The sequence below is a fragment of the Vibrio sp. RM-41-2B genome, from assembly GCF_024744415.1.
GTDB classification, from domain to species: Bacteria; Pseudomonadota; Gammaproteobacteria; order Enterobacterales; family Vibrionaceae; genus Vibrio; species Vibrio diabolicus.
The window spans coordinates 1-115,343 of sequence record NZ_JAMQWD010000010.1; the positions used below are offsets into that span (position 1 = coordinate 1).

The following is a 115,343-nucleotide window of genomic DNA, read 5'->3' on the forward strand; positions in this document are numbered from 1 at the left end:
ACATAACATTAGAAAATAAAAATTAAGTAATAACTTAAAAAGGTAAGACTTAATAACTACATTCTTATTTATTATAGTTGAGTAATGAATTTAAAAACTATGAGACATTAATCCCACGAATCTATACTTTTCCTTTTTTTATTAAAAAACAAGATGCAATATTTCACCGCTCAATTATTGAGCGATAATTAATAACCAGTCCATAAGTATAAAACACCCATAGAGTTATTGTTAAAACCCAATAATAACCTTTATGGGCTGACTAATAGGAAACAACAATGGAAAAACAGCATCTTTCCGCGAGTATTATCGCGCTCGCATTACTTGGTTCTCTAACTCCAGCACATGCTGAAGATACATTAAAAGCTTACACTTCGACCTTGCTACAGCTCGATGATAGCGATGCACGCTCGAAGAAAATCCGCTTAATTTACTCCTTAGAAAATGTCTGGAATCAATCTTTGCTGCCGAATGGAGCTAAGGAAGCCAAGTTGCTTCTAAACGGAGGCTCTGGTTTCGACATGACTAATGTACCGAATAAAGAGCAGATCTATGGTTTTGCCACCGGTGGAGACTACCGTTACACAATCCCAACAGCCTTTAAACTGGCACTGAGTTATTTAAATGGTGCCCCTTTACGTCATATGAGCCATGCTCCAGAAAACACTATTGCAACAGCATCCGTCAGTGAGTCTTTGGACTTTAATCTTGGCTTCAGTGCTTCTGATTCTCCAAATATTAGCGGTGGTATCTCCTGGAGTAACCGCGTAACTTACGATCAACCAGAATTTCAGACGGTGGCTGATTTTGATCAGACCAATGAGAGCATTAATTGGCTTATCGAAAACCAGACTATCCGCCACAATACTCCACCTAAAGACTGGTTATTGTACCGTTGGACCAGCTGTGACATGGGCAACCTAATTGACTATAGCGAATTACCTGTCGTGATGCGCTCTGACTTTAAACCGCAAGTCGGTGTTGTATATCGAAAAAATGATATTCAAGATGGCCTAGATACGTCAGAAGTCAAGCTGGTTGCAGGTTGGCGAAAAACCAATTACTACTTTGGTCGTGACTGGTGTAGCTGGTATACCACCCCAGAAAATACCTGGAAGAAAAATCGTGATAGCAGTCAATGGACAGAGACTAGCCGAGCCGTAACTATCTCTTGGAATGACGCGCTCTACCACTAAATTATTAGCCTGCGGCCACGGAATGAATAAGTGGCCGCCGTATTTACTAATGAAATAAACGGTAAGACATGACAAGTAATAAAAAACTCTTGACTGGATCGGCGCTAGCACTTGGTGCAGTACTCGCCATATTTCTAATTAATTCAAATAACAAGAATTCCCAGAGCGATTCTGTTGCAAGCTTTGACGAGCAAATCAAGACAGAGAAAACTGAGACAAAAAGTGTAACGCCTCCTGAGAGCGATGCTGCTCAAGAGGTAGTTACCGTTCCAACACCACAGAATGACAATGACGCTACTTCCGACGTCATTCCAGCTACACCTTGGATATCTGCCCCATTAAATGAATTGAGCAATGAACTGTACGATTTTATTGAAGCTGAACAGGTAAGTTATATCAGTACAACCGACTATCCATTCGACGAGCAAAAGCAAGAACAATTGCGAACATTAGCTAAGCAAGGGGTTCCTATCTTGTTTGACAACACGGAATCATCCTATTTGGAGAGCTACGGTGTCAGCGAAACCAAAGTGGTTTCAGAGTATTTTGGTACGGCGTCTGAAGGTGATGTCATCATTGCTACCGGAGTACAGAATGAGGATGGCAGCATTCATTATCTGGTTTTGCCTTTGAAGAGCAAAGATCTCAACGATAACAGTAAATTGATTGAGGACACTAAGCTCGCAATCACTCTACTTAAAGAACAAAAGCATGACTTGATAAAAGAGAGACAAAGCGAACATCGCGAATAAAAAGTAAAGGGAGATAGCCTCTGTATCGCTATTTCCCTTAAAACTCAGTTCTCAATTAAGAAAAGCTCATTTCTCCCGACCTACCGGCACCCTATCCGAAATCACCTTGCCATCTTTGATGGTGATGATGCGTTTGGTGCGCTCTGCTAGGGCATTATCGTGCGTCACGATGATCAAGGTTCTGCCTTCAGCGTGAAGTTGATTAAACAAGGCTTCAATCTCTGCGCCGGATTTTGAATCCAATGCACCCGTTGGCTCATCCGCTAAGATGATTTGCGGATCGTTGACCAAGGCTCTTGCAATCGCAACTCTCTGCTTTTGACCACCAGAAAGCTGGTTTGGTTTATGGTCTAAACGATCCCCTAGCCCGACTTGCTCTAGCAATTTAGCAGCGCGCTGTCGACGTTCTTTGGCTTTGATGCCAGAGTAAACCAACGGCAGTGCCACGTTATCGAGCGCCGTCGCGTATTCCAATAAGTTAAAGCTTTGGAAGACAAATCCGATCCTCTGGTTACGGATGCCAGCCAGGTCATTCGCACTTAAACTTGCGACGTTTTGACCGCCAAGTTGGTACTCGCCATCGGTGGGCTTATCTAAACAGCCGAGCATGTTCATCAACGTTGACTTACCCGAACCGGACGGGCCAAGAATCGAAAGAAACTCGCCTTGATTAATGGTTAAGTCAACGCCGTCTAGCGCGCGAACTTCCGCCTCCCCGCTTGAGTAGTATTTACAGATGTTGGTCAGCTCAACAAGCGGCTTGTTCGACATGTTCTCTCCAGAGTTATTATTGTTATTCACTTTGTAGCGCCTCCAACGGGCTGACTTTTGCGGCTCGGTTTGCAGGTAACCATGCAGATGCCACACCTATGATCACTAAGGTGAGGATGACAATCGCGACAACGACCCACGACAACTCAGGGACAGGTTTACCCAGTTGTTCATAAAAGGCATTACCCTCTAAAGGAATGGAACTGATGGCAGACACCAGCGCGTACGTCACGCCTAAGCCAAGCGCGCCCCCCATCATCATTGTCAATAAAGACTGCACTAAATAGTGCATGCGAATGGCCGTTGGAGTTGCACCGACTGCCATGCGCACGCCGATATCACGCGTAGATCGCTTTACGGTGGCATACATCACATTGGCGATGCCAACGCCAGCAACAGCTAACGTCACGAAGCCGATAATGCCAAGAAAACTCTGCAAACCTATCAGAAACTGCTGCATACTCTTTTGCTTAAGGAACATATCATCGACTTGGACGATCTGCTCATCGCTGACACTTGCCCCGTGCTTACGGGCAATCACTTGCCTTATCGTCTTTGCTAAGGCTTCTCGGTCTACATCGGCTTGTGGTTGCACATTGATGCCACCAATTTCACCGTTGACATGAAATCGCTTCCACGTCGCTAACGGCACAAAACTGGAATAGTTGATAAGGTCCCCCAGCTCTATTTGAGCGCTGTTTTTCTCCAATACGCCCACAACGGTGAACTCCTCATTGCCGATTTTTACCTTTTTCCCCACAGGGTTGACTTGCAATGTGACTGTCGCAAACCAACTAAAGTCCTCATTCGGGTTGAATAAGTCGGCTGCCAGTTCATAACCCAGTACAACGACTTTGCGCGTCTCTTTTTGATCGAGTGGATTTAACCATCGCCCCCCCGCCATAGGCACCAAATTGGTCATGGATTGAAACTCGCTCGTGACCGCTAACGGCTCTTGCCACGAGTTTCTATCACCAACGGTGATGCGCTCTTTCCACTTCGCAGTTGGCGCAACACTTTTTACATCGGGTAACGCTCGAACGATCTCTGAATCGTCCATTTTTAATGTCAGAAATTTACCTTGGTGAAAAGCACCATGGTCGACGGTGGCCATCCCTCCGGTCAAATAGATCAAGTTGCCGTTACCATTTTGTGCGGTTTTCAATACGCCCTGACGAATACCCTCACCTACCGCCAACATAGCAGCGATACAGAGGGTCGCCCACGCTACAGCCAGAATGGTCAAACCCAATCTCAGCTTTTCTGCGGCCATTTCTTGGAAAATTTGTCTCATCGGTAACAACATGACTAAGCCCTCGCACTCAAAGCAATGACTGGCGTGAGACGCGATGCTCGCCTTGCTGGGAAATACGACGCCATCAATGCCAAGATAAGCGTCACAAGCAAAGACCAAGCAATGGAATCTGGCGTGATCACAGGTAAACCAATCCATTCCGGTAATGCCATGCTGCTTAAGACAGATACCACTGCATACGAAAACATCAGACCTAATGCCGTGCCCACGGCTACCAAAATAAGCCCTTCAAGAATAAACTGACTGAGTATGGATTTTTGAGTCGCCCCGATCGCCAAACGCACACCGATTTCACGCGTGCGCTCCGTGACGGATAAAAACATGATGTTGGCAACGCCAAGCGCACCGACCGCCATGGTCATCGCGCCGCTCGCTCCGAGAAAAATCTGAATGCCACGCAAAATTCCACTGATGACCGCCGCACCTTCACTAAAATCGGGTAATTCGACCGCGTCTTTATCACTTGGGTCAAAATGAAGCTGCTTGGCGAAAAAGTTCACGATATTTTGTCGAAACGACGGTGCATCCATCCCGTCTCTCGGCTTCATCAATATCATCCAAGGTTTCGCATCCCACAAATCGCGGTACGTTGTTTGAGGAATGAAAACAGTGCGGCTATCGCCGAATGAAATGCCAGTGTCCTCACCAACGGTTATCCCAATCACCAAAAACGGAATGCCGTTGACTTTGAGCCTATCCCCGATTTGGATTCCGCCCATTTGCGCAATTTGATCGCCTAACACTGTCACGCGAGTGTGGTTGTCCATATCACTTGGTGACAGGTTTCTCGAACTGGATTGCAGCTTGCGTTGCATTAAGGGAAAGTAAGACGTATCAATACCGCTGACCGTACTCGATAAATTCTGTCCTTTGAGATTGGTGATATTCGCATCCCATTTGGCGTAAACGCTTGACGCCTGTTGCACGAAGCCCGACTGTTTGATCATGTCGACTTTTTCTTGTGGAATATCAATTTGTCGCCTTGAAGGTAACCCTTGCCACGGTTTACTGGTGCTCGATGGAAACACGACTTGCACATTGTTGATCATAAATGAAAACGACTGGGTCTGATGGCGATAAAAGCCTTCGCCAAGTGCGATTAACACCACCACAGAGATCACGCCCCAAGCAATCGCGATAATGGCTAGCACGCTCTTCATGCGGTGCGCCATCAACGTTTGCCAAGTTTGCTGCAATAGGCTGCTCATGAATGAAAAGCCCGAGAGATCAACGCCATGGTATTGTCATCGAGTTTCCCTGCGGTTTGCAGTAAGCCGATTCTCTTACGCCAGTAGCTGTACAAGTTGGTTTGCAGACTGTTTTTCGCCTCAAACAAGCTGTTGTGTGCGCTGATAACTTCCGACACTTCAAGCAGGCCAGCGTCGTAAAGTTTCTCTTTGCTTTGCAACACTCTGGCGCGCGACTCAACCAGCTCGTTCGCTATCAAAACTTGATTCCAGTTGATATCGACCTGCGTAAACTGCTGAACAACTCGTTTCTGAATATCAATTTCCACTCTACGCATATCTTGCTTGGCGCTTAAAATGTTCAACGATGCTTCGTCCACTTTCGCTCGCACTGCACCATTGAGGTCAATCGGCAAACTCAAACTAATCCCAGCGTTAAACTCGCCGTTTGAACGATTGTCACCATCGCTGTAGCCCACACTGCCTTTGACGGTCGGGTAGTATCCACCTTTAGCTGAATCTTTCGCGAACTCGCTCGCTTTCACCATCTGCGCCGCCACCAACAGCTCTGGACTGCTGTCTTTCGCCAGCTTTAGCCATTGCTCCTGGGAGTCCACCAACATCGGCGGCTGAATCAAAGAATCCGTTCGAATTTGGTCGACACTCTCCGGCATTTGATTGATTAACGCCGCAAGCTCTGCTTTTTTCACTTCGAGATCGGCTTTTGCATTGAGGATACTTGCTTGCTCAGAGACTTGATTCGCTCGCATCTCTTCAACATCAACCGACTTCACTTTGCCTGCTCGATAGCGTTTCTCGATGATGTTGAGAAGTTCCTTCCCCTCCTCCAGCTTGGACTGCGCCAATTTGAGGTCGCCCTGTGCGCTTGCCACATCTAGGTAAGCGGTGAGCAACTTCTGCGCAAGCTCGTTATGTGATTGAGATAGCTCTAACTGTGCTTTGAGATAATTGGCATTCGCTTGATCCAGTTCCGACCACAAACTGCTATCCCAAATAGTTTGAGATAAGGTAGCGCCGTAACTGTTGGAATGGCTTGAGGACTCATTCCAATCCGCTGACGCACTGGCACTTAAACCCGGTAATAACGCACTGCGGCTACTCTGTACGCCAACCTCGCCAAGCTGGACGCCGATTTTCGCTTTTTCGTAATTTGGATCGTTCTGCTTTGCTTGTTGCCAAGCTTGTTCAATAGAAATTGCGTAGGTCGGCAAACTGAGCGTGGAAGCCAACAATGCAAAGGCGATTTTTGATCGTTGCAGCTTAACCATGCGCCGCTCCCATCATGCTGTTGTCGATAACCTCTTCATCAAGCTCCACGCCGTCAAGCACTTCAACATTGATGCCATCTGACAGACCGAGTTTCACCGGTTGTTTATGAAACCCTTGTTCTGAGCTATCGGGGATCAGAACATTCGGTGCGTCACCATCAAATTGCAGAGCGCGCTCCGGTAGAGTGAGTACGTTTTCAGACTTCTTAAGAATGATTTGAGCCGTCGACGAAAACCCAGAACGAAGCAACACATCTTGTGGGATCTTGAGTTCTCCCACTTCAACCTCAAAACCGTTATCAAAACTTTTTGCCGAAGCGTTGCCTTCTGGTGAGTTAAGGTTCTCAGATTGAATCGCCACTTTGGTTAGCACACCAGAAATCGCCACATCAGGATAAGGCGCAACCGTCAACATAACGGGCATTCCCGGAGACAACTGCGCAGCATCATGCTCACTGACGCTACCTTTAAAAATCAGACTGTTCATGTCGGCCAATGACATCATTTCAGTCGCGGCTTGGCTTGATTGAGTCGAGATGATCGGCTCTCCGACCTCAACTTTCTGGTTGAGTACCGTGCCATCAATTGGCGCGTAGATCGTCGACGTTAAACGCGCATCACCGATAGACGCCTCACCACTGCGGATGAGTTCGAGATTCTGGCGCTTTTGCAATACGTCCGCTTGCGCAGATTTGACTGCCGAGCGCGCACTTACGTATTCGTCGTAGTTACTTGGAATAATGTCCTGCTTGACCAAGCTTTCTAAGTTGGACAGTTTTTGTTTGGCGGATTCCAGATCGGCTTCACTACGCATGAGTTCTGCCGATGCATCCGTTAATGCTTGGGGGGTTGGGTTTGGACGCACTTTGATCAGCGGCTGGCCTTGCTTCACCTTTTCACCAACTTTCGCGTAAATTTCACCGACGATACCGTCGATTTGTGACTTGATAGACACGGAGTGTGCAGGGACAATTTTACCAACAGCCACCGCTTGTTTTTCAATCGTGCCTTTTTCCACAATCAATGTAGGCAGCAATTCTGGTTGAGCGGCAGATTGGAGATAGAAATACGTACCACCGCCGAGCAGCGCAATGCTCACAGCGGAGACAAGCCAACGTTTCGTCATTATTTATTCCAACAATTATTGGGTAGTCTAATGACTACTCCTAAAACACAAAGTTGAAGGAATAATATCCTGCTTTAATAGCGGTTTGGTTGTCACAGTTGGTATGGTTTTGTCAGTCGTCTCTGACAATCAAAGACCAAAAAATCTCGACGAATCATTCAGCAAAGACGCTGTCTACGATGGCGACTAACATGCTCTGTAACCGCTCGTTTCAACCGCCACCCATTTCATTCTGAACAATGTGCAAAATGGCGCAGTTCTGTATCCTCCAATCGCATATCCATACAGTCTTGCGCCTCACGTCCTAAAGCAGGAAAAACCGCATGCGCTGTTAAAATGCCTTGGCTGATAAAGCCACATTTCTCCAACACACGAATACTCGCGTGGTTGCCAATATGCGGGGCAGTGCGAATGCGCGTTATACCCAAGCTTTGCAGGTAAACAACGCCAAGTTTGCAGGCTTGGGTTGCATAGCCTTTTCCCTGATAGCGAGCAGAAATACCAAAATGGATTTCAGTGCTGTCTTGCTCAGGTATCAGCACCAGACAGCCTATAGGAGTTTGAGAAGTGAGTTCTTCAATAGCGAAGACTAATAGATTGGGGGACTTTTGATCATATTGAGCGCGCCATCTTTTGATAGCTTCAAGGGTTTGGTTAGCATTTTGGTGGGCTTGGCGATTGAGGAAGTGGCATGCTTGTTCATCGCCTAAATAGTTTTCAAACAGAGGATCAGCGTCTGTTGTTTTGAGGTATCTGATTGCCACTTGTTGAGATTCAACTCTCATCATGATTTAGCTCTGATAAACATTCGGTTTCCAGATTTGCATGAAGTTTTCTACTGGAGCAATAGGAGTGAACCCAAACTGTTCGTACAACCCATGAGCATCACGAGTTGCGAGCATCATACGGCGCAAGCCTTGTAGTTCTGGATGAGCAACAATTTCTGAGATCAACCACTTACTGATGCCTTTACCACGATGTGCCTCCACAACAAACACATCGGCAAGGTACGCAAACGTGGTACGATCGGTAATTAACCGAGCAAAAGCAACGAGTTGATTTTCGTCATCCAAAACCGCGAAACAGAACGAATTTCGCAATGACTTCTCAAAGCGTTCTCTTGGAATACCCTTTCCCCAATAACTGTTTGAAATGAACTGGTAGATAACGTCTAAATCCATGTCATCTAACGACGTGGTAATTCGAAACCCTTGCATTGTATCCCTCAACATTGATTTATATTTTCTCAGCCACACAGACAAGCGATTTGGCATTCACCTCAAATGCTTGCGCTGACCAAGACTGGTACTTCTCTATGATTCTGAATCCCGCTTGTTCAAGGAAAACCTCTATGTCTTCCAGCGGACGATATTTTAAATCAATGTTGGAATACTCAATCGCTCCACCTTCAAAATGGCGCTCTTTCTTCAAATACATGATGGATGTTTGCGAGTCATACTCGGCCTTCATACCTAAATAATTCACTTCACCATAAGTTGGAGAAACATAGGTTTGCCACAGTGCCATCTCATTATCCAATTCTAGATTCTCTGGCGTTGGTAACCGCGTATCGAAGACAAATCGCCCACCTTTTTCTAGGTGCTTTGATATTGAGCTCAGTGCGCCTGCCAGCATGTCGTCACTTAAAAAGGCCTGAAATGCATTCCCTGTCATTATGGCTAGGTCAAACTTCTTACCTAACGAAAACTGCGTTGCGTCGAGATGAAGAAAACGCAAGTTACTCCTGCTTTTGGCTTTGTCCTTTGCGTGTTTGAGCATCCCTTCAGAAATATCAATGCCAATGGCTTCGTTGAGTGGCTCAGAGACTGGAATCGTGACAATGCCGGAACCACAACAGACATCCAGTACACTTCGAGCATTGGTTTCTTCGATTAACCTTCTGATGAAAGCAATGTCGTGATGGTAATGCTGCTCGTATTGGGCATCGTATTCAATGCCCGATCCGAACTCGGTTAAATCTTGTGTTTTCAAAAACAGTCCTTGTTTGTTACTTATTTCAGCGGTGTGACTTTTTCAGCTCTAGCATCACGTATCGACACACATAACCAACACCAGATACATAACCAATCACATTTTCTAGGGAAACCACTTGCAACCCCGCCTGCTTACAGAGTTGTTCAACTTCACTTTCGGTATATGCCGTATGCTCCACCGATCTACTATAAGTATTTCGGGGCAAACCTTGTCCATCCGGATCGTGGTATTGAAACATCCATCATTCCGTCCTTGATAACCAGAACGATGCTCGAATGTAACACGCAATACGCACCTAGGCACTTATTAAATAGCTAATTTTCTATGAAACGTAACCGACTGGTTATTCAGCGATAACCAGTAGAAATAGATGGAATTTTTAAGTGCATAAAGAAAAAATATGTCCTGATAATCTGCTTCGATTATTCAGCGAATCTTATTTCCATCATTCTATTCGCTGTATATAAAAACAATATTTAAATTAACATAACAAACCTATCGCTTATTATTTTCCATTTAAATAATGATTCTTATTTTTAATATCATTCTATAATTAAAGTGCTCAAATTCTCATGTTGTATTAACTTGAGGTTTAATTTATGAAACTAACTCCTTATTTAACTGCTGTTGTTTCGGTCAGCTGCGCTTTTGGCGCATTCGCAGCCGATGATTCAAAAGCACTTTTAGAAGATGCACTGAGTGCTGCACCACCGACTATTCGCGATAAAGTAACAGTGATGGACTGGAACAATAATGTTCTGCAAGAAGGTTCTAGCCAATACACTTGCTTCCCAACGCCTCCTCAATTGGAAGGCACAGCGCCAATGTGTATGGATGGTCCTTGGATGGAATGGGCAGACGCTTGGATGAACAAAAAACCTTTCCAAGCCAAAGCATTAGGTATTTCTTACATGTTAGCGGGTGATGGCGGTGCCAGTAACACCGACCCATTTGCAGAAGGGATGACGGACGATAATCAATGGATTGTGGAAGGACCACACTTGATGATTATTACCCCAGACCAAGCGTTGCTCGACTCTCTACCAACCGATCCAAGTTATGGTGGCCCATACGTGATGTGGAAAGGCACTCCATACGCACACATTATGATTCCCGTTGGAGCGAGAAAATAAAAAGAAAAATCCGATATTCAGTATTTTGAATATCGGATTTTTATTTCGTTATCGAGCCAACCAAATTCTCGCCAATATTCCTATCGGCGTTGTGATGCCTGTCGTAATAGAGGTCACTTCACCATTTCTTAAAATATAAATGGTTGGAGTCACGCTAATTTTCCATTCACGCATAATATCGCTTGAAGGATCGTTTATGTTTTCAAAACGATATTCTTTTGCCTGCATAAACTGCGCCACACGCTCATTTGGCCCTGATGAGCCAGAAACACCAACTACGGCATAGTCATCACTCAGCCAGCTCACGCTTGGGCTTACAAATTTACACGCGGGACACCAAGTCGCCCAAAAATAAACAACGACAGGTTGTTCATGACTTTGCGCGATTGCATCGAAATATTCACCATCGCTCAATACGGAGCTCAATGGTGGTGCCTCCTGTTTAGGAAAATCTTTGGTGCGATACCAATCCATCACGATGGAAATGACGGTGACAATGAGCACCATCTGTACGATTTGAACGAGCCAATATCGGAATGTTCTACGCTGCTTTGTCGAACTCATTGAATGGATCCTCCACTCGCTCGTTTCACCGCGCTTAAAACAACATCATCAGTCAGAATCACAGGTAACGGGATACCTTGTGGCGCCGCCGGGCCATAGACGATGTTAAACGGCACACCGTAACGCCCATGAGCTCGTAAAAAGTCCGTTACCAAGCCGTCCGGATGTGTCCAATCCCCTTTTAACTTCGCCACATTAGGGCTTTGTAGCAATGAGTAGACAGGATCTTGCCAGATCACTCCGATCTTGTTCGCTTTACACGTTACACACCAATCCGCAGTCACATCCACAAACACCACTCGCCCATTACTGACGTGCTCTTCAATCGCTGAATTAGAAAGCTTTTGCCAAGCTAGATCATCCGGGAGTGGCGTTGCCCATTGGTCAGCAGTGACACTGCCAAGTAGTAAGCCGCCAGCTATTAACACTAACGATGCGGTCCCTGATACAGCAAGTGCTTTCTCACCATACACACGCTTAACTCTTGCCATCATGACGACAAAAGCAACCACAGCGATGAGTGCAATCCATAACATCGGTACATGATTTGCCATTAATGAAAGTAGCCAAACGCTGGTTGCCAACATCATTATGCCAAACACGATCTTAACGACATTCATCCATGGACCGGGCTTTGGTAGTTTTAGCGCGATACTTGGAAACACAGCGACTAAGATCCAAGGCAGTGCCATACCCAATGCTAATGCTGTAAAGGTTGCAAATAACGTTAATACGTCCGCGCCCAAGGCAAAAGCAACGGCAGTGCCTAAAAACGGTGCGGAACAAGGTGTCGCAAGCAAAGTAGCGAACATACCTTGAACGTAGTGACCCACTAGAGAGTTATCACCTTTCGATGCGAGCCATGTATTGGTACCCGATGACAGACGGATTTCAAATAACCCCAACATATTGGCGCCGAACAAAGCAGTGACTAGTACCATCAATCCTAGGAACCAAGGGCTTTGGAACTGTACGCCCCAACCGATCGCGTTACCCGTAAGCTTCAACACCAAAATGAATCCAGCTATCAGCCAGAACGAAGTGAGAATCCCCAGAGAAGAAGCGATAAACTGGGTACGAATTTGACGGCGCTCTACACCATGCGCAGCCACAATACTGCTGAGCTTCATCCCCAATACAGGCAGCACACACGGCATGATGTTCAAAATCAAACCGCCTAACAGTGCAAATAAGAAAATACTCGCTAAAGAGGTAGTTGGCAGTGACGATGTAACCGCTCCTGCTTGTGCTTGTGTTACCTCTTCGACCAGCAAGTTATCATCTTTGATAGAAACATATAACGATTGTTCATTAAGCTCTACCTCACCCAGCCAGGTATCAACCGAGTAATTTGCTGTGACGATATCATCTTCTTGCTGAAGTCCATCCAACTTAAAGCTGTAGTCACGAATCGCATCACCAACACCATCCACCAACACTTGAGGATTTTGCCAACCTTGCGTGTTCTTTAGTTTGATTTGTAATTTGGATTGAGTCGCATCCCAGTTTGTTTGCGTGACCTCAACAAAAGGCGAAGGTTGAGGAACATTGCTCACCGCTTGGGCGTAACTGAACATCACCTCTTCGTCCACTTTCAGCTCAGAAGGTAAGAACGTCAATTGAATTTGGTAGTCCGTCAGCACACAAATCGTAGTACAGGAAGAAAGCGTGAGCACTGCATCAATCGTGACGGGTTTCGACATATCGTCGATATGCAGCGTCATTGGGAACAAAGTGTCACCTTTGTAACCGAGAGTCTCAATGCCCAATAACTCGAACTTTTGCGGATATGGCCATTGCCAATCAACCTTGGTTAGGTTTTGCGAGTTTTGCCAATCTATCGATGGCGCGACACCACCCTCGCCCGGCGATCGCCAGTAAGTTTTCCAGTCTCCGGTTAACTTGACATCCAAATAACCTGTAAGTGTTTTGGCTTGCGGATCTTTTTGACCCGTTAGTACAAAGCGCGTTTGCACTGGAGGATGTTGCGGGTTGGTCATCCAACCGGTATCGGTAGCTTGTGCTGAAATATTCAGAGAGAACAAACTCAAAGCCAGCGTCATAAAGAACATAGACGCGAACTGAGTCAGTTTGGTAATTTGATTCATAGTAATTCCTAATAATAAAAACAAATGTGCTAAATCGCTGACGTTATTGGTCAGAAAGCACGTTTTTATTCTTGGAATACACAGAAAGTCAGATGGACTCGATACTTACGACCTATCGGCTCCGTCCAATGTTGTGCGCGAATATAAGTGCAGCACATCCAAATAGCCGATGCTAAAAGACCGACAAACAGAACAACAATAAATGCATCGAGTTGATGTTGAGAAAATTGAATTAACTTTTCAGACAATTCGCATTTGCTGGTTTCGTTAGCATCAATCGACTTGACGCTCGAACCCTCATCAGTAAGTGAAACAGCAGGCGATACCGTCTCGTACTTCATAGAGCATGACGATGCAAAACCTGAATTTTGAATCAGACACACGACAACCACCCAGCCAATAATCGCTAGTAGCCATTTCACCCGTTTATGTGGCGTGTGATGTCGTTTAGTCAATAAACTCATAAGAATTCAGATAAAGTAGGAACGAAGAAGATAATACGCGAGTCGTCATAAAGCTCAAGTTGTACCCACAAAATAGCATTAAGAAGCTTCACTCACTAAGCTCTAATCTAGCTTGCCATAAATATAGGCCAACTCTGCGACGGTTTTCGCTGAGAACTTTTTCAATAGGTTGGCTCGGTGTACTTCAACCGTTCGCATTGCAATGCAAAGTTCGTCGGCAATTCGAATGTTGCGCTTGCCTGCAATGATCAAACGTAAAATGTCTTTTTCTCTGGGAGTGAGCGATTCATACGCCGATTTTGCCGCCGCCATATCAAGGTTTGCAGCCGACTGCACTTGCCCCTGCAAAATGGCTTGTGCCAACTCATCTCCTTTGACTGGCTTTTGGAAAAAATTGACCGCGCCAGCTTGTAATGCATCGACCGCCATCGGGACATCACCATGTCCGGTCAGGTAAATAACTGCCAAGGGACTGTTGGCTTGATTTAAAATTTTATGGACTTGCTGACCACGAAGATTTGGCATTCGACTATCAAGAATGATACACCCCGCTTGCTGAACGTCCACCTCATCGAGGAAAGACTGCCCATCAGCAAAAGTGGTGACGTTGAAGTCATGTTCTTCCAACATAAAAGCGAGCGAGTCACGCACCGATTCATCATCGTCGATTACAAAAACAGGTAGCTGCTTTTCACCGCTGCTCATTGAATGCTCCTATGCCTAGTTCAGATTAGTTTTGATATGGAAACACAAGCTCAACCAAACAGCCATGTGGCGCTGTCGAGCTGATGAGAAACTCGCCACCATGCATTTCCATTACATCACGACAAATGGCTAACCCCAGCCCGAGCCCCTCTTCTTTGCTACTCACAAACGCTTGAGTTGGATTCTCTTGCTGCAACCCTGTGCCGTTGTCCAATACTCGAATGGAAAGTTGATTGACTTGGTAGTCACTATGCAGGGCAATTTTACCTTGATAACCTGACGAGTGATATTTCTCTTGGAACAAAGTACACGCATCAATCGCGTTACTGATCACATTAACTAAAACCTGTTGAACGCCCACAGCGTCGACAAGTACCGGACGGACGTTCCCTTCTATACTGGTCACAATCGAAATATTTTGCTTCTGCATTCGAAAATGGAGCAACTCAATCGTGTCATCAATGAGTACTTGAAGATCGCACGGCGCTTTTTCGACACTGCGCTTGCGGATCAACGTTCTTAAGCGCTGAATAATTGCATCGGCTCGTTCAACTTGCCCCTGTATTTTCTCAAGCACTGGGACAATATCTTCATGAGGGCGTTTTTTGGCCAAGCGAAGTAAACCGCCTTCACTGTAATTGCGAATGGCCGCCAGTGGCTGATTGAGCTCATGGGCAAGACTGGTGCCGATTTCACCGACAATCGCGACTCTTTGTGAATGCTCTAACTGTTCACTTTTCTCTTTTAAACGTAACGATGTCTGCTCCAACGCTTGCTTGCTCTTGCTAAATCGATACTCAAGCCAAAAGTGGTACGCGTTCAATACAATCACAAACATGAACAGCGCCCACGCCCATTCCTGATGACTACGCAGCCAGCGCAGTGCCTCACTCCACCAAGGTTGTTGTAACGGATGGAGATCCAACGCCTGATAAAGTTTGTCGATGCTCAGCAAGCTGACGGGTGACGTCCAACCTGACGCGCCAGCGGCAATAATGGCGGGGTGATCTGGCGGCATAGCAAGCAAGACTTGCGCAATCTGTTTGGCGAGCTGAGCTGAGCCATGCTCTGTTTTGGCAAATGACCAGTTTGGATATAACGGCGTAGAAACAGCGCACGAAGAATGTTCATTTGGCTGTTGATTTAGGACTCGAAAATCCCCTTGCTGTAACAGACCTTCATTTTGCATCTGTTCCAATAAACAAGCAGGGACGACAGCGGATTCCACATTGCCATCACGCAATTGATACAGGTTGGCATCAATAGGAAAGCCGAGGTAACGGACATCAGCAAAGAAATCGTTCGGATTAAGACCCATTTCCACGATTTGATAGCGCAGCGTTAAGTAACCGCCAAAGGCTTTTTCTGATACAGCAGCAACGGGAAACCCTGAGACATCTTGCAATGTTTGATAGCTTGAACTGGCTCGAACCACCAGCGCCGAACCAATGCCGTAGTTCGAATTTTGCGGCGCTCGGCTGGTTAGCGTTGCCATCCACGATAGCGCGTATTGCCTACCCAATCGCACTGCCTGACCTGGGTTAGTTAAGATGAAATCCATCTTCTGAAACTTCACCGCTTCGCCCATTTCATCCAAGTTAAGGGGATGAAGAACAAAATGCACATCAGAAATTTGCTGATTGAGCCAATCAATGGTCGGTTGCCATCTCTGCTCAGCATAAAGGTGACCACGTATCGCTAACACGCCCACTTCGACTTTCTGCTTAGCCTCTGGCTGCACTGCGTTTTGCTCTTGCAGATATGCTTGTTCAGAAACAGCGCCCTGAGCCAAAGATGCAAAGACAACCAAGCAAAGAATCCAAAACTGAAGCAACCGTGGCGTTTTGTTCATGATGAGTAGAATCGTTCCTTCGAAAGCAATGGAGCAAGAATAACAGCTACCTTCCCTAAACCACATTTGTTTTAGATCAAGTTTGATCTGGGTATGTGGAAATCCACAATATAAGCCTCGCGGTGCATTTCTCACAATGGAATCAGTCAATTCAAATACAACAAAAAAGCAGGTGAGTTATGGATTCCACCAAACGTCGCTTTCTCAGCGCGGTCACAGCCGGAGCCGCGTTAATTCCAGTCGCGGGCATTGGCACGGCAACCGCGGGAAACATTATTCGAAATAACCAGTCCGCCGATCGAAAAGGACAAGTGGGGAAACGTTATGCCATGGTGGTGGATTTGCGAAAGTGCGTCGGCTGCCAGGCTTGCACCGTGGGTTGCAGCATTGAGAACCAAGCGCCTATCGGCCAGTTCCGGACCACCGTAAAGCAATACGAAGTCACACTGGATGACGGTTCGAAAGCCACGCGAGAAGCAAAGGCCTTTATGCTGCCTCGCCTTTGTAACCACTGCGAAAACCCACCTTGCGTGGCTGTGTGTCCGGTTCAAGCGACCTTTCAGCGCGAAGATGGCATCGTCATGGTGGATAACAGTCGCTGTGTCGCTTGCGCGTATTGCGTACAAGCTTGCCCTTACGATGCTCGTTTTATCAATGAGGACACCCTCACCGCAGATAAATGCACCTTCTGTGCACATCGACTCGAACAAGGCTTATTACCTGCCTGCGTGGAAACCTGTGTTGGCGGTGCGCGTGTGATTGGTGATTTGAATGATCCATCAAGTGAAGTCCGCCGCTTAATTGCGAAGCACCAAGACGACATCAAAGTGCTAAAGCCCAATGAAGAGACCAAGCCACACGTGTTTTACATCGGCATGGATGAACGCTTTACCAGCCATATCGACGGGCAGCCAGCTATTTACGACCCACAAGGAGAGCACGCATGAACATCAGCGAAGTGTTAGTCCAACCTCAAGCGATGGCTTGGCTCCCGTGGGCGGTACAGTATTTCTTCTACATCGGTTCGGCTTATGCGGCTGCTATTTTATTCCTAATCGCCCTATTATTTGAAAAACACACCAGCCACAGACTGCGCGCTGCGCTTGTGCTGACGCTGGCCATCGGCGCCATCGTGGGGCCATTAGCGTTAACTGGTGATTTACACCAACCGGGACGCGCATGGCATTTTTACTCGCACATCACGCCGTGGTCATGGATGTCTTTAGGATCGCTTTTCTTGCCTGTTTTCTCAGGTTTAGCGGTAGTGACTGCATGGCTGTATCTCCGCCAGGATCTGTTCAACTTACGTAATCAGCCAGGGAAAGTACTGCCTCTAATTTCAAAGCTGTCACTGGGTGAATGGGTGCTCTCTCGTAGAGCCATGCTTATGGTATCTGCCATCACAGTGCTATCAGGCATAACCATTGCAGTCTACACAGGCGCTGAAATTGCGGTCGTAAAATCACGCTCGTTATGGCACCAACCAGCGTCACCGATTCTTTGGTTTGTTACTGCTTTTATGGGCGCAGTCGGCTTCGCTCTGCTGATTTGGCTCTTGCTGCCTAGTCAGTCAAAGACGCTGACATCTGGCGATACTAATTTACTGAAAAAATCGGTGGTAACGAGCGGCGTTCTGACGCTGATTCTCCTACCCATTTGGGCATCCAACAATTCCGCATTTTCACTCTATTCCAGCGAGCAATGGATACAAAATATAGCTCTGCTCACTTTGGTTATTTTAGGCAGCATCATCTTCGCGCTTATGACGATGAGAAACGCCAAATCGTCAACAACGTCTCGTATGTATCGTGTCATGGGCACCTTGTGCCTGTCGTTGATCACGTTGGCAAGTGCGTGGCTGATTCGCTGGTTTACCATCATGGAAGTACAAACCATCGCCAAGTTCGATGCAGGGCTGTATCCATACCAACTCACTATGGATGGAAATGGCTGGATAGGCATTATCGGCATGCTCGGATTATGGCTTGCAATGGCATTACTCGCTTCAGAGTTAATCCAGCCAAAGCAACACTCCGAAGTGGCACCAACATCTCTCACCTTAACTGAACGCTAATCAAAGAGGATTTCATCATGGATAACAAACGCCGTCAGTTTTTGAAATCAGGCATTGCAGTGGGTGGGCTTGGCGCATTCGCTGCGGGTTACGCCACCACCACCAAACATATGGTCGAGGGTGCGCTCGAAGGCACCGCAGGAGAAAAAACGCGTGATATTCACCACGGTAATTCTCTTGAACCAGAGTACACGGTCAACAGCAAAGGCAACCTGATCCCGAACCCAAACCAGCGCGTCGCTCCATCGATGTGCTTTGGCTGTTGGTCACTGTGCGGGTTGCGTGTGCGCATTGATAACCGCAACGACGAGATTTTGCGTATCACTGGCAACCCATATCACCCACTCTCTCATCAACAACACATTCCATTCGAAACGCCAGTCAAAGATGCTTATTTAAGTTTGGCTGGAGAAGCGGGCCTTGAAGGTCGCTCCACCGCCTGCGCACGTGGCAATGGGATGTTAGAAATTCGCAACAGCCCGTACCGCATTACTCAGCCCCTGAAACGAGTAGGCAAACGCGGCGAAGGGAAATGGATTCCGATCAGCTACGAGCAATTGATAGAAGAAGTCGTAGAAGGCGGAGATTTATTTGGTGAAGGTCATGTTGATGGCCTACGCGCAATTCGCGATTTAAAAACGCCTGTTGATCCTGAAAGCCCAGAATATGGCCCGAGAGCCAACCAACTGCTAATGACCAATGCCGGTAACGAAGGCCGAGACGACATTTTCAAACGCTTCGCGTTCAATAGCTATGGTACGCGTAACTTTGGGCATCATGGCTCTTACTGCGGCTACGCATTTCGTGCTGGCAGCGGTGCATTTATGAATGATTTGGATAAATTTGCCCATTTAAAACCAGACTTCGATAATGCCGAATACATCATCTTTATTGGTATGTCGCCTGCTCAAGCTGGCAACCCTTTTAAGCGTCAGGCGCGTCAACTCGCCAATGCGCGAACAGAAGGTAGCTTGGAATACACCATCATCACACCAAGTTTGCCTGCGGGGTCATCGAGCTTGGCGGCCGGTGACAACAACCGCTGGGTACCAATCAAACCAGGCACCGACTCTGCCCTCGTGCTTGGCATGATCCAGTGGATCATCGAAAACCAACGCTACAACAAAACCTTCTTAGCCCAACCGGGGGCGAACGCAATGAAACGAGCTGGCACCGCGCACTGGTGTAATGCTACGCATCTCGTGATAAGCGATGAGCAGCACCCGAGAAACGGCACGTTTTTACGCGCGTCGGATTTGAATCTGCCATTCGAAGGCGAAGCGTTGTCTGACTCCGATCCGTACGTCATCGTGGATGATCAAAGCGGCGAATTTGGTGTTCATACCCAGACAGGGGAAGCGGCACTGTTTGTCGATAAAACGGTTTCGCTTGCATCAGGCGAAGTGCGAGTAAAATCTTCCCTGCAAAGACTCAAAGAAGAGGCGTTTAAATACAGCCTTGAGTTCTACAGCCAACAATGTGAGATTCCTGTCGAACAAATTGTTGAACTAGCAAAGCGCTTCACCAGTTACGGAACAAAAGCGGTGGTCGATACCCACGGTGGCAACATGCACACCAATGGGTTCTATAACTCGTTTACCATCATGATGCTCAATGCGTTGATTGGTAATATCAATATGAAAGGCGGCGCGATGGCCAAAGCGGGTGGCTACCCAACTTCCGCTGCGGGTCCTCGTTACGACTTCACCAAGTTTGCTGGCAAAGTCGGCCCGAGAGGTGTCTTTCTATCGCGCAGTAAATTCCCATACCACAAGACCAGCGAATACAAACGTCGCGTTGAGGCAGGTGAATCCCCTTACCCAACTCGCGCCCCTTGGTATCCGTTTGCCGCGCCACTGCTGACAGAGCACCTATCTGCGGCTATTGATGGGTATCCATACCGCGTTAAAGCGTGGATCAACCATATGGCGAACCCAATGTATGGTGTACCCGGTTTAAAAACGCTGCTAGAAGACAAGCTTAAAGATCCAAAGCAGCTCGGTTTGATTGTGTCTGTTGATGCGTTCATTAACGAAACCACCGCATTGTCGGATTATATTGTGCCGGACACGGTCACCTACGAAAGCTGGGGTATGGCAACGCCTTGGCACGACGTTCCGGTGAAAACCGTCACCGCTCGCTGGCCGATTGTGGAAGCGCGAACAGAGAAAACCGCCGATGGTCGTTCGATTTGCTTAGAAAACTTTTTGATTGATGTCGCCAAGAAAATGCAACTAGGCGGCTTTGGTGACAACGCGATTCAAGATGCGCAAGGGAATTGGCACGCTCTCCACAGCGCTGAAGATTTCTACTTACGTTCCGCGGCAAACTTGGCGTATGTGAAAGGCGGCGTGCCTGAAGTTTCGGCAGAAGACATTGCGTGGTCCGGCCTAGAGCGTTTAATGCCAGCCATGCAGAAGACGCTGACAGCGGATGAGATGAAACGTGTGGCGTTTATTTTTGCTCGCGGTGGACGCTTTGAAAATGCAACCGAAGCGTATCAAGGTGCGCAAATGAAGCACAAATGGACACGACCAGTTGCGATATGGAATGAACGTATCGGCAGCGCAAGAAACACCATGACCGGTGATTTCTACACCGGTTGCCCAACATGGCATCCACAAAAGCTGGCCGACGGCACACCAATGGAAGACCAGTTCCCAAGCTCAGAATGGCCTTTCAGCCTGACTAACTTTAAATCCAACATTCACAGTGCGGTATCCAACCTATCGCCAAGGTTGAACTCGATAAAAGGCGTAAACCCAGTGTACATCCATCCAATCGATGCCGAACGCGCAGGCATTAAAACGGGTGATGAGTTTGTTATCGAGACTCCATCTGCAAGCACCAAAGCACTTGCGATGATAGTCAGCGGGATTCGCCCTGGCACACTAGGATTTGAACATGGGTTTGGTCATACCGAGCTAGGACAACGCTCGCACTGGATCGGCGATAAACAGCAACCCGTAAAAACTCGCAGCCAAGATGGTGTCAACATTAACGACATCGGATTAATTGACCCAACCCGAGAAGGGAAAGGCGTGTTGTTAGACTGGGTGGTAGGAGCCGCGGCTCGTCAATCATTACCAGCCAAAATCCGCAAAGCTTAGTAGACAACCAAACCTGAAGAGCTGCCATTTAGCAGCTCTTCACATCCTCTAAATATGTGGAAATCCACAATACCTTTCCTTATTGACAAGGCCGACAATATCGTCCCAGTGACTACCAAGTAGCACTTGGACATATTAATAAGAATTAAAGTGAGTCAGCATGTCAAAGATTCTTCCAGTGGTGACAGCCTATTTGCTAGCCACCACTATGGGCGCAAGCGCCTCGTCTATTCCGGAAAAAGCCAGCGTATGTAGCGGTTGTCACGGCCAAGATGGCATGGGACAGCCAAATATCGCTCCGATGATCGCTGGTTTAAACGCGAATTATCTCAACACTCAAATCGAACTCTTCCTTAGTGGTGAACGCCAAAATGTGGTCATGCAAGGCATGGCGAAGGAGCTTAGCGATCCTGCCGTTCGTAAAGAAGTCATGGATTACTTTGCTAACCTTCCAAGCTACGAGTTCACTAACCCAGAGCAACGCGGCGACCAAGCCGACATTCGTAACCCGTATCGTAAACTGATCTTTCAAGGCGATTGGGATAGAAACATTCCAGCTTGCGCGACTTGTCATGGAGCCAGCGGAATGGGCGTCGACAAATTTCCTCGCCTCGCAAGCCAACATGCTGATTACTTAAAAACGCAATTAATGGCATGGAAAAACGGCACTCGCAGTGGTGACCCGCTCAATATGATGGGTACTATCGCGAAAAATCTCACTGACGAAGAGATTGAAAACCTTTCCTACTACTTTGCCTCATTACGTTATTAGGAGCAGTCATGAAACGTTTCTATTCTTTGTTCGCATTGCCTCTCATCTCTGCTGCTACTTTGGCCAACGAGCCACTGCCGGATCGTCAAACTGAACTGCCCGCGGTGAAAAAAGAGAATCACGGTGAATACTTAAAACCGCGTGATCTAGGCACCATTCCAAATACCGAATTTGGTGAGCAAGTAAAACGTGGTTATTCCCTATTTGTTAACTCGCAACAAATGCGCGGAAAATACGTTGGCAACGAACAAAACTGTGTGAATTGCCATATGGAAGCAGGACGAAAAGCCAACGCTGCACCTCTATGGGCGGCATACATGGCCTACCCGGCATATCGTAAGAAAAACGATCGCGTAAACAGCTATGCTGACCGTATCCAGGGTTGTTTCGAATATTCCATGAACGGTAAAGCTCCCGCTTACGATTCGCCAGAAATTGTTGCCCTTAGTGCTTACGCCTACTGGTTGGCGATGGGCGGCTTGCTCGACAAACATGGTATGACGGATGAACCAATTCCGGAGCTAGACGCAAAAGCGTTGCAAGTTGGTGGAAAAGCAAAAGACTTCCCGCTGCCCGAAGCCATCGCGCAAGCATTACCAATTGAAGAACGAGGTAATCTCTCTGGACGTGGCTACCCAAAAATCGCCGCACCGAAGCAAGAACCATCAACAGAGCGAGGGGCATTAGTCTACGAAAAGAACTGCGAAACTTGCCATCGCGCCGACGGTTCAGGCATAAAAGGCACCGACGGCCATTCATACATTCCACCACTTTGGGGCGAATATGCGTATAACTGGGGTGCAGGTATGCACCGGATTAACACCGCGGCCTATTTTATTTACGAAAACATGCCGCTTGGGAAAAGTGTCCAGTTAAGCAAACAAGAAGCGTGGGATGTCGCGGCATACGTGAATAGCCATGAGCGTCCACAAGATCCACGATTTAAAGGCAATGTCACCGCAAACGCGGAGAAATATCACCAGCACCAAGGCTATTACGGCAAAACGCTCAACGGTACGCAAGTCGGCTCCAATGCCTTTAAGAGCGGAACGGTCAAGTAAAGTACAACTAAGCACCTTAAATAAAATGCTCTTTTTCCCTGCTCAGATTATCTGGGCAGAGTTACTTACCCTTAAAAACAAGTAATTACCCCTCCACAGACAAGCAATATCACATTATTTTCGGCTTCCAACATACTCATCTTCGCCGTAAAATCTTGTACCAAACGCGACTTCGTTTATGTCTTAGATCTCCCATATGCTCTAATGCCAAAAGTAAGAAACTCGTAAACTCCTGAATCAAAACAAGCGTGCCTAGTGAAAAAAGAGTATTCTTAAAGCAAATGAATCTAAAACCTACCCGATGAGTATTCAACCTAATTCCCGTCAGTTAATTTCATGCGAAGAGTGCGGCCTTGTTGTTCGCATTCCCGATATCGAACAGGGGCAAAAAGCACAATGTCCTCGATGTTCGCATTCGCTGACTAAAGTGAATGCCAAGCCTTACCAAAGCGTGATCGCCATATCATCGGCATGTTTGATCATGTTGGTGTTAAGTATTTCTTTCCCTTTTATGTCGTTCAGTGCGCAAGGGCTATCGCAAGAAATCACCTTATTGCATGCGGCCAAAATGCTGGCTGAATTTCAAAATGTACTTTTAGGTGTACTGCTTCTCGCAACGGTCGTCGTATTGCCTGCTATCTATGTCGGTCTCATTCTCTTTCTTCATCTCGAAGCATTAAAAGCGCGTAAACATACGCCATCCAAAAAACAGCAACGAATGGCGAAAGTTTTATGTCGCCTTCTGTTTCGAGTCGAACCCTGGCTGATGGTCGATGTATTCTTGATTGGCGTATTAGTCAGCTTAATTAAAATAGCTTCCCTCGCAGACATAGGAATGGGCACTTCATTCTGGGCGTTTTGTGTATATACCGTTCTGGTAGTCAAATGCATATCAATGGTCGACAAAAGCTGGCTCTGGGGGCACTTCATTCCAGCCATCGTGCTGCCCGATGTAAATGAGGGCGATACGCACCATAACCACAACCATATTGGTTGCCATACATGTCACCAACTCAACCCAATTGAAGCGAAAAAGCACCAATACTGCATTCGTTGTAAAAGCCCTATTCATAAATACAACCCAGCAGATAATTTACAAAAAGCTTGGGCGCTTTTGTTTGCGTCAGTCATTTTCTATATACCCGCGAACCTTTATCCAATGATGTATACCGTAAGCCTTGGACATTCAGAAGGCTCGACTATCATGGAAGGGGTAATACTGCTTTGGCATTTAGGTTCTTACCCTATTGCGATGGTAATTTTCTTTGCTAGCGTATTCATTCCAATGGCGAAAATGCTGGCACTCGCGTGGCTGTATTACAATGCGCAAAAAGCGCGATATCTTCCTCCCAAAGAAAGTATTTCACGCTTAAAGATATACCGCTTAACTGAGTTTATTGGTCGTTGGTCTATGATCGATATCTTTGTCGTTGCCATCTTAGTTGCACTGGTTCAGTTGCAAAACTTAATGGCGATTTATCCAGGCCCTGCTGCGCTCTCTTTCGCGGCAGTGGTCATTTTCACTATGCTTTCTGCAATGATATTTGACTCACGTTTGTTGTGGCAGTTGCCACAAAACGAAGTGCAGGAGCCGATTTCTGACAACTTAAACGAGAAAGCCAAATATGAGTGATGAGAACAACGTACCCGCTCAAATAAAACCGCAAAAGCAGATTTCTGCGATCTGGATTGTCCCGATCCTTGCGCTAGCCATGGGAGCGTGGATGCTGTTCCAATACATCAACAGTACAGGCCCACAAATTACTCTCCAACTGCCAACCGCAGATGGGATTGAGGTTGGTAAAACCGAGATCCGAGCACTGAATGTTAAAGTCGGTCTGATTACCGAAGTCACTCTCAGTGAAAACTACGATCACATCATCGCTAAGGCTCAGATGAATAAAGACGCGAAGCGCATGCTGCGAGATGACACCATGTTCTGGGTGGTGAAGCCTCGTATTGGCCGTGATGGTGTTTCAGGTTTAGAGACCTTGCTCTCTGGCGCTTATATCCAACTTCAGCCGGGTAAATCTAAAGTAGAAAAGGAGCACTTTACGGTATTAGATGTGCCACCAGTCGCTTCTCCTGATGCAGAAGGCCTGCGTCTTGTATTAACGCACCGCGAAGCTGGCAAACTAGGTGTTGGTGACCCGGTTATTTATAAAGGCTTTACCGTTGGTCGTGTAGAGAAAACCAGCTTTGATGTTGATACTCGCAAGGCGCTGTATCAACTCTTTATTTTCAAACCTTATGACAGCTTAGTGCGCACTCGTACTAAGTTTTGGCTGAATTCTGGTGTTGATTTACAGCTCAATGCCGAAGGGTTTGAAGTTAAGTTTGGCTCGCTAGAGAGCATGCTAACGGGTGGCGTTACCTTCGATACCGTTCCAGGTCTTGAGTCCGGTGAACAACTCACAGAAGACATGGTTAATTTCCGCTTGTACGATGATATTAAGCAGCTGAGAGAGGGTATGTACGATGACTACATTGAGTTCGTCATGTTATTTGATGAATCTGTACGTGGCTTAAAAGCGAATGCGCCTGTTGAGTACCGCGGTCTTCGTATTGGTACCGTAACGAGAGTACCGATGCGTTTACCAACACCAGAAGAAAACTTCTCTGCGAAAAAAATTCCTGTTTTGGTGCGCGTTGAGCTCGGTCGAGTGTACGGAGATTTAGAATCCCAATCTTTATCTATGTTCAAAGAGAAGTTGAAGGAAGAGTTTGCTCGCGGTCTCCGTGGCACCTTAAAGACTGGTAACTTGTTAACTGGCGCGCTTTATATTGATGCAGACTTTTACCCTAATGATGATCAGTACGTTCCAAGTGAATTTGAAGGTTTAGATGTTTTCCCAACCATGCGTGGTGGTTTTGCCCAAGTCCAGCGCCAAGTCAATGACTTCCTAAATAAGATTAATAGCTTACCAATGGAAGAAACGCTTAACTCTCTCAATTCAACGTTAAAAACGTCGGAAAAGACGTTGGCGTCAGCAGAACGTGTCGCGGACAGTATTGATAAACTTTTAAATCAAAAAGAGACGCAAGAGATCCCAACAGATATTCGCCAAAGCTTGCAGCAGTTGCAAAAAACACTCGATGGTTATGGACCAAACTCAACCATGTACAATGAAATGGAAGCCACGCTCAAAGAACTAGAAAGCGTGATGACAGAGTTTAAACCCGTACTTAAACAGCTAAACGAAAAGCCAAACTCTCTCGTGTTTGGAGAAGATGAAATCAGTGACCCAATCCCAGTTAAAGGCCAAAACTAATGAAACGAGTATTCTTTTTGTCTATCGCGCTATTTGTCGGTCTAACGGGTTGCAGTAGCACTCCAGAAACTAAAGGGGCTTTGTACCTTCTACCTAAGGCGGAACCAGTAACTCTGAGCTCTTCTGATATCTCACAGCGCCCTACTTTAGTCGTTCGTCCAGTAAAACTGGCAAGTTATTTAAACGACAGTGGTATCGTTTACCGAACCTCTGAGACTAAAGTTATCCAGGCAAGAAACAATCAATGGGCGCATAGTATTTCCGAGCAAATCACTCAGAGAGTCGTCACAGAACTACGCCACAAACAGACTCATTACTGGCCGACTGAAATGAACAACCTGTTGGATCAAAATGGTGAAGCCAAACTACAGCTTACGTTAAATAAATTTAATGGTAGCTACAAAGGCAATATCGAAATTGAGGGGGAATGGTTACTCATTAATGCTGAAGGTAAGGTAGAAAAGAGTGCACCAATACAAATCTCTCAGCCTCTACAGGACGAAGGCTATGGAGCACTTGTCGACGCACTATCCGTCGGGTTGGAAGAACTGACTTCGGACATTGCCAAAAAAATCTAAGATCGATGTTAATTACAGGGAAGCAAGTTGCTTCCCTTTTTTGTGCTGCGAGAAGTTTTCCGATCGAAATAGATGTAGATAATCAAGCGAGACAAATTGATCTTAGTCAGACTGCAATCCGTTCTTTGGTGCTACTCTACGTCAAAATATAAAGCCCCATCCTATGACCTTATGTAGAGGTCTTGTTGATAAGGTTCTTGAGTAGCAATGTCGATTAACATTTCCGATTTAACCACCGCCCTAAATAAGGTGGAGCATATTCATAAAGTTCAGCTTGAAAATGTGCATCAGTTCTTTAAAGCAAACGAAGCTTTCTCGGTAAAAACGTTCAGCCAACTTATATCTAGTGACTCACTTGATGAGCGATTTAAAACCATCGACAAGGCCTTCTCTTTGCTTGGTGATGTGAAAACCTACCTTTTAGAAGCGTCTTACTTAGTTAAGTAAAAATAAAAAAGCCCCTGTAACTTAATTACCGGGGCTTTCATTTTATCGCCGCTAAGTTGTGGAGTTACAACTTGTAGCGATCATCAATGACCGTTGTCTCTGGGAAGGTTTTACCCTCGTCCATCGCTTCCTCAGTCTCTTCTTTTACTTTGCTATCGATCCAGAAATTACCAATATCCATTGGATGAAGCACCCATTCTGTCGCTTTTGTCATGCCATCTTTAGGAATTTTAACCCAGCGCCAATGTGCAACTCGAGAATAAGGCACCATGTATCCAGGAACGATGATATTCGCTTTGCTGACATAGTTTTGGATTTGATGCGATAAATCGTAACGCTTCTCCTGATCAAACTCAGAGTCATAAGCTTCAATCAACTTGTCCAGCTCAGGGCTGCTGTAGTTGGTGTGAGCATTCGTTTGTGGTCGATTCGCATTATCCGAGTGTAGATATTCCCAATACGCAGGAATCTCACCAGAGCCCATATTCAAGAACGCTAACTGATGCTTTTTCTCAAGAATGTATTTAAACGCAGATGAACCATCAACCAAGTTTAACGTGAACTCAAGACCAGCAAGTTTCGCTTGCTCTTTCAGGTATGCAATACGTGGAGTCCAAGAGTTGTATCCGTAGGTGATAGCAAAGCTCAAGCGTTGGCCCTTATCGTTGACACGAATACCATCTGCGCCCACTTTGTCAAAGCCCGCTTTTTCGAAGTGTTTAACCGCCGCATCAGCATCAAACTTTGGCGGTGTATTGTTAGGATCATCGTATTCGCCATGACCAAAGCCGAGTCCATGTGGTTTACGTGAATAATCTCCACGCATGATATTTTCAATCATGCCGTCATAGTCAGTGGCTGCCATAACGCCTTTGCGCACTTCTAGGTTATCCAACATCGGCATCGCGGTGTTCATCCAAAGACCACCAGCGCCTTGTGGTGCTTCGTTAAAGCCCCAGTACTTTTGGATATAGCCTTTTTTGTACACATCACTATCGGTTTTGTCATGCCAAAAGCTTGGCAGCACCATCTCAAAGTAATCCAAGTTGCCTTTCTCAAAGTGCTTCATGGCAATATCAGGATCGCGAATCACCTTAATGCGGACTTTTTCTACGTTGTAGCGGTTTTTATAGTAGCGGTTGTTATACCCCCACCAATCTTCACCGACGTGTTTGAATGTCACGCTCTTACCTTTCTTCACTTTATCAATGTAGTAAGGCGCCGCAGTTGGCTCAGATTTAAAGTTGAACTTTCTGACGAAGTTATCAGGCATGCCATCGTTATTTGCGTCCTTTTCTCCTTCAAAGAAGTGTTCCGGACGAGGCTGAAAACCATTACTCGGCATGTTAATCATAACCATGAGCGAGTCATGACTTTGAGCTACAGCAAGATTGACTTTGATCGTGTAGTCGTCAATTTTTTCAACACCAACAACGCTGTTCGTGAAGAAGTCGTTGTACCACGGGTCGATAATGTCTTTTGACGTGTAGTACTTCATCATAAAGACGTAATCATCTGCCGTAATTTTTTCACCATCTGACCACTCGGCCGTTTCATCAAGCTTAAAGAATACGGTTTTGTTGTCCTCTCCAAATGCCCATGACTTAGCAAGTTGGGGGATCCATTTACCAGTATTTGGATGACGCTGAGCAAGCTTTGGTGAACCATCCATTAAATATTGGCGCAAGCCGGAGTTCGCATCTGGACCAACACTTCGTAATGTCTGAGGAAAGCTCTGAATGTACGTACGATAAGTACCACCTCGTACCGCTTCTTCAGAGGCGAACAGAGGTTCATTGTTATTTGAAATCCATTCTATATCAGCAGGTAGCTCTGCCGCACTCAGTTGAAAACTGGCAGCGGTCAGTGTTGCAAGTACTGAAAATGGCAGTTTTTTAGTCATGTTTCTTCCTTGTTGTGTTTGCGATTAAGGTCGTAGCAAGGAAGACGGAGTGTGAAAGCTGCAAATAGAAAATACGCAGATAGGAAATAATAGGAGCGTAATATGAAGTGACTTCCTGCCAGCTTCTATATTAATTTCAAAGAGTTTCACTAGGTCATCCTAGACCTTACAACGCAGTGAATGCATCTTCGCCATAGTATTCTTTAGGCTTTTGTAACGCAAGTCATCAATAATACATGGTCGCATTTTCTATGCATCACAGTGAGTTATGTTACAAAAGTGTGATCGATACAGTACCAAGCCCTACTTTTCTCATAATAAACCGTAGAACCTTTATCCGAATAAGCTCCCCCCCCCCTACACCAATTAAAGCAAGCAAGTAAGTGAGCAGATATAACTGGTTAAAATGAGCATTTGCTTACTACGGTTGGTATTTTTATTAGATACAAAAAAGGTGAGGCATCACAGCCTCACCTTTCTTTATACAATACAAGACTGTGCTTACATACTAGACAAGCTATCATTGATCGATTTCAACACTGCAGCAGGATCCACAGCTTGAGTAATTGGACGCCCAATAACAAGATAATCAGAGCCTGAATGAATAGCCTCTACTGGTGTCATGATACGGCGCTGGTCACCTTGCTCAGAGCCGGCAGGTCGGATTCCTGGTGTAACTAACTTAAAGTCTTGACCCAGTTCGCTCTTAAGCAATGAAGACTCTTGAGCTGAACATACGACACCATCTAAACCAGCGTTTTTGGTCAATGTCGCCAGACGAATAACTTGATCCTGAGGCGCAATGTTCAAACCAATACCCGCTAAATCACTTTGTTCCATACTGGTTAGTACCGTTACTCCAATCAGAAGTGGGCGATCTTTACCGTATGGCTCAAGAATTTCACGTGATGCCGTCATCATGCGCTCACCACCGCTCGCATGCACATTCACCATCCAAACCCCTAATTCCGCGGCTGCGCGGACCGCCTTAGAACACGTATTTGGAATATCGTGAAATTTCAAATCCAGGAAGACTGAGAAACCACGTTTGTGGAGTTCACGTACGAAATCAGGACCAAATAGCGTAAACATTTCCTTGCCAACTTTTAGGCGACATGACGCAGGATCAATTCTATCTACAAACGCAAGTGCGTCTGCTTGGTTATCATAATCCAGTGCGACAATAACTTTTTGGTCGATCATTTCATCTCCTAACTATTTTGGTTCTTATTAAATAAAAAGTTAAAAAAATGCAGCGGACAGAAATTCTGCCAGCTGCATTAAAATTATTCACCATCCAATCCGCGGATTGGCTTGATCGTCCCCCACCCTTTACAGGACGGGCAGTGCCAATAAAGGGAATGAGTAGAAAACCCACACTTCCGGCATCGGTAGTGTGGTTTCACTTTTAACTGTTCACCCACCATCGCTTGTAGCGTCGATAGACTGTCCTTCGCGCGACCGTCTTCTGCTTCAGCAATGTGGTAGTCAATTAATCGATAAAAGCCCTTCATGGTTGGATTTTTCAGCAGCTGTTTGGTCAGCAGCTCTTGTGCAGCCCCTACGTTCTCGTGGTGAGCAACCAACTGAGCCAACATTAACTCGGCTGATACGCCTGCTTTCTTATCAATACAAGCTCGCAGAAACTCTACAAGTTCATCTTCCTGGCCCAAATGATGGTAGCACTCTGCAATGGTTGGTAAGACATCGCTGATAAAGTCTTTGTCTTGCTCAAGCACACCCGTTAGGTATTTTATCGTGTGTTTATAATCTTCAGACTCTAGATAAATTCGTCCCAAAGCAATACTCGCTCGAACACACTTTGGGTCTTCTGCTAGGGCTTTTTTAAAGTGCTGTATTGCCTTATTAGTATTACCATCGGCTTGGTCGAGCATGGCAATTTCACACCAAAAATGAGCAATATTCGCACGCATTCTGGAGCGTTTATTACCCAACTTAGCCAATTGATTGGCGTAATAAATTGCTTTTTCCCATTCACGTGTTTGTTGGTAAATGGTTACCAATTGCTGAAGGGCCGCTTCTTTGTAATCTGGCTCTTCGACTAACTGTTCGAAGATTTTCTCTGCACGATCGAGAAAACCAGAGACCATGTAATCTTTCGCCAACTGTTGAAGTGCAAGATTCTTTTGATCCAGTGTTAAGCCAGAGCGAGAAATGAGATTTTGGTGAATTCGGATTGCGCGGTCGACTTCGCCACGAGACCGGAACAAATTACCCAACGCAAGGTGAGTATCGATTGTCTCGTTATCAACTTGGAGCAATTCAATAAAGTGATCGACAGCCTTATCTGATTGGTCAGAGAGCAGCAGATTAAGACCCGTCATATACTGACGAGAGATTTGATGAGATTGCTTCTGCTTGTCTTGCTGAGCGCTGCGATGCCCCATATACCAGCCATACGCAGCAGCTATAGGCAACAACAAGAAGAGTAGTTCAAGCATTAAAGTTAAGCCTTATCCTTATGCCTGTTTTTCGATGGCTGGCTTATCAGCAGGTTTGTTTGCATCTGTAGGTTCGTACTTTTTCAGTTTTTTCTTTAAACGACGAACTTGTAGCTGAGTTTTCAGCTGGATACTACCAAAGATAACCCACGCTAAAGCAAAGCCAACCACAAATACCACACCTAATAGTGTAGATAAGTGGAACTCTCCTTTGGCTAGAAGATAGTTAAAAGTCACGAGCTCTTGGTTTTGGGAACCTAACGCCAATGCAATTAAAAAGAGAGCTAAAACAGCAACGATTTTTATAATTTTCATTTACATCACCCTTCTAGGAGTAAGTCGGTAAGATTATGCAGGAAAATGCTTCTTCAGACTACGTATATTAGCAATAATCTATACCCAAGTAACCTCAAGATGCTTAGTTTGTAGACACGCCTAGAAGTTAAAGTTACTTGGGTGTAGAAAGCTGCAAAGAAAACAGCCAGAATCAACAGCTCGCTTCGTAAACTGCTTGGATACATTACAAAAAAGACAAAAAAGCGGCATACACAAACGTATGCCGCTTTTTTCAAACTAATAAGAGTGCGTTAGCCAATATTTACACGCTCACGAAGCTCTTTACCAGGTTTGAAATGTGGAACGTATTTACCTTCCAATTCCACTTTATCGCCCGTTTTAGGGTTACGACCTACGCGAGGCTCGCGGTAATGAAGAGAAAAACTACCAAAGCCGCGGATCTCGATACGGTCACCGCTCTCTAGCGTAGAGGCCATGTGCTCTAAAATATCTTTTACAGCATCCTCTACCTCTTTCGCTGATAAGTGTGTTTGCTCAGCGCAGAGTCTTTCAATCAGTTCAGACTTAGTCATAGTTGCCCTCTTTGAGTATCTTTATCACTTATTATAGTAAGTAATACTAATTCCAACAAACACTTGCTGACAATTCTAGACAAATTTTATGCAAAATGCGCAATGAAGAAATGCCTTTTATTAAGATAGTTTACCGTCATTAGTATTACTACTTAAATATGCTCAAATATAAAAAAGGAGCCTTGCGGCTCCTTTTTTGCTTAAGCGAGTATATTATTCGCCTTTAGCAGCTTTGAAAGCGTCAGCCATTGCGTTACCGAATGCATTGTCATCTTGCTTGTTGATAGATGCCATTGCTTCTTGCTCGTCAGCTTCGTCTTTAGCTTTGATAGATAGGTTGATTACGCGGTTCTTACGGTCTACACCTGTGAACTTAGCTTCAACAACATCACCAGCGCTTAGGATTAGAGAAGCATCTTCTACGCGATCGCGAGATACTTCAGAAGCACGGATGTAACCTTCAACGCCTTCTGCGATTTCAACAGTAGCGCCTTTAGCGTCAACAGCAGTTACAGTAGCGTTAACTAGAACACCTTTCTTGTTGTCAGCAACGTAAGCATTGAATGGGTCGTTTTCCATTTGCTTGATGCCTAGAGAGATGCGCTCACGCTCAGCGTCTACTGCTAGAACAACTGCAGAGATCTCGTCGCCTTTCTTGTACTCACGTACAGCTTCTTCGCCAGCAACATTCCAAGAAATGTCAGATAGGTGAACTAGACCGTCGATGCCGCCTTCTAGACCGATGAAGATACCGAAGTCAGTGATAGACTTGATCTTACCAGTAACTTTGTCGCCTTTAGCTTGTGCTTCAGCGAATGACTGCCATGGGTTAGCTTTACACTGTTTCAGACCTAGAGAGATACGACGACGTTCTTCGTCGATTTCAAGAACCATAACCTCAACTTCGTCGCCAACATTAACAACTTTAGAAGGGTGGATGTTCTTGTTAGTCCAATCCATTTCTGAAACGTGAACTAGACCTTCAACGCCTTCTTCGATTTCAACGAAGCAGCCGTAGTCAGTTAGGTTAGTTACGCGACCAGTTAGTTTGTGACCTTCTGGGTAACGCTTAGCGATTGCTACCCATGGATCTTCGCCTAGTTGCTTAAGACCTAGTGATACGCGAGTACGCTCACGGTCGAACTTAAGAACTTTAACTTGGATCTCGTCACCAACGTTAACGATTTCAGATGGGTGCTTAACGCGCTTCCAAGCCATATCAGTGATATGTAGAAGACCGTCAACGCCACCTAGGTCAACGAACGCACCGTAGTCAGTAAGGTTCTTAACGATACCTTTAACTTCAGAACCTTCTTGTAGAGTTTCTAGAAGCTCGTCACGCTCAACGCTGTTTTCAGATTCGATAACAGCACGACGTGAAACAACTACGTTGTTACGTTTTTGGTCAAGTTTGATAACTTTGAACTCTAGCTCTTTGTTTTCTAGGTGAGCAGTGTCGCGGATTGGACGTACGTCTACTAGAGAGCCAGGAAGGAAAGCACGGATACCGTTTAGTTCAACAGTGAAACCGCCTTTAACTTTACCGTTGATGATACCAACAACAGTTTCAGCTTCTTCGTAAGCTTTCTCAAGTACGATCCAAGCTTCGTGACGCTTAGCTTTCTCACGAGAAAGTTGAGTTTCACCGAAACCATCTTCAACAGCGTCTAGAGCTACGTCTACTTCAGCGCCAACTTCAACTTCAAGTTCGCCAGCAGCGTTCTTGAACTGTTCAGCAGGGATAGCAGATTCAGACTTAAGACCAGCGTCAACAAGAACGAAACCGTTCTCGATAGCTACTACAGTACCTTTAACGATGCTGCCTTGTTGGAATTCTGTTTCGTTTAGAAACTCTTCAAAGAGTTGAGCAAAAGATTCAGTCATTTAGTTAATCTTCAATAAATTAAACTTCCACGGGTATCCTACCGCATGGGGTTATTAAATTCGCCAGTCATCATCCTTGCGACCAACGCTCTTAGTCTAGCCGAGTATCATTACTCAGCTAGCTTCGATTCGATATATTGTAGTGCCTTTTCTACTACTTCGTCGATAGTCATCGACGTAGAATCTAGCACAAGCGCATCCTCAGCAGGGCGTAATGGCGCCACTGGGCGGTTACGATCTCGGTCGTCACGCTCTTGGATCTCGCTTAAAAGGTCAGCAAATTTAACATCTAACCCTTTCTCTTGCAACTGTTTAAGGCGTCGATTTGCACGCTCTTCTGCGCTCGCATCAAGGAAGATTTTCGCTTGTGCACTTGGGAATACAATTGTGCCCATATCACGACCATCAGCCACTAGGCCCGGAGCGGCCTCAAATGCACGCTGACGACGTAATAATGCTTCACGAACACGTGGCAGAGCCGCAACTTTAGATGCTGCCATACCCGTTTCTTCTTTGCGAAGCTCCCCTGACACATCTTCGCCTTCTAGAACGACCTTAACTAAGTCACCCTCTGCGATAAATTGAACGTCTAGGTGTGTTGCCAGTGGGACAAGTGCGTCTTCTGACTCTGTGTCGACACCGTGGTGAATCGCAGCGAGTGCAAGTACACGATAAATTGCGCCAGAATCTAAGAGTTGGAAACCCAACTTTTTCGCCAGCAACATACATAAAGTGCCTTTACCTGCACCACTAGGTCCATCTACGGTTACAACCGGAGTTTGAGAGGACATGTTCTTCTCCACCTATAGTTTCTTTTCAGCAATTTGCTCGGTTTTCGAGGCGCGCATTATACGGGTAATCGCCCTTTGGAGCGAGGAAAAATGTCGTGTAAAGCATTACACCTAATGCGCAATTGGATTCATCAATAAACATAAGGTTCAACAAAAACGGCGAGAGCTTCCACCCTCGCCGTTTCAAATGTCATGATCTTAGGTTCGATTAAACAATCGGTTTTTGACCACGCTCAGCTAACTTTAAGATCACGCTGTCAGCAACTTTGCCCGCGACACCTGCTAGCTTGTCTGCCAGTTTTTTCTTCTGTACATAATGCACAGAAAGTACGGTTTTATCTTTGCATGCCGCAACAACGATATCATCAGATGTACTAATATCATCCACCAAACCAAGCTCTTTCGCTTGTGTACCGAACCAGTGCTCACCTGTGGCTACTTTGTCTAGGTCCAAACTAGGACGACGCTCACGGATGAAGTCTTTAAACAAGACATGTGTTTCTTCAAGCTCTTGCTTAAACTTATCGCGCGCTTTATCGGTATTCTCACCAAACATCGTTAGCGTGCGTTTATATTCACCCGCGGTTAGTTGTTCGTACTCAATGTCATGTTTCTTCAACAGTTTGTTGAAGTTAGGAATTTGTGCGATAACGCCAATAGAACCCACAATTGCAAATGGTGCAGAAACAATCTTATCTGCTACACATGCCATCATGTAACCGCCACTTGCCGCAACTTTGTCTACAGAGATAGTCAGAGGAAGACCCGCAGCTTTAATTCGGTCCAGTTGAGAAGAGGCAAGGCCGTAGCCATGAACCATACCACCGCCAGATTCTAAACGAAGTAATACTTCATCACCTTCACGTGCGACAGCCAAAATAGCAGTGATCTCTTCACGTAGAGACGCGACTTCTTTTGCATCTATGCTACCGTTAAAATCAAGAACAAATAGGTGTGGTTCACGCTTGCTATCTAATGAACCGTCTTTGCTCGCTTGTTTGATTTCTTTCTCGCGAGATTTGTTCTTCTCTTTTTCTTCTTTTTTGACGGCTTTATCTCGAGCCTTGATGAAAGCATCGTCATGCAAATGATGCTCTAACTGTTCAACAGATTGTTTGTGTTGCTCTGAAAGGTTGGTAATCTCTAACTCCCCTTTCGCCGCACCCGATTTGCTACCAGCCGATTTTGCAATAATGAGCAGAACAATTATCGCAGCAACCACCGTTATAATTTTGGCCAGAAACAGACCATAATCTAATAAAAATTCCAACGAGAGCTCCTTTATCTCATTTCAGATGACGTTAGTATGTTACGCAGAAACATCAGCGAGAAGGCAGCGCGGTTTGTAACCACTTGTTCTGATTGATAGCATACCTAACGAAAGTTCTGGAATTGGTATAACACATGAATTGGTGTATTGTAACCATCTTGTCACGATTACCAAGATTTTCCATTGAGAAACAGGCGTTTTTTAGCGTCAATTAACTATCATGGACCCTCTTACAATAATAAGGATTTATCGCCGTGAACTACTCCGTTTCAGCTGATGCTCTAAAAGGTAAAGTCATTCTTGTTACTGGCGCTGGTAATGGCATCGGCCGTCAAGCCGCGCTTTCTTATGCCGAGCACGGTGCAACTGTTATTCTCTTGGGTAGAAATGTGCAAAACCTTGAATCTATCTATGATGAGATTGAAGCAGCTGGCTACCCACAAGCTGCTATCATTCCTCTGGATCTCAAGGGAGCAACTAAGCAAAATTACATTGATATGGCAGAGACAATCGAAGGACAGTTTGGTCGTTTGGATGGCCTATTACACAACGCAGGTGTCTTGAGTTCGCTGTGTCCATTTGATCAAATCAAAGAGGAAGACTTCGACGATATCATGCAGATCAACGTGAAAGCAGAAGTGTTAATGACTCAAGCACTACTGCCTGTGATGCGTAAATCAGAAGCTGGGCGTATTATATTTACCTCTTCGACTGTCGGCCACTCTGGTCGCGCTTTCTGGGGGCCATACGCTATCTCTAAATTTGCCGTAGAAGGCATGATGCAAGTTTTGGCTGACGAGCTGAGTGATACGCCGATCCGTGTTAACGCAATTAACCCTGGTGCCACTCGTACTCGCATGCGTGAAAAAGCATACCCGGGTGAAGATGCAAATACTCTCAAAACGCCATTGGATATCATGCCGCTATATTTGCACTTAATGGATCCAGCGGTTACCGATGTGAATGGTCAGTGCATCGACGCTCAACCGAAGCGTAAATAACGAATTCAGGTTACCTCACATAATCGATTGAAAAGGCAGCAAACGCTGCCTTTTTTCATTTCTCTCTTCATAAAAATCTTGCGACTTTCTGCCATAGAAATATACTGTATATATATACAGGTATTTATTATGCACGATATTATTCAGCACTTAAAAAGCCAGCACCTTGTTTGGCAAGCAAATTTAACGAAAACAGATCCTCAGCAGTTGCGGACTAGTTCCGGGTTTTCTGAATTAGATGATTTGCTCGGCGGAGGCTTTCCACCTCATGGCGTAGTGGAGATGGAATCTATTGGTAGTATTGGTGAATTGCGTTTGCTCGCTCCTTATTTAAAAGCCACTCAGACCAATGGTGTGACTGCATTTATTCAACCTCCCGCGTTAGTGAATTCTCTGTTCTTACACTACATCGGTTTGGATATAAACCAAGTGTGGGTCGTTAATCCAGCTCACCCCAAAGATGCTCTTTGGGCTGCAGAACAATGTCTGAAAAGTGGGGTATGCAGTAATGTTTTATTATGGCAAGAAGAGCTTGAAATACATCAAGTGAAACGCTTACAGGTAGCGAGTGAACAAGGCACTTGTCCTCTATTTATGCTCAAGCCTAATATGACCAACCGCTTGTCTTTACCTGTGTCATTAAGCCTAAAGCTGCAAGGTAATGTACAAGGCGTCAGAGTGGAAGTTCTCAAGCGAAAAGGCGGTTGGAGCAAAGGCAGTGTCGATATCAGTTTCCAACACCACTACCCACAACTGGTAATGCCAAGCACGACTCACATTCCATCAACGGTGGTCAATTTCCCATTGGTGAACCAAGGTTAGTAATATGGCTTTATGGATTTACTTGCACTTCCCTCGCCTACAGCTAGATGCACTCTTTGGTGATAACCAAAATCAACCCGTGGTGATTGTAGAAAGCCAACGTTGCCAGATTCTTCAATACAACGAGATTGCCGAGCAACAAGGTATTAAGCCTGGTATGGGCTTAGGCAGTGCTGCGTCCTTGTGTCGAGATTTACAAGTGCATCCTTATCATCCACAAACCGAATTAAATAAATTACAAGAGGTAGCTCAGTGGTTGTATTTGATCACATCTGACGTTGTGTTGATGCCAAACCAAGGTATTTTGCTGCGTGCCACACCGATGCTCACCCTATATGAAGGGTTGGACAATTACTGGAATAAAGTCAGTAATCACTTAACTAAACTGCAGTTAAGCTTTCAATTTGGTTGTGGTTTTTCACCTCTGTCGGCCAAGTTAATGGCATTGGCAGGAGCGAATGTGCTTAGTGACGACAAATCTCTTATCGAACAAATGTTATTCCCATTACCTCTGCCTCTAACCGATTTATCGATCTCTATGGTTGAAAAGCTGCACCGCGTAGGCGTTACTTCCTTAAAAGGGTTACTTGAACTGCCATTGCAAGACATCGCACGACGCTTTGATATCGATTTGGTGAACTACGTTGGTCGACTGACTGGGCAGTTCAAGCATCCTGTAGACTTTTATCACCCGACCGAATCCTTCCAAGTTTATTTAGAGCTGTTATTTGAGCTCGAAAACGTCCAGTGGATTGAAAAGCCGCTGGCCAAGTTACTTCGTCAACTCGAAACCTTTCTTAAATTAAGAGATAAGGTCGCTTTTGAGCTGTGTTTAACACTCCACCAGCGTGAGAAACAAGAGCAACACCTTCAACTCACTTCTGCGCAAGGTGATTACCTATGTCAGCGTTGGCAGCAGTTAGCGAGTTTAAGCTTAGAGTCACTCTCGCTCAATGGCCCAGTCACAGGGCTAACGTTAAAAGTCGTCCGTAAAGGTGAGCCTCTTAGTGCATCACGCGATCTCTTTGCTGGGCAAAAAGGGAACATGAATGCTTTAGAACTGCTCTCTTTACTGCAAGCTAAATTGGGGAAAAGTGCCGTGTTAAAACCCAACATCGCTTGTGATCCTAGACCAGAAAAGGCCAGTCAATATCGCCCTGCTGATGCTCCAGATGAAAAGGAGCACGCCATACCATCCATACTACGCCCCGCAATGCAATTGCCCACTCCCATTGCATTGCAAGAGCAAGTCTCTTTGGTCCACGGACCTGAGCGAATCGTTTCTGGATGGTGGGATGGTGATGAGATCATGCGTGATTACTACATTGCACACACCAAGCAAGGCCGCTGGTTATGGATATTTCGCGATCAGCACAAGCACTGGTTTCTTCATGGCTATTTTTGTTAAATCGACAGTAATTTTTGTTGGGTCATTATGAGTTACGCGGAACTATTTTGTCAGTCTAACTTCTCTTTTTTGACTGGGGCTTCTCATGCAGAAGAGCTTGTACTCCAAGCTGCTTTCTATCGCTACCAAGCTCTAGCTATAACGGATGAATGTTCGGTCGCGGGCGTTGTCAAAGCCCATGCGACCATCGAACAACATAAACTCGATATCAAACAAATCGTTGGAAGTATGTTTTGGTTAAATGATGAATGCCAAATCGTACTGCTTTGCCCTTGTCGCAAGGCTTATGCCGAGTTGTGTCGTATCATCACAAACGCAAGAAGACGAAGTGGAAAAGGCAACTATCAACTGTTCGAATGGGATTTGATGTCGATTCGACATTGCTTGATATTGTGGCTGCCCACACATCAAGAGAGTGACCACTATTGGGGACGCTGGCTCAATCAACACCACGCTAATCGTTTGTGGGTAGCGATTCAGCGCCATTTGAGTAACAACGATACTGAGTACATTGCGCACTGCGAGCAGTTAGCACATGAATTTCAATTACCTATAACTGCCTGCGGAGGCGTTCTCATGCATGATGTTGAACGCTTGCCATTACAGCATGTACTTACCGCTATAAAGCATGGGTGTAGCGTCGATAAACTCGGTTTTGATCGTATTTCGAATACAGAACGAGCACTTCGTCCTTTTAAAAAACTGGTTCGGATTTACAAACCAGAATGGCTGGAAGAAAGTACTTACATCGCCGATTTATGCGAGTTTAAGCTCTCCGATTTAAAATACGAATATCCTACCGAGCTGATCCCAGATGGTTATACACCCGACTCTTACTTACGTATGTTAGTCGAGCGTGGTAAAAAGCTGCGTTTTCCTGAAGGCGTGCCAGCAGAAGTCAATCAAACCATCGAGAATGAACTTGCGCTTATTCAAGAGCTGAAATACCACTACTACTTCCTTACCATCCACGACATCGTAATGTTCGCGAAACAACAAGGCATTCTTTACCAAGGTCGAGGTTCCGCCGCAAACTCTGTGGTGTGCTATTGCCTGGAAATTACCGCCGTTGACCCTCGACAAATCGCAGTCTTATTCGAACGATTTATCAGTAAAGAACGTAAGGAACCGCCGGATATTGATGTGGACTTTGAACACGAGCGCCGTGAAGAGGTTATCCAATATATTTACAAAAAATATGGCCGTGAGCGTGCAGCACTTGCTGCAACAGTGATCAGCTATCGCTTTAAAAGTGCCGTGCGTGAAGTCGGTAAAGCGCTAGGGATTGAAGAGACCCAATTAGATTTTTTCATTAAGAACGTTAATCGCCGAGATCGCAGCCAAGGCTGGCAAGCTCAAATTATTGAACTTGGCCTACAACCAGAATCTCTCAAAGGGCAGCAGTTTATCCAATTGGTCAACGAGATCATTGGCTTCCCACGCCACTTATCTCAGCACGTGGGTGGCTTTGTAATTTCATCTGGCCCTTTATATGAGTTGGTACCAGTTGAAAATGCCTCGATGGAAGATCGCACTATCATTCAATGGGATAAAGACGATTTAGAAAGCTTGAAGCTACTAAAAGTCGATGTGCTCGCACTCGGCATGTTAAACGCCATCAGAAAGTGCTTTCAACTAGTCGAGAAACATCACCAGCGATCCCTCTCTATTTCCGAGATCACTCGCCGACAAGATGATCCACACGTGTACCGCATGATCCAAAAAGCTGACACGATAGGCGTATTCCAAATAGAATCTCGTGCACAAATGAGCATGCTTCCTCGCCTAAAGCCTGCTTGTTATTACGACTTAGTGATTCAAATTGCGATTGTTCGTCCAGGCCCTATTCAGGGTGATATGGTGCATCCTTTTTTAAAACGGCGTGATCACAAAGAGCCAGTCAGTTATCCATCGGAAGAAGTAAAAAGCGTTCTTGAGCGGACTATGGGCGTCCCTATTTTCCAAGAGCAAGTCATCAAGTTAGCCATGGTAGCCGCAGGGTTTAGCGGTGGCGAGGCCGATCAACTCCGTAGAGCGATGGCATCATGGAAGAAGAATGGCGATCTCGCTAAATTCAGACCAAAACTGATCAATGGTATGCAAGATAGAGGTTATGACTTAGCGTTTGCTGAGCGCATTTTCGATCAGATTTGCGGCTTTGGTGAGTACGGCTTCCCTGAAAGTCATTCAGCGTCTTTCGCAGTGCTGGCATATTGTTCTGCATGGTTAAAATATTATTACCCAGCAGAATTTTACACTGCACTGTTGAACAGCCAACCAATGGGATTTTATAGCCCATCGCAATTAGTACAAGATGCTCGCCGACATGGAGTCGAAGTATTGCCGGTGTGCGTCAATCATTCAAAATATCAGCATCATCTCGTCTCACGCCCGAATGGCAGGCTCGGCGTGCAACTTGGTTTTCGCTTGGTGAAAGGCTTTAACGCAGAAAGTGCGCAAAGGCTTATTGAGCGCAAACCACTTAATGGTTACCGCTCGATTCAAGAAGTAAAGCAGATATTAAGAAGCCGAAGTGACATTGAATTATTGGCTTCAGCCAATGCATTTCAGATCCTATCGGGGAATCGTTATAACGCACGCTGGGCAGCAATGGATTCCTTATCTGACCTACCATTGTTTCACAAGGTCGAAGAACCCAGTGTTAGCTACCAAACTCAGCCCTCAGAATATGAAAATTTAATTGAGGATTACGCGAGCACGGGACTATCTCTTAGCCGCCACCCGATTAAATTATTAGAAGAAACGGGCAAACTCCCTCATTTTACCCGCATGAGGCAACTGGCAGAGAAACCGCATAGGTCATTGGTCACAGTGGTAGGCGTGGTAACGGGAAGACAATCTCCAGGCACCGCCGCTGGCGTGACATTTTTTACGTTAGAAGATGACACAGGCAACATTAATGTGGTCGTTTGGCAAGCGACAGCACGAGCCCAAAAGCAAGCGTATTTAGGCGCTAAAGTATTAATGGTGAAAGGCATTCTTGAAAGAGAGGGAGAAGTCACGCACGTTATTGCTGGCAAGTTGATTGATTGCACGCACTATTTGAATAATCTACAAAGTAAATCTCGCGACTTTCATTAGTACAGAGATATTAATAAGCGAGGGGTTAAAAATCAGAGGGAGAGCTGCTCCCCCTCTGATTTCACTATATCTAATCATGCACTTTTAGAAAGCATCTGGCGTAATCGGTCTTGAGCAACTTCAACCAACAGATCTGGTTGGAATTTAGAGATAAAACGATCACAACCTACTTTTTGTACCATGGCTTCATTAAAGCTGCCGCTCAGAGAGGTGTTCAACGTAATAAACAACTTAGACATACGTGGATCTTGGCGCACTTCATGAGTCAGTTTATAACCGTCCATTTCAGGCATTTCAGCATCCGTAATCATCATCAACAGCTCTTTTTCTACGTCTTTCCCTTCATCACACCAGCGCTTTAAAACTGTTAGCGCTTCTAGTCCGTCACGACACTCGATGATATTCATACCCAATTGAGAAAGCGTATCGCGAACTTGATTACGAGCTGTAGATGAATCATCCACAATCAGAACATTACGCCCGACCATTGCTTGGGCAAGTTCTTGATCGAGAATGTCCTCCGAAATAGTCACGTCGTAATGCACGATCTCTGCTAAAACTTTTTCAACGTCAATAATTTCGACAATTTGAGAGGCATCCCCCTCTTTGATTTGCGTGATAGCTGTGAGGTAATTCGAGCGACCAGACGTGGAAGGAGGCGGCTGAATTTCAGTCCATGCCGTATTAATAATATTTTTAACCGGACCGACTAAGAAGCCCTGCACCGTACGGTTGTACTCTGTCACGATCAAATTTTCTTCTTCCGCTTCACCACGCAAAGCTGGGAAACCTATTGCGCCACGCAAATCAATCACTGGCACCGCTTCACCTCGTAAAGAAGCGACCCCACGAATGTTGTAGTGTGAGCCAGGAAGCTTGGTTAACGGTGGCAGCTTGATGACCTCTTTCACTTTGAACACATTAATCGCAAATAATTGGCGACTATTTAAAGTGAACAGCAGAAGCTCTAGTCGGTTTTCACCAACCAAGTTCGTACGCTGGTCAACCGTATTTAACACTCCGGACATACTACTACCTAAATTATGGATAATTCTTATTTTTACTCGAAATCAATACAGACACATCAAGGTTCTAAACCCAAATAACCTTAAGATATTTGTTTTTCGAGCATGGCTTGAAAGTACAACGGTTTCAGCGCATTACTTCCCTTCTATTTGTATCAGACACAAAGTCACTCTACACATTGAAAGCCATTTGGGTTTATTTACTTGAGCTTTTTAGGAAATTACATGAATGGCGCAGATATAGCAATGCAGCACAACTCAAATTCACCTTCTAATAATAGGCGATCAAAAAGGGTGAGCCGTTAAGCCTCACCCTAAATCATCTAAAAATATATAGGCTCGACACCTAAGCACTTCATCATGTTTGAAGCAATTAGCCTTCCACAACCTTCATCAATAACTGACCATCGTACAACGCTTGCTTGATCAACGCGGCACCAGGCATTGTTGCTTGCTTATAGAAACGAGATTCCACCAGCTCAAGATCTTGGTGATAAACCGGTAAACTCTGCTCTTCGATACAGCGACGCACCGCAGGATAAAGTACATCTTTTGCTTGGTTAATCACACCACCGATCAAGATCTTCTCAGGGTTAAATAAGTTGATCACAATAGCAATTGCGGAACCTAAGTAGCGTCCAAGCTTTTCAATCACATCAACTGCCAACGGATCACCGTTCGCTGCCGCTTCACAAATGCTCTCAATACTCATTTCTTCTTGTTCAGCAAGAATAGAGTCTTCGCCATCAGCAATTCTTCTTACGGCTTCTTCACGAATCGCTTGAGAACTGGCAACGGTTTCCAAACAACCAATGTTGCCACAATGACAACGTTTTCCATTTGGGTCGATTTGAATATGTCCAAGCTCACCAATGTTACCGTGACGGCCTTGCAAAACGCGCCCATCCAGAATGATGCCGGCACCTAAACCATGGTGAATAGAGATAAGAACAGAGTTGTCATTGTCTTGAGAATGGCCGAAAAGCTTTTCTGCTAATGCCCAAGCTCGCGTGTCATTGGCAATGAAAACTGGCAAGCCTGTTGCTTTATATATCTCTGGTCCAAGAGCAAGATTTTCGACGTTGTAATGAGGCATTTGCAGCACGACACCTTGCTCTGAATTCACAAGGCCAGGCAGCGTAATTGCAATACTGGTAACACGGTCAAGTTGATCCGCGTAAGTTTGGAAGAATTCATCAATTTCGTAGAGCAGACGCTCAAGCACATCGTCTTGGTCACGTTCGTGTATCTCGATTTTAGTATCGATCAACACATCGCCACCTAGCTCATGCAGAGCAATAGTTAAATAACCTCGCCCCAAACGCATTGACAGAAATTGCCACCCTTCGTTGTTGACCTGCAAACCGACGGCAGGTCGACCACGACTCGTCGCTTCTTGTACTGTGGTTTCATGAATCAAGTGCGCTTCAATTAATTCTCGAGTGATTTTGGTGATACTGGCAGGAGCAAGCTCACTCTGCTTGGACAAATCAATTCGAGAAATAGGACCTTTTAGGTCAATTAGTTTATATACACGACCAGCATTGACCTGTTTGATATGATCAATATGGCCCGGTTGAGCCATGTACATCTTGCACTCCGAAATTCTATAACGAGACAATTTTTTTACTTTGCGAACTAATTGTGAAGTGAATTAATAAATCCCCGTGACAAGCATCACGTATAAACCTGTTTGTTTGTGTATTCAATCAAATAACGAAGAATCTACTCCTGTTAAATTGTTTGAAAAATAACTTATTTTTATTCACTAAATTATGAAGCAACTCCTGTTACAACAGCGCATTCTCATCAATAGGAGCTGAAGCCTATGGAATATCTGTCTGTTTTACCGGGATTACTCTTAATGTAAACATTCTGTGCATATACTTATACTCAAGCAGCTTTAAGGTGTGGGCTCAGCAACGAGGCAGACCTTGAGAGCGATTGAGGAAAGTAAGGATAGAGTTCAAGTTACCTTTACACATACATTCATCGGAGAATCTATGACTTCCAAACTAAGACGAACAAAAATTGTCACCACGCTTGGTCCTTCAACGGATAAGGACAATGTACTTGAGGAGATCATCAAAGCCGGTGCAAACGTTGTCCGTATGAATTTCTCACATGGAACCAGTGAAGACCACATTCAACGCGCCAAAAAAGTCCGTACCATTGCGGCAAAGCTTGGGCGTCAAGTTGCTATCCTCGGCGACTTGCAAGGCCCTAAAATCCGCGTATCGACCTTTAAAGATGGCCAAGTCATGTTAAATGTGGGCGATAAATTCACATTAGACAGTGATTTACCAAAAGGTGAAGGCAACCAAGAGTCCGTAGGGCTAGATTATAAAGAACTGCCGCAAGATGTTTCACCAAACGACATTCTGTTACTCGATGATGGACGCGTTCAACTGCAAGTCACCAGCGTCGAAGGCAATAAAGTTCATACCCGTGTGATTGTTGGTGGTCCACTATCTAATAATAAAGGGATCAACAAAAAAGGCGGCGGATTGTCAGCCGATGCGCTCACAGAGAAAGATAAAGCCGACATTCTTACCGCCGCAGAAATTCAAGTGGACTACCTTGCTATTTCGTTCCCACGTAACGGCGAAGACATGCATTACGCTCGACGCCTAGCCAGAGATGCAGGCCTTGAAGCCATGTTGGTGGCTAAAGTCGAACGAGCAGAAACCGTCGCGACTAATGAGTCTATTGACGATATTATTCTCGCATCCGATGTGGTGATGGTTGCGCGTGGCGATCTGGGTGTAGAAATCGGCGATCCTGAACTTATTGGCGTCCAGAAAAAACTGATTCGCCGCGCACGCAGTTTAAACCGCATCGTAATTACTGCGACACAAATGATGGAGTCCATGATTACTAGCCCGATGCCGACGCGTGCTGAAGTGATGGACGTGGCCAATGCGGTTCTAGACGGCACTGACGCTGTGATGCTGTCTGGAGAGACCGCAGCAGGTAAATACCCTGTAGAAACGGTCAAATCCATGGCCGAGGTATGTGTGGGCGCAGAAAAGATGTCTGAGGCAAGCCTATCCACTTATCGCTTAGATCGCACCTTCGAAACCGCTGAAGAAACCATCGCAATGGCAACCATGTACTCTGCGAATCACATGGAAGGAATTAAAGCGATGATCTCGTTAACAGAATCTGGCAGGACTGCGTTGATGATGTCTCGCTTAAGCTCTGGCTTACCAATATTTGCCTTATCACGTAATGAATCAACGCTCAATCGAGCTGCACTATACCGAGGCGTGACACCGGTATATTTCGAGTCAAAAAGTGATGCAGGTTTACCGACAGCTCAAGCTGCGATTGCCAGCCTTAAAGAACAAGGGTTCTTGCACAAGGGTGATTTAGTCATGATCACTCAAGGCGATGTAATGGATGTCGTTGGTTCAACCAACTGCATGAGAATTCTGCAAGCATAACCTTTATACCTAACCCGATTAACCACAGAGATTAGGTACGCACACGAATGAGGCTCCGAAAACGGAGCCTCATTTATTTACACTTCACTTTGTATTTAGCTTATGTCGTTAATACAAAAGGTTATGCACTCTCTCTGCCATCAATTTCAATATTCAGTTGGTCATAGAGTTGAACCAGATTAAACCCCGCCTGAAGTCCGAGTTGATAATCATGCTCTAGTGATTCTTGGTCACTTAACAAAGAAGAAGAACGAAGCCCCTCTTTAGGCGCGATTTGTAAAATGAAAGTATCGTCAGGTGGAGCAGATATAAAGGCCTGAGTGAGCTCAAATGTTTGATAGTGAATCATCAGCATGTCGGCTAAACCTGAGTCAAAATTCTCACCGATTAAATGGCTTAAACGATACAAATTATCAGCACCGAACAACCAACGGCCTCCATTCAATAGCATTTTTCCGGCAAGCTTCGATTGATGGGCGGCATTAATTTTTTGTTGGAAGAACGAAGCCCAATCCAACTTCCATCGATTCACTTTTTGCTGCCATGATTGCTGCACCGAATTAATAGACTCTCGATACCACTCGACAGGCACATCCCCTACTTCACTTTGCGCTCTCGCTTCAATCTCCGAGAACGGTTCTGTTCGGATGACAATAATGTTGCGAGCATTCTGACGCCACGCTTCTTGAACAGGGATAGAAGCCGACACACCACCATCAACAAACTTATTGCCATTAACGTCGACAGGTCCGTGGTACAACTTAGGAATCGCGCATGTTGCTAACATGGTGTTAAACCACGTGTCACCCAAGATTGGTAAATATTGATCCGATAGCGTCTCTACATTTGTTACCGCTGCAAACGCACCTCGTCCTCCTAGTGCACTGCGGCCTAAATCAAGATCAAGCTTGTAAGGGAAATCTTGAATCCGCTCTAACGCCCACTCTAAACCCAAGTACTGCTGCTTTCGAATATAACGAAACAGATTAAAAAATTCAGGAGACGTTGTCAGCTCGGTAATAAAAGCTTTGCCCATACCGTGTTGACGACATAAGTAAGAGCATAAATTGAGTGCCCCAGCAGAGGTACCGTAGAATTCATCGAAAGGATCAAAGTTGGAAAGTAAAAATGCGTCTAATACGCCAGCGGTAAAAATCCCTCTCTGCCCTCCACCTTGCGTGACTAAAGCAGTTTTTCCATGCCTGAAATGCTCATAAACTTTAACATCAAGCTCAGTATGGCTTTCTGTGATTATACCGCTGTTACGTATCATAGGCTCACGCCATTTTGTTAAAACACTTGGTAAAAGTAGTTATCTTAAGCCGTTGTAATCGCAATGATACCAAACGACAAAAGTACTGCAAAAACAGTCACCACGATGATTAATGCGGATTTTAGATCGTGTTCCATAAACACCTCCTTAATATGTAACAAATTAATAACACCAGTGTGAAATATGTTCAAGATTTGCTTAATTTAGTCGCGCAATTTTGACTAACCCATCACAATTAGCTTAGTCATAATAAGGAGATAGGACATGAACCAAAAACTCAGCTGGCTGGTAGGAAGCATACTGCTCAGCACCGCGGTAAGTGCACAAGCCAATATTATCGTTACTCCATTCATAGGCTATACAGGTGGCGGTCAAGTAGAAGACGAAGGTGGCAATACATACGACCTCGATCCCGCAGTGAACTACGCACTTTCAATCGAGACGCCTTTTGAGAAAGGAAGAATTGGATTATTTTACTCCAACCAATCAACAGAACTTGAAAAGTTATCAAATTCGGCAGATATCCATTACCTGCAATTTCAAAGCAGCATGTACTACCCTGTTGCAGAAAACTGGCAAACCTATATTGGTGTTGGCTTGGGAGCCTCTTACACCGATGTTGATTGGGTAGACAAAAAATACGGATTTTCGGCGAGCGCTTTTGCAGGGCTGGAATATGAGTTTTCAAAGAACTTTGCGTTGACAGCCCAATTAAGATGGTTGGGAACGGTCGTTGATAACGATACCTCTGGAGCCTGCACCCTACCTAATGACGGCTCAAACTGCATCATTAAGTTCGATACCGATTGGATGAACCAATTCCAATCAAATATTGGTTTTAGTTTCCGTTTCTAATTTTTTGTACACTTCACTTCGTAGGACTCGCCACAAAGAGTGCTGGGCGAGTCCTACACAAAGCAGATAGAAAATATCATCTAAACATCATCGCTTAGAAAAGTAACGGAGCATTCTCTAGCGGGGTGCGCAAAAGATAGCCGTACGCCCTAGTTCATCAAAATAGTTTTAAACACCAAGTCGATTATTGGATTCTAGTCATTTGTTCCATACAACCAACTAATCCCCCACACAAAACCATAATCAAACTCAAATTTAACAAGATTAAAACCAGACAACGCACCTGAGTTAACATTTAGATTCTATTGCGCTAAGTATTATTAGAAGTTAGTCTGATTAGTGAAAACAGATAAATATTTCAGTTTTATCAAACACACATCAAAACTTTAAGATTAATAATCTACTTTCTCTCACAGTAACCAGAATATAGCTCTATAAAATTATAATAAGCTAGAATTAAGGATAGAAAAGCTGATGGATAACAGCGGTCCTTTCTTCCAACGGTTTGCGCAAATATTACTGTGTTACGGAGAGAGCTTCATTCCTCAGGGAGTCGTATAGGAGTCAAATATGAAGCGAGAACAATGGGGATCCCGAGCGGGATTCATCTTAGCAGCAGTCGGGTCTGCTATCGGTTTGGGAAACATTTGGCGTTTTCCATACATGGCCTATGAAAACGGTGGCGGCGCATTTTTTATTCCTTACATTTTCGCCATGATCACGGCCGGTATTCCATTTATGATCCTTGAGTTCAGTATGGGACAAAAGTACCGAGGCTCAGCACCAAAAACGCTAGCGAAAATTCATTCTAAATTTGAATGGCTTGGCTGGTTCCAAGTTGGTGTTGCAGCAGTTATCGCCGTTTACTATGTTGCAGTTATCGGTTGGTCAATTTCTTACTTTGGGTTGTCGTTCACTCAAGGTTGGGGAACCGATACAAACGCATTTTTCTTTAGTGAGTACCTAAAGTTAGGTGATAACTCACCAACAGACTTAGGCAGTATTCAATGGAAAATTGCCTTATCTATGGTGATTGCTTGGGCTATTACTTACACCGCCATTGCCAAAGGCGTGAAATCAGGGATTGAGCGCGCATCTAAAATCATGATGCCAATACTATTCTTGATGGTGATTTTTTTAATCGGACGTATGGTTTTCTTGCCAGGAGCTTTGGATGGCGTTAACTACATGTTTGAACCCGATTTCAGCAAAATTTGGGATGTGAAAGTATGGGCAGCTGCGTACGGTCAGATCTTCTTTACCCTAAGCATCGGCTTCGCGATCATGCTGGCTTACTCTAGTTATCTGCCAGAAAAATCAGACATCACGAATAACGCGTTTATGACCGTGTTGATCAACTGTGGCTTCTCCATCCTAGCAGGTATTATGATCTTCTCTGTCTTGGGTTACATGGCTCAAGAACAAGGTAAACCGCTAACAGAAGTGGTATCTGCAGGCGTTGGCCTTGCTTTTGTTACTTTACCTGCGGCAATTAACTTATTACCCGCACCATATATTCTTGGTCCTCTGTTCTTCTTTGCACTGGTGGTTGCTGGTCTAAGTTCGCACATTTCTATCATGGAAGCCGTAACATCCGCCATCATCGATAAGCTAAAGTGGAGCCGAAAAAAAGCTGCAAACGTTGTAATCGGAACTGGTTTTGTGGTTTCTATTGCGTTCGCAACAAATGGCGGTCTATTGCTGCTAGACCTAGTAGACCACTTCGCAAACAACGTTGGCATTATGGTAGGCGGCTTGGTTGAGATTGTATTGATGGCGTGGCTATTGAAACGCGTGCCTGAAGTGCGTAATTACGTAAATGAGCGCTCTGATTTCTCTATTGGTCAATGGTTTGAGATCTGTTTACGCTTCGTAACACCGATTATTCTCGCCATTATCTTAGCAACTAAGCTTTATGCTTTATTTACTGAAGGCTACGGTGGTTATGATCTAACTGTAGGCTGGGCACTTATCGCCGCACTATTTATCTTTGGTCTAGTGATTAACGCAGTAAATCGCAAGGAGACAGCGAAATGACAATCAGCGCAATTATTATGATGGTTATTGGTTTAGGTATCACTTGGGGCGGCGCTGCCGTTTGTATCAAGCGAGCCATGGATAAACAATAGCAGTATTGCATTCCAAACATAAAAAACGCCGGTATTTACCGGCGTTTTTTATGTTTCTTTTATTCTAGAAACTGTATTTGATGCCAACGGCACCACCAAGTTGTAAGTCAGCACCTTTGTAAAGATCTAGCTCTGGGTGTATTTGACCATAAAGATCCCAGCCGCGTGATAAATCCCAGTTCACACCGAGAGGTACACGCACGCCAAACTCATCATCCCATTCATACCAACCACCAACGCCAACATACCAAGTCACAGGCATGTTTTGATCGAATGTTCCACGTTTAGCGATGTAATCAAACGCCATACCATCGTTACCGATAATGCCGCGATACTTATTATCTAACTCAACAACAACACTCAACTGTTGATCGACAGCCATACCAACAGACAAGTTTGTTGGCTCATTTGCCGCCATTGCGGTACTAGAAACTAGTCCTGCTAATAAAATTAATTTGCTCTTCATACACGTTATCAATTATTAAAAAAACATCATGCGTTATTCAAACATAGTGGTGTTTCAATATGTCAACGATGAGTAAGCGCGATGTATGAAAAGACTGGCAAAAGTAAAGATGAGTTTAGGATCACACTCAGAAAGCACTTTTAGCAATGGGAGAGGAACTAAAAAAGGAGGCCGAAGCCTCCTTTTATTCATTGTTATGAATGACGGTGATTAGCCGTGGTTACGGATCCACTCATCCATTTCAGTTTTTAGGTTGTCAGACTTAGTACCGAAGATAGCCTGTACACCACCTGCAACAACTACAACACCAGCAGCGCCAAGTTGTTTCAGTTTGTCTTGGTCAACAGCTGCTGTATCTGCAACCGCGACACGTAGGCGAGTGATACATGCGTCTAGACCAGTAATGTTAGCTTTACCACCGAACGCTGCAACCAGTTCACCACCCATGTCAGAGCCAGAAGTTGCTGCCGCACTTTCTGTTTCATCTTCACGACCAGGAGTTTTTAGGTCAAGTGCTGTGATTACGCCACGGAACACTACGTAGTAAATCACTGCGTATACTAAACCAACAGCAATCATTAGCCCCATCTTCTGAGCGTTACCAGATAGAACTAGGAAGTCGATCAGACCGTGAGAGAAAGAAGTACCGTGTACAAAGCCTAGAGTGTTAGAAACAATGTATGCAGAACCAGCTAGTAGAGCGTGGATACCGTATAGTAGTGGAGCAACGAATAGGAATGAGAATTCGATAGGCTCAGTAATACCAGTTAGGAATGAAGTCAGTGCAGCTGACGCCATGATACCCATTACTTTTGCGCGGTTTTCTGGTTTAGCACAGTGAGCAATTGCGATTGCTGCAGCTGGTAGACCAAACATCTTGAACATGTAACCACCCGCTAGCTGACCGAAGCCATTGCCAGCAGCACGAGATGCTTCATCAGCAACTAGGTAACAAGTTAGTACGCCGTTTTGAGCTTCACCAGCAGCGTTAACACAAGAACCTGCTTCGAAGAAGAAAGGTACGTTCCATACGTGGTGTAGGCCGAATGGGATTAGAGAACGCTCTACAACACCGTAGATACCGAATGCTAGTTGTGGGTTTTGGTGCGCAGCCCAATCAGAGAATGCAGAGATTGCACCGCCAATTGGTGGCCAAATTACAGAAAGGATAACACCAAGGATGATCGCTGCAAAACCAGTGATGATAGGCACTGCACGCTTACCAGCGAAGAAGCCAAGATACTCTGGAAGTTGAATTTTGAAGAAACGGTTGAATGCCCAAGCAGCCACACCACCGACAAGGATACCACCTAGTACACCTGTATCGATTTTCTCAACACCCATAACACCCGCCATTACACCTAGCGTTGCCGTCATGATGCCGTAACCAACGATTGCTGCAAGACCAGCAACACCGTCGTTATTAGTGAAGCCTAGAGCTACACCTACTGCAAATAGAAGTGCCATTTGGCCGAATACTGAACCACCAGCTTGTTCCATAAGATTAGAAACGATCTCTGGAATAAAGCTTAGATGGGCAGCACCCACACCTAATAAAATACCTGCAACTGGTAAAACTGATACTGGAAGCATCAGCGCCTTACCAACTTTTTGCAGGTTAGCAAAAAGGTTCTTAAACATGTTTATGCTCCTGATAAATTTATAAGTATTATTTGGGCACTAACGGCACACCCCCGTAGCCTAAAGGTTAGCACCCAATGAAAATGTAACCACAACTGCATTATATTTTCCGGCTCTAAATATATATTGATGACCCTCAAACTTTCCACACAGTTACGAAATTTAGTTTCAAAACAAGTCTTGGATCACACCCAAAAACAGCTGATGAAAAGGTTTGCATTGCAGTTATATTGCTGTTTTATAAAGAGTTTATTATTTATATAATTAATTTTAAGGCGTAAATAAAATACGCCCCAATGTTATTTTTAGTAACAAAATTACATTTGTGATTTTTGAATGTTATTAAATCAACATTTTTAGTAAACATTAAACTCATGAGTATATCTGTTGTTTTTATCAACAAAAAAGGAGCATACGCTCCTTTTTTATGCTCTTATTGATTTTTCATCGCAAAAAAAGATTTCGGAAATTTTCGGTGGTTTTTTGTGCCACTTCAGAAAGAGAGCACGATTTGAGTTGCGCAATATAAGAAGCCACCTCGACAACATAAGCAGGTTGATTCTCTTTACCTCGGTGAGGGACTGGAGCCAAGTAAGGAGAATCTGTCTCAATGAGAAGCTTCTCTAGAGGTAGAGTCTTCACCACTTCTTTCAACTCTGTAGCTTGACGGAAAGTGACAATCCCCGAGATAGAAATATAAAACCCTAGCTCAAGTGCAGCTTCAGCAAATGGAAGATCTTCTGTAAAACAGTGGATAACACCACCACATTTCTCCGCCCCACCCTTACGCAAAATATCTAGAGTATCCGCACGTGCGTTTCTGGTATGGATAATTAAAGGTTTGTTAAGCTCCACCGCAAGATCAACGTGTTGCTCAAAACGCTCTTTCTGTAACGCTGCCGTTTCTGGCTTATAATGATAATCCAAGCCTGTTTCACCAATGGCAACGACTTTTTCATTCGATGCGTGGTGACGTAGCACGTCCATCGAAAAGTCGCTTTCAACATCAAGTGGGTGTACACCGCACGAAGCATAAACATTCTCATAAGGCTCAATCATTTCCATCATTTTAGGGAAAGAATCCAGCGTAACTCCCACAGAAAGCAGCTCGGTTACCTTTGCTTGTTTAGCTTTGTTAATAACGTCTTCCACATTGATGTGGAGATCGTCGTAATTCAATTTGTCTAAATGACAATGAGAATCTACGAACATAATACCTCTCGTGATTCAATTAACCAGTTCATTGATAGTAGCTCAAGGTTTAGACCAGGAAAGGCTTGCACCTGAGCTTTGAGGTCCATCAGCGCCTTCGCTGATGAGTACAAACCGTTGTAGTTGTTCGGCTGAAACTTTATAGCGCCAGGAAGCATTTGTGCTTCTGATACACCAAACTGCGCTTTCTGAGCGTCTGTCAGTAAATACCACGCCCAGTCTAGTGATTGCTCCGAGTGTTTAGCCATTAAAGAAGCACACTCAGAAATGTCTGAGGCAGGAGAAGACATCGCCTTAATAAAAGTGCGCTCAAAAGCCAAGTAAGCATCGAGATCGCCATTATTTAACGCATCCAATGTTTTTATCGGAGAGCCCATATTCAGTTTTAAGACGTAAGCAGGAACTTGCTGCGCCCCTTGTTCGCGCATCCATTGCATCGCTTGTTCCGTTGACGGCGGCGCAACAACCCAGTGTTGGCAACGGCTACGAATAGTTGGAAGCAGCCGCTCCTGATTGTGGGTAACGAGCAAAAACAAGCACTTTGCCCCAGGCTCTTCTAGCGTTTTTAACAATGCATTCGATGCCGATTCATTCATAGAGTCCGCTGGCTCTATAACAAATAGGCGATAACCATTAAGCTGTGATGATTCCTGTGCAAGACGGTTGCAAGCTCGAACTTGGTCCACCGTTATCGCTTTTCCTTCTTTTTCTGGTTTGATCCAGTGTAAATCTGGGTGGTTGTGTGATTGATTTAATTGACAGCTATGACAAAAACCGCACGCTTCACTGGCGTAATTTTGGCAAAGAAGTGCTTGGCTAAAAAACTCGATAAGCTTTTCGATGCCTAAGCCTTGCTCGCTTTGCAATAAAAGCGCACCTGGTATTCTGTCCGACTCTAGCCCTACTTTGAGGTTATCCCATACTGGCTGCAACCATGGATAATCATTTAACATGAGTCACCTAAATTTAAGTTTCACTTATTATTGACGAGCTAACCACTCGTTAAGAGCGTCCCGAATATCACGCGACACGTCTTCGATCGCCTGCTCAGCGTTAATGATAATGATAGAAGGATCAGCATGAGCAATCTCCAAATAACGCTCTCGTGTACGTTCAAAGAAGCTGATATCCATCTTCTCGATACGATCGAGCTCACCACGCCCACGCGCACGCTCAAGCCCAACGCGAGGGTCGATATCCATATAGAGAGTGAAAGCAGGTTTAAAATCACCAAGCGTTGTGTCTCGAAGGTTTTTCATTAGCGACGCGTCAATCTGACGGCCACCACCTTGATAAGCCTGCGACGACATATCGTGGCGGTCACCCACCACCCACTGACCGTTCGCCAAAGCTGGTTTGATCACGTTCTCAACCAACTGGACACGTGCAGCATATAGAAGAAGCAACTCCGTCATGTCTTTAAGTTCTTCGCCTTCATGCTCTTCTTTCACCAGAGCGCGCATCTTTTCTGCTAGCGGCGTGCCTCCTGGCTCACGAGTATTTACGATATTTTCAATACCTGCCGCTTTTAGCGTATCTAAAACGGTTTTAATCGCAGTGCTTTTACCCGCGCCTTCTAGGCCTTCAACGACAATAAAGTTTGCTTTCATCATTTGTTCTTTCTTAGTTCTCTTAAATAGGCTCGAACAGCACGATTGTGCTCTGCAAGGGATTTCGAAAATACGTGTCCGCCCTTTCCACTTGCTACGAAATATAAATAGTTACTGCTTTCTGGATTCAAAGCCGCTTCAATAGAGGCTTCACCTGCCATCGCGATTGGGGTTGGAGGTAAGCCATTGATGGTATAGGTGTTATATGGTGTCGGCGTGCGCAAATCTTTCTTACGAATATTTCCGTCGTAAGCATCACCCATACCATAAATAACCGTCGGATCCGTTTGTAAACGCATGCGTTTGTTCAATCGGTTGATAAACACAGAAGCGACGCGCTCACGCTCAGAGTCAATAGCCGTCTCTTTCTCGATGATAGACGCCAGAATCAAGGCTTCATATTTGTCTTGCAATGGCAGCTTTTCTTGACGAGCTTCCCAGTTAGCATCCAGAATCTTATTGAGTTTTCGATGCGCTCGTTTTAATAACTGGCTTTCACTTGCACCCGCCGTGTAATGGTAGGTTTCTGCTAAAAACAGTCCTTCAAGCTTTTCTCGCTCTATACCCAACTTTGCTGCCATGTCTTTTTCTGATAGATCGGTTAAGTCATGCTCTAAATAAGGAGCACTTTTCAATTGCTCTACCCACTCAGAAAAGCGGCTGCCTTCAACAAAAGTGATCGCAAACTGGTATTCTTTTCCGGTATTCAGGTGCTCCAATGCTTGCGAAAGCGACATACCAGGCTCTAGTTGATAAGTACCCGCTCGCACTTGCAACAGTTCTGGATATAAGTGAGGTATTAAACGGATGTACTCCGACGTTTCAATTACCTCATCTTCAACTAAGGCGCGCATGACATGATGAAAGCTTGTACCACTTTCTACAGTAAACAGCTGAGGTTGTTCCAATAGAATAGGCTTTTCAACGTATTGTTTAGCCTGTGAAATTATATAAAAAACAGCTGCTGCGCCTATCACTGCGATCAGCACAACAAAAGCCAACAGTTTTTTAATCACGTAGTTAAATTCCCTTGCAGTCGTTGAGTCAATTTTCCTATCGGAAATATAGTCTTAGAGTTAGATGCCACTATGCTGCGAATTGGTGCGACACCTAATATTGAGTTACACATGAAAGCCTCGTCTGCGCTCAGCAAATCTGGAAGTATAAAACGCCCCTCGATGACTTCAATATGACTTACTTTTAGTAACTCAAGCACCTTACGACGCATTACGCCCGCAACGCCAGATAAGGTCAGCTCCGGTGTAAATACTTTATTACCTTTAACCCAAAAAAGGTTGGCCATTGTAGTTTCAATGACATGGTTTTGCACATTTAACGTTATTGCATCTGCAAACTCGGTATCGTCGATTTCAGCCTTGGCGAGAATCTGCTCTAAACGGTTGTTGTGCTTGTGTCCAGCAAGTAAAGGTTGAATCCCGAGACGAGTCTCACAAACGCCCAAATCCACGCCTTTTTCTTGCCAAGAAGAGTAATGAGAAGGAAACGCAAAATTGGAGATCGTCACGATAGGGCCTTCAATCCCATTAGGACTATACCCTCGCCCACCAATACCACGGCTAACGTGAATTTTCACCCCAGCTTGTGCGTCAGATAAAGCCGCTTTGCTTGCCCAATCATGCACAACTTGCCAGTCAGGGGAAGAGATCTTCAATGCGTCAAGGCAGGACTTAATACGCTCAATGTGTTCTTGCCAGTAAACCAACTCTCCGTTTTGGGTCAGGATGGTGGTAAAACCTCCATCACCGTATTGGAATGAGCGATCACCCAGTTCTACATGCGTTTGTGGAACTCCATTTACCCAAAACATTCGCGTACCTTCAAATTAGCAGACAACAAATAAAACAAAACGGCTCAATGCTAAGCATCGAGCCGTTAGAATACAAGTTTCGCTTACCTAAATAAGGTTAGATAGTGTTACTCAGCGAACTTTTTGAAGATCAAAGAACCGTTTGTACCACCAAAGCCAAACGAGTTACAGATAGCGTATTCCATACCTTCAACTTTGCGCGCAGTGTGCGGCACAAGGTCGATGTCTAGACCTTCTTCTGGATCATCAAGGTTAATCGTTGGTGGAACGATTTGGTCAACCAAAGACATAACCGTGATAATTGCTTCAACAGAGCCTGCTGCACCTAATAGGTGACCAGTCATAGACTTAGTTGATGATACAAGTACTTGCTTCGCACCTTCTTCACCAAGAGCACGTTTCACGCCCTTGATTTCTGCAACGTCGCCAGCAGGAGTAGATGTACCGTGAGCATTCACATAACCTACTTGGGTACCTGTGATGTTCGCGTCACGCATTGCCGCTTCCATCGCAAGTGCACCACCAGAGCCATCTTCGCTTGGAGAAGTCATGTGGTAAGCATCACCAGACATACCAAAACCAACCAGTTCTGCGTAAATCTTCGCGCCACGTGCTTTCGCGTGTTCGTACTCTTCAAGCACCATCATGCCAGCACCATCACCTAGAACAAAACCATCACGGCCTTTATCCCATGGACGAGACGCTTTTTGAGGTTCGTCATTACGAGTAGATAGCGCTTTAGCTGCACCGAAGCCAGCCATGCCAAGAGGCGTAGACGCTTTTTCTGCGCCACCAGCAACCATCGCATCTGCATCGCCGTACGCAATCATTCGTGCAGCATGACCGATGTTATGTAGGCCAGTAGTACATGCTGTAGAAATCGCGATATTTGGACCACGAAGACCACGCATGATAGATAGGTTACCTGCAACCATATTTACGATGGTCGAAGGAACAAAAAATGGGCTAACTTTGCGAGGGCCTTTTTCTACTAATGCAGTGTGACCTGTTTCGATCAGATCTAGACCGCCAATGCCTGAGCCGATAGCAACACCAACTCGAGCCGCATTTTCTTCGGTAATTTGTAAGCCAGAGTTATCAAGAGCTTGAATACCCGCTGCAATGCCGTACTGGATGAAAAGATCCATCTTACGAGCATCTTTTTTAGACATGTACTCTGTGCAATCGAAATCTTTAACAAGACCTGCAAAACGAGTTGAGAAGTTCGTAGCATCAAAGTGCTCGATATTCACGATACCACTTTGACCTTCTAGCAGGGCTTTCCAAGATGATTCTACTGTGTTGCCTACCGGTGACAACATACCCATGCCAGTGACAACTACACGACGCTTGGACACGATATAATTCTCCGGGAATTGAATATTTCTATGAGAGGATAGAAGAAGTTAGAAAGAACACAGGCGGTCTAGGAGACCGCCTGGGAGAGCTAATTACTGAGCGCTGTTTACGTAGTCGATTGCAGCTTGAACAGTAGTGATCTTCTCAGCTTCTTCGTCAGGAATCTCAGTGTCGAATTCCTCTTCTAGAGCCATAACTAGTTCTACAGTGTCTAGAGAATCAGCACCTAGATCGTCAACGAAAGAAGCTTCGTTTTTAACTTCTGCTTCGTCTACACCTAGCTGTTCAACAATGATTTTCTTTACGCGTTCTTCGATGTTGCTCATTTTTCTTTTCCTTTACAGATTTCGCCTAATGCGATGATTCCGTAGTTTATTCGAACTATTGAAAGTTGCAAGGGGGTCCTTGCTGGTCAAACCACAAAATTAGCGAATTTAACCGAATTTCAATACATTTTTGACTTAAATCATGCACAAATCTTGCGCATAAGCATGACAAGTTCATGACAGTTAACTGCAACTATAGGCTATTTTTCACAATGTAAAATAGCTTATTTTGCACAAACTGTCTCATTAAACCATGTACATGCCACCATTTACATGCAAAGTTTCACCAGTAATGTACGCTGCTTCAGGAGAAGCAAGGAAAACTACTGCTGATGCAATTTCACGTGGGTCACCTAAACGACCAGCTGGCACGTTCGACAACGTTGCCGCACGTTGCTCATCATTTAGTGCCTTTGTCATGTCAGTTTCGATGAAACCAGGGGCAACAGTGTTCACTGTTACACCACGAGACGCAACTTCACGAGCCATTGATTTAGTAAAACCAATCACGCCCGCTTTCGCTGCTGCGTAGTTAGTTTGACCTGCGTTACCCATGGTACCAACAACCGAGCCTACGTTGATGATACGACCCGCACGTTTTTTCATCATGCCGCGTAAAACCGCTTTAGACATGCGGTAGATAGGCGTTAGGTTGGTATCGATGATGTCGTTCCACTCATCATCTTTCATACGCATCAATAGGTTGTCACGAGTAATACCAGCGTTATTCACCAGAATATCGATCACACCAAATTCTTCGTTGATCGTTTTTAGTGTCGCTTCGATAGACTCGACATCGGTCACGTTAAGAGCTAGACCTTTACCGTTATCACCAAGATACTCGCTGATAGCAGCCGCTCCATTTTCAGAAGTAGCCGTACCGATAACCGTCGCACCGCGCTCTACAAGAAGTTCCGCGATCGCGCGGCCAATACCACGGCTTGCGCCGGTAACTAGCGCGATCTTACCTTCTAGATTCATCATGTTGTGTTTCCTTTTCTTATCGCAAGTTTTATCGCTTGATGGATTACTTCGCCGCGTCTAGCGACGCAACATCATTCACTGCTGCTGCAGTTAGCGTTTTCACGATACGTTTTGTTAGACCTGTTAAAACCTTACCAGGACCAAGCTCAAGAAGCTGTTCTACCCCTTGCTCGTGCATAAGCTCGACTGTTTCAGTCCAGCGAACTGGGCTATGTAGCTGACGAACAAGCGCATCTTTGATTTTTGCAGGATCTGTCTCAGCGACCACATCAACGTTGTTGATAACTGGAAGCTGTGGTGAGTTAAATTCGATAGACTCAAGAGCTACTGCAAGTTTTTCCGCTGCTGGCTTCATAAGCGCACAGTGTGATGGAACTGAAACAGGAAGAGGAAGCGCACGTTTCGCACCAGCTTCTTTACATAGCGCTCCCGCACGCTCTACTGCGTCTTTGCTACCCGCGATAACTACCTGACCAGGCGAGTTAAAGTTTACTGGAGAGACCACTTCACCTTGCGCTGCGTCTTCACACGCTTTTGCAATCGCATCATCAGCCAAACCGATAATCGCGTACATAGCGCCAGTACCTGCTGGTACCGCCTCTTGCATTAGCTTACCGCGTAATTCAACCAGCTTGATTGCTTCTTTAAAGTCAATCACACCCGCACATACAAGTGCTGAGTACTCACCTAGGCTGTGACCGGCTAGGTTTGCTGGTTGCTCTAAACCGAGCTCCTGCCATACACGCCAGATTGCAACAGATGAAGCTAGCAAAGCTGGTTGAGTGCGGAAAGTCTCGTTTAAATCTTCTGCAGGTCCATTTTGAACAAGCGCCCATAGATCGTAACCTAGTGCGTCAGATGCTTCTGCAAATGTTTGTTTTACTACGTCATATTGTTCGCCTAGTTCTGCAAGCATACCTACAGCTTGAGAACCTTGACCTGGAAATACGATAGCAAACTTGCTCATGTTGTTTTCCTTTAAGCAAAGTAAAAAGAAATAAGATGCAACAAGTGCACCTTAAATTTTGAATTCTCGTGAAACTTAAAACTTCACCAGAGCAGAGCCCCAAGTGAAACCGCCACCAAACGCCTCTAGCAATAAAGTCTGCCCGCGTTTAATGCGACCATCGCGCACAGCTTCATCCAGCGCAGACGGTACTGTCGCCGCAGAAGTATTCCCGTGTCGGTCTAGTGTCACCACGACTTGGTCCAAAGACATTGAAAGCTTTTTCGCTGTTGCCGAAATAATTCGATAGTTCGCTTGATGCGGTACTAGCCAGTCTAGTTCAGACTTATGCATGTTGTTGGCTTCAAGCGTATCTTTTACTAGTTTCGATAACTGAGTGACAGCGACTTTGAATACTTCGTTACCTGCCATATGAAGCCATTTGTCAGCATCTTGACCACGCTCAGGTACAGGTAGGCTTAGTAGCTCACCGAATTGACCATCCGAGTATATGTGGGTAGAAATAATACCTGGCTCTTGGCTAGCGCCTACGACAACGGCTCCAGCACCATCACCAAATAGGATAATGGTTGAACGGTCTGTCGGCTCACACGTTTTAGACAAAGCATCTGAACCAATAACAAGTACGTTTTTACACATACCCGATTTAATATGTTGGTCTGCAACAGATAATGCGTACACAAAACCAGAACAAGCAGCGGCTAAGTCAAAAGCTGGACAACCTTTAATGCCAAGCTTTGCCTGCACCTGACACGCAGATGAAGGGAAAGTATGGCTACTGCTCGTTGTGGCTACGATAATCAGGTCGATATCGTTTTTATCAATACCCGCCATATCGATAGCGTTTTCAGCTGCGTAGAATGCCATGTCCGCTACAGTCTCATTTTCTGCAGCAATTCGACGCTCTTTAATACCCGTGCGAGCAACGATCCACTCATCACTTGTATCTACCATTTTCTCTAGATCTGCGTTTGTACGCACCTGAGATGGCAGGTAGCTGCCAGTACCTAAAATTTTGCTATACATGAAGACTAATAATGCCTCTCGAGTAAAACCGCTTCCAAACGATCGCTAATACGGCTTGGTACTTGTCGTTTGACCTCGTGTACTGCCTCGCCAAGTGCATTGACAATCGCAGATACATCCGCACTTCCATGGCTTTTTATGACAATGCCGCGCAATCCTAGCAAACTTGCGCCGTTATACTGGTCGGGGTTCAGTGTTTTTAGTTCATTAAATAGCCGAGAAAACAACTTTCTAGCAATCCAACCCTTTATCGTTGACGCCATCATACTGGTTTTAATTTTTTCGATAAAAAGTTGAGCTGTTCCCTCACTGGCTTTTAAGCATACGTTGCCGACAAACCCATCACATACAATGACGTCTGCAACATCATGCAAAATTTGATTACCTTCAATATAACCAACAAAGTTAATCGCGTCGGTCTGAGAAAGCATTTCTGCGCAACGTTTGACTAAATCGTTACCTTTAATCTCTTCTGCGCCAATATTGAGTACAGCAACGCGAGGAGGACAACCTAAGTGTTCTTCTGCTAGTGCACTGCCCATTACAGCAAATTGGAACAAACTATCAGCATCGCACGATACATTCGCACCTAGATCTAGCATCCAAGTACGCTTTCCAGTAATCGTCGGTAAAGCTGAAACTAAAGCAGGACGTTCAATACCAGGAAGTAACTTAAGAATGAAACGCGATAGTGCCATTAATGCACCGGTGTTGCCACCACTAACACAAGCATCCGCCTTCTGCTCAGAAACCAAATCGATAGCCATACGCATGGAACTATTTTGGCTATTACGTAGTGCCAATGAAGGTTTTTCTGAGTTCGAGATAACTTTCTCACTATGAAGAATAGTCAAGCGGGAACTGGTCGAGGTACCGAGTTGAGATAATTGAGACGTGATCAGAGATTGATCACCTATAAGAATCACTTTTAGCTCTGGGAAATGAGACAGTGCCTGCACGGCGGCAGGCACTGTTACGCGTGGACCGAAATCCCCGCCCATTGCATCAAGTGCAACGGTAATACTTTGCAAAGGTTCAACCTTACTTGTTGATAACCTTTTGACCACGGTAGTAACCTTCAGCAGTTACGTTGTGGCGTAAGTGAGTTTCACCAGAAGTCGCGTCTACAGATAGAGCAGCTGTAGTTAGCGCATCGTGTGAACGACGCATACCGCGCTTAGAACGAGTTTTACGGTTTTTCTGTACGGCCATTGACCCTACTCCTATACTATTGGGTTAAAAACCTGAAGAAGAATCGGTTACCACACCTATTACTTTTTCAGACTTTTCAAAACGTCGAATGGATTCGGTTTTTCTTCCTCAATTTCTTCAGGAATCTCACCAAAAACCATGTTATTTGAATCAACGCTACAATCCGCTTCATCGTGCATCGCAATTTGAGGTAATGCTAAGATGAACTCGTCTTCAACCAGTTGTATAAGGTCTAATTCACCATATTCATTTAGATCTACCAAATCATAAATTTCTGGTGCTTCCTGTTCCGTTTTCTCACCGTAGTAAGGAGTAGAAAGGAATTCAACTTCGCACTCATGTGCGAATACCTCATTACAACGCTGACACTCTAAATCGACTTCGATGTTAGCTTTACCAGAGATAACAACGAGTCGCTGTTCATCCATCCCAAATGACAATGAGACTTCTGCGTCGCGTTTTACGCCTTCAGTTGTTTCCGCTAAGCGCTTGAAAAGACTAGCTTGGATGATTCCATCGTAATCTAATCGTTTCTGTGCAGCTTTCGCTGGGTCAACCGTTCGCGGTATTTTTACCTTTTGCATAGGGCGCGAATATTATCTTCCAAATCAAAATTAGTCAAAGAAAAAGGCAAAAAAGTTGTACTTTTTTACGCTTAACATACAGAGCATTAGCCAGAATCATTTTTGATCGATTATCCTATCGGAAATGCTCCCACGAATTGTAATTCAAAATGAAAAATTACCAACTGGTTTTAGCTTCAACCTCCCCTTTTCGTAAACAACTGCTTGAAAAGCTTTCACTACCGTTCATTTGTTTATCACCTGATTGCGATGAAACACCGTTTGACCAGGAAACGCCTCTTGAACTGGTGCAAAGATTGGCCCAAGAGAAAGCAACATCTTGCCAGACGGATAAAGCAAGTTTAGTTATCGGCAGTGACCAGGTTTGTGTCATTAATGGTGAAATCGTTGGCAAACCTTTAAATAGAGACAACGCAATAAATCAACTTTTGTCTCAAAGTGGAAAAGTCATCACTTTCTATACTGGTCTTGCGGTACATAACACCGTCACAAACCATACAGAAGTCGGCTTTGATTCTTTCGAAGTACACTTTAGAGATTTGACGCTTGAACAAATCGAGCGCTACGTCGACAGGGAAGAACCTTTTTACTGCGCAGGCAGCTTTAAAAGCGAAGGAATGGGAATTTGTTTGTTTAACAAATTAGTGGGGAAAGACCCGAACACACTTGTCGGACTACCATTGATTGATTTGATTGATATGTTGCATGTTCAAGGACTCGATGTCCTTTGATCAAAATATGATAAAAGGGAGCCACAGGCTCCCTTCTTGCATCCGCGAGGAAAACATGGTTACGCGTTTCTTAAACCCGCCAACACTTTTTCTAGCTTCGGTTCCATCGGTGCGTTGATTTCCATCCACTCATCATTTGATGGGTGTTGGAACTTGATGTTTGCCGCGTGTAGGAACAAACGATCTAAACCAACTTGACCTGTGTAAGCATCAAAGCGGCGGTCACCGTAGCGATCATCCCAAGCGATTGGGTGGCCCGTATATTGTGTATGAACTCGGATTTGGTGAGTTCGACCAGTAATCGGACTCGCTTGAATCAATGTTGCTTGTTCAAACTTTTCCAAAATCTTAAAACGCGTTTCAGACGGCTTACCGTTAGGGTTAACACGAACAATACTGTTCACTTCGTTTTTAAGCAGTGGCGCGTTCACAACCTTACAACTGCTTTTCCATTGTCCCATGACAAGAGCTAAGTAAAACTTCTTCACTGTCTTTTCACGAAACTGGGCTTGCAAGTGACGAAGTGCAGAACGCTTCTTAGCAACCAGCAAGATACCTGAAGTATCACGGTCAATACGATGCACAAGTTCAAGAAAGCGAGCTTGAGGACGCAGAGCTCTAAGCGCTTCAATCGCGCCAAACTTTAAGCCACTGCCACCATGCACAGCGGTACCAGATGGTTTGTTTAGAATCAACATATGATCATCTTCGAAGATGATCATATCTTCCAACTCTGCGACTTTGTTTAGTTTCGTACTTGGCGCGACATCGTCATCTTTTTTCTCGACAGTCACCGGTGGAATACGAACGAGATCGCCTGCTTTTAACTTGTACTCTGCTTTTATACGCTTTTTATTTACACGTACTTCGCCCTTACGCACGATTCGGTAAATCATGCTTTTAGGGATGTCTTTTAATTGGTTGCGCAAAAAATTATCAATGCGCTGACCCGCCATATCTTCGTCAATGTCGACGAACTGGACTTTTGTTCTTATTTCGCTCATGGGCGGTATTGTAAACTCAATTTCGCGCGACTTCACATTATTCTTGTCGTAAAAGAAACACTTGATAGTACAAACTGGTCTAAATTTCGCCAAGCTTTTGTTTAAATTATTAAAACTCTCAATCGAGTTCTCAATTTGTTTTCTGTCTTGATCAGTTTACACATCTCAATTGCTTATGAAACAGCCAGTTATAAATTAGAAATTTTGAGTTTAGCGGCAAATTTTCTATCGTTTGCGTGAAAGCAGATTGCTGATAGCCACGCGCACTGCTATAGTTCACAGCTGCTAAGGAAGGTTTGGTTACATTTTATTCATTACCAATCATTTATCCTCAAGCAATGTGAGTAGATCGTTGAAGGTCGAGTGCAGCATTGGCGTGAGACACATCGAATTCAACACTCTTGCCACCCTACTCCTCGCATATTCACGTTGAGTACCTACCGCCCAAATAGCGGGTCACAAGTCTACGTTTCCAACAGAAACCACAAGAGGCTTGTGATGACTGAAGTGCCCGAGAGCATCCCCTTCCAGCCGGGAGGCTGCAAAATACAAGCCATGGGATCAGGCACCGTGAAAGAGCGAAAAAACAGTGGCAAGTCGACAAGAAAGATATAAAAGAAAAGACAACGAGAATTTTCAATGAAAAGAATGTTAATTAACGCAACTCAAAAAGAAGAGTTGCGTGTCGCTCTGGTTGATGGCCAGCGACTTTTCGATCTTGATATCGAGAGTCCAGGTCATGAATCTAAAAAAGCGAATATCTACAAAGGACGTATCACACGTATCGAACCAAGCTTAGAAGCCGCATTTGTTGATTACGGCGCCGAGCGTCACGGTTTCCTCCCTCTCAAAGAAATTGCCCGCGAATATTTCCCTGAAGGTTACACCTACCAAGGTCGTCCAAGCATTAAAGAAGTGCTAACGGAAGGCCAAGAAGTTATCGTTCAAGTGGAAAAAGAAGAACGTGGAAGCAAGGGCGCAGCTCTTACTACTTTCATTTCTCTTGCTGGTAGTTACCTTGTTCTGATGCCTAACAACCCTCGTGCTGGCGGTATTTCTCGTCGAATCGAAGGTGACGAGCGTACTCAACTAAAAGCCGCATTAAGTACTTTGGAACTGCCTCAGGGCATGGGCCTAATCGTACGTACTGCTGGCGTTGGCAAGAGTGCTGAAGAACTTGAGTGGGATTTGAATGTACTACTTAACCACTGGGGTGCAATCAAAGGTGCAGCGGACTCTAACCCTGCTCCATTCTTAATCCACCAAGAAAGTAACGTTATCGTTCGTGCAATCCGTGACTATTTACGTCGTGATATTGGCGAAATCTTAATTGACAGCAACACCATCTACGAACGTGCAAAAGAGCACATTCAATTGGTGCGCCCTGATTTCCTTAACCGCGTTAAGAAATATGAAGGCGAAGTTCCACTATTCAGCCACTACCAAATCGAAAGCCAAATTGAATCAGCTTTCCAACGTGAAGTGCGTCTGCCATCTGGTGGTTCTATTGTTATTGACCCAACCGAAGCACTAACGTCTATCGATATCAACTCTGCTCGTGCAACCAAGGGCGGCGATATTGAAGAAACAGCTCTAAACACGAACCTAGAAGCAGCCGACGAAATTGCTCGCCAGTTACGTCTACGTGACTTGGGTGGCTTAGTGGTTATCGACTTTATCGATATGACACCTGTTCGCCACCAACGAGAAGTAGAAAACCGTCTACGTGAAGCCGTTCGTCTTGATCGCGCTCGTGTACAAATTGGTCGTATTTCTCGCTTTGGTTTGTTGGAGATGTCACGTCAACGTTTAAGCCCTTCTCTAGCAGAAGCAAGCCACCACATCTGTCCTCGCTGTAGCGGTACTGGAGTCGTTCGCGACAACGAATCTCTAGCACTTTCTGTACTTCGTTTAATCGAAGAGGAAGCACTGAAAGACAATACAGCGCAAGTTCTCGCAGTTGTACCTGTGCCAATCGCTTCTTACTTGTTGAACGAAAAACGTCGTTCAGTTAACCATATCGAACGCATTCAAGAAGTGAAGATTACGGTTGTTCCAAACTCTGACATGGAAACGCCGCACTTCGAAGTTATCCGTGTTCGTGAAGGTGAAGAGTTCGATCTGATTTCTTACCTACTTCCTAAAAAACTGGAAGCAATGAAAGAAGCGGAAGGTAAAGAGCCAGCGGAAGTTGACGTAAAACCTAAACGAATCGAAGAACCTGTTCTTAAAGGCTTTGCGGCTCCTTCTCAAACGGCACCTGCACCAGCAGCTAAACCTGCCCCTGAGACGAAGAAGAAAGAACAGAAAGTTGAACAAGAAGAAAAACCTGGACTGTTCAGCCGTTTGTTTAAAGCACTTGGTAGTTTCCTATTCGGCGGTTCTGAAGAAGTAAAAGAAGAACCGAAACCTCAGGAAGAGAAAAAGCCAAATCGCGATAATCGACGCAACAAACGTGATCGCAATGATCGTCGTCGCAATAACAACCAACGCGATAATCGTGAGAACCGCGACAATCGTGATAACCGTGATAACCGACGTCGTCGTAAGCCTCGTGATGAGCAAGCGAATGAACAAAACGAAGCTCAACAACAAACCAATAAACAGCAAAACCGCAACCAAAAGCGTAAGCCTAAAACTCAACAAGCAGATAAAGCCCAAGAGCAAAAAGCAAATGCAAAAGTAGCGGAAAAAGGCCTGCAGCTAGCGGCAGAAGCTCGAACTGAAACAAAACCAGAAGAGAGCAAACCAAAGCAACAAAACGCGAAAGCAGAAAAAGTGAAGGAGCGTCGCCAACGTCGCAAACTGAACAAGTCTGTACGCGTTAAAGACCAAGAAGCGGTTGAGAAGAAAACAGAAGAAACGGCGGTTAAGACTCAAGAAACAGTTGAAACCAAAGTTGAGAAGCCAACAGAAGCAGCGGTAGAAGCACAGCAAGACAACAAGCAAGCAGAGTCTAAGCAACGTCGTAACCGTCGTTCGCCACGTCACCTGCGTGCAAGCGGTCAGCGCCGTCGCCGTGGTCGCGATCGCCGTCCTAACCCGTTCCGCCTGCGTAAAGGTGGTGTAGCTTCTCCTGAGATGGCTATGGGTAAAGTAATGCCACGCTACATTCCGAAACCAGCACCTAAGAAAGAAGAGCAAGTTAAGGAAGAAGCAGTAGCAGCAGTACCTACAATGCAAGGTGGTTTTGCTTGCCCAGAAATGGCTATGGGTAAAGTGATTATTCGCCGCGAGCAACCTGTTGTAACAGAAGCACCAGTTGTTGAATCAAAGGTTCAAGAAACAGTTGAAGCGAAAGTTGAATCTCCAGCAGTAGAAGCACCTGTAGTGGAAGCAGTAATCGCAGAAAAAACTGAATCAGCAGTAGTAGAAACAGCCTCTGTAGAGCCTATCGTTGAAACTCCTGCAACTGAACATGCTGAACCGGTTGATGCCATTGTAGAAACGGCACCAGCTGAAGAGCCTGTGGTTGAAGCAGCAAAAGAGATTGCAGCCGAAGCGCCAGTAGCTAAACCAGAGCCTAAAGTCGAAGCCATCAAAGTTGCTGCTAAGCTAAACGCTAGCGCACCGATGACAAAAGCACCTGGCCCTCAAGAGCTACGCGAAATCACTGTTGCAGCAGCACCGTTCAAAACCGAACGTTACCAAGCTAAAGGTGCGGGTAGCCAAGTGGCAAAAAACCGCGCATCGGCAGAGATGACAAAGCCTAACTTTAACTAGGCTAAATCATTACGTTCAACTGCTTAACGGCATAAATAAATTAAAGGCTACCATCTGGTAGCCTTTTTTATCTTCATATTTGCCCAATAAACTGTTCATATAAATACCAATTCGTGATCACATTTGTACGCCATTATTCGTATCATTCTTGAACTTAATCACACTTTTCGGTAGCATGCGCCGACTCAAGTTTTCGACACCATTCTGATGCTGCTCTTTTAATACTACGGTTTACACTGCAATGTTTGATTAAAAATTAACCTTCCAGTGGCTTGTGCAAATACGAATATGTGTCGGGTTTAACTCATTGCAAAGAGAACTTAAAAACAAACATGTTCGAATTTCCCCAATTTTCTAAGCACTCAGTAAAAAATGATGTGCTATCAGGCTTAACCGTTGCGCTTGCATTGGTTCCTGAAGCTGTCGCATTTGCGTTCGTCGCTGGCGTAGATCCGATGGTCGGTCTTTACGCTGCATTCATCGTTGGTCTTATTACTTCCATTTTCGGTGGTCGTCCTGGCATGATCTCTGGTGCAACAGGTGCCATGGCAGTCGTAATGGTTTCGCTTGTCGCGACTCACGGTGTCCAGTACCTATTCGCAGCCATCATGCTCGCTGGTATTCTTCAAATTGCCGCTGGTATGTTTAAATTGGGTAAGTTCATCCGTATCGTGCCTCACCCTGTGATGATTGGTTTTGTGAACGGTCTGGCTATTGTTATCTTCCTAGCTCAGTTGGGTCAGTTTAAAGCGCCAGATATCAACGGCATGCTTACTTGGCTACCACAAGACCAAATGCTGCTAATGCTTGGTTTGGTTGCGCTAACTATGGCAATCATTCACTTTCTACCAAAAATCACAACGGCTGTACCCTCTTCACTTGTTGCAATCGTAACGGTGACTGCTTTAGTGGTTGGTTTGGATCTGGAAACTCGCACTGTTGTTGACTTCTTGCGTACAATGTCTGGTGATGAAGCGGCAACACTCGCAGGTTCACTGCCGACCTTCTCTATTCCGGCGGTGCCATTTACGCTAGAAACTCTACAAATCATTCTTCCATACGCGATCATTCTCGCGGCCATTGGTCTAATTGAATCTCTGCTAACGCTGACAGTTTTAGATGAGATGACGAACACTCGTGGTCAATCTAACCGCGAATGTATCGGTCAAGGTATGGCAAACATGACTTGTTCTGTGTTTGGTGCTATGGGTGGTTGTGCAATGATTGGTCAGTCGATGATCAACGTAAACTCAGGTGGTCGCGGTCGTCTATCTGGTATCGTTGCTGCTATCGCTCTATTGATGTTTATCTTATTCGCTTCTTCGTTAATTGAAATGATCCCACTCGCTGCTCTGGTTGGTGTGATGTTCATGGTTGTCATTGGTACATTCGAATGGGCAACATTTAAACTAGCGCGTCGCGTACCGAAGCAAGACTTCTTCGTTATTGTTCTTGTGACCGTTGTTACTGTTCTTACTGACCTAGCCGTTGCCGTAGCGGTTGGTGTTATTGTTTCTGCATTAATGTTTGCATGGCAACACGCTAAGCATATCTATGCCGACACGTGCTTAAACGAGGAAGGTTCAAAAGAGTACAAGATTCACGGTCCTATTTTCTTTGGTTCTGCCGCTAACTTCTTGGAGTTGTTTAACGCGCCTGAAGATCCAAAAGATGTGATTGTCGATTTTGCAGACTCTCGCGTGACGGATCACTCCGCAATTGAAGCGATTGAAACACTAGCAGAGCGTTACAACTCTCAAGGTAAAACACTACACCTTCGCCACCTAAGTCCAGATTGCCGCAAGCTTTTAGATAAAGCGGGCAGCTTGGTTGAAATCAATGTGAAGGAAGACCCAAGCTACAAAGTGGCAACCGACATTTTAGCGGGTTAATACAAATAAAAAGGGATGGGCTCTGCTCATCCCTTTTCCTATTGTCTTTAAGCCCGGCGATTATAGCTTCTTCAAAATCTCCTCTGATGCCTCTTCGATTAAATCAAGCACCAGTTCAAAGCCATCTTTTCCACCGCAATATGGGTCTGGGACTTCATCGTAATCTGACCCAGAATGACTTAAAAATAACGATACTTTGTGTCGATACTTCAACGGACAAATATCCAATAAATCGGCTAAATTTGCTTTATCTGCGGCTAATATCAGGTCAAACTTTTCAAAGTCATCAATGGTAACTTGACGCGCACGCATTCCTTTAAAAGAGTAACCTCGCTGCTTTCCTGCGGCCATTGCCCTTGAATCCGGTGGGTTTCCTGCGTGGTAGCCAATCGTACCTGCCGAATCAACCTCCACGGCAATACCCAACTCTTGAGCTTTCGCTCTTAACACTGCTTCTCCGGTTGGTGACCGACAAATGTTTCCCATACAAACAACAAGTATTTTCTTCATTTTATTCCCTGAATTATCGGTGGTTTTTCTTCACGATATGTTGGTCTATCATAGCGAGATAAATCAATGAACCCAAATTAGCTTGGGCACAGCACGAAAAGGAATTGAGGAAGTATTATGTCTATCGAAGAAAATAAAGAAGCACGCCATAAGGCTCGCCAACAAAAAGTCAAAGAACAGGTAGACGCAAAAATTGCTGCTGCTCAAGAGGAAAAAGGTCTGCTACTGATCATTACCGGAAATGGTAAAGGTAAATCGACATCAGGGTTCGGTACGATAGCACGCGCAGTAGGTCATGGTTTGAATTGTGCTGTCGCGCAGTTTATTAAAGGTACTTGGGATAATGGTGAGCGCAACCTACTTGAGAAACTCGGCGTTGAATTCCAAGTAATGGCGACCGGCTTTACATGGGAAACTCAAAACAAAGCCGCTGATACCGAAGCAGCGCAAGGCGTATGGCAAGAATGTAAGCGCATGCTCAAAGATGAATCTATCGATGTGGTTCTTTTTGACGAGCTGACGTACATGGTGAGCTACGGCTACATTGATTTAGACGAGGTCGTTGAAGCGCTGAACAACCGCCCTAAAATGCAGTCGGTTGTCATTACTGGTCGTGGCGCTCATCGCACTCTGATTGAAATGGCTGATACCGTTTCTGAAGTGAAGAATGTAAAGCATGCATTTGAGTCAGGCGTCAAAGCGCTGAAAGGTGTCGACTGGTAAAGCTCACCAGCAGAATTAAAAAAGGGTTGGCTAATGCCAACCCTTTTTGCTTTGGCTCGAATCTAATTGAATAGATTCTTTATCAAACCATCGACTGCTTCTTTGGTTTTTTCGTCTTTGATCTTGTCCGTTAGCTTCTCTACGCCACGATCGATTTCTTTCTGAGCTTTCTGCTTCAGAACATCATCAAATACGAGCTTGAATTTAGGATCCGCCCACTTACCAGACACATTGATTGGAATCGTGATATCTTTCAGCTCATCTATATCTTTGCCGCCTTGGCCTTCTAGGCTACCTACGACTGATGTGCTGATAGTAAAGTTAACAGTTTCATTGATGTAGTTTGCGGTGCCTTTACCACGAACACGGAGCAATGGAGACTGAGCTTGCATATTATCCGTTGATACGACACCTTTATTGAGCTTCAATGTCGCCGTCATCGCACTAAAATCTGTTTTCTTAACTTCATTGGTGCCTTCGACTTTTTGCCCTTTAAATTTCGCGTAGTTTTCACGAATCAATTGAGCAACGTTGATGCCATTTACCGCACCGTCAGCAAAATTGATAACAACCGTACCAGAAAGATTCTTCTTGATACCGGTAGGCGTTAGACTCTTACCGGTAACATTCACATCAATGTTACCCGTCCCTTCAAGCTTGTCGTTATCAGCGACATCAATAAGTAACGGTTGAACTTTCACGCCTTTGATTGACTTTTTCACACTGTAAGTCGCTGGTGACTTGCGTGCATCTAACTTCGCTGTCGCTGAGATTGTGCCTTGGTACAGCTTCGAACTAAATGGAGTAAGCTCAAATACGCCACGATTTACAGTGAAGCTCGTTTTTACCGCTTCCATCTTCGCATTTGCCGCTTTGAATTTGTCGATGGTAATGTCACCCTTTACATCTAACGTTTTCAACGCAGACAAATCAGGCTCAACCTCAGACCCAGCTGGAGCACTCTCGCCACCAGAAGCAGGCTTATTACCTTCGGAATCTTGCTGATCTAATCCTAAGAATTCATCAAGATCGATATTTGGGCTGTGGAGAGCAAATCGTACTTTAGGAATATCGCCAAGTGTCACATCTGCCTTACCATCTAAGGCGATAGCATTCGCTGTTAACTTCTCTAGGACAAAACTCAGGTGGTTTTTCGTTAGGTCGAAAGACAGATCAGACACCATGTCGACTTTCATCGGTGACTGAGGTAAAGCATCCCCCTCAAAAGTCGATTTAAGAGTTAACTTATCCAACTGCACTTTGCTGATAGCCTTGTCCACGCTAAGTTGACCAGCACCCTGCATATCTAACTTCATACCACCAGCGTCGCCTTTCATGGCATAAGTCAGGTTATTTACTTTATCGAATTCAAAAGTATCTAAACCGATCGTTGCCGATTCAATCTTATTGGCAGGGTCAGAGTATGTCGCATCAAAGTTGATGTTCTTTAGCGCGTAGTTTGCCAAACCTTTTTCTAGCTTAAAGTCGGCCTGACCTTTCGCTGTGAACTTTTGGTCATTCATTTCGCCCTTCACGCCAAAATCAGCCGTTGTCCAGTTGTCAAAAGCGAATTCGGAAAGGTTTAATGAGATATCATAAAGTTTGGTGTAACTACCGGCTTGCTTATCCTGCATTTCTAATGAGCCATTAGAAACCGTAACACCAGCAAGATTAATGCTCCAATCAGAGCCAGAAGGCTGCGTTTCACCATTTTGCGTAGGCGCAGTATCGCTCGCTTGCTCTGCTTGTTGTGTTTGGGCTTTCGTCAATGCATCAATATTCTTGCTGCCATCTTTCTTGGTTTCGATATAGAACTCAGCCCCATCAAGCGTGACGTTTCCAATTTCAAGCTGTTGACTAAAAAGTGGCATGACAGAGATATCTACACCAACGGTATCAACTTTGAATAAATTGGGTTTACTAAAGCCTTGTGGGTTTCGCAATTCTGTATGTCCCAACTCAAAGCCGATCGATGGGAAAAATTGCCAACTGATATCTCCTTCAATCACTAGTTCTAAACCGGTTTGCTTTTGCGCTTGCTCAACAATAAGGGGCTTAAACTGGTTAGGATTGACGAAGATGGTTAACGCTAAAATTGCGACCAAAATGACCACAATCGGTATTGCTAGAATTAAGAGCAGTTTCTTCATTTGTTTTTCCTTGCTCGAGTGTTTTTACAATTATAAGCGCAGACTCCATTTACCGCTGACAGTTCCAAAAAAGCGTGAAAAATGCCTGGTTTTAACCTGCAACTGACTAATTTAAAAACAAAAAAAGAAGTGGCACTTAAGGTGCCACTTCTTCTCTTAAAAATAAAGCGATATAGCCGTCTAAAGGCTTAAGCTTTCAAAAGTCTTGCAATGTGAGCTTTTAATACATCGATTGCGATACGGTTTTTACCACCGCGAGGAACAATAATGTCCGCATATTGCTTAGAAGGTTCGATAAACTGCATGAACATCGGACGTACTGTTTGTTGATACTGCTTGAGAACAGATTCCATAGTTCGGCCTCGTTCTTCCACGTCACGCTTAACACGACGAAGCAAGCAAATATCTAACGGTGTATCCATAAATACTGTCGCGTGCATCAAATCACGAAGACGAGGGTCAGTAAGAAGAAGGATACCTTCTAGAATGATCACCTTTTTAGGCGTCATTGTGGTCGTGTTACTTGTTCTTGTGTGTTCAGTGTAGCTGTACTCAGGTACTTCTACTGCTTCACCACGTACCAATTTTTCAAGGTGCTCACACAGTAGGTCGTGGTCCAACGCACTCGGGTGATCGTAGTTCGTCTTTACTCGCTCTTCCATGCTTAGGTGGCTTTGGTCGTTGTAGTAGCAATCTTCCGTGATGACACCGATTTGATGATCGCCTACTTTCGCGCGAAGCTCATTATAAATAGTGCTCGCGATCAGACTTTTTCCAGAAGCAGAAGCGCCAGCAATACCTACGATGACGCATTGATTATTATCAGACATTAGTTTGCACCCGATGATGATTTCTAGTCACATAAAAAGATAAACTGCCTGATTATAGGGAGTTCACCCCATAGTTACTAGCTGGAATTAGGGTTTAGTCATAAGTTTCTGCCTGCTCAGAGGATTAACCTCCGAGCAAACGTTAAAATGTGCAATTATCAACCAATAGGCATAGTAAACTTAGTTCACCATTGTAAAGCTAATCGCATCTGGTTTTGCTTTGCCTTGCCAAAACATCGTGCTACATACGCGATCGGCAAGCTGCTTGTAATACCCTGCATGCTCACTTTCTGGGCGCCTTGCTACTGTTGGCACGCCAGCGTCAATATCTTCTCGCATAGAGATATGAAGCGGAATTTGTCCTAGCAGTGCTAAGCCAAACTCTTGCGACATTTTTTCTGCACCACCCATGCCAAAAATATGCTCTTTCGCGCCACATTGACTACAAATGTGATAACTCATGTTTTCCACAACACCGATAACCGGGACATGGACTTTGTTAAACATTGCCGCTCCCTTTCTTGCATCGGCAAGCGCCAAGTCTTGCGGTGTCGTGACTAACACACTACCTGTCACCGGAATCTGTTGTGACAACGTCAACTGTATATCACCCGTACCTGGCGGCATATCAATCACCAAATAATCTAAATCGGGCCAGTCTGTTTCCGTTAATAACTGCGACAACGCTTTTGAAGCCATTGGACCGCGCCATATTGCCGCTTCTGATTTGTCCACTAAATAGCCGATAGAGTGAGTATAGATGCCGTGAGCGAAAATGGGCTCCATCCACTTGCCATCACGAACTTCTGGTTTTGCATCTTCTTGCCCCAACATCATAGGTACAGACGGGCCATAGATATCCGCATCCAACAATCCCACTTTCGCCCCAGATTGAGCAATCGCCAACGCTAAGTTAACCGCAGTCGTTGATTTACCGACCCCACCTTTCGCAGAACTAACGGCAATGATGTTCTTAACACCTTTAACCGGATTGGCCACTTGAGTTTCTAATGCTTTAACTCCAAGGCGAATATTGAATGGGAATTCAGGCACTTTATCTGCGGTTTGTTGCTGTTTAATCCAGTCATGCAATATGGTTTGAAGCTCATTACTTGCGAATGGTAACGTTATCTCAACAGAACCTTGTGCCGTAATCGAAATTGCGCCATGAATATCTGCCCAATTTTCCACCAACTGTGGATGCTGGAATTGGTTAAACCAGTGACAAAAATCTTGTTTTGAAGTGAACTGATGCATAAGTCCTCCTTTTAGATGTCATGCTAACACCGTCCTGCCTCAACCAGAACCCCAAAAAAACTAAGGCATTCCGCAGTTTGACACCTTGGAGTTAGTGAGTTCATGGGGTAGTATTATCCATCAAAATTTATTTATACCTATCAAGAAAAGCGAATATTAAGTATGGCAAACGATCCAAGAAACTTTCCGTCAAGGAAAATGCTGGTAACTTGTGCCCTTCCGTACGCTAACGGTTCGATCCACCTTGGTCATATGCTTGAGCATATCCAAGCGGACATTTGGGTTCGTTACCAACGCCTACGCGGCAACACTGTAAACTTCATCTGTGCTGACGATGCTCACGGCACGCCAATCATGCTTAAAGCGCAACAGATGGGTATTACTCCTGAAGAAATGATTGCCGCAGTTAGCGAAGAGCACCAGAAAGACTTTGCTGGCTTTGATATCAGCTTTGATAACTACCACAGCACACACTCAGATGAGAACCGTGAGCTAGCGTCACACATTTATCTTGAGCTGAAGAAAAACGGTTTCATTTCTAGCCGCACAATTTCTCAGTTGTTCGACCCAGAAAAAGAGATGTTCCTACCGGACCGTTTCGTAAAAGGTACGTGTCCAAAATGTAAGTCAGAAGACCAGTACGGTGACAACTGTGACAACTGTGGTGAGACTTACAGCCCAACAGAACTGATCAATCCTAAATCTGCGGTTTCTGGTGCGACGCCAGTAATGAAAGATTCTGAGCACTTCTTCTTCGACCTGCCTCAGTTTGAAAGCATGCTAAAAGAGTGGACTCGCTCTGGCTCGCTACAAGCTGAAACCGCGAACAAAATGCAAGAGTGGTTTGAATCAGGTCTACAACAATGGGATATCTCACGTGACGCGCCATACTTCGGCTTCGAGATCCCAGGTGAGAAGAACAAATTCTTCTACGTATGGCTAGACGCACCTATCGGCTACATGGGTTCTTTCAAAAACCTATGTGACAAGCGCGACGACCTAGATTTCGACGAGTACTGGAAGAAAGACAGCTCAGCAGAACTGTACCACTTCATCGGTAAAGACATCGTTTACTTCCACAGCCTATTTTGGCCAGCAATGCTAGAAGGTTCTGGCTTCCGCAAGCCTAACAACGTATTCGTACACGGTTACGTAACCGTAAACGGCGCGAAAATGTCGAAGTCTAAAGGTACTTTCGTAAAAGCAAGCACTTACCTAGAGCACCTAGACCCTGAGTGTCTACGTTACTACTACGCGGCGAAGCTAAACAGCCGTATCGACGATCTAGATCTTAACCTTGAAGACTTCACTCAGCGCGTAAACGCTGACGTTGTTAACAAGATCGTTAACCTGGCATCTCGTAACGCAGGTTTCATCGCAAAACGTTTTGAAGGAAAACTGTCTGACAACTTTGCAGAGCCTGAGCTTTACAACGAATTTGTTGCTGCGGCTGACCGTATCGCTGAGCTTTACGAAACACGTGAATTTGGTCGTGCAATCCGTGAAATCACTGCACTGGCAGACAAAGCTAACCAATACGTTGATGAAAAAGCACCGTGGGTTGTAGCAAAAGAAGAAGGCAAAGATCAGGAGCTACAAGACATCTGTTCTGTCGGTATCAACCTGTTCCGTGTACTGATGACTTACCTGAAACCAGTGATGCCTGCACTTGCTGCACGTACTGAAGCGTTTCTAAACCAAGAGCTGACTTGGGAAAACATCGCTGCGCCACTAACAGGCCACGAGATCACTAAGTTCAAAGCACTGTTCAACCGTATCGATCCGAAGAATGTTGAAGCGATGATCGAAGCATCTAAAGAAGATGCGGCGGCAGAAATGGCGGCGAAAGAGAAAGCAGAAGCGGAAAAGAACAAGGCTAGCCAAACTGAGCTAGACAAAGAGCCAATCGCTGAAGAGATTGAGTTCGACGCTTTTGCAGCAGTAGATATGCGTATCGCTCGTATCATCTCTTGTGAAGAAGTGCCAAAAGCAAACAAACTGCTTAAGTTCCAACTGGACATCGGTGGTGAAACTCGTCAAGTGTTCTCTGGTATCAAGTCAGCGTACAAACCTGAAGAGCTAGAAGGCAAGCTAACGGTAATGGTAGCAAACCTAAAACCTCGTAAGATGAAGTTTGGTATGTCTGAAGGTATGATCCTAGCGGCAGGCCCTGGTGGTAGCGACCTGTGGATCCTTGAGCCACACGAAGGCGCTCAACCTGGCATGCGCGTAATGTAAGTTGTAGCTTTACGATCAAATTTAAAAAGTCCTCGCCAGTTCAGCGGGGACTTTTTTTTGACTGAATTCACACTTTTGGGGAGTTTGCGCACCAAACTTGTACAGCACCTTTCCCATCACAAGCCTAACTTACTGTTTTAATGGAAGTTAATTAGTGGCATCAAAACTGCAATCTTCCTTGCTAGGTCCAAACACTAACAAGGAGTTGGTTATGTTTGTTTTGATTTCCACATTATTATCTATCGCTATTTTAGCCGGAATATATCACTTATCTTCTAAACGAGAGCAGCAACATGCGCGCAAATATCAGCTGTTAACATTGTTGCGAGATGTTGTTCACCTTCTGAGACACCACCGAGCTGCTACTCACTACTCGCTTCAGTTCCAACAAAACGATCAACAAAAATTGGACGCTCTTCATGATGCTCTGACTAACAAACTGCATCTTTTGGTCGAAACCTCACGCTTTGAAAATAAACCCATGTATCGCGTGCTGCAGATCAAAGTAGGAAAACTGCTTGAACAATGGAACGATCACAGTGTTGCAAGGAACCAGATGGAGCATGGTAAGTTAATTCGTCATTGCTTGTTCTTGATGGATGAAGTCACGATTGCTTGGTTAGCGGTAGAACAACGAGATGATCTACATAATGAGTACCACATGAACTGGCAAAACATCATGGATAGCTTAGAAACCCTGACTCAATTGAGAATTAGCATTCAAGACTTGGGAGAGCAAGGGGGGAGTGAGCGTTTCAAAAATTACGCATCGGTTATGACACGTAAGCTAAATCAATTAGCAGTTATCGCTCCGCTTAGTATCGTTTCTCCTGCTTCCACACGCTCAATACAGACATTAAATAACTATGTGACAGGCAGTCATGTCGATTTAACAGAAGCAGAGCTTTATGGAGTCACATCAGACTTATCGTTGACCATCTTCAATACTTACGACCACATCCTTTCAGACATCGTTGAAGCATTGTATCTACCGTTGCCCAAACTCTCTGTAGCAAGATAAGCTCTATACAGTGCCGTGCCAATTGTCACAACAGGAACGTAACTGGTATCTATAGGTAAAAACAAAAAAACCGCAGACCTTAGGTTCTGCGGTTTTTCATTCATCTAACTTCTCAGCGCTTAGCTATCATCTTCTGTGAAGTTCGTTGGTAATTGCTTTTTCATCTCGTTCCAGATTAGCGCGCTTTCCATACCATAGTGACGAATCACAACTGGCAGTTGTTCACGCTGACCACTTTCACAAGTTTCTAGCAACTGATGGTAAAACTTCAGCGCTAGCTCACGAGAAGCTGGGTTTGAGAAGTAATAGCTACCAACGCGATCATAGAGCTTCTTCAAGCCATTAAAAATCAAACCGTAAATCTGATTCCCTGAATGGAATGCTAGGCGTTGGAACAACATGTAGTCGTAAAAGTTGAACGTTTTAGCAATCAAGATTTCTTGACGCTTCACTTCATCTTTCTCGTTGTCTTCTTTCACGTTCTGTAAGACTTTCTCAGCATAAGGTGAAGAAGCGATGAAATCGTCCCAAGAAGCAGCATTCATTAAAGCTTCACAAGATTCAATTACATTCTTGATCGTGCGCTCAGAATTCTCTTTATTTGCTTTAAATGCATAACGCATAAAGATAGGGCTGATGTTGGTACGTGCTGCAAGCAAATCTTCTACAATGTTTGTTGCGTTATCTACGTCCAACGTCATCAACGTATCCAAAATATGCAGACCAGAGGTCTCCATAAATTGGTTTACCTTCGTTGGTTTACCGTGTTGGATTGTTAACCAACCATCACGGGCTAGTCGTTGAAGAACCTCTCGTAAAGTCGTTCGAGTAACACCAATTAGCTCAGACAGCTCGCGTTCAGCAGGTAAAATAGAGCCAGGAGGAAAACGGCCGTTCCAAATGCTCTCGATAATATATTTTTCTGCGAATCCCGCAGGGCTTTTCGCCTTTATGACCATTCTACTTTTTATCCAATATTGATTTCTGAGGGTCGATACTACTCATCATACCACTACTTAACGGTTTGAGAAAATTTACGATCAATAATTGAAACGATTCTACAATATAGAGTTAATACTCTATATGTTGTGTCAATTTAGGATGGTCTGACGTGCGAGTGAAAGCGGTAAAATCTGAATTTTCGTTTAATTAAACAGCTCACAAATCGCGGAGAAATAAAGACTACTGCGTCACAATTTTATATTCAAAATATGAAAAATTACTTTGTATATCACAGTTAATATTCTTTCTTAATTTGCCTTTTCTCGTCACTGACCGTCATTTAAAATCCAAGAGGATTTTTTTGAGCCTTTCATGATATAGTAACGCCGTTTTGATCGCGTTATTACATTTAAAAAGTCATTTTAGTCGGTAGCATCACGTTTTGTTATTGACTAATAAATGCCTGAGTGTAGAGTTTGCGGTCGAAAGTGAGCGGTGCTTGAGTTCAGGGGAAGTAACTTGGCAAGACTGCAATAAACAAAGGATTGTTGTTTTACTAAGTTATTGTTTTAAAAGACTAGTTAATAAGTCTCACAAACAGATACTTAAGCACTATTGTAGTGTCTATTCATAATTTTGTTATAAAGAGAATTATCATGCCGATATCGCTCGGAAACGCTTTTATCAAGAACTTTCTTGGTAAAGCGCCTGATTGGTACAAAGTTGCCATTATAGCCTTCTTAATAATTAACCCGATTGTATTCTTCCTAATAAACCCATTTGTTGCTGGGTGGTTGCTGGTTGCTGAATTTATTTTCACGCTTGCAATGGCATTGAAATGCTACCCATTACAACCTGGTGGTTTACTTGCTATTGAAGCCATCGCTATCGGCATGACTAGCCCTGCGCAAGTTAAGCACGAGTTGGTGGCAAATATTGAGGTATTACTGCTGCTGGTATTTATGGTTGCTGGCATCTACTTCATGAAGCATTTATTGCTGTTCATTTTTACCAAAATTTTACTTGGTATTCGCTCCAAAACCCTTCTATCACTTGCGTTTTGCTTTGCCGCTGCATTTTTATCTGCGTTTTTGGATGCTTTGACGGTTATCGCCGTTGTTATCAGTGTTGCGATCGGTTTCTACTCTATCTACCACAAAGTGGCGTCAGGTAACCCGATTGGTGACCATGACCACACACAAGATGACACGATCACTGAGCTAACGCGTGATGACTTAGAAAATTACCGCGCCTTTTTACGCTCATTGTTGATGCACGCTGGTGTAGGTACTGCGCTAGGTGGCGTAACCACTATGGTAGGTGAACCTCAAAACTTAATTATTGCAGACCAGGCGGGTTGGTTATTTGGTGAATTCCTAATCCGTATGTCTCCAGTGACGCTACCCGTATTTTTCTGCGGTCTCATCACTTGTGCTCTAGTCGAAAAGCTTAAAGTGTTTGGCTACGGTGCAAAACTTCCTAACAACGTTCGTCAAATCCTCGTTGACTTTGACAATGAAGAGCGCAAAACGCGTACCAATCAAGACGTTGCAAAGCTATGGGTTCAAGGGCTTATTGCTGTTTGGTTGATCGTAGCATTAGCCTTACACTTGGCGGCAGTAGGCTTAATTGGTCTTTCAGTGATCATCTTAGCGACGGCTTTCACTGGCGTCATTGAAGAGCATTCCATGGGTAAAGCGTTTGAAGAGGCTCTGCCTTTCACTGCACTACTTGCGGTATTTTTCTCGATCGTTGCGGTAATCATCGACCAAGAGTTGTTTAAACCAGTTATCGACGCGGTGCTTGCCGTTGAAGATAAAGGCACTCAGTTAGCTCTGTTCTATGTCGCGAATGGCTTACTATCAATGGTGTCGGATAACGTATTCGTCGGTACGGTTTACATCAATGAAGTAAAAACAGCACTCATTGAAGGTCTCATTACTCGCGAGCAGTTCGACTTACTGGCAGTTGCTATCAACACTGGTACTAACCTACCATCTGTTGCTACGCCAAACGGTCAAGCGGCATTCCTATTCCTACTCACCTCGGCTCTCGCTCCATTAATTCGTCTGTCTTACGGTCGAATGGTTATCATGGCGCTGCCTTACACCATCGTTCTTGCGATTGTCGGGCTAATGGGCATTATGTTCTTCCTAGAGCCTGCAACTGCTTCTTTCTACGATGCAGGCTGGATTTTACCTCATAGTGGTGATCTGACTCCCGTAGTCTCCGGCGGTCACTAAAATTTGAGTTGATTAGGAAACTTATCCACGTTAAAAAGCTCTGAGTATTCAGAGCTTTTTCTATTTCAGACAGGAACAAAAACGTGACTATTTTAAATTCACTTAACCAGTTTTCGAAGGGACGCTTATCGTGGCTGCTGCTTCTGCTATTCGTCGTTTTCTTTGAAGCATGTGCCCTCTATTTTCAGCACGTCATGATGCTTGCACCATGTGTCATGTGTATCTACGAACGAGTCGCGATGATGGGAGTGGGTGTCGCTGCAATCGTTGGTCTTATGGCACCAAATAACCCAGTTTTCCGTTGGCTAGGTTTGATTGGCTGGGGATTAAGCTCTTACAAAGGACTGTTGCTTGCTCAGCAGCACGTTGATTATCAGTTTAACCCATCACCATTCGCGACTTGTGATTTATTCGTAACATTCCCTAGTTGGGCTCCGCTTAATCAGTGGGTTCCTTGGATGTTCGAGGCATACGGCGATTGCTCGAAGATTGTTTGGCAATTCCTCGATTTATCAATGCCACAATGGTTAGTAGTTATTTTCGCGGGCAATTTAATCGCTTTAGCATTAATTGTGATCGCACAATTCTTCCCAGCAAGACGCACTAATCCGATTCGTTAATCCTTCAGAGAAATGATAACGAAAAAAGCCGACCAGATGGTCGGCTTTTTACTGAGTATACATCGCGGCTATTTAATTTAACCACGTTAACTCAACCACGTGATTGACCACAACACTGCTTGAACTTTTTGCCGCTCTCACAAGGACAAGGATCATTGCGCCCGATACCTTTGAATGGGTTTAGGCTTTGAGCCTTATTGCCTACCATCAATTCATCCGCACCTAACGCCACTTCACCGACCATCAAATCAAGCTGGTCGACCAAATCTGCAAGAGCTGGAGGCGTTTCAATACCGGCGTCGCGCATCTGTTGCTGCGTTGCCGACTCATCGATAGCCAGCATCAAAGTGGTCAGTAATGCTTGTAGCATACGCTGCAATCCATCATTGAGCTCAACGTCTTGCCATTGTTCTTCAATCATTGGCCAAACAGACATAAAGCCTTCGGCAAAATCAGCAAGTTGTTCAGGTTCTTTGCCTGTTAGCTCTAGCACGGAATATTCGTTTCGTTGAATTCGGTTGTGCTGCTTGTGAATTTGCTCTTCTACTGCCGGTTGAATCGCTTTGAATCCTTCACCTAATAGCGGCTCTAACCACTTTTCAGGAGCGAGTGGTTTTGTCGTCAAATTAGCAGCGAGCACTGCGCCTTCGATAAATAGGCAAGATTCATCGATGTGAATTTCGCCTTTCTCAATCAATGTGTATTGCATGACATCTGGTTTCCCATAAATTTGGCGGCATTATACCTCAGAGCATAAAAGCACGTAACCGGGAGTTGCGAGTTTGACTGTATTGAGTGCTTTGAGTCTTTTAATGACAAACTTAGCTTACATCGCTACAATCGCCCTCCTTTTTATCACCAAACTGTATTAGGCAAACTATGCGAGTTGTACTAGGCCCAATGGAAGGCGTTTTAGACCATTTGATGCGCCAAATCCTGACCGAGATAAACGACTATGACCTATGTGTTACGGAATTTGTTCGAGTCATCGACCAGTTATTGCCCGATCATGTATTTCACCGTTTATGCCCGGAGCTGTTGCAAGGTTCTCAAACCGCATCAGGTGTGCCAGTACATGTGCAATTGTTAGGACAAGAACCAAACTGGATGGCTGAGAACGCAATTAAAGCGGCAAGCCTTGGCGCTAGAGGCATCGATATAAATTTTGGTTGCCCAGCCAAAATGGTCAATAAAAGTAAGGGCGGTGCTGCTCTACTTCAGCACCCTGAGCTAATTCACCGTGTGGTTAAGGCATGTCGAGAAGCCGTTCCAGAGGCTATTCCTGTGACCGCAAAAATTCGTCTTGGCTGGGAAAACCCTGAAGATTGCTTTGAAATTGTTGATGCCATTCAATCTGCTGGTGCAAATGAACTCACCGTTCACGCTCGGACTAAGCAGGGTGGTTACAAAGCGTCTGAGATAAAATGGGATTACATCAACCAAATTCGCGAACGTTTTGATATTCCGCTTATTGCGAATGGCGAAATTTGGAATTATGAAGATGGTCAACGTTGCATTGAAACGACTGGCGTTGACTCTTTGATGGTGTGCCGCGGCGCTTTCAATATCCCTAACTTGGGCAACATGGTAAAACACAACCACCAGCCAATGTCATGGCCCGAGGTGGTTGAGCTACTGATCTACTACTCCAAGTTTGAGATGAAAGGCGACAAAGGCTTGTACTATCCAAACCGCGTAAAACAATGGTTCTCTTACTTACGTCAGGCCTATCCTGAAGCAAAAGATCTATTCAGAGAAATTCGAACGTTTAACAAAGCCGCGCCGATTGTTGAGCATATTCAACGTTATCGTGATGAGTTAAATTCTCAGGTTGCATAAAACCTGAGCATTGCAAAGGGCGAACTGCTCGCCCTTTAAGCGCTTAAATCTTCGTAGCAAATCTTATTTTTGCCTGTACTCTTGGCTTGATATAACTTTTCATCTGCCGCTTTAAATAACTCATCAAAGCTTTCCACTCGGTTCTCTTTACTGAACACCACACCGCCAGAGATCGTAAAACCTTCTTTAGTCACGCGTGTCGAGCGTTCGTCTATGGCTTTTTTTACCCGCTCTAGAATCAGCTTAATGCCTTCCGAGTCTTCGTCGTAAATCGCCAACACGAACTCTTCGCCACCAAATCTTGAGGCGACATCGGTGTGGCGAATATTTTCACGTATACATTTTGCAACTAGCTGAATCGCAGAGTCGCCTACATCATGACCATAGGTATCATTGATCTTCTTGAAGTTATCAATATCGAACACTGCTAATGCAACCTGTTTTTTCGTCATCTTATTGCGCCACACGGTTTGCATTCCTCGACGGTTCAACAAGCTCGTCATCGGATCTCTGGCGGCGAGATCTTTAAAATAACGTCGCTCACTATGCATATTCACATAGAACAATACGACTGTGCTCAAAACGTAAATAGAGATCGCAACAATAAGGCTGTATTTTTCGAAAACCGCTAGGTTCTTAGCTTCATCCCAAAGGTTGTACTCGTAATACATACTGTGATTCGCACTCAATCGCTCTAACTCGACTGGTTTGATACGTGTACTGTTTGAAGGAATGGATTGTAAATTGGAAACCAAATGAAACTTACCAACAAGACCTAGCGACGAAGCCATCAACGCATTGACATCAAAATCAATGGACAGCACACCTTGATGCCTCCCTTTTTCGTAAACAGGCACCGTCATACTAATGATTTGACCTTCCATCGAATCCAACATCGGCCCAGGTCCGGCCAAGGTGATGTTCACTTTATCTTGTGCGGTTTTTTGCCAAAATGGGCGCGCTTTTAGCGTTGACCAAAGCTCTCTAGTGAAGTTTTTCGCGTACGTGTCAGGAGACGAAATGACGTAACCACGTTTATCGATGTAGTGAATACCAACGATATGGGATTCAATATCGTGCAGAAAAGACAATGACGGCGCAAAACCCGCCTTTTGTTCAGCTAATTGGTTAATCGTTGAACCTTGCTGACATAAGCTTTCATCGCCCACAATCATGTAATCAAGATCAACCGCAGGTAACCCCTCACTGTAGACACTCTCTAGCAACAAGACGTCTATCGGCCAAATATAACAAAGCCCCTTTTTGACTAAAGAATTGTGCTCTTCAGACAATGGGTTAGCGTAATTCGTATAGTTAGTAAAACTATAATCTAAGGCGGTGAGGACTTTAATACCACGGGACATGGCACGATCAATACGTGCATACTCAGAATCAATATAGCGATTGACCGCATCGTAGTAGTTTTTTGTCGTAACAAGCAAAACCACTACAAATAATGCGAGGGGAAAAAAGATGACAAATGAGAGACTAAATCGCCTTGGGTTAACCATTGAGTACCATGTATGTGAAGGTATATCGTCTCTATCAAATAACGCGATTACGCTGTCTTACCAACTGGCAATGCATAACGCGCATCGCCAGAAAATCAGATAACCAACAAATGTGTACGTGTTGTAGGAGACTGTTTATATATTAAAGAAGTTTAATCAATATAGAACGTAGTGTCACTTTAGTTGCCACAATTTGAAGCTCTGCGCAGGCATATTGACAGAAAGATGACCCTTATAATCAATAAGTTCGCGTCCATCCAGCAGTGACGAAAGATGGGTTGCCTCCAAACCAAGTTGCCACAGAGGCAAGTCAATTGAACCCTCATCGCCACTTAGATTCATCACAACAACGATCACTTCACTTCCAAGTACGCGCGCATAAGCCAGCACGTTGGTATCGCAATGCAGCCATTGAATACTACCAGACTGTAAAGACTTGTACTGTTTACGTATCGAAATCCATTGCTTGTAAATCGACAGCCATGCTGAGTTTTCGATTTCATTCCAAGGGAAACAGCGACGATTATCCGGGTCCAGCCCTCCCTCTAGTCCGACTTCACTCCCATAGTAAATACAAGGTGTACCGACGTATGTCATGAGCAGAGCAAGTGCGATGTTCATTTTACGCTTATCACCATCAACCAGTGTGATAAAACGAGCAGTATCATGACTATCGAGTTGATTTAGCTGCGATAGCTGATTCGAAAATGGAATTTTTGCTCTGGCTTCGTCCAACCATGCTTTAAACTCCAAACCATCAATGTTGATTGGTTCATACATAATATCTTGCTGCGCGATAAAAGCTCGAACTGGATGAGCAAAACCGTAGTAGTTCATCGCCCCATCTTCTTGGTCACCTTGCAGCCACTGTGTTGCTTCAAAAAAGTGCTCACCTAGCACATAGGCATTCGGATTGACTGACTTCGTCGCATGGCGAAACGCTTCAACATAATGAGCATTGTTTTTCGCTCCCTCTCCTTCGCCAAGCATATGAATAACATCAAATCGCCAACCATCGACTGAGTATGGTGGCTTAAGCCAGTGCTTAATGACAGATGCTTCGCTTTGATAGATATAGTCACGCACTTGTTCATTTTCGAAGTTCAGAACCGGTAAGTTACCAATGCCCTTCCAACCAATATAGTGATTGGTTTCGCCTTCAAAAAAGTAGTAATCGCGGAACTTTGACTGCGGATTGCCATACGCCCCTTCTCCTTTTTGTTGGATATCAAACCAAGGATGATGCACTGACGTGTGGTTAAACACCGCGTCTAAGACAATCTTCATATTCTTACCACGGATTTTCTCACACAGTTCAGCAAACTGATCATTGGTGCCAAACATAGGATCAACAGTGAAGTAATCAGTGGTGTCGTATTTGTGGTTACTTGGTGAAGAAAAAATTGGATTGAAGTAAAGCGCTGTTACGCCGAGCTGCTCAAGGTAATCCAACCTCTGCTCTACACCTTTGAGATCGCCGCCAAAAAACTCTCTTGCTCCTGTATTTTTGTGAGATCCCACCGCTTCTCCCCACGATTTAATGATCGCTTCTGAATCATACTGAGCATAAGCGTGGCGAATATCAGACTCACTTTTACTAGCAGAAAAACGGTCAGGAAAGATTTGATAGAACACTTGCTCTTGGACCCAGCTTGGTGGTTGATGGTTTACATTCAACTTAAAGTGGAACTCTTTGGGTGGAATACGCTTTTGTACGCCTCGTGCATCGAGCCAGTATTGTTGTCCGTCTTTGAGGAGCTTAAACACATAATGTGTGACATCTCGATCTCGATTTGGTCGGAACGATGCTTCCCATAGTAACAATTCCCCAGCAGTTCCAATTTGAGTCATGTCGACCAGACATTCTTCATTGTCCGGCTCAAGACGCACATATACGGAATCAAAATCCAATGTCTCGGTTTTCAGTCTGACTGTTACTTGCTCTTGATTAAAAGCTAAACCATCAATAGTTTGACTATGAAAAATAAATGGCAGGTTCATTATGGGCACTCCTCGTCATCGGATATGCCACTATGTTATTGAAGAATGAGAGACAAGAAATCCTCCTTGCGAGTTGACATATCAGCCAATTTTCCCAAGGAGGATCACACTTAGTAGGCGTAGTGACTTGTCGGATACCGCTTAGTTCAACAAGAGACTGTCATCTGCAAGCTCTTCACCACGCACTTTGGAGAACATATCCAACAAGTCTGGTACTTGCATGTTAGCGCGCTGCTCTCCAGCCACATCTAGCACAATTTCACCTTGGTGAAGCATTACGGTCCTATCGCCACATGCTAATGCGTCTTTCATCGAATGCGTCACCATCATCACGGTTAAATCGAACTCATCGACAATACGTTTAGTTAAGTCGATAACAAACGCCGCCATACGAGGATCAAGCGCAGCCGTGTGTTCATCAAGCAATAACAACTTACTCTCCGATAACGTCGCCATCACAAGGCTAACGGCTTGTCGTTGTCCACCGGACAGTAAGCCAATGCTATCGCCCAGACGATCTTCTAAACCAAGCCCTAGGATGCTAATTCGCTCTTGGAACAACTTGCGACGTTTAGCTGAAAGCGCCAAACCCCAACTGCGTTTTTTACCACGCATGTACGCTAAAGCCATGTTCTCTTCTATCGTTAGCTCTCCACAGGTTCCGGCCAATGGATCTTGAAACACTCGTGCGCATTGCGTCGCACGTTGGGCAACCGTCTGCTTGGTGACGTCTTTGCCATCAATGAGCACCTGACCACCTATCATCGGCGTCTCACCTGTTACCGCGCCAAGCAACGTCGATTTTCCTGCGCCATTAGATCCAATCACGGTAAGAAATTGATGCTCTGGAACCTCTAAAGAGACGCCTTTCAATGCACGATTTTCTAAAATCGTCCCTGGGTTGAACGTGACCTGAATGTTATTAAGTTCAATCATAACGCCTCCCCCGAACCATTTTTTGATGCCGCTTGTTTAGCATCGGTAACGCGTTGTTTCGCTCTCATGCTCTGTTTTAGCTTTGGAGCAATAAGCGCCACAGCCACCAATACTGCGGTAACAAGGTTGAGGTCTGAAGCTTGTAAACCAAACATGCCAGAGCTCAAAGCGAAAGCTACAGCAAGACGATAAAGCACCGAACCGATGATGACAGCAAATACCGCAACCCAAATTTTTCGCCCGGGAATAAGGGTCTGGCCCAAAATCACAGCAGCCAAACCAACCACAATGGTGCCCACGCCAGAGGTCACATCTGCAAAGCTGTTCGTTTGTGCAAACAACGCGCCTGCAAATCCGACAAAACCGTTGGATAAAGCCAACCCAAAGTAGGTATAAAAACCAGTGCTCGCCCCTTGCGCAGAAACCATACGCGCATTCACGCCCGTGGCTCGTAAACCAAGACCAAAGTCGCTGTTGAGCAAGCGAATCACAAAGAAAGCGGACAAAAGAACTAAGACCCCAACAACCAGAGGACGAATGAACATCGGATCGCCCAAGGCTTCAAACGGCGTGAGAATCGTATCCTCTCCAAGCAACGCCATATTAGGTTTGCCCATAATACGAATATTGATTGAAAATGCCGCGATCATGGTAAGAATGGAAGCTAACAGGTGCAAAATACCACATCGAACAGCCAGAAAAGCGGTTACCCAACCCGTCATACTACCGGCTATCATCGCCATTATTGTCGCAAGCCAAGGATTAACACCTGCGACAATCGCCGTTGCAGCCACCGCCGCTCCCATTGGAAAGCTGCCATCCACACTCAAATCGGGGAAATCGAGAACACGAAACGTAAGATACACACCCAAGGCAACTAGGCCATAAATTAAGCCAATTTCGAGTGCGCCAAAAAAAGCAAATGCAGACATAACTGCTCCTTTCTGCATGTTCAGGCTGGCTCATACCAACCTGAACTTAAGACTTCTAACGTATACTCCCATCTTCTTTAGCAGAATGCTCTACACGAGAAGTCCGGCGAGTATCAACTTTGGGGCAAGCCTCTATCAACAGACGTGAAGGCCCTAACCCCAAAAAAGAGCGTTACTTATTGCATGCTTGTCGCACGTTCAACCACAGAACTTGGCAGCTTGATACCGAGCTTAGATGCTGCGCTTTCATTAATTACGAGGTCAGAGCCCGTCGCAACTTTTACATCCAGCTTGCCTGGTTCTTGACCATCAAGAATCGCCGCCACGTAATCAGCGGTTTGCACACCAACCTGGTAGTAGTCAAAACCTAAGCCTGCAATTGCTCCTTTTTCGACATATGACGTCGCACCACCAAAGACAGGTTTTTTCGCTTGATTCGCTGCCACAATCATCCCTTCAATCGCACTTGCAACTGTATTGTCTGTTGGGGCGTAAAGAATGTCTGATTTCGCTGCAATCGCTTGAGTCGCAGACTGAACATCAGCACTTTTTAGTGCGGTCGCTTCAACCACTTGTATGCCTTTTGCTTCTGCGCTTTCTTTTAGCAGTTCAACCAAAGTCACGGCATTAGCTTCACCGGGATTAAATACAACCCCGATGCTTTTCACCTGAGGGAGAATTTCTTGGATGAGATCGACATGCTGAGCAACGGGTGAAAGATCAGACAGGCCAGTTACGTTTTTGCCTGGTTGTTCCATCGACTTAACCAATTTCGCACCGACCGGGTCTGTTACCGCAGTAAAGACAACAGGAATAGAGCGCGTTGCCGACACCAAGGCTTGTGCCGAAGGCGTCGCGATACCCACTAACACATCAGGATTTTCGCCGACGTACTGACGGGCAATTTGCACTGCAATCGCAGGGTTACCCTGTGCGGTCTTATAATCAAATTCTAGATTTTTGCCTTCTTCGTAGCCTTTCGCTTTTAAACCATCAAGCAATCCTTGACGCGTCGCGTCTAACGCGGGGTGTTCGACAATTTGTGAAACTGCAACGGTTGCAGTGGCGGCCAGTACATTGGCAGAAGAGAAAATAGCAGTAGCAGATAGAACGGCAGTGGCTAATAAACGTTTCGTTTTCATCATAACTCCTTGATGTGACTTCGTCCTTGTTTCGCGAGCATTCAACATGAATATCGACTCGTGAATTCAAATGTTTGAAGGGGGTAATGTTGTGTTCGTATAACTGTGCACTTATTGCGCATCTTGTTTTTATTATTACTACTAAGTCTTAGTAAAGAAAAGAAAGATTTAACACTAAAGCAACATTTGTGATCGAGAGGTCTCTTCATCTCGATAAGAATCCTTGGTAAACCAAGTAATGTACGCACCATCAAAGATGGTAGGAGTGGCTAAAGCGCAAGGTAATCACAGGCAGGATCAAAAATGGAGTGGCTAATGCACACTCCATTTCAAACAATTTAAATTAGAACCAACGCTCTAGTGAGGACTTATCAAGCTGACGAAACGCTCGATTCAATATTATCGCAAGCTCTTTATAACGAGGGCGAGCTTTAACAGGCTCTAGTGCAAAACCTGTTTCCACAATCTTTTGATGTAGCTCCCGATACCAAGACGCCAGAGAAGGCGGCAATTTCGTGTTGGATCGAGCACCAAGCCACCAAATGCCTTGAAGTGGCAAGCTAATCGCAAACAAGGCAACAACAATGGATTGAGGTAACGCGTGGTAATTGTTGAATGCCATTTGAGTGAGTACGCTGATCGCAGCAACGGCTGGCATGACTTTAATGCCAAAGCGAGTCGCCTTAATGATACGCTGTTCTGGAAATATGGCGCTTAGCTCTTTACGAACCGGCCAGATCTCCATGTAATTCTGGCCATCTTTCAGGCTATGGATCAATCCGACTTTATTACTCATACCGCTCTCTCACTAAAAAATAGTTGAACATTTCAACTGAAGGTACAAAAAATTGATGAAAGTTAATATTCTTTCAAATTTTTTTTGTTATCATTGCTTATTATCGCTATCCTTTGCAGACCCTCAATCTCATTGTTGCTGTTATTTACAATTTAAGCAACTCCGAGATATCTATCTGCACGGATCGCATCATAGTGATGGATGGGTTCATCACTATTTCTTTATATGGAATTAGAACAATTTTTGACCAGGATTAGTACGCAGCCTTCTGGGTATCGGCTATTCTTGTGATTAATTTTTCATTCTTTAACTGATTTTTTATCAGACGAATAACAGGTAGTCATACATGTCTAAGCTAGTTTTAGTTTTAAACTGCGGTAGTTCTTCTCTTAAATTTGCCGTTGTTGATGCCGAGAACGGCGACGAGCACTTATCAGGTCTTGCTGAGTGTCTTCACCTTCCTGAAGCTCGCATCAAGTGGAAACTTGATGGCAAGCACGAAGCTCAACTAGGCAATGGTGCAGCTCACGAAGAAGCACTAGCGTTTATGGTAGAAACTATTCTTGCTTCTAAGCCAGAGCTTAAAGCTAACCTAGGCGCAATCGGTCACCGTATCGTTCACGGCGGCGAGCAGTTCACTCAATCTGCACTAATCACTGATGAAGTTCTAAAAGGTATTCAAGACGCTGCAACATTTGCACCTCTTCATAACCCTGCTCACATCATCGGTATCGAAGCGGCTAAGAAAAACTTCCCAGAGCTGAAAAACGTTGCTGTATTTGACACTGCGTTCCACCAAACTATGCCTGAAGAGTCTTACCTATACGCTCTTCCATACAACCTATACAAAGAACACGGTATCCGTCGTTACGGTATGCACGGTACTTCTCACTTGTTCATCACTCGTGAAGTTGCTGGCCTACTAAACAAACCAGTTGAAGAAGTAAACATCATCAACTGTCACCTAGGTAACGGCGCGTCTGTATGTGCAATCAAGAACGGTCAATCTGTAGACACTTCTATGGGTCTTACTCCACTTGAAGGTCTAGTAATGGGTACTCGCTGTGGCGACATCGACCCTGCGATCATCTTCCACCTACACGACGCTCTAGGTTACTCTGTTGATCAAATCAACACGATGCTAACTAAAGAGTCTGGTCTTCAAGGTCTAACTGAAGTGACTTCTGACTGTCGCTTCGTTGAAGACAACTACGGTGAGAAAGAAGAAGCAACACGCGCAATGGACGTGTTCTGCCACCGTCTAGCTAAGTACGTAGCTGGCTACACTGCTTCAATGGACGGCCGTCTAGACGCAATCACTTTCACTGGCGGTATCGGCGAGAACTCTGGCCCTATCCGTGAAATGGTTCTAAATCGTCTTGGCATCTTCGGTATCGAAGTAGATAGCGAAGCTAACCTTAAAGCTCGCTTCGGCGGCGAAGGCGTTATCACGACTGAAAACAGCCGTATCCCTGCAATGGTTATCTCTACTAACGAAGAGCTAGTCATCGCTGAAGACACTGCACGCCTGACAGGTCTTTAATTGAATTACTGGCTAGCCACTCGGCTAGCCAGATTTTCATTCAAACGAATTTCTTAGGGGCTCAACTCCTATTCTTCGAGCTTCATGGAATAAGAGTTGAGCTTTTATCCCCCAAATAGCTAAAGGTACTCTACGAATGTCTCGTACTATTATGCTTATCCCTACTAGCGCAGGCGTTGGCCTAACAAGCGTTAGCATGGGTGTTCTTCGCGCTATGGAGCGTAAAGGCGTTAAAGTTTCTTTCTACAAGCCAATCTGTCAGCCACGTTCAGGTGGTGATCAGCCAGATCTGACTTCAACTATCGTTGGCCACAACAGCGATATGAAGATCGGTGAACCAATGGCGATGTCTGTTGCTGAAAGCCTAATCGGTAACGACAACATGGACGAGCTGCTAGAAACCGTTGTTGAACGTTACAACCAAATCAACAAAGACGCAGACGTTACGCTAATCGAAGGTCTTGTACCTACTCGTAAGCACCCATTTGCAAACCAAGTAAACGCGGAAATCGCGGCAACACTTGGTGCAGAAATCGTGCTAGTTGCGACTCCAGGTACTGATAACCCAGCGCAACTGAAAGAGCGTATCGAAGTAGCATGTTCTAACTTCGGCGGCACTAAGAACAAAAACATCTCTGGCGTTATCATCAACAAGCTAAACGCTCCTGTTGACGAAGCTGGCCGTACTCGCCCTGACCTATCTGAAATCTTTGACGATGCAGATAGCGCAAAACAAAACGAATTGAAAGTGATGGAAATCTTCAACACTTCTCCAATTCGTGTACTAGGTTGCGTGCCATGGAGCATTGATCTGATTGCGACTCGTGCAATCGACATGGCTAAGCACCTGAAAGCAGATATCATCAACGAAGGTGACATCAACACTCGTCGCATCAAGAGCATCACTTTCTGTGCACGTTCTCTGCCAAACATGATTGAGCATTTCAAACCTGGCTCTCTACTTGTTACTTCTGCAGACCGTCCTGATGTTATCGTTGCTGCTTCTCTTGCTGCAATGAACGGTGTGGATATTGGTGCTGTACTGCTAACTGGCGGTTACGACATCCCTTGCGAAATCGAAGGTCTATGTAAACCAGCGTTCGACACTGGTCTACCTATCTTCAAAGCACAAGGTAACACTTGGCAGACATCTCTAAACCTACAGAGCTTCAGCATCGAAGTACCTGCAGACGATAAAGAGCGTATCGAGTTCATCAACGAGCACGTTGCTGGTCACATCGACGGTAACTGGATCGAGTCAATGACTGAAGGCACTCAGAAGTCTCGTCGTCTAAGCCCACCAGCGTTCCGTTACCAGCTAACTGAACTTGCTCGTAAAGCAGGCAAGCGTATCGTTCTTCCAGAAGGTGACGAACCACGTACTGTTAAAGCGGCAGCAATCTGTGCTGAGCGCGGTATTGCAGACTGTGTACTTCTAGGTAACCCAGATGAAATCCGTCGCGTAGCGGCTCAACAAGGCGTTGAGCTAGGTACTGGCGTAACCATCATCGATGCCGATGCTGTTCGTGAAAACTACGTTGCTCGTCTAGTTGAGCTGCGCGGTGCGAAAGGCATGACGGAAGTTGTGGCTCGTGAGAAGCTACAAGATTCCGTATTCCTAGGCACAATGATGCTTGAGAACGACGAAGTTGACGGCCTAGTTTCTGGTGCTGTTCATACTACGGCGAACACTATCGTTCCTCCGTTCCAAATCATCAAGACTGCACCAAATGCGTCTATCGTATCTTCAGTATTCTTCATGCTTCTGCCTGATCAAGTACTGGTTTACGGTGACTGTGCGATCAACCCAGATCCAACCGCTGAACAGCTTGCTGAAATCGCTATCCAATCTGCTGACTCTGCAGCAGCATTCGGTATCGACCCTCGCGTTGCTATGATCTCTTACTCTACTGGTGAATCTGGTAAGGGTGCAGACGTTGATAAAGTACGTGAGGCAACTCGCATCGCGAAAGAGAAGCGTCCTGATCTAGTGATCGACGGTCCTCTACAGTACGACGCAGCTATCATGGAAAACGTGGCAGCGTCTAAAGCGCCTAACTCTCCAGTAGCAGGTAAAGCGACAGTATTCGTATTCCCAGACCTAAACACGGGTAACACGACTTACAAAGCGGTACAACGTTCAGCTGACCTAGTTTCTATCGGTCCAATGCTGCAAGGTATGCGCAAGCCTGTAAACGACTTGTCTCGTGGCGCGCTAGTAGACGATATCGTGTACACAATCGCTCTAACAGCAATCCAAGCAGACCAAGAAGCTAAATAATCGCTTCTGACATCTAGTTGGACAACTATCCAAAGCCCTCGATTCGTCGAGGGCTTTTTCTATTGTTGGCCACACAGCAAAGAGGCTATTAGCAATAGCACTAATACGCTCTTACGAATACAGCGCCATAAATACCCCAGCCCCAACCACAACACAACCTGTCATCACTGGTGCGATTCGGCGCCAAAGCTTCTTATCCCCTATCGCGATGACCATCCCCATTTTCACAATGGTATTAACCGAAGCGGCAATCAAAATGCCTAACGCAGCAGTGGTCACGCTCAATGTTTGCGTACTTTGACGCCCGAGGGTTAACGAGATCGCATCAACGTCAGTAATCCCTGATAAAGCAGAAAGGATCAACACACCCGCGTTGCCGAACCAGTCAGACAAAGCATGAGCAAGCAGCATAATCACCGCCAACACGAGGCCAAAGAACAGTGCCGACTGCAAAGCAAGAGGGTTCGTTTGCTTATTTGATTGCTCAATCTGCTCAACTTCACTTCTGCGCCAAATCCACCATGCCGGAATGTACAGCGCAACCATCATCGCCATCACAATTGGCCAAAGCAGTTTCACTAATTGTGGATTGATAACAGACAGTACGATAAGTAAACGAGGGAACATGGTTCCGCAGCTCAAAAGAATACCACTAGCGAGTAACGGGCTGATGCTCGCTTGCTCACGAGAAAGATGGGAAAACTGCAATGTTAATGCTGTCGAAGAGCTAAGCCCCGCAAATACAGACGTAAACAAAATACCTCGCTTCGCCCCGCCGATCTTTATCGCAAAATAACCGACAAAAGAGATACTAGCGATCAGCACAACCATCCACCAAATCTCATACGGGTTAAGTGCATTCCAAGGGCCGTAAGATTGATTTGGTAACAGTGGTAACATGACTATCGAGATAAGTAATAAACGCAGTGCTGCGTCTAACTCATACTCTTGCAGTTTTTGTAGCGCTTGATGTAGCTCTCTTTTGTTATCAAGCACCACCGCGGTAATAACGGCCGCTGCTGCAGCCAAAACAGCCTCACCCGACACGGTAAGGTTACCCAGAACAAACACCACCATGATACTAACCACGCCAGTGATGCTCACATCTCCGCTCTTTTTCTGCTGTATAACAAAAGCGATGCAAGTGAGGATGACTAAAGCGATAAGCGCAAAACCAATGAGTAAAGGTGTATAGATGTTGGCGAGAATGCCAACTAAACCACCGAGTAAACCGACTAAAGAAAAAGTACGAATGCCTGCTACACGACTGCCTTCTACGCTATTGCGCATCACCCAGCCACGTTGGGTGCCAACAATTGCCCCTAGTAATAGAGCAATAAGCAGATTCCAAATTAGATGCTCGCCACTGACAAACTCATTGATATCCATGCATCACCCCGTTAAAAAGCGGTTGTTATATCATTAGTTTATTTGAATATGGGTAAGAAGCTGTGACGATGAGAGGATAATCAGAAAATGGCCCCGGTTCCCTGCTTACCATTGCGTCTTATAATTTCATTATTCTTTTATCTACCACCAAAACGTAATAGAACGAAGCGGCCCTCCCTGTTCAATTTATCAGCATTATTTACATTTCAACTGAACTTTCTTACTCGAACTACGTAACGAAGATGGACTGCTATTAAGCAAACTCACACATAAGTAAGGAATACATATGAACAACTCCATCAACAACTCACTGCTAAAGCTTGGTTTAGCTGCAATTCTGTTCAGTTTTTCTTCATTCAGCTTTTCTGCCCCAAGCATTAAAGGCGTTGATCAAGATATGTCCGGAGGAACGGTAACCGCAAAAATGGCTCATGCTGACGACAACGGATGGATGGTCGTCCACCGAACGGACGAATCAATGAAGCCTGGCCCTGTTATCGGCTATGCCCCACTAAAGATGGGACAGAATGAGAACGTGAATGCAATTTTGATGGAACCGGTTGAGTCTGGCGACATGCTGATGCTAATGGTCCACGGAGAAAAAGGGGGAATGAAGACTGGCGTATTTGAATATACACTCGGAGCCAAAGAAGATGGCCCTGTAAAAGTCGACGGAAAATTAGTGATGGACGTCGTACGCGCTAAGTAGACGAGCGCACACTTAAGAGTCACTCTCCTGCTCCTAGTATTTAGTTGGCATCAAAGTACTTAACGATATTGCTAACCGTTAAGTACTTTTTCATTTCTGATGGAGGCAGCAAACTAGCTAATTATTTCTCTTCCATGAGGAGAGTTTAAGTCTAAATCAGGCCCTTTGGGTACAACTTGCGTCGGGTTAATACCAGTGTGGCTGAAATAGTAGTGACGTTTAATATGGTAGAAATCCGTGGTTTCTTCGACGCCTTCGACTTGATACAACTCTTTTAAGTATCCTTGAATATTTTCGTAGTCTGCGATGCGCTGCTTGTTACATTTGAAGTGACCCACATACACGACATCGAAACGGATCAGAGTCGTAAACAAACGCCAATCAGCCTCAGTAATAGTATTCCCCGCTAAATAACGATGCGTCGCTAGGTGCAAATCGATTTTATCTAGCGCAGCAAATAAAGAATCGAATGCTTCTTCATATGCCTCTTGCGTGGTCGCAAAACCACAGCGATACACTCCATTGTTGACGTTTGGATAAACAAAATCGTTCCACTCGTCAATAACATGCTTTAGCTGTTCTGGATAATAGTCATCGTGGTTTCCTGTTAACGCATTGAACTCCGAGTTAAACATACGAATAATTTCTGACGACTCATTCGACACGATCGTATTGGTCTTTTTATCCCAAAGCACAGGCACAGTTACACGGCCTGTGTAATCTGGTTTGGCCTGCGTGTAGATTTGGTGCATACGAGTGTGACCAAATAGTGGCTCAGGAAGCCCCATTTGCCAGCCTTGGCTTAACATATCAGGGCAAACAACCGTGACATCAATATGGGGTTCTAAGCCTTTCAGCTTGCGGAAGATGAGCGTTCGGTGTGCCCAAGGACAAGCAAGAGAGACATACAAATGGTATCGACCAGACTCTGGTTTAAACTCCGCATCAGGTTCGTTTTTAATCCAGTTACGGAATCCGGCATCTTCACGCACAAATTTGCCACCATTTGATTTTGTGTCATACCAGACGTCATGCCAAACACCTTCGACCAACTTACCCATGATTGCGCTCCTCTCATTCTGTTTATGGCTATATTAGCGTTTCCTATCAAACAGAAAATCACTGAACTTAGGACATCATGTTCAAGAAATTCGAATGTATAAATCAGATGCATAAAAAAAGCGCGACCCGATGAAGGTGTCGCGCTTAAGCCCGTCACAGGCTGAATTTATACACTAACGTGCAAACAAGATACCGCGTGAACGTCGTTCCCTTGAATCGTTGGCTTCGTCTTCGAACACTCTTCGGTTGCTTGTGGGCAACGAGTGCGGAACACACAACCCGATGGTGGACTGATCGGCGAAGGAAGGTCGCCTTCCAGCATCTGGATTTTCTTACTGCGTTCAATGTTCGGGTCCGGAATCGGAACCGCTGACATCAATGCGCGTGTATATGGGTGCTTAGGATCAGCAAACAGCGCCTCCGCCTCACCAAGCTCGACAGCATTACCTAAGTACATGACCAAAACACGATCTGAGATGTGTTTAACCACTGACAAATCATGCGCAATGAATACCAGAGAAAGGCCTAGTTCTTTTTGAATCTCTTTAAGCAGGTTAACAACCTGAGCTTGAATAGATACATCAAGCGCCGATACGGGTTCATCACAGATGATCATCTTAGGCTTAAGGATAAGCGCACGCGCAATACCGATACGCTGGCATTGACCACCCGAGAATTCATGCGGATAACGGTTGATCACATTTGGTAGTAGACCCACTTTCGCCATCATTTCTTTAACGCGGTCTTTCACTTCCTGCTTAGACAGTTCTGGGTAGAACGTTTCAAGAGGCTCAGCAATAATGTCGCCAACCGTCATACGTGGGTTAAGAGATGCCAAAGGATCTTGGAAAATCATTTGGATTTCTTTACGCGTTTCACGACGTTGGACGTCTTTCATCTTAGTTAGATCTTGACCCAACCAAACTACTTCGCCATCCGTCGCTTCAACAAGACCGATGATGGCGCGCGCAAACGTCGATTTACCACAACCTGACTCGCCTACTACACCAAGTGTTTCCCCTTCGTATAGTCGAACGTTCACCCCATCAACCGCTTTTAGGCTTGAAGGCTTTGACCAAGGCCATGCCGATTTTGACGCAATGCTGAAGTGAACTTTCAGCTCTGAAATGTCCAGAATTAGCTTTTTATCTACTGCGTTCATTTGTTCCAAGCCTCCCATTCAGAAAAACATGCGCGCTGACGGCCATCACCAAATGGAGTCAGAATTGGCGCTTCACGCTTACAACGATCCATCACTCGGTGACAACGCTCTTGATAAGGGCAGCCCGGTGGTAGACGAAGCAAGTTTGGTGGATTACCAGGAATGGTTGGCAGAATTTCACCTTCCGTATCAAGGCGAGGGATCGCTTTCAACAGACCCTCTGCATAAGGGTGGCTTGGATTATAGAAGATTTCGTTTACGTTGCCGTACTCCATCGTACGACCTGCATACATCACCAGCACTTTGTCACACGAACCTGCAACAACACCAAGGTCGTGCGTGATCATGATGATCGCCGTGTTGAACTCGTCTTTAAGCTCATTAAGCAGGTCCATGATCTGTGCTTGAACCGTCACATCAAGTGCTGTTGTTGGCTCATCGGCAATAAGCAGTTTAGGACGACATAACAACGCCATCGCGATCATTACACGTTGACGCATACCGCCTGAAAACTCATGCGGGTACATCGTGATACGCTTACGCGCTTCAGGGATTTTCACCGCTTCCAGCATGCGTACTGATTCTTCAAATGCTTCCGCTTTGCCCATGCCTTTATGCAGCATAAGCACTTCCATCAACTGGTCACTTACCTTCATGTAAGGGTTCAGCGATGTCATTGGGTCTTGGAAGATCATTGCGATCTGTTCAGCGCGAACTTTGTTCAGTTCTTTTTCTGGTAAGTTTAAGATTTCTTTGCCTTCAAACTTTGCGCTACCAGAGATAATACCGTTTTTAGCCAAAAGGCCCATGATTGCGAATACGGTTTGAGATTTACCTGATCCCGATTCTCCAACGATACCTAAGGTTTCGCCTTGGTTGAGAGAGAAGTTCAAATCGTTTACTGCGGTTACGATACCATCTTGCGTGGTGAATTCGACGCGCAGATCTTTGACATCTAATAAGCTCATCATTGCTTCCTTAATCTTATCTTTTAATTATCTGTCTTTTGGATCCAGCGCATCGCGCAGGCCGTCACCAACGTAGTTGAAGCAGAATAGCGTCACAACCATGAACACGGCTGGGAATGCCAGCTGCCAGATTGCCACTTCCATTGTCTGTGCACCTTCTTGTAGAAGGGCTCCCCAACTTGTCATCGGTTCCTGAACACCAAGACCAAGGAATGATAGGAATGACTCCGTCAGGATCATGCTCGGGATAAGTAGCGTAGAGTAAACCGCTACGATACCCAGTACATTCGGCACGATATGACGAGTGATAATTTTCCAGTTGCTAACACCACACACATGTGCAGCTTCGATGAACTCTTTGCTACGTAAGCTGAGTGTCTGACCACGTACGATACGCGCCATATCTAGCCATGCGATAGCACCAATCGCGACAAAGATCAGCATGATGTTACGACCGAAGAATGTCACAAGTACGATAACTAGGAACATAAACGGTACCGCGTACAAAATCTCTAGAATACGCATCATCACACGGTCAACTTTACCGCCGATAAAACCAGATGCTGCGCCATAGAGCGTACCAATCAGTACAGCTACAAATGCACCCATGACCCCCACCATCAACGAAATACGACCGCCGATTAGCGTGCGTACGTATAAGTCACGACCTAAGCTGTCGGTACCAAACCAATGGTCAGCATTCGGTGCAACGTGCATCGCGTACCAGTCAGTATCATCAAAGGTGTGCGGTGCGATCATTGGCAGAATAATCACCGCCAACGTCATTAGAACAAGAAGGAATAAGCTCACCATTGCCGCTTTGTTGCGCATAAAACGGATACGAGCATCTTGCCAAAGACTGCGACCTTCAATCTCCAAGTTTTCGGAGAACTTCTCAATCGCTTCTAGGTTTTCTTTTTTCGTTAACATAACCAAACGTCCCTGTTAGTAGCGAATTTTCGGGTCAATCATTGCAAGTAGAATATCTACAATCGCGTTGAATAAAATGAATAGGAAACCAATCAGGATGGTTACACCCATTACTAGCGAGTAGTCACGGTTAAACGCAGCATTAACGAATAGCTTACCAATACCTGGTAGACCAAAAATGGTTTCGATAACAACAGAACCGGTGATGATACCTACGAAAGCAGGACCCATGTAAGAAACAACAGGGAGAAGTGCCGGCTTAAGAGCGTGCTTGATGATAATGTAACGGTAGCTTAGACCTTTAGCACGAGCCGTACGAATAAAGTTACTGTTCAGTGTCTCGATCATCGAACCACGCGTAATACGAGCGAAGGTTGCAACATACAGTAGTGACATACCAATGACAGGAAGCACTAAATACTGCCAGCTACCATCTTGCCAACCGCCCGCAGGGAAGATATTCCAGTGAAGCGAGAACAGATAGATAAGAGCAGGTGCCAATACAAAAGAAGGCATTACCACGCCGAGCATCGCTGTCGACATGATGGTGTAATCAATCCAAGTATTCTGCTTGAGCGCAGCAATGGTACCGACGGTAACCCCCATAATCAGGGTAAAGATAAAGGCGATGAAGCCCACTTTAGCCGAAACAGGTAAGGCTACCGCGATCAGCTCGTTAACCGAGTAATCAAGGTATTTAAATGACGGCCCGAAATCCCCTTGGATAACATTGGTCAAATACGTGGTGTATTGTTCAAATACAGGTTTATCTAAGCCATATTTAGCTTCGATATTTGCCATTACTTCGGGTGGCAATGGACGCTCTGTCGAGAAAGGGTTTCCCGGTGCAAAGCGCATAAGAAAGAAAGATACGGTGATCAAAACCAACATTGTTGGGATCGCCTCAAATATCCTTTTTGCGATGAATTTAAGCATAAACTCACTCTTTCAGTCTGTGACAGTTAAATTAAAGAAGTCGTCCAATTCTTTTGGACTAAAGATAGGCGCTACATGCAATTTCTCACATGTAGAGCCTCATTTTTATAGTTCTATCGAGTTACGAATTACTCTGTGATGTAGAGATCTTTAGAGTAAATCTTGTCTTCCGCGTTATTGACTGGGAAGCCACCAACTTTCGGTGATAGTAGACGTGATTTCACGTACTGGTAGATAGGTGCGATTGGCATATCTTTTGCCATCAACTTCTCTGCTTCTAGGTAAAGCGCTTGACGCTCTTCGTCAGAAGTTGAAGCAAATGCTTTGTTCATGATTGCATCGTACTCTTTGCTGTCGTAGTGAATACCACCAGTAGTGTTATTACTCATCATCAGCGTTAGGAAAGATGAAGCTTCGTTGTAGTCGCCACACCAACCTGCACGAGCAACCTCAAAGTTGCCAGAATCTTTGGTAGATAGGTAAGTTTTCCACTCTTGGTTTTCTAGCGTAACGTCTAGACCAAGCGTCTTCTTCCACATTGAACCCAGTGCAACCGCAAGTTTCTTGTGGTTCTCTGACGTGTTGTATAGAAGGTTAAATTCAAGAGGGTTGTCTGCACCGTAACCCGCCTCTTCCAGTAGACGCGCCGCTTCAGCATTACGCTCTTCTTGCGTCATTTTGCCGTATGCAGGGATTTCTGGGTTGAAACCCGCCGTGATTTCAGGCGTTAGGAAATAAGCTGGCTTTTGACCTTGTGCTAGGATCGCATCAGTCACGATATTACGGTCAATCGCATAAGAAATCGCTTTACGTACGCGAACATCATCAAACGGCTTTTTCTTCGTGTTGAAGATGTAGTAGTAAGTACACAAGTTACCCGATACAGACACGTCTTCTGGATGCTCTTGCTTCAAACGCTTGAAGTGCTCTGTAGGCAGTTCATTCGTGAAGTCGATTTCACCTGCTAGGAAGCGGTTCATTTCCGCTACTTGGTTTTCGATTGGTAGGAAAGTAACTTGATCAAGCGTCGTGTTTTCGTTGTCCCAGTATTGTTCGTTACGTTTTAGAACTAAACGCTCGTTTACAACCCAGTTGTCAACAACATAAGCACCGTTACCTACAAAGTTCTCAGGCTTCGTCCATTGATCGCCGAACTTTTCAACGGTTGCTTGGTGAACAGGCTTCACTGTTGTGTGGCCCATCATCATCACAAAGTATGGTACAGCAGTGTCTAGCTCAACCACTAACGTGTGGTCGTCAACCGCTTTAACACCCAACTCACTCTTGTCTTTTTTACCCGCAACAATGTCTTTTGCGTTCTTCATCTTGGTGTATTCCATGTACCAAGCGTATGGAGAAGCGGTTGCTGGGTCGACTGCGCGTTGGAAGCTGTATACAAAATCACCTGCAGTAACAGGATCACCGTTAGACCATTTTGCGTCTTCACGTAGGTGGAAAGTGTATGTTTTGTTGTCTTCAGTTTCCCAAGATTCTGCAACACCAGGGATAGTGTTACCGTCCGCATCTTGGTTTACTAGGCCTTCAAGAAGATCGCGAATCACGTGGGATTCTGGAACACCTTGAGATTTATGAGGGTCTATTGTCGCAACTTCTGTACCGTTACCACGCACCAATTCTTGAACAGCAGCAAGTTTTGGCTCTTTAGAATCAGATTTAGCTTCAGGGGCTGGAGCCGGAGCAGGCTCAGCAGCTTGTTTCTCTACAGGCTTTTCGCCACAACCAGCTAAAGCGAGAGAAAGACCAGCACCAATAAATAAAGCGCGCGTGATTTTATTCTTATACATGCGTAAAACTCCAAATTTTTTCGTTAGCATCCATGACTTCTTTGTAAGGGCCTGGAACGGTCAGAGTTTTAGATTTTTTTAGTGCATTTTCTGAGCACAAAAGCCTAAAACCTTACAAAGACTGCGGCACACATTAGCAATCATTGAAGTAATTTGCCATAAAAATGTAGCAAAAAAACCAATAATCCTGACTAAACCACACATATCTAGCAGTAAACTCTAATCAAAAAGTATTCACCAGCCAAATGGAGACCAGAAGCGACATTCCACAGACAAAACTTTCGATTAATCTACATTTAAACCATTTGATAGCATCTTATGCTAGATATTTACATATTATTTAACATTTATGACAAATGAAGTCTAACAAATAATTGTTTATATATTGGGCTAAAAACTTTTATTGTGAAGAATATCACCAGAGCGAGCACGGGTTGTGTTGAAGTCAAATGAGCAGAATTATGAAGATAAGTACAAAAAAAGCTAAGTGCCATTGACACTTAGCTTTTTTCACTAGAATGAGGAGTGGGTTCTATTTTTCCCAACGCTGTGCAGCTTGGTGATCAGTATCGCGCGACTCAATCCAACGATCTTCACTCGTCGTGCGTTCTTTCTTCCAAAATGGTGCTTTGGTTTTCAAGTAGTCCATAATGAACTCGCAAGCATCAAATGCTGCTCCACGGTGTGCACTTGAAACACCAACAAAGACGATTTGATCACCGCTATCCATGTCACCAACGCGATGAATCACGCGTACGCCCAATAATGGCCAACGTGATTCAGCTTGATCGCAAATGTCGCTCAAGCTCTTCTCAGTCATGCCTGGGTAGTGTTCCAAGTGCAAACCAACAACATTATCGCCAAGGTTCATATCTCGAACTTTACCAATGAATGTTACGACAGCACCAGCAGCCGTACCTTCGGATAAACGTTGATATTCGTGATCAACGGAAAAGTCTTCAACTTGTACAGAGACGCGTGGGTCCATCTTAACCTCCGGTTACCGGTGGGAAAAATGCAACTTCATCCCCCGCTTTTACTTCGGTATCAAGTGGGACAATAGATTGATTAACAGCAGCAAGTAGCTTTCCTGGCTCTAAAGCCAAATCCCACTTACCATTTTTATCAGCGCCCTCTTCCACGAGATGTGCGCGAATCGCTTCAACCGTTTCAAATTGATCATCTAATTCGACACTGTCGATACCAATCAGCTCACGAGTCTGAGCAAAAAAAAGTACTTTAATCATGATTCCGCCTTGAAGTGTCCAGATTTTCCACCCGTCTTTTCTAGGAGACGAACTTGACCGATAACCATGTCTTTTTGCACCGCTTTACACATATCGTAAATCGTCAGTGCAGCAACAGAAGCCGCCGTGAGCGCTTCCATTTCTACGCCCGTTTTACCTGCAAGCTTACAAACAGATTCAATACGAACTTTGTTTTCTGACTCAATAGCCTCCAACTGAACTTCGACTTTAGAAAGCAACAGAGGATGACAAAGTGGAATCAAATCCCACGTTTTCTTTGCAGCTTGGATACCAGCAATTCGAGCCGTCGCGAACACATCACCTTTATGATGCTGACCGGAAACAATCAGTTGCAAGGTTTCTGGGGCCATGTGAACAAATGCTTCTGCACGTGCTTCACGAACCGTTTCAGCTTTTGCAGACACGTCGACCATGTTAGCTTCGCCAGACGCGTTGATATGGGTAAATTGAGTCATTGTTTTTCCTTCGCTTTTAGGAAAGGTTATACAGATAGGTGCGGCATGAAGTTACAAGGGCGATGGCTTGCATCTAACTGCTGCTTGATGATCTTCGTCCAGCCAGTGCGGCACGCGCCTGTTGAACCAGGCATTGCGAAGATAACTGTATGGTTAGCAAAACCTGCAATTGCACGCGATTGGATCGTTGACGTACCAATTTCTTCGTAAGACACCATGCGGAATAACTCACCAAAACCTTCTACTTCTTTATCAAACAGAGGCTTCAGCGCTTCTGGCGTGCTGTCACGTGACGTGAACCCTGTACCACCAGTAATCATGATCGCTTGAACATTGTCGTCCGCAATCCACTGAGAAACAATTGCGCGAATTTTGTACATATCATCAATAACAATTTGCTTATCGACAACATTGTGACCCGCTTCTTGAGCGTGTTCAACAAGGTAGCGACCAGAGGTATCGTTTTCTTCGGTACGAGTGTCAGATACCGTTAGAACGGCAATATTTGCAGGTTGAAATTTGCTTTCAGCGTGACCCATGTGTTCACCTATTCTCTTTTAACTTTGATACGTTTGGTATCGATTCTAGAAAAGCGAGGGAAAGCTAGCCTATAAATAAGCTTTCCCTACAAAATTTGAGTTGATTTAGCCGCCGATAGACGCCAGATGTGGCGTCATACCCGTATTACCATCGTGCAAGAAGTGGCTCACCGACTTAGTTTGTAACTGCGCTTGGATGCGTTCAATAAGCTCGCTTTCTTGCTCATCACGTTCCAATAGATCACGTAGTTCTACACCGTGGTCTCCAAACAAACACAGATGCAGCTTACCCATCGCAGAGACGCGTAGTCGGTTGCAGCTCTCACAAAAGTCTTTTTCATACGGCATGATCAGGCCAATTTCACCCTTGTAATCTGGATGAACAAACACTTGCGCGGGGCCGTCATTATGAGAGCGCACTTTAAGCAGCCAACCGTTCGCAATCAACTGATTACGAATTGCTACGCCAGACACATGATGCTTATTGAATAAATCATCCATCTCACCCGTTTGCATCAATTCGATGAAGCGCAGTTGGATTGGACGATCTTTTATCCAGTTAAGAAACGCTGGCAGCTCGTGATGGTTCAGATCTTTCATCAAAACCACATTAACTTTGACTTGCTCATAACCAACTTCAAACGCACGCTCGATACCATTCATCACCTCAGTGAACTTATTTTCACCCGTGATTTGATGGAACATACGCGGATCAAGGCTGTCCACGCTAACGTTGATGTGAGTTAAGCCCGCTTCACGCCAGTCTGCGACTTGCTTCGCCATGCGGTAACCATTGGTCGTCGTTGCAACTTTTTGGATACCAGGCGTCGTCGCCACTGAGTGGATAATGTCGGTAAAATCTTTGCGTAAACTTGGTTCACCGCCAGTAATGCGCACTTTTGACGTGCCACAATCAGCAAACGCTTTTACGACCCGTTTGATTTCAGGAAGAGATAAAAAAGACGAGTTTTTATTGCCCGAAGGCTTATAGCCATCAGGAAGGCAATAGGTACATTTGAAATTACATACGTCGGTCACAGACAGACGCAAGTAATAGAACTTACGATGAAATTTGTCTTCGAATTGTTGCGCCACGGAACACCTTTCCAAACACGGGAGGCATGGCCATTTCCAATCATGCCCTTGTGACAGTACGCCACTGGCTCAAAACGCTTATCCTCGGACTTAGCAATAGTGAGCTCGGAGTTATGGCAACCAGAGATATGAAACCTCTGATAGCTTTGCGGTGTAAAATACTTAATATTTGTACTGGAATCCAGACTTGAGTGATAAAAAACTCTCTAGAGACACAATTTACCGCTAAGTGAGTACCTTTCGAGCACTCCTTAAGATAAATTGTAGCCGTTTTTTACAAGATTATTAGAAGAACGTAATGAATATCTACACGGATAAAAAAGTGGTCGCTGTTGGCGGTGGTCATGGCTTAGGTCGAATGTTGGCCGCACTACGGGATTTTGGCGGCAATGCAACTGGCATTGTCGCCACAACAGACAATGGTGGCTCAACAGGAAGAATTCGTCACTGCCAAGGTGGAATCGCCTGGGGCGACACACGGAACTGCATTAATCAGCTGATCACAGAACCGTCGATCAGTTCAATGATGTTTGAATATCGCTTCAAAGGTACTGGCGAGCTTGATGGTCATAACCTCGGTAACTTGATGCTTACGGCGCTCGATAACTTATCGGTCAGACCGTTAGATGCCATCAATCTGATTCGAAACATGTTAAAAGTCGACGTTAACATTCTTCCAATGTCTGAACACCCTTCCGATCTTTCCGCGTTATCCGTGGATGGAAAGTGGGTCACGGGAGAAACGAATGTAGACGAGATGGACACCGATTTACGTCGTCTCGATCTATCACCAGAAGTTCCTGCAACTAAAGAAGCAGTGACTGCACTGGCAGAAGCAGACGCTATTATTCTTGGTCCTGGCAGCTTTTTAACCAGCATCATGCCTCCTTTGCTGTTGCCTGAGCTCGGCAAAGCCATTGCCGCCAATGAGAAAGCAAAAGTCATTTTCGTTGCCAACTTGAGCCCGGAGTACGGCCCAGCCGGACGAATGACCATGGCACAAAAATTAGAATGGTGTGAGCGTGCCTGCCAAGGTAGGAAGATAGACGTGGTTCTAGCAGAGGAAACCGAGCAAGAAGTCTTGAGCCAGTGGAATGTAGTGACGGAATCGTTAGCTTCGTCGAACCGAGATTGGCGTCACGACCGAGATAAACTCAAGCTCGCTATTGAAAGCCAGCTAAGGCTTTCGATTTAAAAAAACGCCCTCTAAAGCTAGGGGATAGCTTCAAGTTTACTCGCTGTCAACAATGAAAAAACCCTTCACGTACGTGAAGGGTTTTGTGTAAGAGCCTCATCAGAACAATGCATTACTGCTGCCAATCACGATAAGCGTCGCGTGTTTCGTGCAAAAGATCGAACATCGTTTTTAACTCGTCTGACTCTTCAGCTAACTCACCTGCTTTGGCTTTTTTATCTATCGACATCGCCAATTGACAAAGACGGTCTGCTCCAAAGCTCGCTGCACTGCTTTTTAACGCGTGACTGATTTCTTTTAGGTAACGCAATCGCTCTGCCCCTTGAAACTGAGATAAATTCTCGATGTAGGTATCCATCTCCCCTAAGAAAATATCGAGTAAAACAGGAACATTATCACTGCCAATCTCCATCGACAGTTCATCGATTTTTTGCTGATTTAATACATTCACACTCATACTTTTTGCCGCTCTTCCTTGCCATTCCAAGCCTGTAACTTGCGGTAAATCGTCGACGGACTGACATCAAGGTATCCCGCCGCTCGGGGGATATTGCCATCACACGCTTCAATCGCTTGCTCTATCGCCATTTTTTCTGTCATCCACAACGGCATAATCTCAGACGCAGTCATCACTTTCGGCTCAATGAATTTCGCCACAGAAGACGGACGGTCAAGCGGTTGATTCAGCGGTGGCGGTAACATATCCAACGTGATTTCTTTACCGTTGTTTAGAACAACGATATTGCGCAGCACGTTTTGTAACTGACGAACGTTGCCAGGCCACTCATAGCTATTAAATCGGTCGATTACATCAGGCGCAAAACGTACGAAGCTTTTTCCTTCTTCGTGCGACATATAGCCTAACAGTGAATATGCAATTTCAATGACATCTTCACCTCGTTCACGTAAAGGTGGCAAATGCAAAGGAATGACATACAAACGATAGTACAAATCTTCACGGAATCGACCTTCTTGTACCTCTTTCCATGGGTCACGGTTAGTTGCACAAACAAAGCGAACATCCACGCTCTTCATTTTTGATGAGCCCACTTTTTGGAACGTGCCGGTTTGAATAAATCGTAGCAATTTGGTTTGCAAATCTAAATCCATCTCACACAATTCATCAAGGAAAAGTGTGCCACCATCCGCTAATTCCGCTGCACCCTGACGATCATTTGCTGCACCGGTAAAAGCACCTTTCACGTGACCAAACAGTTCACTCTCAATCAAATCTTTTGGAATTGCAGCACAGTTAATCGCAATAAAAGGCTTGTCACCACGCTTGCTTGCCGCATGGATTGCCTCGGCACATACCTCTTTACCCGTACCACTTTCACCAGTGATGAAGATACTCGCTTTGCTGCTCGCTGCTGAATCAATCGTGCGGTAAACCTGTTGCATTGTTTGACTACTGCCAATAAAGCCTTGATAACTTTGATTTCCCGGGTTATCAGCCTCGTTTTTTAACTTAGTCGCTTTACGAATCGCATTGTTAACCGTGACACGTAAACGGTCTGCTTCACACGGTTTGATCAAAAAGTCTTGAGAGCCATGACGCATTGCTTCTACCGCGGTATCGATAGAACCGTGAGCGGTCATAAAAATAATAGGTACGTCTGGATGACTCTTTTTTACAGCGTGTAAAACGTCCATCCCCGTCATATCTGGCAGACGAAGATCGAGCAGAATAAGATCGGGAATTCTATGGTTGAGACTTTCAATGGCATCCCTACCTGTACCGACAATATTGATATCTATACCAAGCGGTGTCAGGTATGAGCGGTACAGTGCCGCAACGGATGCGGTATCCTCAACCATTAAAAGGTAACGAGATTTAGGACCTTCAGATTTTTGTTGCATAACCTAGCTAATATTTTGTTGTGTTTTAAACAATAATCGCATTACGCTTTGCATTTTGCAAATAACATTAGCTAAATTATGGGTAAAAGAAAGGATTCAAAAATAATATCAATTATTTAAAAAATGGCATAAACCATGCTGATAGTTTAGTGACCCCTCGGGTCACCTAGCCAACTGACGTTGTTAGTGAACGAGATGTTCACAAAACAAGCCAATAGACCCGACTGCCTATTGGCTTCTTTTTTTCTGCAAGCAATCTAAAACACTTGGCTAAGCTAGATCATTAAGCTTATTTTTAACTATTTGCGATGAACTGCGCTCTTAGTTTTTCAATCTCGTCACGCTTTTGCGCCGCCAATTCAAACTCTAAATCTTGCGCGTGCTGATACATTGCCGCCTCAAGTCGACTGATTTCTTTTTCCAACTGCTGAGGAGACATGACCTCGTATGTTTGCGAAGGCTCCGCCACTTTCGACAACGGTACCTGTTTAGTATTACGCTGACGTTTAGACTTGGTAATATCGCCCAATTCCATAATATCTTTGATATTTCGTTTGAGTGCTTGCGGCGAAATGCCCATTTCTTCGTTGTACGCTTTCTGCTTCTCGCGGCGGCGGTTGGTTTCATCCATCGCCTTTTTCATGGAGTTGGTGATTCGGTCAGCATACAAGATCGCCTTACCTTCAAGATTTCGCGCAGCACGACCAATGGTCTGAATCAGTGAACGCTCGGAGCGCAAAAAGCCCTCTTTATCTGCATCCAATATTGCAACCAGCGAAACTTCAGGCATGTCCAAGCCTTCTCGTAGCAAGTTAATTCCCACCAGCACGTCAAACTCGCCAAGACGAAGATCGCGGATGATCTCCACGCGTTCTACGGTATCAATATCTGAATGTAAGTAACGTACCCTAACATCATGTTCGTGCAAGTACTCAGTGAGATCTTCGGCCATCCGTTTGGTCAATGTTGTCACTAGAACTCGCTCATCTTTAGCAGAACGGAGACGAATTTCAGATAACAAGTCGTCTACTTGGGTCGCTACTGGGCGAACTTCCAATTCTGGGTCAAGCAAGCCTGTTGGACGAACAACTTGATCCGCCACATCGCCTGAAGATTTTTCTAGTTCATAATTTCCTGGCGTCGCAGAGACAAAAATCGTCTGCGGTGCTAACGCTTCAAACTCTTCAAACTTGAGCGGACGATTATCTAACGCAGAAGGTAAGCGAAAACCAAACTCCACCAGCGTTTCTTTACGAGAGCGGTCACCTTTATACATGGCACCAATCTGCGGCACCGTCACGTGGGATTCATCGATGATCAACAAACCGTCATGAGGCAAGTAATCAAACAATGTCGGTGGCGGCTCGCCTTCCGAGCGTCCGCTGAGATAGCGAGAATAGTTTTCGATACCTGAGCAAAAACCTAACTCATTCATCATCTCGATATCGAATTGAGTCCGCTGGCTAATACGCTGTTCTTCCAGTAGCTTGTTGTTGTCTAGAAGCTGTTTTTTGCGTACTTCTAATTCAACCTTAATATTTTCGATCGCTTCAAGAATGCGATCTCTTGGTGTCACGTAGTGCGTCTTAGGGTAAATAGTGTAGCGTGGTAAATCTCGCTGTTTCACCACACCAGTCAATGGATCAAAAACACTGATGCAGTCAATTTCATCATCAAACATTTCGACACGAACTGCGTCTTGGTCAGATTCCGCTGGAAAGATATCAATCACTTCGCCACGAACCCGAAACTGTCCTCGCTCAAATGCCACGTCATTTCTTGAATATTGTAGCTCTGCCAAACGCCGTAGCATGTCCCGTTGATCAATCACGTCACCACGACGTAAATGCAACATCATTTGCAAGTAAGATTCTGGGTC

General features: G+C 44.9%; 102 protein-coding genes, 1 pseudogene and 1 riboswitch (1 of these 104 running past the window's edge). Of the genes and pseudogenes, 34 read left to right on the forward strand and 69 right to left on the reverse strand.

The window, feature by feature from the left end:
• Nucleotides 1–278: 278 nt before the first annotated feature.
• Together NB463_RS08300 and NB463_RS08305 are read left to right on the forward strand one after the other, a co-directional pair.
• Nucleotides 279–1,196: a leukocidin family pore-forming toxin gene (locus NB463_RS08300; RefSeq protein WP_006742651.1), complete on the forward strand. Its 918-nt coding sequence runs from the start codon at nucleotides 279–281 to the stop codon at nucleotides 1,194–1,196.
• Nucleotides 1,197–1,264: 68 nt separating this feature from the next.
• Nucleotides 1,265–1,948 (forward strand): topoisomerase I, encoded by a 684-nt coding sequence (locus NB463_RS08305; protein ID WP_258432453.1) that lies wholly within the window; start codon nucleotides 1,265–1,267, stop codon nucleotides 1,946–1,948.
• Between the two features lie 66 nt (nucleotides 1,949–2,014).
• Here the strand turns inward: NB463_RS08305 and NB463_RS08310 are convergent, their stop codons facing one another.
• From NB463_RS08310 to NB463_RS08350, 9 genes and pseudogenes are all read right to left on the reverse strand, one after another.
• Nucleotides 2,015–2,719, reverse strand: a complete 705-nt coding sequence (locus NB463_RS08310; RefSeq protein WP_248381400.1) for an ABC transporter ATP-binding protein — start codon at nucleotides 2,717–2,719, stop codon at nucleotides 2,015–2,017.
• Between the two features lie 22 nt (nucleotides 2,720–2,741).
• On the reverse strand, nucleotides 2,742–4,025 hold the full coding sequence (locus tag NB463_RS08315) for an ABC transporter permease (protein WP_258432454.1): 1,284 nt from the start codon (nucleotides 4,023–4,025) through the stop codon (nucleotides 2,742–2,744).
• A 2-nt stretch (nucleotides 4,026–4,027) separates the two neighbouring features.
• Nucleotides 4,028–5,242 (reverse strand): ABC transporter permease, encoded by a 1,215-nt coding sequence (locus NB463_RS08320; RefSeq protein WP_145473714.1) that lies wholly within the window; start codon nucleotides 5,240–5,242, stop codon nucleotides 4,028–4,030.
• Complete coding sequence (locus tag NB463_RS08325) at nucleotides 5,239–6,510, reverse strand: TolC family protein (protein WP_258432455.1); 1,272 nt, start codon at nucleotides 6,508–6,510, stop codon at nucleotides 5,239–5,241. The genes NB463_RS08320 and NB463_RS08325 overlap by 4 nt, the downstream gene beginning before the upstream one ends.
• The gene (locus tag NB463_RS08330; protein ID WP_005376722.1) at nucleotides 6,503–7,636 is read right to left on the reverse strand and encodes an efflux RND transporter periplasmic adaptor subunit; all 1,134 of its coding nucleotides are present in this window, start codon (nucleotides 7,634–7,636) and stop codon (nucleotides 6,503–6,505) included. Before NB463_RS08330 ends, NB463_RS08325 begins: the two co-directional genes overlap by 8 nt.
• Before the next feature lie 227 nt (nucleotides 7,637–7,863).
• On the reverse strand, nucleotides 7,864–8,424 hold the full coding sequence (locus tag NB463_RS08335; protein ID WP_258432456.1) for a GNAT family N-acetyltransferase: 561 nt from the start codon (nucleotides 8,422–8,424) through the stop codon (nucleotides 7,864–7,866).
• A 3-nt stretch (nucleotides 8,425–8,427) separates the two neighbouring features.
• Nucleotides 8,428–8,853, reverse strand: coding sequence for a GNAT family N-acetyltransferase (locus NB463_RS08340; RefSeq protein ID WP_176320014.1), 426 nt, complete (start codon nucleotides 8,851–8,853; stop codon nucleotides 8,428–8,430).
• A gap of 19 nt (nucleotides 8,854–8,872) precedes the next feature.
• On the reverse strand, nucleotides 8,873–9,628 hold the full coding sequence (locus NB463_RS08345) for a class I SAM-dependent methyltransferase (protein ID WP_258432457.1): 756 nt from the start codon (nucleotides 9,626–9,628) through the stop codon (nucleotides 8,873–8,875).
• A gap of 25 nt (nucleotides 9,629–9,653) precedes the next feature.
• Nucleotides 9,654–9,866: pseudogene (locus tag NB463_RS08350) on the reverse strand (class I SAM-dependent DNA methyltransferase); the annotation flags it as partial.
• 364 nt (nucleotides 9,867–10,230) lie between these two features.
• Between NB463_RS08350 and NB463_RS08355 the strand changes: the two are divergent.
• Nucleotides 10,231–10,764 (forward strand): hypothetical protein, encoded by a 534-nt coding sequence (locus NB463_RS08355; protein WP_012841605.1) that lies wholly within the window; start codon nucleotides 10,231–10,233, stop codon nucleotides 10,762–10,764.
• A gap of 48 nt (nucleotides 10,765–10,812) precedes the next feature.
• Here NB463_RS08355 and NB463_RS08360 read toward each other — a convergent pair whose 3' ends face one another.
• From NB463_RS08360 to NB463_RS08380, 5 genes are all read right to left on the reverse strand, one after another.
• Nucleotides 10,813–11,328: a protein disulfide oxidoreductase gene (locus tag NB463_RS08360; protein WP_258431342.1), complete on the reverse strand. Its 516-nt coding sequence runs from the start codon at nucleotides 11,326–11,328 to the stop codon at nucleotides 10,813–10,815.
• The gene (locus tag NB463_RS08365; protein WP_258431343.1) at nucleotides 11,325–13,436 is read right to left on the reverse strand and encodes a protein-disulfide reductase DsbD family protein; all 2,112 of its coding nucleotides are present in this window, start codon (nucleotides 13,434–13,436) and stop codon (nucleotides 11,325–11,327) included. The genes NB463_RS08360 and NB463_RS08365 overlap by 4 nt, the downstream gene beginning before the upstream one ends.
• A gap of 65 nt (nucleotides 13,437–13,501) precedes the next feature.
• The gene (locus NB463_RS08370; RefSeq protein WP_258431344.1) at nucleotides 13,502–13,900 is read right to left on the reverse strand and encodes a hypothetical protein; all 399 of its coding nucleotides are present in this window, start codon (nucleotides 13,898–13,900) and stop codon (nucleotides 13,502–13,504) included.
• Between the two features lie 102 nt (nucleotides 13,901–14,002).
• A complete protein-coding gene (locus tag NB463_RS08375) occupies nucleotides 14,003–14,605 on the reverse strand; it encodes a response regulator transcription factor (protein ID WP_258431346.1) in 603 nt (200 codons plus the stop codon).
• 25 nt (nucleotides 14,606–14,630) lie between these two features.
• Complete coding sequence (locus NB463_RS08380) at nucleotides 14,631–16,457, reverse strand: sensor histidine kinase (RefSeq protein WP_258431347.1); 1,827 nt, start codon at nucleotides 16,455–16,457, stop codon at nucleotides 14,631–14,633.
• A gap of 179 nt (nucleotides 16,458–16,636) precedes the next feature.
• Here NB463_RS08380 and dsrO point away from each other — a divergent pair, with 179 nt between their 5' ends.
• The 9 genes from dsrO to NB463_RS08425 all read left to right on the forward strand — a co-directional run bounded on the left by dsrO (nucleotide 16,637) and on the right by NB463_RS08425 (nucleotide 27,771).
• Entirely contained in the window at nucleotides 16,637–17,404 is a 768-nt protein-coding gene (gene dsrO / locus NB463_RS08385; protein ID WP_053394878.1) for a sulfate reduction electron transfer complex DsrMKJOP subunit DsrO, read from the forward strand.
• Complete coding sequence (gene nrfD, locus NB463_RS08390) at nucleotides 17,401–18,531, forward strand: NrfD/PsrC family molybdoenzyme membrane anchor subunit (RefSeq protein WP_258431348.1); 1,131 nt, start codon at nucleotides 17,401–17,403, stop codon at nucleotides 18,529–18,531. Before dsrO ends, nrfD begins: the two co-directional genes overlap by 4 nt.
• A 17-nt stretch (nucleotides 18,532–18,548) precedes the next feature.
• Nucleotides 18,549–21,641 carry a tetrathionate reductase subunit A gene (locus NB463_RS08395; RefSeq protein WP_258431349.1) on the forward strand — a complete coding sequence of 1,031 codons (3,093 nt, stop codon included), beginning with the start codon at nucleotides 18,549–18,551 and terminating at the stop codon, nucleotides 21,639–21,641.
• Between the two features lie 208 nt (nucleotides 21,642–21,849).
• Nucleotides 21,850–22,413 (forward strand): c-type cytochrome, encoded by a 564-nt coding sequence (locus NB463_RS08400; protein ID WP_180766580.1) that lies wholly within the window; start codon nucleotides 21,850–21,852, stop codon nucleotides 22,411–22,413.
• An 8-nt stretch (nucleotides 22,414–22,421) separates the two neighbouring features.
• Nucleotides 22,422–23,474, forward strand: a complete 1,053-nt coding sequence (locus NB463_RS08405) for a c-type cytochrome (protein ID WP_258431351.1) — start codon at nucleotides 22,422–22,424, stop codon at nucleotides 23,472–23,474.
• A gap of 301 nt (nucleotides 23,475–23,775) precedes the next feature.
• On the forward strand, nucleotides 23,776–25,107 hold the full coding sequence (locus tag NB463_RS08410; RefSeq protein ID WP_258431352.1) for a paraquat-inducible protein A: 1,332 nt from the start codon (nucleotides 23,776–23,778) through the stop codon (nucleotides 25,105–25,107).
• Nucleotides 25,100–26,746 carry an intermembrane transport protein PqiB gene (gene pqiB, locus NB463_RS08415; protein ID WP_258431353.1) on the forward strand — a complete coding sequence of 549 codons (1,647 nt, stop codon included), beginning with the start codon at nucleotides 25,100–25,102 and terminating at the stop codon, nucleotides 26,744–26,746. Before NB463_RS08410 ends, pqiB begins: the two co-directional genes overlap by 8 nt.
• Nucleotides 26,746–27,324, forward strand: coding sequence for a PqiC family protein (locus tag NB463_RS08420; RefSeq protein WP_258431354.1), 579 nt, complete (start codon nucleotides 26,746–26,748; stop codon nucleotides 27,322–27,324). The genes pqiB and NB463_RS08420 overlap by 1 nt, the downstream gene beginning before the upstream one ends.
• 207 nt (nucleotides 27,325–27,531) lie before the next feature.
• On the forward strand, nucleotides 27,532–27,771 hold the full coding sequence (locus tag NB463_RS08425; protein WP_005397103.1) for a hypothetical protein: 240 nt from the start codon (nucleotides 27,532–27,534) through the stop codon (nucleotides 27,769–27,771).
• A 64-nt stretch (nucleotides 27,772–27,835) separates the two neighbouring features.
• On the opposite strand, the gene NB463_RS08430 is transcribed toward NB463_RS08425, so the two are convergent.
• The 8 genes from NB463_RS08430 to sohB form a co-directional block, all read right to left on the reverse strand.
• A complete protein-coding gene (locus NB463_RS08430) occupies nucleotides 27,836–29,674 on the reverse strand; it encodes an extracellular solute-binding protein (RefSeq protein ID WP_005397104.1) in 1,839 nt (612 codons plus the stop codon).
• A gap of 501 nt (nucleotides 29,675–30,175) precedes the next feature.
• Entirely contained in the window at nucleotides 30,176–30,877 is a 702-nt protein-coding gene (gene pyrF, locus NB463_RS08435; RefSeq protein WP_054867672.1) for an orotidine-5'-phosphate decarboxylase, read from the reverse strand.
• 83 nt (nucleotides 30,878–30,960) lie between these two features.
• Nucleotides 30,961–32,136: a lipopolysaccharide assembly protein LapB gene (gene lapB / locus NB463_RS08440; RefSeq protein ID WP_005376665.1), complete on the reverse strand. Its 1,176-nt coding sequence runs from the start codon at nucleotides 32,134–32,136 to the stop codon at nucleotides 30,961–30,963.
• An 18-nt stretch (nucleotides 32,137–32,154) separates the two neighbouring features.
• Entirely contained in the window at nucleotides 32,155–32,451 is a 297-nt protein-coding gene (locus tag NB463_RS08445) for a LapA family protein (RefSeq protein WP_005397112.1), read from the reverse strand.
• 272 nt (nucleotides 32,452–32,723) lie between these two features.
• Nucleotides 32,724–33,005: an integration host factor subunit beta gene (gene ihfB / locus NB463_RS08450; protein WP_005385816.1), complete on the reverse strand. Its 282-nt coding sequence runs from the start codon at nucleotides 33,003–33,005 to the stop codon at nucleotides 32,724–32,726.
• A 213-nt stretch (nucleotides 33,006–33,218) separates the two neighbouring features.
• A complete protein-coding gene (rpsA, locus tag NB463_RS08455; RefSeq protein WP_005385817.1) occupies nucleotides 33,219–34,889 on the reverse strand; it encodes a 30S ribosomal protein S1 in 1,671 nt (556 codons plus the stop codon).
• Nucleotides 34,890–34,999: 110 nt separating this feature from the next.
• Nucleotides 35,000–35,680, reverse strand: a complete 681-nt coding sequence (gene cmk / locus NB463_RS08460) for a (d)CMP kinase (protein WP_005397113.1) — start codon at nucleotides 35,678–35,680, stop codon at nucleotides 35,000–35,002.
• 208 nt (nucleotides 35,681–35,888) lie between these two features.
• The gene (gene sohB, locus NB463_RS08465) at nucleotides 35,889–36,950 is read right to left on the reverse strand and encodes a protease SohB (RefSeq protein ID WP_258431356.1); all 1,062 of its coding nucleotides are present in this window, start codon (nucleotides 36,948–36,950) and stop codon (nucleotides 35,889–35,891) included.
• Between the two features lie 254 nt (nucleotides 36,951–37,204).
• Here sohB and NB463_RS08470 point away from each other — a divergent pair, with 254 nt between their 5' ends.
• The 4 genes from NB463_RS08470 (at nucleotide 37,205) to NB463_RS08485 (ending at nucleotide 43,283) form a co-directional block, all read left to right on the forward strand.
• Entirely contained in the window at nucleotides 37,205–37,951 is a 747-nt protein-coding gene (locus tag NB463_RS08470; RefSeq protein ID WP_046874431.1) for a YciK family oxidoreductase, read from the forward strand.
• Between the two features lie 129 nt (nucleotides 37,952–38,080).
• Nucleotides 38,081–38,773, forward strand: a complete 693-nt coding sequence (gene imuA, locus NB463_RS08475; RefSeq protein WP_258431357.1) for a translesion DNA synthesis-associated protein ImuA — start codon at nucleotides 38,081–38,083, stop codon at nucleotides 38,771–38,773.
• A gap of 4 nt (nucleotides 38,774–38,777) precedes the next feature.
• Nucleotides 38,778–40,181, forward strand: coding sequence for a Y-family DNA polymerase (locus NB463_RS08480; RefSeq protein ID WP_258431358.1), 1,404 nt, complete (start codon nucleotides 38,778–38,780; stop codon nucleotides 40,179–40,181).
• A 27-nt stretch (nucleotides 40,182–40,208) separates the two neighbouring features.
• Complete coding sequence (locus tag NB463_RS08485) at nucleotides 40,209–43,283, forward strand: error-prone DNA polymerase (RefSeq protein ID WP_258431359.1); 3,075 nt, start codon at nucleotides 40,209–40,211, stop codon at nucleotides 43,281–43,283.
• 74 nt (nucleotides 43,284–43,357) lie between these two features.
• Here the strand turns inward: NB463_RS08485 and NB463_RS08490 are convergent, their stop codons facing one another.
• Nucleotides 43,358–44,311, reverse strand: coding sequence for a chemotaxis protein CheV (locus tag NB463_RS08490; protein ID WP_005372976.1), 954 nt, complete (start codon nucleotides 44,309–44,311; stop codon nucleotides 43,358–43,360).
• A 370-nt stretch (nucleotides 44,312–44,681) separates the two neighbouring features.
• Complete coding sequence (gene mlc / locus NB463_RS08495) at nucleotides 44,682–45,899, reverse strand: sugar metabolism global transcriptional regulator Mlc (protein WP_258431360.1); 1,218 nt, start codon at nucleotides 45,897–45,899, stop codon at nucleotides 44,682–44,684.
• A gap of 412 nt (nucleotides 45,900–46,311) precedes the next feature.
• Between mlc and pyk the strand changes: the two genes are divergently transcribed.
• Nucleotides 46,312–47,754, forward strand: coding sequence for a pyruvate kinase (gene pyk, locus NB463_RS08500; RefSeq protein WP_005398214.1), 1,443 nt, complete (start codon nucleotides 46,312–46,314; stop codon nucleotides 47,752–47,754).
• A gap of 121 nt (nucleotides 47,755–47,875) precedes the next feature.
• Here pyk and NB463_RS08505 read toward each other — a convergent pair whose 3' ends face one another.
• Together NB463_RS08505 and cydH are read right to left on the reverse strand one after the other, a co-directional pair.
• Nucleotides 47,876–49,027: a patatin-like phospholipase family protein gene (locus NB463_RS08505; protein WP_005398215.1), complete on the reverse strand. Its 1,152-nt coding sequence runs from the start codon at nucleotides 49,025–49,027 to the stop codon at nucleotides 47,876–47,878.
• Between the two features lie 44 nt (nucleotides 49,028–49,071).
• Nucleotides 49,072–49,164, reverse strand: a complete 93-nt coding sequence (gene cydH / locus NB463_RS08510) for a cytochrome bd-I oxidase subunit CydH (protein ID WP_005372970.1) — start codon at nucleotides 49,162–49,164, stop codon at nucleotides 49,072–49,074.
• Between the two features lie 127 nt (nucleotides 49,165–49,291).
• Here cydH and NB463_RS08515 point away from each other — a divergent pair, with 127 nt between their 5' ends.
• The 3 genes from NB463_RS08515 to NB463_RS08525 all read left to right on the forward strand — a co-directional run bounded on the left by NB463_RS08515 (nucleotide 49,292) and on the right by NB463_RS08525 (nucleotide 52,011).
• Entirely contained in the window at nucleotides 49,292–49,882 is a 591-nt protein-coding gene (locus NB463_RS08515) for an outer membrane beta-barrel protein (protein WP_047010036.1), read from the forward strand.
• A gap of 570 nt (nucleotides 49,883–50,452) precedes the next feature.
• Nucleotides 50,453–51,919 carry a sodium-dependent transporter gene (locus tag NB463_RS08520; protein WP_258431361.1) on the forward strand — a complete coding sequence of 489 codons (1,467 nt, stop codon included), beginning with the start codon at nucleotides 50,453–50,455 and terminating at the stop codon, nucleotides 51,917–51,919.
• On the forward strand, nucleotides 51,916–52,011 hold the full coding sequence (locus NB463_RS08525; RefSeq protein WP_005372963.1) for a MetS family NSS transporter small subunit: 96 nt from the start codon (nucleotides 51,916–51,918) through the stop codon (nucleotides 52,009–52,011). The genes NB463_RS08520 and NB463_RS08525 overlap by 4 nt, the downstream gene beginning before the upstream one ends.
• Nucleotides 52,012–52,075: 64 nt before the next feature.
• Here the strand turns inward: NB463_RS08525 and NB463_RS08530 are convergent, their stop codons facing one another.
• From NB463_RS08530 to yceD, 15 genes are all read right to left on the reverse strand, one after another.
• Nucleotides 52,076–52,477, reverse strand: coding sequence for a hypothetical protein (locus tag NB463_RS08530; protein ID WP_005396996.1), 402 nt, complete (start codon nucleotides 52,475–52,477; stop codon nucleotides 52,076–52,078).
• A gap of 210 nt (nucleotides 52,478–52,687) precedes the next feature.
• Entirely contained in the window at nucleotides 52,688–54,118 is a 1,431-nt protein-coding gene (ptsG, locus tag NB463_RS08535; protein WP_006743155.1) for a PTS glucose transporter subunit IIBC, read from the reverse strand.
• Between the two features lie 444 nt (nucleotides 54,119–54,562).
• A complete protein-coding gene (locus NB463_RS08540; RefSeq protein WP_005396993.1) occupies nucleotides 54,563–55,330 on the reverse strand; it encodes a TatD family hydrolase in 768 nt (255 codons plus the stop codon).
• Entirely contained in the window at nucleotides 55,321–56,283 is a 963-nt protein-coding gene (locus tag NB463_RS08545; protein ID WP_053808858.1) for a DNA polymerase III subunit delta', read from the reverse strand. The genes NB463_RS08540 and NB463_RS08545 overlap by 10 nt, the downstream gene beginning before the upstream one ends.
• A 27-nt stretch (nucleotides 56,284–56,310) precedes the next feature.
• Nucleotides 56,311–56,943 carry a dTMP kinase gene (gene tmk, locus NB463_RS08550; RefSeq protein ID WP_031780597.1) on the reverse strand — a complete coding sequence of 211 codons (633 nt, stop codon included), beginning with the start codon at nucleotides 56,941–56,943 and terminating at the stop codon, nucleotides 56,311–56,313.
• Nucleotides 56,940–57,956 carry an endolytic transglycosylase MltG gene (gene mltG, locus NB463_RS08555; protein ID WP_170891255.1) on the reverse strand — a complete coding sequence of 339 codons (1,017 nt, stop codon included), beginning with the start codon at nucleotides 57,954–57,956 and terminating at the stop codon, nucleotides 56,940–56,942. The genes tmk and mltG overlap by 4 nt, the downstream gene beginning before the upstream one ends.
• Nucleotides 57,953–58,768, reverse strand: a complete 816-nt coding sequence (gene pabC / locus NB463_RS08560; RefSeq protein ID WP_053808856.1) for an aminodeoxychorismate lyase — start codon at nucleotides 58,766–58,768, stop codon at nucleotides 57,953–57,955. The genes mltG and pabC overlap by 4 nt, the downstream gene beginning before the upstream one ends.
• A gap of 107 nt (nucleotides 58,769–58,875) precedes the next feature.
• Entirely contained in the window at nucleotides 58,876–60,126 is a 1,251-nt protein-coding gene (gene fabF / locus NB463_RS08565) for a beta-ketoacyl-ACP synthase II (RefSeq protein ID WP_005396984.1), read from the reverse strand.
• A gap of 93 nt (nucleotides 60,127–60,219) precedes the next feature.
• The gene (acpP, locus tag NB463_RS08570; protein WP_004406112.1) at nucleotides 60,220–60,453 is read right to left on the reverse strand and encodes an acyl carrier protein; all 234 of its coding nucleotides are present in this window, start codon (nucleotides 60,451–60,453) and stop codon (nucleotides 60,220–60,222) included.
• 246 nt (nucleotides 60,454–60,699) lie between these two features.
• The gene (gene fabG / locus NB463_RS08575) at nucleotides 60,700–61,434 is read right to left on the reverse strand and encodes a 3-oxoacyl-ACP reductase FabG (RefSeq protein ID WP_046874492.1); all 735 of its coding nucleotides are present in this window, start codon (nucleotides 61,432–61,434) and stop codon (nucleotides 60,700–60,702) included.
• 46 nt (nucleotides 61,435–61,480) lie between these two features.
• Nucleotides 61,481–62,404, reverse strand: a complete 924-nt coding sequence (gene fabD, locus NB463_RS08580) for an ACP S-malonyltransferase (protein WP_012841591.1) — start codon at nucleotides 62,402–62,404, stop codon at nucleotides 61,481–61,483.
• Between the two features lie 75 nt (nucleotides 62,405–62,479).
• Nucleotides 62,480–63,430, reverse strand: a complete 951-nt coding sequence (locus NB463_RS08585) for a beta-ketoacyl-ACP synthase III (RefSeq protein WP_053808855.1) — start codon at nucleotides 63,428–63,430, stop codon at nucleotides 62,480–62,482.
• Between the two features lie 5 nt (nucleotides 63,431–63,435).
• Entirely contained in the window at nucleotides 63,436–64,461 is a 1,026-nt protein-coding gene (gene plsX / locus NB463_RS08590) for a phosphate acyltransferase PlsX (RefSeq protein ID WP_012841590.1), read from the reverse strand.
• A 10-nt stretch (nucleotides 64,462–64,471) separates the two neighbouring features.
• Nucleotides 64,472–64,642 carry a 50S ribosomal protein L32 gene (rpmF, locus tag NB463_RS08595; RefSeq protein WP_005396978.1) on the reverse strand — a complete coding sequence of 57 codons (171 nt, stop codon included), beginning with the start codon at nucleotides 64,640–64,642 and terminating at the stop codon, nucleotides 64,472–64,474.
• A gap of 59 nt (nucleotides 64,643–64,701) precedes the next feature.
• Nucleotides 64,702–65,226: a 23S rRNA accumulation protein YceD gene (gene yceD / locus NB463_RS08600; protein ID WP_005396977.1), complete on the reverse strand. Its 525-nt coding sequence runs from the start codon at nucleotides 65,224–65,226 to the stop codon at nucleotides 64,702–64,704.
• Nucleotides 65,227–65,375: 149 nt separating this feature from the next.
• Here yceD and NB463_RS08605 point away from each other — a divergent pair, with 149 nt between their 5' ends.
• Nucleotides 65,376–65,957: a Maf family protein gene (locus NB463_RS08605; RefSeq protein WP_005396976.1), complete on the forward strand. Its 582-nt coding sequence runs from the start codon at nucleotides 65,376–65,378 to the stop codon at nucleotides 65,955–65,957.
• Between the two features lie 59 nt (nucleotides 65,958–66,016).
• Here NB463_RS08605 and rluC read toward each other — a convergent pair whose 3' ends face one another.
• Nucleotides 66,017–66,961 (reverse strand): 23S rRNA pseudouridine(955/2504/2580) synthase RluC, encoded by a 945-nt coding sequence (rluC, locus tag NB463_RS08610; RefSeq protein ID WP_005396975.1) that lies wholly within the window; start codon nucleotides 66,959–66,961, stop codon nucleotides 66,017–66,019.
• 639 nt (nucleotides 66,962–67,600) lie between these two features.
• Between rluC and rne the strand changes: the two genes are divergently transcribed.
• The gene (gene rne / locus NB463_RS08615; protein ID WP_258432435.1) at nucleotides 67,601–70,684 is read left to right on the forward strand and encodes a ribonuclease E; all 3,084 of its coding nucleotides are present in this window, start codon (nucleotides 67,601–67,603) and stop codon (nucleotides 70,682–70,684) included.
• A gap of 332 nt (nucleotides 70,685–71,016) precedes the next feature.
• Nucleotides 71,017–72,576, forward strand: coding sequence for a SulP family inorganic anion transporter (locus NB463_RS08620; protein WP_005396973.1), 1,560 nt, complete (start codon nucleotides 71,017–71,019; stop codon nucleotides 72,574–72,576).
• Nucleotides 72,577–72,636: 60 nt separating this feature from the next.
• Here NB463_RS08620 and NB463_RS08625 read toward each other — a convergent pair whose 3' ends face one another.
• Nucleotides 72,637–73,086 carry a low molecular weight protein-tyrosine-phosphatase gene (locus tag NB463_RS08625; RefSeq protein WP_258432436.1) on the reverse strand — a complete coding sequence of 150 codons (450 nt, stop codon included), beginning with the start codon at nucleotides 73,084–73,086 and terminating at the stop codon, nucleotides 72,637–72,639.
• A 117-nt stretch (nucleotides 73,087–73,203) separates the two neighbouring features.
• Between NB463_RS08625 and cobO the strand changes: the two genes are divergently transcribed.
• Nucleotides 73,204–73,809: a cob(I)yrinic acid a,c-diamide adenosyltransferase gene (cobO, locus tag NB463_RS08630; RefSeq protein WP_005396966.1), complete on the forward strand. Its 606-nt coding sequence runs from the start codon at nucleotides 73,204–73,206 to the stop codon at nucleotides 73,807–73,809.
• Nucleotides 73,810–73,871: 62 nt separating this feature from the next.
• Here cobO and NB463_RS08635 read toward each other — a convergent pair whose 3' ends face one another.
• The 3 genes from NB463_RS08635 to apbC all read right to left on the reverse strand — a co-directional run bounded on the left by NB463_RS08635 (nucleotide 73,872) and on the right by apbC (nucleotide 78,046).
• On the reverse strand, nucleotides 73,872–75,959 hold the full coding sequence (locus NB463_RS08635) for an AsmA family protein (protein WP_258432437.1): 2,088 nt from the start codon (nucleotides 75,957–75,959) through the stop codon (nucleotides 73,872–73,874).
• A gap of 188 nt (nucleotides 75,960–76,147) precedes the next feature.
• The gene (gene udk / locus NB463_RS08640) at nucleotides 76,148–76,789 is read right to left on the reverse strand and encodes a uridine kinase (RefSeq protein ID WP_005396962.1); all 642 of its coding nucleotides are present in this window, start codon (nucleotides 76,787–76,789) and stop codon (nucleotides 76,148–76,150) included.
• 180 nt (nucleotides 76,790–76,969) lie between these two features.
• Nucleotides 76,970–78,046 carry an iron-sulfur cluster carrier protein ApbC gene (gene apbC / locus NB463_RS08645; protein ID WP_046874416.1) on the reverse strand — a complete coding sequence of 359 codons (1,077 nt, stop codon included), beginning with the start codon at nucleotides 78,044–78,046 and terminating at the stop codon, nucleotides 76,970–76,972.
• A gap of 162 nt (nucleotides 78,047–78,208) precedes the next feature.
• Here apbC and metG point away from each other — a divergent pair, with 162 nt between their 5' ends.
• Both metG and NB463_RS08655 read left to right on the forward strand, forming a co-directional pair.
• Nucleotides 78,209–80,284 carry a methionine--tRNA ligase gene (gene metG / locus NB463_RS08650; protein WP_046874415.1) on the forward strand — a complete coding sequence of 692 codons (2,076 nt, stop codon included), beginning with the start codon at nucleotides 78,209–78,211 and terminating at the stop codon, nucleotides 80,282–80,284.
• Nucleotides 80,285–80,495: 211 nt separating this feature from the next.
• A complete protein-coding gene (locus tag NB463_RS08655) occupies nucleotides 80,496–81,305 on the forward strand; it encodes a hypothetical protein (RefSeq protein WP_145532871.1) in 810 nt (269 codons plus the stop codon).
• 119 nt (nucleotides 81,306–81,424) lie between these two features.
• On the opposite strand, the gene fadR is transcribed toward NB463_RS08655, so the two are convergent.
• Nucleotides 81,425–82,264 (reverse strand): fatty acid metabolism transcriptional regulator FadR, encoded by an 840-nt coding sequence (gene fadR / locus NB463_RS08660; protein WP_145532869.1) that lies wholly within the window; start codon nucleotides 82,262–82,264, stop codon nucleotides 81,425–81,427.
• 639 nt (nucleotides 82,265–82,903) lie between these two features.
• Here fadR and nhaB point away from each other — a divergent pair.
• Nucleotides 82,904–84,490: a Na(+)/H(+) antiporter NhaB gene (nhaB, locus tag NB463_RS08665; RefSeq protein ID WP_005396952.1), complete on the forward strand. Its 1,587-nt coding sequence runs from the start codon at nucleotides 82,904–82,906 to the stop codon at nucleotides 84,488–84,490.
• Between the two features lie 83 nt (nucleotides 84,491–84,573).
• The gene (dsbB, locus tag NB463_RS08670; RefSeq protein WP_005396949.1) at nucleotides 84,574–85,110 is read left to right on the forward strand and encodes a disulfide bond formation protein DsbB; all 537 of its coding nucleotides are present in this window, start codon (nucleotides 84,574–84,576) and stop codon (nucleotides 85,108–85,110) included.
• A 91-nt stretch (nucleotides 85,111–85,201) separates the two neighbouring features.
• Here dsbB and NB463_RS08675 read toward each other — a convergent pair whose 3' ends face one another.
• Nucleotides 85,202–85,819: a YecA family protein gene (locus tag NB463_RS08675; protein ID WP_005396626.1), complete on the reverse strand. Its 618-nt coding sequence runs from the start codon at nucleotides 85,817–85,819 to the stop codon at nucleotides 85,202–85,204.
• Nucleotides 85,820–85,989: 170 nt separating this feature from the next.
• Here NB463_RS08675 and dusC point away from each other — a divergent pair, with 170 nt between their 5' ends.
• Complete coding sequence (gene dusC / locus NB463_RS08680) at nucleotides 85,990–86,949, forward strand: tRNA dihydrouridine(16) synthase DusC (protein ID WP_006742820.1); 960 nt, start codon at nucleotides 85,990–85,992, stop codon at nucleotides 86,947–86,949.
• Between the two features lie 35 nt (nucleotides 86,950–86,984).
• On the opposite strand, the gene NB463_RS08685 is transcribed toward dusC, so the two are convergent.
• Nucleotides 86,985–88,460: a sensor domain-containing diguanylate cyclase gene (locus NB463_RS08685; RefSeq protein ID WP_258432438.1), complete on the reverse strand. Its 1,476-nt coding sequence runs from the start codon at nucleotides 88,458–88,460 to the stop codon at nucleotides 86,985–86,987.
• On the opposite strand from NB463_RS08685, the gene NB463_RS08690 reads away from it, so the two are divergent.
• The gene (locus NB463_RS08690) at nucleotides 88,423–88,563 is read left to right on the forward strand and encodes a hypothetical protein (protein ID WP_258432452.1); all 141 of its coding nucleotides are present in this window, start codon (nucleotides 88,423–88,425) and stop codon (nucleotides 88,561–88,563) included. The two genes, NB463_RS08685 and NB463_RS08690, sit on opposite strands and share 38 nt — an antisense overlap.
• A 71-nt stretch (nucleotides 88,564–88,634) precedes the next feature.
• On the opposite strand, the gene malZ is transcribed toward NB463_RS08690, so the two are convergent.
• The 5 genes from malZ to yfbV form a co-directional block, all read right to left on the reverse strand.
• Nucleotides 88,635–90,461 carry a maltodextrin glucosidase gene (malZ, locus tag NB463_RS08695; protein WP_258432439.1) on the reverse strand — a complete coding sequence of 609 codons (1,827 nt, stop codon included), beginning with the start codon at nucleotides 90,459–90,461 and terminating at the stop codon, nucleotides 88,635–88,637.
• Between the two features lie 141 nt (nucleotides 90,462–90,602).
• Complete coding sequence (locus NB463_RS08700; protein ID WP_258432440.1) at nucleotides 90,603–91,397, reverse strand: ABC transporter ATP-binding protein; 795 nt, start codon at nucleotides 91,395–91,397, stop codon at nucleotides 90,603–90,605.
• Nucleotides 91,394–92,329, reverse strand: coding sequence for an ABC transporter permease (locus NB463_RS08705; RefSeq protein ID WP_258432441.1), 936 nt, complete (start codon nucleotides 92,327–92,329; stop codon nucleotides 91,394–91,396). Before NB463_RS08705 ends, NB463_RS08700 begins: the two co-directional genes overlap by 4 nt.
• A 176-nt stretch (nucleotides 92,330–92,505) precedes the next feature.
• Nucleotides 92,506–93,471, reverse strand: coding sequence for an ABC transporter substrate-binding protein (locus tag NB463_RS08710; protein WP_047010059.1), 966 nt, complete (start codon nucleotides 93,469–93,471; stop codon nucleotides 92,506–92,508).
• Nucleotides 93,472–93,814: 343 nt separating this feature from the next.
• Nucleotides 93,815–94,267, reverse strand: coding sequence for a terminus macrodomain insulation protein YfbV (gene yfbV, locus NB463_RS08715; RefSeq protein WP_005380809.1), 453 nt, complete (start codon nucleotides 94,265–94,267; stop codon nucleotides 93,815–93,817).
• A gap of 346 nt (nucleotides 94,268–94,613) precedes the next feature.
• Between yfbV and NB463_RS08720 the strand changes: the two genes are divergently transcribed.
• Together NB463_RS08720 and pta are read left to right on the forward strand one after the other, a co-directional pair.
• Nucleotides 94,614–95,810 (forward strand): acetate kinase, encoded by a 1,197-nt coding sequence (locus tag NB463_RS08720; protein ID WP_005396635.1) that lies wholly within the window; start codon nucleotides 94,614–94,616, stop codon nucleotides 95,808–95,810.
• Between the two features lie 136 nt (nucleotides 95,811–95,946).
• A complete protein-coding gene (gene pta, locus NB463_RS08725; RefSeq protein WP_258432442.1) occupies nucleotides 95,947–98,091 on the forward strand; it encodes a phosphate acetyltransferase in 2,145 nt (714 codons plus the stop codon).
• Between the two features lie 111 nt (nucleotides 98,092–98,202).
• Here the strand turns inward: pta and NB463_RS08730 are convergent, their stop codons facing one another.
• Nucleotides 98,203–99,480 carry an MgtC/SapB family protein gene (locus tag NB463_RS08730; RefSeq protein WP_065646642.1) on the reverse strand — a complete coding sequence of 426 codons (1,278 nt, stop codon included), beginning with the start codon at nucleotides 99,478–99,480 and terminating at the stop codon, nucleotides 98,203–98,205.
• A 286-nt stretch (nucleotides 99,481–99,766) separates the two neighbouring features.
• On the opposite strand from NB463_RS08730, the gene NB463_RS08735 reads away from it, so the two are divergent.
• Nucleotides 99,767–100,189: a DUF7282 domain-containing protein gene (locus tag NB463_RS08735; RefSeq protein WP_012841581.1), complete on the forward strand. Its 423-nt coding sequence runs from the start codon at nucleotides 99,767–99,769 to the stop codon at nucleotides 100,187–100,189.
• Between the two features lie 113 nt (nucleotides 100,190–100,302).
• Here the strand turns inward: NB463_RS08735 and NB463_RS08740 are convergent, their stop codons facing one another.
• The 11 genes from NB463_RS08740 to moaA all read right to left on the reverse strand — a co-directional run bounded on the left by NB463_RS08740 (nucleotide 100,303) and on the right by moaA (nucleotide 110,409).
• Entirely contained in the window at nucleotides 100,303–101,250 is a 948-nt protein-coding gene (locus NB463_RS08740; protein WP_258432443.1) for a glutathione S-transferase family protein, read from the reverse strand.
• 167 nt (nucleotides 101,251–101,417) lie between these two features.
• Nucleotides 101,418–102,431, reverse strand: a complete 1,014-nt coding sequence (gene oppF, locus NB463_RS08745) for a murein tripeptide/oligopeptide ABC transporter ATP binding protein OppF (protein ID WP_309303502.1) — start codon at nucleotides 102,429–102,431, stop codon at nucleotides 101,418–101,420.
• Complete coding sequence (locus NB463_RS08750) at nucleotides 102,410–103,381, reverse strand: ABC transporter ATP-binding protein (RefSeq protein ID WP_005396641.1); 972 nt, start codon at nucleotides 103,379–103,381, stop codon at nucleotides 102,410–102,412. The genes oppF and NB463_RS08750 overlap by 22 nt, the downstream gene beginning before the upstream one ends.
• A gap of 27 nt (nucleotides 103,382–103,408) precedes the next feature.
• A complete protein-coding gene (oppC, locus tag NB463_RS08755) occupies nucleotides 103,409–104,311 on the reverse strand; it encodes an oligopeptide ABC transporter permease OppC (RefSeq protein ID WP_005396642.1) in 903 nt (300 codons plus the stop codon).
• A 15-nt stretch (nucleotides 104,312–104,326) separates the two neighbouring features.
• Nucleotides 104,327–105,247 carry an oligopeptide ABC transporter permease OppB gene (gene oppB / locus NB463_RS08760; protein WP_006742810.1) on the reverse strand — a complete coding sequence of 307 codons (921 nt, stop codon included), beginning with the start codon at nucleotides 105,245–105,247 and terminating at the stop codon, nucleotides 104,327–104,329.
• A 128-nt stretch (nucleotides 105,248–105,375) separates the two neighbouring features.
• Nucleotides 105,376–107,052, reverse strand: a complete 1,677-nt coding sequence (locus tag NB463_RS08765; RefSeq protein ID WP_150919154.1) for an ABC transporter substrate-binding protein — start codon at nucleotides 107,050–107,052, stop codon at nucleotides 105,376–105,378.
• A 532-nt stretch (nucleotides 107,053–107,584) separates the two neighbouring features.
• Nucleotides 107,585–108,040 carry a molybdopterin synthase catalytic subunit MoaE gene (moaE, locus tag NB463_RS08770; protein WP_048625774.1) on the reverse strand — a complete coding sequence of 152 codons (456 nt, stop codon included), beginning with the start codon at nucleotides 108,038–108,040 and terminating at the stop codon, nucleotides 107,585–107,587.
• A 1-nt stretch (nucleotide 108,041) separates the two neighbouring features.
• Nucleotides 108,042–108,299, reverse strand: coding sequence for a molybdopterin synthase sulfur carrier subunit (gene moaD, locus NB463_RS08775; RefSeq protein WP_005396646.1), 258 nt, complete (start codon nucleotides 108,297–108,299; stop codon nucleotides 108,042–108,044).
• A complete protein-coding gene (moaC, locus tag NB463_RS08780) occupies nucleotides 108,296–108,775 on the reverse strand; it encodes a cyclic pyranopterin monophosphate synthase MoaC (RefSeq protein WP_005396647.1) in 480 nt (159 codons plus the stop codon). The genes moaD and moaC overlap by 4 nt, the downstream gene beginning before the upstream one ends.
• A 26-nt stretch (nucleotides 108,776–108,801) precedes the next feature.
• Nucleotides 108,802–109,314 (reverse strand): molybdenum cofactor biosynthesis protein B, encoded by a 513-nt coding sequence (gene moaB / locus NB463_RS08785; protein WP_005396648.1) that lies wholly within the window; start codon nucleotides 109,312–109,314, stop codon nucleotides 108,802–108,804.
• 105 nt (nucleotides 109,315–109,419) lie between these two features.
• Complete coding sequence (gene moaA / locus NB463_RS08790) at nucleotides 109,420–110,409, reverse strand: GTP 3',8-cyclase MoaA (protein ID WP_006742808.1); 990 nt, start codon at nucleotides 110,407–110,409, stop codon at nucleotides 109,420–109,422.
• Nucleotides 110,398–110,532: riboswitch (molybdenum cofactor riboswitch) on the reverse strand. Its footprint overlaps the gene before it by 12 nt.
• Nucleotides 110,533–110,707: 175 nt before the next feature.
• On the opposite strand from moaA, the gene NB463_RS08795 reads away from it, so the two are divergent.
• On the forward strand, nucleotides 110,708–111,604 hold the full coding sequence (locus NB463_RS08795; RefSeq protein ID WP_006742807.1) for a YvcK family protein: 897 nt from the start codon (nucleotides 110,708–110,710) through the stop codon (nucleotides 111,602–111,604).
• A 112-nt stretch (nucleotides 111,605–111,716) separates the two neighbouring features.
• Here NB463_RS08795 and luxU read toward each other — a convergent pair whose 3' ends face one another.
• The 3 genes from luxU to uvrB all read right to left on the reverse strand — a co-directional run.
• Nucleotides 111,717–112,061 (reverse strand): quorum-sensing phosphorelay protein LuxU, encoded by a 345-nt coding sequence (luxU, locus tag NB463_RS08800; protein WP_176320045.1) that lies wholly within the window; start codon nucleotides 112,059–112,061, stop codon nucleotides 111,717–111,719.
• Nucleotides 112,058–113,464: a quorum-sensing sigma-54 dependent transcriptional regulator LuxO gene (luxO, locus tag NB463_RS08805; RefSeq protein ID WP_005396653.1), complete on the reverse strand. Its 1,407-nt coding sequence runs from the start codon at nucleotides 113,462–113,464 to the stop codon at nucleotides 112,058–112,060. Before luxO ends, luxU begins: the two co-directional genes overlap by 4 nt.
• A 295-nt stretch (nucleotides 113,465–113,759) precedes the next feature.
• Nucleotides 113,760–115,343: the 3' portion of an excinuclease ABC subunit UvrB gene (uvrB, locus tag NB463_RS08810; RefSeq protein WP_065646646.1), read on the reverse strand. 447 nt of this gene lie beyond the right edge of the window; the window shows 1,584 of its 2,031 coding nt (coding positions 448–2,031); its start codon lies off the right edge, out of view — the gene reads right to left on this strand; it ends in the stop codon at nucleotides 113,760–113,762.

Excerpts from the sequence above, each read along its gene's own strand:
- rpmF (WP_005396978.1), bottom strand. The coding sequence starts at position 64,642 with ATGGCCGTACAGAAAAACCGTAAAACTCGTTCTAAGCGCGGTATGCGT.
- NB463_RS08395 (WP_258431349.1), top strand. The coding sequence starts at position 18,549 with ATGGATAACAAACGCCGTCAGTTTTTGAAATCAGGCATTGCAGTGGGT.
- cydH (WP_005372970.1), bottom strand. The coding sequence starts at position 49,164 with ATGGAACACGATCTAAAATCCGCATTAATCATCGTGGTGACTGTTTTT.
- moaE (WP_048625774.1), bottom strand. The coding sequence starts at position 108,040 with ATGGACCCACGCGTCTCTGTACAAGTTGAAGACTTTTCCGTTGATCAC.
- ptsG (WP_006743155.1), bottom strand. The coding sequence starts at position 54,118 with ATGTTTAAGAACCTTTTTGCTAACCTGCAAAAAGTTGGTAAGGCGCTG.
- NB463_RS08705 (WP_258432441.1), bottom strand. The coding sequence starts at position 92,329 with ATGTCTGCATTTGCTTTTTTTGGCGCACTCGAAATTGGCTTAATTTAT.
- metG (WP_046874415.1), top strand. The coding sequence starts at position 78,209 with ATGGCAAACGATCCAAGAAACTTTCCGTCAAGGAAAATGCTGGTAACT.
- oppF (WP_309303502.1), bottom strand. The coding sequence starts at position 102,431 with ATGGGAGGCTTGGAACAAATGAACGCAGTAGATAAAAAGCTAATTCTG.
- NB463_RS08710 (WP_047010059.1), bottom strand. The coding sequence starts at position 93,471 with ATGAAAACGAAACGTTTATTAGCCACTGCCGTTCTATCTGCTACTGCT.
- rpsA (WP_005385817.1), bottom strand. The coding sequence starts at position 34,889 with ATGACTGAATCTTTTGCTCAACTCTTTGAAGAGTTTCTAAACGAAACA.
- moaD (WP_005396646.1), bottom strand. The coding sequence starts at position 108,299 with ATGATTAAAGTACTTTTTTTTGCTCAGACTCGTGAGCTGATTGGTATC.
- cobO (WP_005396966.1), top strand. The coding sequence starts at position 73,204 with ATGTCTATCGAAGAAAATAAAGAAGCACGCCATAAGGCTCGCCAACAA.
- NB463_RS08525 (WP_005372963.1), top strand. The coding sequence starts at position 51,916 with ATGACAATCAGCGCAATTATTATGATGGTTATTGGTTTAGGTATCACT.
- NB463_RS08530 (WP_005396996.1), bottom strand. The coding sequence starts at position 52,477 with ATGAAGAGCAAATTAATTTTATTAGCAGGACTAGTTTCTAGTACCGCA.
- NB463_RS08330 (WP_005376722.1), bottom strand. The coding sequence starts at position 7,636 with ATGACGAAACGTTGGCTTGTCTCCGCTGTGAGCATTGCGCTGCTCGGC.
- NB463_RS08410 (WP_258431352.1), top strand. The coding sequence starts at position 23,776 with ATGAGTATTCAACCTAATTCCCGTCAGTTAATTTCATGCGAAGAGTGC.
- NB463_RS08740 (WP_258432443.1), bottom strand. The coding sequence starts at position 101,250 with ATGGGTAAGTTGGTCGAAGGTGTTTGGCATGACGTCTGGTATGACACA.
- NB463_RS08795 (WP_006742807.1), top strand. The coding sequence starts at position 110,708 with ATGAATATCTACACGGATAAAAAAGTGGTCGCTGTTGGCGGTGGTCAT.
- NB463_RS08405 (WP_258431351.1), top strand. The coding sequence starts at position 22,422 with ATGAAACGTTTCTATTCTTTGTTCGCATTGCCTCTCATCTCTGCTGCT.
- NB463_RS08490 (WP_005372976.1), bottom strand. The coding sequence starts at position 44,311 with ATGTCCGGAGTGTTAAATACGGTTGACCAGCGTACGAACTTGGTTGGT.
- NB463_RS08735 (WP_012841581.1), top strand. The coding sequence starts at position 99,767 with ATGAACAACTCCATCAACAACTCACTGCTAAAGCTTGGTTTAGCTGCA.
- NB463_RS08420 (WP_258431354.1), top strand. The coding sequence starts at position 26,746 with ATGAAACGAGTATTCTTTTTGTCTATCGCGCTATTTGTCGGTCTAACG.
- lapB (WP_005376665.1), bottom strand. The coding sequence starts at position 32,136 with ATGCTTGAACTACTCTTCTTGTTGTTGCCTATAGCTGCTGCGTATGGC.
- NB463_RS08605 (WP_005396976.1), top strand. The coding sequence starts at position 65,376 with ATGAAAAATTACCAACTGGTTTTAGCTTCAACCTCCCCTTTTCGTAAA.
- NB463_RS08620 (WP_005396973.1), top strand. The coding sequence starts at position 71,017 with ATGTTCGAATTTCCCCAATTTTCTAAGCACTCAGTAAAAAATGATGTG.
- NB463_RS08540 (WP_005396993.1), bottom strand. The coding sequence starts at position 55,330 with ATGTTCGTAGATTCTCATTGTCATTTAGACAAATTGAATTACGACGAT.
- pabC (WP_053808856.1), bottom strand. The coding sequence starts at position 58,768 with ATGTTTTGGGTAAATGGAGTTCCACAAACGCATGTAGAACTGGGTGAT.
- NB463_RS08750 (WP_005396641.1), bottom strand. The coding sequence starts at position 103,381 with ATGAGCTTATTAGATGTCAAAGATCTGCGCGTCGAATTCACCACGCAA.
- NB463_RS08720 (WP_005396635.1), top strand. The coding sequence starts at position 94,614 with ATGTCTAAGCTAGTTTTAGTTTTAAACTGCGGTAGTTCTTCTCTTAAA.
- NB463_RS08545 (WP_053808858.1), bottom strand. The coding sequence starts at position 56,283 with ATGTTAAATGATTATCCATGGTTGCAGCCAGTATGGGATAACCTCAAA.
- NB463_RS08320 (WP_145473714.1), bottom strand. The coding sequence starts at position 5,242 with ATGAGCAGCCTATTGCAGCAAACTTGGCAAACGTTGATGGCGCACCGC.
- NB463_RS08425 (WP_005397103.1), top strand. The coding sequence starts at position 27,532 with ATGTCGATTAACATTTCCGATTTAACCACCGCCCTAAATAAGGTGGAG.
- NB463_RS08370 (WP_258431344.1), bottom strand. The coding sequence starts at position 13,900 with ATGAGTTTATTGACTAAACGACATCACACGCCACATAAACGGGTGAAA.
- nrfD (WP_258431348.1), top strand. The coding sequence starts at position 17,401 with ATGAACATCAGCGAAGTGTTAGTCCAACCTCAAGCGATGGCTTGGCTC.
- NB463_RS08400 (WP_180766580.1), top strand. The coding sequence starts at position 21,850 with ATGGGCGCAAGCGCCTCGTCTATTCCGGAAAAAGCCAGCGTATGTAGC.
- tmk (WP_031780597.1), bottom strand. The coding sequence starts at position 56,943 with ATGATGAAAGCAAACTTTATTGTCGTTGAAGGCCTAGAAGGCGCGGGT.
- NB463_RS08325 (WP_258432455.1), bottom strand. The coding sequence starts at position 6,510 with ATGGTTAAGCTGCAACGATCAAAAATCGCCTTTGCATTGTTGGCTTCC.
- luxU (WP_176320045.1), bottom strand. The coding sequence starts at position 112,061 with ATGAGTGTGAATGTATTAAATCAGCAAAAAATCGATGAACTGTCGATG.
- NB463_RS08515 (WP_047010036.1), top strand. The coding sequence starts at position 49,292 with ATGAACCAAAAACTCAGCTGGCTGGTAGGAAGCATACTGCTCAGCACC.
- NB463_RS08360 (WP_258431342.1), bottom strand. The coding sequence starts at position 11,328 with ATGAGTTCGACAAAGCAGCGTAGAACATTCCGATATTGGCTCGTTCAA.
- dsrO (WP_053394878.1), top strand. The coding sequence starts at position 16,637 with ATGGATTCCACCAAACGTCGCTTTCTCAGCGCGGTCACAGCCGGAGCC.
- NB463_RS08625 (WP_258432436.1), bottom strand. The coding sequence starts at position 73,086 with ATGAAGAAAATACTTGTTGTTTGTATGGGAAACATTTGTCGGTCACCA.
- oppB (WP_006742810.1), bottom strand. The coding sequence starts at position 105,247 with ATGCTTAAATTCATCGCAAAAAGGATATTTGAGGCGATCCCAACAATG.
- pyrF (WP_054867672.1), bottom strand. The coding sequence starts at position 30,877 with ATGATCGACCAAAAAGTTATTGTCGCACTGGATTATGATAACCAAGCA.
- NB463_RS08585 (WP_053808855.1), bottom strand. The coding sequence starts at position 63,430 with ATGTATAGCAAAATTTTAGGTACTGGCAGCTACCTGCCATCTCAGGTG.
- apbC (WP_046874416.1), bottom strand. The coding sequence starts at position 78,046 with ATGCATCAGTTCACTTCAAAACAAGATTTTTGTCACTGGTTTAACCAA.
- NB463_RS08380 (WP_258431347.1), bottom strand. The coding sequence starts at position 16,457 with ATGAACAAAACGCCACGGTTGCTTCAGTTTTGGATTCTTTGCTTGGTT.
- NB463_RS08315 (WP_258432454.1), bottom strand. The coding sequence starts at position 4,025 with ATGTTGTTACCGATGAGACAAATTTTCCAAGAAATGGCCGCAGAAAAG.
- rluC (WP_005396975.1), bottom strand. The coding sequence starts at position 66,961 with ATGAGCGAAATAAGAACAAAAGTCCAGTTCGTCGACATTGACGAAGAT.
- acpP (WP_004406112.1), bottom strand. The coding sequence starts at position 60,453 with ATGAGCAACATCGAAGAACGCGTAAAGAAAATCATTGTTGAACAGCTA.
- malZ (WP_258432439.1), bottom strand. The coding sequence starts at position 90,461 with ATGAACCTGCCATTTATTTTTCATAGTCAAACTATTGATGGTTTAGCT.
- nhaB (WP_005396952.1), top strand. The coding sequence starts at position 82,904 with ATGCCGATATCGCTCGGAAACGCTTTTATCAAGAACTTTCTTGGTAAA.
- pyk (WP_005398214.1), top strand. The coding sequence starts at position 46,312 with ATGACTTCCAAACTAAGACGAACAAAAATTGTCACCACGCTTGGTCCT.
- NB463_RS08300 (WP_006742651.1), top strand. The coding sequence starts at position 279 with ATGGAAAAACAGCATCTTTCCGCGAGTATTATCGCGCTCGCATTACTT.
- moaB (WP_005396648.1), bottom strand. The coding sequence starts at position 109,314 with ATGGGTCACGCTGAAAGCAAATTTCAACCTGCAAATATTGCCGTTCTA.
- NB463_RS08505 (WP_005398215.1), bottom strand. The coding sequence starts at position 49,027 with ATGATACGTAACAGCGGTATAATCACAGAAAGCCATACTGAGCTTGAT.
- NB463_RS08340 (WP_176320014.1), bottom strand. The coding sequence starts at position 8,853 with ATGCAAGGGTTTCGAATTACCACGTCGTTAGATGACATGGATTTAGAC.
- yceD (WP_005396977.1), bottom strand. The coding sequence starts at position 65,226 with ATGCAAAAGGTAAAAATACCGCGAACGGTTGACCCAGCGAAAGCTGCA.
- mlc (WP_258431360.1), bottom strand. The coding sequence starts at position 45,899 with ATGTACATGGCTCAACCGGGCCATATTGATCATATCAAACAGGTCAAT.
- moaC (WP_005396647.1), bottom strand. The coding sequence starts at position 108,775 with ATGACTCAATTTACCCATATCAACGCGTCTGGCGAAGCTAACATGGTC.
- NB463_RS08310 (WP_248381400.1), bottom strand. The coding sequence starts at position 2,719 with ATGTCGAACAAGCCGCTTGTTGAGCTGACCAACATCTGTAAATACTAC.
- NB463_RS08480 (WP_258431358.1), top strand. The coding sequence starts at position 38,778 with ATGGCTTTATGGATTTACTTGCACTTCCCTCGCCTACAGCTAGATGCA.
- NB463_RS08700 (WP_258432440.1), bottom strand. The coding sequence starts at position 91,397 with ATGATTGAACTTAATAACATTCAGGTCACGTTCAACCCAGGGACGATT.
- NB463_RS08375 (WP_258431346.1), bottom strand. The coding sequence starts at position 14,605 with ATGAGCAGCGGTGAAAAGCAGCTACCTGTTTTTGTAATCGACGATGAT.
- NB463_RS08335 (WP_258432456.1), bottom strand. The coding sequence starts at position 8,424 with ATGATGAGAGTTGAATCTCAACAAGTGGCAATCAGATACCTCAAAACA.
- NB463_RS08675 (WP_005396626.1), bottom strand. The coding sequence starts at position 85,819 with ATGCAATACACATTGATTGAGAAAGGCGAAATTCACATCGATGAATCT.
- NB463_RS08485 (WP_258431359.1), top strand. The coding sequence starts at position 40,209 with ATGAGTTACGCGGAACTATTTTGTCAGTCTAACTTCTCTTTTTTGACT.
- rne (WP_258432435.1), top strand. The coding sequence starts at position 67,601 with ATGAAAAGAATGTTAATTAACGCAACTCAAAAAGAAGAGTTGCGTGTC.
- NB463_RS08765 (WP_150919154.1), bottom strand. The coding sequence starts at position 107,052 with ATGTATAAGAATAAAATCACGCGCGCTTTATTTATTGGTGCTGGTCTT.
- pta (WP_258432442.1), top strand. The coding sequence starts at position 95,947 with ATGTCTCGTACTATTATGCTTATCCCTACTAGCGCAGGCGTTGGCCTA.
- NB463_RS08305 (WP_258432453.1), top strand. The coding sequence starts at position 1,265 with ATGACAAGTAATAAAAAACTCTTGACTGGATCGGCGCTAGCACTTGGT.
- udk (WP_005396962.1), bottom strand. The coding sequence starts at position 76,789 with ATGTCTGATAATAATCAATGCGTCATCGTAGGTATTGCTGGCGCTTCT.
- oppC (WP_005396642.1), bottom strand. The coding sequence starts at position 104,311 with ATGTTAACGAAAAAAGAAAACCTAGAAGCGATTGAGAAGTTCTCCGAA.
- NB463_RS08730 (WP_065646642.1), bottom strand. The coding sequence starts at position 99,480 with ATGGATATCAATGAGTTTGTCAGTGGCGAGCATCTAATTTGGAATCTG.
- fabG (WP_046874492.1), bottom strand. The coding sequence starts at position 61,434 with ATGAATCTAGAAGGTAAGATCGCGCTAGTTACCGGCGCAAGCCGTGGT.
- luxO (WP_005396653.1), bottom strand. The coding sequence starts at position 113,464 with ATGCAACAAAAATCTGAAGGTCCTAAATCTCGTTACCTTTTAATGGTT.
- fabD (WP_012841591.1), bottom strand. The coding sequence starts at position 62,404 with ATGAGCAAGTTTGCTATCGTATTTCCAGGTCAAGGTTCTCAAGCTGTA.
- NB463_RS08355 (WP_012841605.1), top strand. The coding sequence starts at position 10,231 with ATGAAACTAACTCCTTATTTAACTGCTGTTGTTTCGGTCAGCTGCGCT.
- NB463_RS08445 (WP_005397112.1), bottom strand. The coding sequence starts at position 32,451 with ATGAAAATTATAAAAATCGTTGCTGTTTTAGCTCTCTTTTTAATTGCA.
- NB463_RS08365 (WP_258431343.1), bottom strand. The coding sequence starts at position 13,436 with ATGAATCAAATTACCAAACTGACTCAGTTCGCGTCTATGTTCTTTATG.
- pqiB (WP_258431353.1), top strand. The coding sequence starts at position 25,100 with ATGAGTGATGAGAACAACGTACCCGCTCAAATAAAACCGCAAAAGCAG.
- NB463_RS08430 (WP_005397104.1), bottom strand. The coding sequence starts at position 29,674 with ATGACTAAAAAACTGCCATTTTCAGTACTTGCAACACTGACCGCTGCC.
- cmk (WP_005397113.1), bottom strand. The coding sequence starts at position 35,680 with ATGTCCTCTCAAACTCCGGTTGTAACCGTAGATGGACCTAGTGGTGCA.
- NB463_RS08655 (WP_145532871.1), top strand. The coding sequence starts at position 80,496 with ATGTTTGTTTTGATTTCCACATTATTATCTATCGCTATTTTAGCCGGA.
- fadR (WP_145532869.1), bottom strand. The coding sequence starts at position 82,264 with ATGGTCATAAAGGCGAAAAGCCCTGCGGGATTCGCAGAAAAATATATT.
- NB463_RS08635 (WP_258432437.1), bottom strand. The coding sequence starts at position 75,959 with ATGAAGAAACTGCTCTTAATTCTAGCAATACCGATTGTGGTCATTTTG.
- NB463_RS08690 (WP_258432452.1), top strand. The coding sequence starts at position 88,423 with ATGACAAATGAGAGACTAAATCGCCTTGGGTTAACCATTGAGTACCAT.
- NB463_RS08685 (WP_258432438.1), bottom strand. The coding sequence starts at position 88,460 with ATGGTTAACCCAAGGCGATTTAGTCTCTCATTTGTCATCTTTTTTCCC.
- imuA (WP_258431357.1), top strand. The coding sequence starts at position 38,081 with ATGCACGATATTATTCAGCACTTAAAAAGCCAGCACCTTGTTTGGCAA.
- yfbV (WP_005380809.1), bottom strand. The coding sequence starts at position 94,267 with ATGAGTAATAAAGTCGGATTGATCCATAGCCTGAAAGATGGCCAGAAT.
- ihfB (WP_005385816.1), bottom strand. The coding sequence starts at position 33,005 with ATGACTAAGTCTGAACTGATTGAAAGACTCTGCGCTGAGCAAACACAC.
- dusC (WP_006742820.1), top strand. The coding sequence starts at position 85,990 with ATGCGAGTTGTACTAGGCCCAATGGAAGGCGTTTTAGACCATTTGATG.
- NB463_RS08520 (WP_258431361.1), top strand. The coding sequence starts at position 50,453 with ATGAAGCGAGAACAATGGGGATCCCGAGCGGGATTCATCTTAGCAGCA.